Source organism: Rhizobium cauense (genome assembly GCF_019511525.1).
In the GTDB taxonomy this organism is placed as follows: Bacteria; Pseudomonadota; Alphaproteobacteria; order Rhizobiales; family Rhizobiaceae; genus Rhizobium; species Rhizobium cauense.
Genome location: NZ_JAEUAT010000002.1, coordinates 279,905 through 390,783, shown reverse-complemented (window position 1 = coordinate 390,783; position 110,879 = coordinate 279,905). Strand labels below are relative to the sequence as shown.

At 59.2% G+C, this 110,879-nt stretch carries 117 protein-coding genes, 7 tRNA genes, 1 pseudogene and 1 riboswitch (1 of these 126 cut by a window edge); of the genes and pseudogenes, 39 read left to right on the top strand and 86 right to left on the bottom strand.

Annotated elements, in window-relative coordinates; translation table 11 throughout:
- From JNB88_RS05115 to JNB88_RS05080, 8 genes are all read right to left on the bottom strand, one after another.
- A protein-coding gene (locus JNB88_RS05115) for an NADH-quinone oxidoreductase subunit E (protein WP_220354516.1) crosses the window boundary here: on the bottom strand, positions 1-755 show its 5' portion. The gene continues 379 nt to the left of window position 1, outside the view; 755 of the gene's 1,134 nt are visible here — the first part of the coding sequence; its start codon is at positions 753-755; its stop codon lies beyond the left edge, outside the window.
- Between the two features lie 16 nt (positions 756-771).
- Positions 772-1,044, bottom strand: a complete 273-nt coding sequence (locus JNB88_RS05110) for a hypothetical protein (RefSeq protein ID WP_037127323.1) — start codon at positions 1,042-1,044, stop codon at positions 772-774.
- The gene (locus JNB88_RS05105) at positions 1,044-2,234 is read right to left on the bottom strand and encodes an NADH-quinone oxidoreductase subunit D (protein WP_037127319.1); all 1,191 of its coding nucleotides are present in this window, start codon (positions 2,232-2,234) and stop codon (positions 1,044-1,046) included. The genes JNB88_RS05110 and JNB88_RS05105 overlap by 1 nt, the downstream gene beginning before the upstream one ends.
- Positions 2,235-2,307: 73 nt before the next feature.
- Positions 2,308-2,910, bottom strand: a complete 603-nt coding sequence (locus JNB88_RS05100) for an NADH-quinone oxidoreductase subunit C (RefSeq protein ID WP_037127317.1) — start codon at positions 2,908-2,910, stop codon at positions 2,308-2,310.
- 15 nt (positions 2,911-2,925) lie between these two features.
- Positions 2,926-3,510 carry a NuoB/complex I 20 kDa subunit family protein gene (locus JNB88_RS05095; protein ID WP_220354515.1) on the bottom strand — a complete coding sequence of 195 codons (585 nt, stop codon included), beginning with the start codon at positions 3,508-3,510 and terminating at the stop codon, positions 2,926-2,928.
- On the bottom strand, positions 3,501-3,866 hold the full coding sequence (locus JNB88_RS05090; RefSeq protein WP_056820230.1) for an NADH-quinone oxidoreductase subunit A: 366 nt from the start codon (positions 3,864-3,866) through the stop codon (positions 3,501-3,503). The genes JNB88_RS05095 and JNB88_RS05090 overlap by 10 nt, the downstream gene beginning before the upstream one ends.
- 324 nt (positions 3,867-4,190) lie before the next feature.
- Positions 4,191-4,267, bottom strand: a tRNA-Asp gene (locus tag JNB88_RS05085).
- A gap of 53 nt (positions 4,268-4,320) precedes the next feature.
- Positions 4,321-4,397 (bottom strand) — tRNA-Asp (locus tag JNB88_RS05080).
- A gap of 598 nt (positions 4,398-4,995) precedes the next feature.
- Here JNB88_RS05080 and JNB88_RS05075 point away from each other — a divergent pair.
- A complete protein-coding gene (locus JNB88_RS05075) occupies positions 4,996-5,601 on the top strand; it encodes a class I SAM-dependent methyltransferase (protein ID WP_220354514.1) in 606 nt (201 codons plus the stop codon).
- Positions 5,602-5,607: 6 nt separating this feature from the next.
- Here JNB88_RS05075 and JNB88_RS05070 read toward each other — a convergent pair whose 3' ends face one another.
- The gene (locus JNB88_RS05070; RefSeq protein WP_220354513.1) at positions 5,608-6,009 is read right to left on the bottom strand and encodes a (R)-mandelonitrile lyase; all 402 of its coding nucleotides are present in this window, start codon (positions 6,007-6,009) and stop codon (positions 5,608-5,610) included.
- A gap of 293 nt (positions 6,010-6,302) precedes the next feature.
- Between JNB88_RS05070 and JNB88_RS05065 the strand changes: the two genes are divergently transcribed.
- A complete protein-coding gene (locus JNB88_RS05065; RefSeq protein WP_220354512.1) occupies positions 6,303-7,289 on the top strand; it encodes an aldo/keto reductase in 987 nt (328 codons plus the stop codon).
- Positions 7,290-7,357: 68 nt separating this feature from the next.
- Here the strand turns inward: JNB88_RS05065 and JNB88_RS05060 are convergent, their stop codons facing one another.
- The 6 genes from JNB88_RS05060 to clpP form a co-directional block, all read right to left on the bottom strand.
- Entirely contained in the window at positions 7,358-9,568 is a 2,211-nt protein-coding gene (locus JNB88_RS05060; RefSeq protein ID WP_220354511.1) for an esterase-like activity of phytase family protein, read from the bottom strand.
- A 71-nt stretch (positions 9,569-9,639) separates the two neighbouring features.
- Positions 9,640-10,539 (bottom strand): DMT family transporter, encoded by a 900-nt coding sequence (locus JNB88_RS05055; protein WP_220354510.1) that lies wholly within the window; start codon positions 10,537-10,539, stop codon positions 9,640-9,642.
- 82 nt (positions 10,540-10,621) lie between these two features.
- Positions 10,622-10,772: riboswitch (FMN riboswitch) on the bottom strand.
- A 121-nt stretch (positions 10,773-10,893) separates the two neighbouring features.
- Positions 10,894-11,169, bottom strand: a complete 276-nt coding sequence (gene hupB, locus JNB88_RS05050) for a DNA-binding protein HupB (RefSeq protein WP_007531759.1) — start codon at positions 11,167-11,169, stop codon at positions 10,894-10,896.
- Between the two features lie 207 nt (positions 11,170-11,376).
- Positions 11,377-13,791: an endopeptidase La gene (gene lon / locus JNB88_RS05045; RefSeq protein ID WP_220354509.1), complete on the bottom strand. Its 2,415-nt coding sequence runs from the start codon at positions 13,789-13,791 to the stop codon at positions 11,377-11,379.
- A gap of 415 nt (positions 13,792-14,206) precedes the next feature.
- Entirely contained in the window at positions 14,207-15,484 is a 1,278-nt protein-coding gene (clpX, locus tag JNB88_RS05040) for an ATP-dependent Clp protease ATP-binding subunit ClpX (RefSeq protein ID WP_016553599.1), read from the bottom strand.
- Positions 15,485-15,777: 293 nt separating this feature from the next.
- Positions 15,778-16,407 (bottom strand): ATP-dependent Clp endopeptidase proteolytic subunit ClpP, encoded by a 630-nt coding sequence (gene clpP / locus JNB88_RS05035; RefSeq protein WP_037127303.1) that lies wholly within the window; start codon positions 16,405-16,407, stop codon positions 15,778-15,780.
- Positions 16,408-16,787: 380 nt separating this feature from the next.
- On the opposite strand from clpP, the gene JNB88_RS05030 reads away from it, so the two are divergent.
- Entirely contained in the window at positions 16,788-18,038 is a 1,251-nt protein-coding gene (locus JNB88_RS05030; RefSeq protein ID WP_220354508.1) for a GGDEF domain-containing protein, read from the top strand.
- 43 nt (positions 18,039-18,081) lie between these two features.
- Entirely contained in the window at positions 18,082-19,326 is a 1,245-nt protein-coding gene (locus JNB88_RS05025) for a cytochrome P450 (protein WP_220354507.1), read from the top strand.
- Between the two features lie 74 nt (positions 19,327-19,400).
- Here the strand turns inward: JNB88_RS05025 and JNB88_RS05020 are convergent, their stop codons facing one another.
- Positions 19,401-20,735, bottom strand: coding sequence for a dicarboxylate/amino acid:cation symporter (locus JNB88_RS05020; RefSeq protein WP_220354506.1), 1,335 nt, complete (start codon positions 20,733-20,735; stop codon positions 19,401-19,403).
- 235 nt (positions 20,736-20,970) lie between these two features.
- Here JNB88_RS05020 and JNB88_RS05015 point away from each other — a divergent pair, with 235 nt between their 5' ends.
- Both JNB88_RS05015 and JNB88_RS05010 read left to right on the top strand, forming a co-directional pair.
- Positions 20,971-22,830 carry a sensor histidine kinase gene (locus JNB88_RS05015; protein ID WP_420832164.1) on the top strand — a complete coding sequence of 620 codons (1,860 nt, stop codon included), beginning with the start codon at positions 20,971-20,973 and terminating at the stop codon, positions 22,828-22,830.
- Positions 22,827-24,188 (top strand): sigma-54-dependent transcriptional regulator, encoded by a 1,362-nt coding sequence (locus tag JNB88_RS05010; protein WP_220354505.1) that lies wholly within the window; start codon positions 22,827-22,829, stop codon positions 24,186-24,188. Before JNB88_RS05015 ends, JNB88_RS05010 begins: the two co-directional genes overlap by 4 nt.
- Before the next feature lie 56 nt (positions 24,189-24,244).
- Here JNB88_RS05010 and JNB88_RS05005 read toward each other — a convergent pair whose 3' ends face one another.
- From JNB88_RS05005 to JNB88_RS04995, 3 genes are all read right to left on the bottom strand, one after another.
- Positions 24,245-24,589: a cupin domain-containing protein gene (locus JNB88_RS05005; RefSeq protein WP_220354504.1), complete on the bottom strand. Its 345-nt coding sequence runs from the start codon at positions 24,587-24,589 to the stop codon at positions 24,245-24,247.
- Between the two features lie 6 nt (positions 24,590-24,595).
- Positions 24,596-25,879, bottom strand: coding sequence for an O-acetylhomoserine aminocarboxypropyltransferase (locus tag JNB88_RS05000; protein WP_220354503.1), 1,284 nt, complete (start codon positions 25,877-25,879; stop codon positions 24,596-24,598).
- Between the two features lie 107 nt (positions 25,880-25,986).
- Entirely contained in the window at positions 25,987-26,415 is a 429-nt protein-coding gene (locus JNB88_RS04995) for a CoA-binding protein (RefSeq protein ID WP_220354502.1), read from the bottom strand.
- 106 nt (positions 26,416-26,521) lie between these two features.
- Here JNB88_RS04995 and JNB88_RS04990 point away from each other — a divergent pair, with 106 nt between their 5' ends.
- Positions 26,522-26,851, top strand: coding sequence for a hypothetical protein (locus JNB88_RS04990; protein ID WP_220354501.1), 330 nt, complete (start codon positions 26,522-26,524; stop codon positions 26,849-26,851).
- A 400-nt stretch (positions 26,852-27,251) separates the two neighbouring features.
- A complete protein-coding gene (locus tag JNB88_RS04985; protein WP_220354694.1) occupies positions 27,252-28,088 on the top strand; it encodes an EamA family transporter in 837 nt (278 codons plus the stop codon).
- Here JNB88_RS04985 and JNB88_RS04980 read toward each other — a convergent pair whose 3' ends face one another.
- On the bottom strand, positions 28,089-28,922 hold the full coding sequence (locus tag JNB88_RS04980) for an enoyl-CoA hydratase (protein WP_220354500.1): 834 nt from the start codon (positions 28,920-28,922) through the stop codon (positions 28,089-28,091). It abuts the gene before it with no gap.
- Positions 28,923-28,995: 73 nt separating this feature from the next.
- Between JNB88_RS04980 and JNB88_RS04975 the strand changes: the two genes are divergently transcribed.
- The 3 genes from JNB88_RS04975 to rpsI all read left to right on the top strand — a co-directional run bounded on the left by JNB88_RS04975 (position 28,996) and on the right by rpsI (position 30,586).
- Positions 28,996-29,427 carry a PaaI family thioesterase gene (locus tag JNB88_RS04975; RefSeq protein ID WP_220354499.1) on the top strand — a complete coding sequence of 144 codons (432 nt, stop codon included), beginning with the start codon at positions 28,996-28,998 and terminating at the stop codon, positions 29,425-29,427.
- Between the two features lie 224 nt (positions 29,428-29,651).
- Positions 29,652-30,116 (top strand): 50S ribosomal protein L13, encoded by a 465-nt coding sequence (gene rplM, locus JNB88_RS04970; RefSeq protein WP_037127278.1) that lies wholly within the window; start codon positions 29,652-29,654, stop codon positions 30,114-30,116.
- A 2-nt stretch (positions 30,117-30,118) separates the two neighbouring features.
- Positions 30,119-30,586, top strand: coding sequence for a 30S ribosomal protein S9 (gene rpsI / locus JNB88_RS04965; RefSeq protein ID WP_220354498.1), 468 nt, complete (start codon positions 30,119-30,121; stop codon positions 30,584-30,586).
- A gap of 48 nt (positions 30,587-30,634) precedes the next feature.
- Here rpsI and JNB88_RS04960 read toward each other — a convergent pair whose 3' ends face one another.
- The 3 genes from JNB88_RS04960 to JNB88_RS04955 all read right to left on the bottom strand — a co-directional run bounded on the left by JNB88_RS04960 (position 30,635) and on the right by JNB88_RS04955 (position 32,805).
- Positions 30,635-31,012, bottom strand: coding sequence for a VOC family protein (locus tag JNB88_RS04960; RefSeq protein ID WP_220354497.1), 378 nt, complete (start codon positions 31,010-31,012; stop codon positions 30,635-30,637).
- 124 nt (positions 31,013-31,136) lie between these two features.
- Positions 31,137-31,589 carry a tetratricopeptide repeat protein gene (locus tag JNB88_RS33415; protein WP_223217078.1) on the bottom strand — a complete coding sequence of 151 codons (453 nt, stop codon included), beginning with the start codon at positions 31,587-31,589 and terminating at the stop codon, positions 31,137-31,139.
- A complete protein-coding gene (locus tag JNB88_RS04955) occupies positions 31,573-32,805 on the bottom strand; it encodes an adenylate/guanylate cyclase domain-containing protein (RefSeq protein WP_223217077.1) in 1,233 nt (410 codons plus the stop codon). The genes JNB88_RS33415 and JNB88_RS04955 overlap by 17 nt, the downstream gene beginning before the upstream one ends.
- A 177-nt stretch (positions 32,806-32,982) precedes the next feature.
- Here JNB88_RS04955 and speB point away from each other — a divergent pair, with 177 nt between their 5' ends.
- The 4 genes from speB (at position 32,983) to JNB88_RS04935 (ending at position 36,640) form a co-directional block, all read left to right on the top strand.
- The gene (speB, locus tag JNB88_RS04950; protein WP_220354496.1) at positions 32,983-33,942 is read left to right on the top strand and encodes an agmatinase; all 960 of its coding nucleotides are present in this window, start codon (positions 32,983-32,985) and stop codon (positions 33,940-33,942) included.
- 63 nt (positions 33,943-34,005) lie between these two features.
- Positions 34,006-34,938 (top strand): N-acetyl-gamma-glutamyl-phosphate reductase, encoded by a 933-nt coding sequence (gene argC / locus JNB88_RS04945; protein WP_220354495.1) that lies wholly within the window; start codon positions 34,006-34,008, stop codon positions 34,936-34,938.
- Between the two features lie 16 nt (positions 34,939-34,954).
- Positions 34,955-35,746 (top strand): sulfite exporter TauE/SafE family protein, encoded by a 792-nt coding sequence (locus JNB88_RS04940; protein WP_220354494.1) that lies wholly within the window; start codon positions 34,955-34,957, stop codon positions 35,744-35,746.
- Positions 35,747-35,845: 99 nt separating this feature from the next.
- A complete protein-coding gene (locus JNB88_RS04935; protein ID WP_220354493.1) occupies positions 35,846-36,640 on the top strand; it encodes a bestrophin-like domain in 795 nt (264 codons plus the stop codon).
- On the opposite strand, the gene JNB88_RS04930 is transcribed toward JNB88_RS04935, so the two are convergent.
- Both JNB88_RS04930 and JNB88_RS04925 read right to left on the bottom strand, forming a co-directional pair.
- Positions 36,627-37,034, bottom strand: coding sequence for a DoxX family protein (locus tag JNB88_RS04930; protein WP_037127264.1), 408 nt, complete (start codon positions 37,032-37,034; stop codon positions 36,627-36,629). The genes JNB88_RS04935 and JNB88_RS04930 overlap by 14 nt on opposite strands.
- Positions 37,035-37,195: 161 nt before the next feature.
- Positions 37,196-38,086, bottom strand: a complete 891-nt coding sequence (locus JNB88_RS04925; RefSeq protein ID WP_220354492.1) for an aminoglycoside phosphotransferase family protein — start codon at positions 38,084-38,086, stop codon at positions 37,196-37,198.
- A 271-nt stretch (positions 38,087-38,357) separates the two neighbouring features.
- Between JNB88_RS04925 and JNB88_RS04920 the strand changes: the two genes are divergently transcribed.
- Together JNB88_RS04920 and dapA are read left to right on the top strand one after the other, a co-directional pair.
- Positions 38,358-38,513, top strand: a complete 156-nt coding sequence (locus JNB88_RS04920; RefSeq protein WP_156142376.1) for a hypothetical protein — start codon at positions 38,358-38,360, stop codon at positions 38,511-38,513.
- An 8-nt stretch (positions 38,514-38,521) separates the two neighbouring features.
- Entirely contained in the window at positions 38,522-39,433 is a 912-nt protein-coding gene (gene dapA, locus JNB88_RS04915; RefSeq protein ID WP_220354491.1) for a 4-hydroxy-tetrahydrodipicolinate synthase, read from the top strand.
- 167 nt (positions 39,434-39,600) lie between these two features.
- On the opposite strand, the gene JNB88_RS34540 is transcribed toward dapA, so the two are convergent.
- Positions 39,601-39,858 carry a hypothetical protein gene (locus JNB88_RS34540; RefSeq protein ID WP_220354490.1) on the bottom strand — a complete coding sequence of 86 codons (258 nt, stop codon included), beginning with the start codon at positions 39,856-39,858 and terminating at the stop codon, positions 39,601-39,603.
- A 67-nt stretch (positions 39,859-39,925) separates the two neighbouring features.
- Between JNB88_RS34540 and JNB88_RS04905 the strand changes: the two genes are divergently transcribed.
- Entirely contained in the window at positions 39,926-40,228 is a 303-nt protein-coding gene (locus JNB88_RS04905) for a DUF1883 domain-containing protein (protein ID WP_220354489.1), read from the top strand.
- On the opposite strand, the gene JNB88_RS04900 is transcribed toward JNB88_RS04905, so the two are convergent.
- Both JNB88_RS04900 and JNB88_RS04895 read right to left on the bottom strand, forming a co-directional pair.
- Complete coding sequence (locus tag JNB88_RS04900) at positions 40,229-41,545, bottom strand: replication-associated recombination protein A (protein WP_220354488.1); 1,317 nt, start codon at positions 41,543-41,545, stop codon at positions 40,229-40,231. It abuts the gene before it with no gap.
- The gene (locus JNB88_RS04895) at positions 41,542-42,945 is read right to left on the bottom strand and encodes a DegQ family serine endoprotease (RefSeq protein ID WP_220354487.1); all 1,404 of its coding nucleotides are present in this window, start codon (positions 42,943-42,945) and stop codon (positions 41,542-41,544) included. The genes JNB88_RS04900 and JNB88_RS04895 overlap by 4 nt, the downstream gene beginning before the upstream one ends.
- A 353-nt stretch (positions 42,946-43,298) precedes the next feature.
- Here JNB88_RS04895 and JNB88_RS04890 point away from each other — a divergent pair, with 353 nt between their 5' ends.
- Complete coding sequence (locus tag JNB88_RS04890; protein WP_220354486.1) at positions 43,299-43,655, top strand: lysozyme inhibitor LprI family protein; 357 nt, start codon at positions 43,299-43,301, stop codon at positions 43,653-43,655.
- 37 nt (positions 43,656-43,692) lie between these two features.
- On the opposite strand, the gene ilvD is transcribed toward JNB88_RS04890, so the two are convergent.
- Positions 43,693-45,531: a dihydroxy-acid dehydratase gene (gene ilvD / locus JNB88_RS04885; RefSeq protein ID WP_220354485.1), complete on the bottom strand. Its 1,839-nt coding sequence runs from the start codon at positions 45,529-45,531 to the stop codon at positions 43,693-43,695.
- A 323-nt stretch (positions 45,532-45,854) separates the two neighbouring features.
- Between ilvD and msrP the strand changes: the two genes are divergently transcribed.
- Positions 45,855-46,802 (top strand): protein-methionine-sulfoxide reductase catalytic subunit MsrP, encoded by a 948-nt coding sequence (msrP, locus tag JNB88_RS04880; protein WP_220354484.1) that lies wholly within the window; start codon positions 45,855-45,857, stop codon positions 46,800-46,802.
- Positions 46,802-47,458: a protein-methionine-sulfoxide reductase heme-binding subunit MsrQ gene (msrQ, locus tag JNB88_RS04875; RefSeq protein WP_037127242.1), complete on the top strand. Its 657-nt coding sequence runs from the start codon at positions 46,802-46,804 to the stop codon at positions 47,456-47,458. Before msrP ends, msrQ begins: the two co-directional genes overlap by 1 nt.
- A 39-nt stretch (positions 47,459-47,497) precedes the next feature.
- Here msrQ and JNB88_RS04870 read toward each other — a convergent pair whose 3' ends face one another.
- From JNB88_RS04870 to rpsL, 32 genes are all read right to left on the bottom strand, one after another.
- Positions 47,498-47,881 (bottom strand): VOC family protein, encoded by a 384-nt coding sequence (locus JNB88_RS04870; RefSeq protein ID WP_220354483.1) that lies wholly within the window; start codon positions 47,879-47,881, stop codon positions 47,498-47,500.
- 181 nt (positions 47,882-48,062) lie between these two features.
- Complete coding sequence (rplQ, locus tag JNB88_RS04865) at positions 48,063-48,488, bottom strand: 50S ribosomal protein L17 (protein ID WP_037127236.1); 426 nt, start codon at positions 48,486-48,488, stop codon at positions 48,063-48,065.
- A 44-nt stretch (positions 48,489-48,532) separates the two neighbouring features.
- Positions 48,533-49,543 carry a DNA-directed RNA polymerase subunit alpha gene (locus JNB88_RS04860; RefSeq protein ID WP_007531694.1) on the bottom strand — a complete coding sequence of 337 codons (1,011 nt, stop codon included), beginning with the start codon at positions 49,541-49,543 and terminating at the stop codon, positions 48,533-48,535.
- 100 nt (positions 49,544-49,643) lie between these two features.
- Entirely contained in the window at positions 49,644-50,033 is a 390-nt protein-coding gene (gene rpsK, locus JNB88_RS04855) for a 30S ribosomal protein S11 (protein ID WP_003547577.1), read from the bottom strand.
- A gap of 134 nt (positions 50,034-50,167) precedes the next feature.
- Positions 50,168-50,536 carry a 30S ribosomal protein S13 gene (gene rpsM, locus JNB88_RS04850; RefSeq protein WP_037127234.1) on the bottom strand — a complete coding sequence of 123 codons (369 nt, stop codon included), beginning with the start codon at positions 50,534-50,536 and terminating at the stop codon, positions 50,168-50,170.
- Positions 50,537-50,757: 221 nt separating this feature from the next.
- The gene (locus tag JNB88_RS04845; RefSeq protein ID WP_037127233.1) at positions 50,758-51,408 is read right to left on the bottom strand and encodes an adenylate kinase; all 651 of its coding nucleotides are present in this window, start codon (positions 51,406-51,408) and stop codon (positions 50,758-50,760) included.
- Positions 51,405-52,745, bottom strand: coding sequence for a preprotein translocase subunit SecY (secY, locus tag JNB88_RS04840; protein ID WP_037127231.1), 1,341 nt, complete (start codon positions 52,743-52,745; stop codon positions 51,405-51,407). Before secY ends, JNB88_RS04845 begins: the two co-directional genes overlap by 4 nt.
- 239 nt (positions 52,746-52,984) lie before the next feature.
- Positions 52,985-53,458 carry a 50S ribosomal protein L15 gene (gene rplO / locus JNB88_RS04835; protein WP_007531682.1) on the bottom strand — a complete coding sequence of 158 codons (474 nt, stop codon included), beginning with the start codon at positions 53,456-53,458 and terminating at the stop codon, positions 52,985-52,987.
- Between the two features lie 15 nt (positions 53,459-53,473).
- Positions 53,474-53,683 carry a 50S ribosomal protein L30 gene (gene rpmD, locus JNB88_RS04830; RefSeq protein ID WP_016553562.1) on the bottom strand — a complete coding sequence of 70 codons (210 nt, stop codon included), beginning with the start codon at positions 53,681-53,683 and terminating at the stop codon, positions 53,474-53,476.
- Between the two features lie 14 nt (positions 53,684-53,697).
- On the bottom strand, positions 53,698-54,267 hold the full coding sequence (gene rpsE / locus JNB88_RS04825; RefSeq protein WP_037127228.1) for a 30S ribosomal protein S5: 570 nt from the start codon (positions 54,265-54,267) through the stop codon (positions 53,698-53,700).
- Between the two features lie 132 nt (positions 54,268-54,399).
- A complete protein-coding gene (gene rplR / locus JNB88_RS04820) occupies positions 54,400-54,762 on the bottom strand; it encodes a 50S ribosomal protein L18 (RefSeq protein ID WP_037127225.1) in 363 nt (120 codons plus the stop codon).
- Positions 54,763-54,774: 12 nt separating this feature from the next.
- Positions 54,775-55,308: a 50S ribosomal protein L6 gene (rplF, locus tag JNB88_RS04815; RefSeq protein ID WP_220354482.1), complete on the bottom strand. Its 534-nt coding sequence runs from the start codon at positions 55,306-55,308 to the stop codon at positions 54,775-54,777.
- Between the two features lie 42 nt (positions 55,309-55,350).
- Positions 55,351-55,749, bottom strand: a complete 399-nt coding sequence (gene rpsH / locus JNB88_RS04810) for a 30S ribosomal protein S8 (protein ID WP_004674934.1) — start codon at positions 55,747-55,749, stop codon at positions 55,351-55,353.
- A gap of 12 nt (positions 55,750-55,761) precedes the next feature.
- The gene (rpsN, locus tag JNB88_RS04805; RefSeq protein WP_003573787.1) at positions 55,762-56,067 is read right to left on the bottom strand and encodes a 30S ribosomal protein S14; all 306 of its coding nucleotides are present in this window, start codon (positions 56,065-56,067) and stop codon (positions 55,762-55,764) included.
- Positions 56,068-56,099: 32 nt separating this feature from the next.
- Positions 56,100-56,657 (bottom strand): 50S ribosomal protein L5, encoded by a 558-nt coding sequence (rplE, locus tag JNB88_RS04800; protein WP_037127220.1) that lies wholly within the window; start codon positions 56,655-56,657, stop codon positions 56,100-56,102.
- Complete coding sequence (rplX, locus tag JNB88_RS04795) at positions 56,657-56,959, bottom strand: 50S ribosomal protein L24 (protein WP_037127218.1); 303 nt, start codon at positions 56,957-56,959, stop codon at positions 56,657-56,659. Before rplX ends, rplE begins: the two co-directional genes overlap by 1 nt.
- 12 nt (positions 56,960-56,971) lie before the next feature.
- Complete coding sequence (gene rplN / locus JNB88_RS04790; protein ID WP_007787738.1) at positions 56,972-57,340, bottom strand: 50S ribosomal protein L14; 369 nt, start codon at positions 57,338-57,340, stop codon at positions 56,972-56,974.
- A gap of 261 nt (positions 57,341-57,601) precedes the next feature.
- Positions 57,602-57,841: a 30S ribosomal protein S17 gene (gene rpsQ / locus JNB88_RS04785; protein WP_037127215.1), complete on the bottom strand. Its 240-nt coding sequence runs from the start codon at positions 57,839-57,841 to the stop codon at positions 57,602-57,604.
- 11 nt (positions 57,842-57,852) lie between these two features.
- Entirely contained in the window at positions 57,853-58,053 is a 201-nt protein-coding gene (rpmC, locus tag JNB88_RS04780) for a 50S ribosomal protein L29 (protein ID WP_007531673.1), read from the bottom strand.
- A 12-nt stretch (positions 58,054-58,065) separates the two neighbouring features.
- On the bottom strand, positions 58,066-58,479 hold the full coding sequence (gene rplP, locus JNB88_RS04775) for a 50S ribosomal protein L16 (RefSeq protein WP_003573792.1): 414 nt from the start codon (positions 58,477-58,479) through the stop codon (positions 58,066-58,068).
- Between the two features lie 36 nt (positions 58,480-58,515).
- Positions 58,516-59,235 carry a 30S ribosomal protein S3 gene (rpsC, locus tag JNB88_RS04770; protein ID WP_007531669.1) on the bottom strand — a complete coding sequence of 240 codons (720 nt, stop codon included), beginning with the start codon at positions 59,233-59,235 and terminating at the stop codon, positions 58,516-58,518.
- Entirely contained in the window at positions 59,235-59,624 is a 390-nt protein-coding gene (gene rplV / locus JNB88_RS04765; RefSeq protein ID WP_037127212.1) for a 50S ribosomal protein L22, read from the bottom strand. The genes rpsC and rplV overlap by 1 nt, the downstream gene beginning before the upstream one ends.
- 2 nt (positions 59,625-59,626) lie before the next feature.
- Complete coding sequence (gene rpsS / locus JNB88_RS04760; protein ID WP_037127209.1) at positions 59,627-59,905, bottom strand: 30S ribosomal protein S19; 279 nt, start codon at positions 59,903-59,905, stop codon at positions 59,627-59,629.
- A 15-nt stretch (positions 59,906-59,920) separates the two neighbouring features.
- On the bottom strand, positions 59,921-60,757 hold the full coding sequence (rplB, locus tag JNB88_RS04755) for a 50S ribosomal protein L2 (protein ID WP_037127206.1): 837 nt from the start codon (positions 60,755-60,757) through the stop codon (positions 59,921-59,923).
- A gap of 11 nt (positions 60,758-60,768) precedes the next feature.
- Positions 60,769-61,062 (bottom strand): 50S ribosomal protein L23, encoded by a 294-nt coding sequence (locus JNB88_RS04750; protein ID WP_016553551.1) that lies wholly within the window; start codon positions 61,060-61,062, stop codon positions 60,769-60,771.
- Complete coding sequence (rplD, locus tag JNB88_RS04745) at positions 61,059-61,679, bottom strand: 50S ribosomal protein L4 (protein ID WP_220354481.1); 621 nt, start codon at positions 61,677-61,679, stop codon at positions 61,059-61,061. The genes JNB88_RS04750 and rplD overlap by 4 nt, the downstream gene beginning before the upstream one ends.
- A 13-nt stretch (positions 61,680-61,692) precedes the next feature.
- A complete protein-coding gene (rplC, locus tag JNB88_RS04740; RefSeq protein WP_220354480.1) occupies positions 61,693-62,334 on the bottom strand; it encodes a 50S ribosomal protein L3 in 642 nt (213 codons plus the stop codon).
- A gap of 34 nt (positions 62,335-62,368) precedes the next feature.
- Entirely contained in the window at positions 62,369-62,677 is a 309-nt protein-coding gene (gene rpsJ / locus JNB88_RS04735) for a 30S ribosomal protein S10 (RefSeq protein ID WP_003547547.1), read from the bottom strand.
- Between the two features lie 312 nt (positions 62,678-62,989).
- Positions 62,990-64,165: an elongation factor Tu gene (gene tuf, locus JNB88_RS04730; protein WP_018857113.1), complete on the bottom strand. Its 1,176-nt coding sequence runs from the start codon at positions 64,163-64,165 to the stop codon at positions 62,990-62,992.
- Between the two features lie 69 nt (positions 64,166-64,234).
- Entirely contained in the window at positions 64,235-66,334 is a 2,100-nt protein-coding gene (gene fusA, locus JNB88_RS04725; protein ID WP_220354479.1) for an elongation factor G, read from the bottom strand.
- A 29-nt stretch (positions 66,335-66,363) separates the two neighbouring features.
- A complete protein-coding gene (gene rpsG / locus JNB88_RS04720) occupies positions 66,364-66,834 on the bottom strand; it encodes a 30S ribosomal protein S7 (RefSeq protein WP_018860448.1) in 471 nt (156 codons plus the stop codon).
- 78 nt (positions 66,835-66,912) lie between these two features.
- Positions 66,913-67,284, bottom strand: coding sequence for a 30S ribosomal protein S12 (gene rpsL / locus JNB88_RS04715; protein WP_003547537.1), 372 nt, complete (start codon positions 67,282-67,284; stop codon positions 66,913-66,915).
- A gap of 484 nt (positions 67,285-67,768) precedes the next feature.
- Between rpsL and JNB88_RS04710 the strand changes: the two genes are divergently transcribed.
- Positions 67,769-68,062: a hypothetical protein gene (locus tag JNB88_RS04710; protein WP_037138728.1), complete on the top strand. Its 294-nt coding sequence runs from the start codon at positions 67,769-67,771 to the stop codon at positions 68,060-68,062.
- A 6-nt stretch (positions 68,063-68,068) separates the two neighbouring features.
- Positions 68,069-68,497 (top strand): NUDIX hydrolase, encoded by a 429-nt coding sequence (locus tag JNB88_RS04705; RefSeq protein ID WP_220354478.1) that lies wholly within the window; start codon positions 68,069-68,071, stop codon positions 68,495-68,497.
- A 92-nt stretch (positions 68,498-68,589) separates the two neighbouring features.
- Here JNB88_RS04705 and rpoC read toward each other — a convergent pair whose 3' ends face one another.
- From rpoC to tuf (JNB88_RS04650), 11 genes are all read right to left on the bottom strand, one after another.
- Positions 68,590-72,801 (bottom strand): DNA-directed RNA polymerase subunit beta', encoded by a 4,212-nt coding sequence (rpoC, locus tag JNB88_RS04700; protein ID WP_037138724.1) that lies wholly within the window; start codon positions 72,799-72,801, stop codon positions 68,590-68,592.
- Between the two features lie 186 nt (positions 72,802-72,987).
- Complete coding sequence (gene rpoB / locus JNB88_RS04695; RefSeq protein WP_220354477.1) at positions 72,988-77,127, bottom strand: DNA-directed RNA polymerase subunit beta; 4,140 nt, start codon at positions 77,125-77,127, stop codon at positions 72,988-72,990.
- Between the two features lie 257 nt (positions 77,128-77,384).
- Complete coding sequence (rplL, locus tag JNB88_RS04690) at positions 77,385-77,765, bottom strand: 50S ribosomal protein L7/L12 (RefSeq protein WP_037138717.1); 381 nt, start codon at positions 77,763-77,765, stop codon at positions 77,385-77,387.
- A 58-nt stretch (positions 77,766-77,823) separates the two neighbouring features.
- On the bottom strand, positions 77,824-78,342 hold the full coding sequence (gene rplJ / locus JNB88_RS04685) for a 50S ribosomal protein L10 (RefSeq protein WP_016553543.1): 519 nt from the start codon (positions 78,340-78,342) through the stop codon (positions 77,824-77,826).
- 330 nt (positions 78,343-78,672) lie between these two features.
- Positions 78,673-79,371 carry a 50S ribosomal protein L1 gene (gene rplA, locus JNB88_RS04680; protein ID WP_037138711.1) on the bottom strand — a complete coding sequence of 233 codons (699 nt, stop codon included), beginning with the start codon at positions 79,369-79,371 and terminating at the stop codon, positions 78,673-78,675.
- A 4-nt stretch (positions 79,372-79,375) separates the two neighbouring features.
- The gene (rplK, locus tag JNB88_RS04675; protein WP_113363767.1) at positions 79,376-79,807 is read right to left on the bottom strand and encodes a 50S ribosomal protein L11; all 432 of its coding nucleotides are present in this window, start codon (positions 79,805-79,807) and stop codon (positions 79,376-79,378) included.
- 168 nt (positions 79,808-79,975) lie between these two features.
- Positions 79,976-80,506 (bottom strand): transcription termination/antitermination protein NusG, encoded by a 531-nt coding sequence (gene nusG, locus JNB88_RS04670; RefSeq protein ID WP_007531590.1) that lies wholly within the window; start codon positions 80,504-80,506, stop codon positions 79,976-79,978.
- A 17-nt stretch (positions 80,507-80,523) separates the two neighbouring features.
- Entirely contained in the window at positions 80,524-80,724 is a 201-nt protein-coding gene (secE, locus tag JNB88_RS04665) for a preprotein translocase subunit SecE (protein WP_037138704.1), read from the bottom strand.
- A 179-nt stretch (positions 80,725-80,903) separates the two neighbouring features.
- Positions 80,904-80,979: transfer RNA gene (locus JNB88_RS04660), tRNA-Trp, on the bottom strand.
- Between the two features lie 139 nt (positions 80,980-81,118).
- Positions 81,119-82,012, bottom strand: coding sequence for an NAD-dependent epimerase/dehydratase family protein (locus JNB88_RS04655; protein WP_220354476.1), 894 nt, complete (start codon positions 82,010-82,012; stop codon positions 81,119-81,121).
- Between the two features lie 167 nt (positions 82,013-82,179).
- Positions 82,180-83,355: an elongation factor Tu gene (gene tuf, locus JNB88_RS04650; protein ID WP_018857113.1), complete on the bottom strand. Its 1,176-nt coding sequence runs from the start codon at positions 83,353-83,355 to the stop codon at positions 82,180-82,182.
- Positions 83,356-83,619: 264 nt separating this feature from the next.
- On the opposite strand from tuf (JNB88_RS04650), the gene JNB88_RS04645 reads away from it, so the two are divergent.
- The gene (locus tag JNB88_RS04645) at positions 83,620-84,129 is read left to right on the top strand and encodes a hypothetical protein (protein ID WP_220354475.1); all 510 of its coding nucleotides are present in this window, start codon (positions 83,620-83,622) and stop codon (positions 84,127-84,129) included.
- 55 nt (positions 84,130-84,184) lie between these two features.
- Here JNB88_RS04645 and JNB88_RS04640 read toward each other — a convergent pair.
- Positions 84,185-84,258, bottom strand: a tRNA-Gly gene (locus JNB88_RS04640).
- A gap of 26 nt (positions 84,259-84,284) precedes the next feature.
- Positions 84,285-84,369: transfer RNA gene (locus JNB88_RS04635), tRNA-Tyr, on the bottom strand.
- A 203-nt stretch (positions 84,370-84,572) separates the two neighbouring features.
- Between JNB88_RS04635 and rlmB the strand changes: the two genes are divergently transcribed.
- The 6 genes from rlmB to JNB88_RS04610 all read left to right on the top strand — a co-directional run bounded on the left by rlmB (position 84,573) and on the right by JNB88_RS04610 (position 87,608).
- The gene (rlmB, locus tag JNB88_RS04630) at positions 84,573-85,463 is read left to right on the top strand and encodes a 23S rRNA (guanosine(2251)-2'-O)-methyltransferase RlmB (protein ID WP_037134774.1); all 891 of its coding nucleotides are present in this window, start codon (positions 84,573-84,575) and stop codon (positions 85,461-85,463) included.
- 80 nt (positions 85,464-85,543) lie between these two features.
- A complete protein-coding gene (locus JNB88_RS04625) occupies positions 85,544-85,699 on the top strand; it encodes a hypothetical protein (protein WP_220354474.1) in 156 nt (51 codons plus the stop codon).
- 70 nt (positions 85,700-85,769) lie between these two features.
- Complete coding sequence (locus JNB88_RS34105; RefSeq protein ID WP_262928062.1) at positions 85,770-85,898, top strand: hypothetical protein; 129 nt, start codon at positions 85,770-85,772, stop codon at positions 85,896-85,898.
- Between the two features lie 123 nt (positions 85,899-86,021).
- A tRNA-Thr gene (locus JNB88_RS04620) sits at positions 86,022-86,097 on the top strand.
- A 218-nt stretch (positions 86,098-86,315) separates the two neighbouring features.
- Positions 86,316-87,089: an NAD kinase gene (locus JNB88_RS04615; RefSeq protein ID WP_220354473.1), complete on the top strand. Its 774-nt coding sequence runs from the start codon at positions 86,316-86,318 to the stop codon at positions 87,087-87,089.
- A 3-nt stretch (positions 87,090-87,092) separates the two neighbouring features.
- Complete coding sequence (locus tag JNB88_RS04610; RefSeq protein ID WP_220354472.1) at positions 87,093-87,608, top strand: hypothetical protein; 516 nt, start codon at positions 87,093-87,095, stop codon at positions 87,606-87,608.
- A gap of 90 nt (positions 87,609-87,698) precedes the next feature.
- Here the strand turns inward: JNB88_RS04610 and prfB are convergent.
- The 3 genes from prfB to JNB88_RS04595 all read right to left on the bottom strand — a co-directional run bounded on the left by prfB (position 87,699) and on the right by JNB88_RS04595 (position 92,886).
- Positions 87,699-88,830 (bottom strand): peptide chain release factor 2 gene (gene prfB / locus JNB88_RS04605; protein WP_220354471.1). Its coding sequence is split into 2 segments (ribosomal slippage): positions 87,699-88,760 and positions 88,762-88,830, totalling 1,131 coding nucleotides; the frame shifts between segments, so codons are not numbered across the junction.
- A gap of 99 nt (positions 88,831-88,929) precedes the next feature.
- A complete protein-coding gene (locus tag JNB88_RS04600) occupies positions 88,930-91,377 on the bottom strand; it encodes a penicillin-binding protein 1A (RefSeq protein WP_037134762.1) in 2,448 nt (815 codons plus the stop codon).
- A gap of 243 nt (positions 91,378-91,620) precedes the next feature.
- Positions 91,621-92,886: an N-acetylmuramoyl-L-alanine amidase gene (locus tag JNB88_RS04595; protein WP_420832163.1), complete on the bottom strand. Its 1,266-nt coding sequence runs from the start codon at positions 92,884-92,886 to the stop codon at positions 91,621-91,623.
- Positions 92,887-93,521: 635 nt separating this feature from the next.
- Here JNB88_RS04595 and JNB88_RS04590 point away from each other — a divergent pair.
- A complete protein-coding gene (locus tag JNB88_RS04590; protein WP_220354469.1) occupies positions 93,522-96,362 on the top strand; it encodes an Rne/Rng family ribonuclease in 2,841 nt (946 codons plus the stop codon).
- A 189-nt stretch (positions 96,363-96,551) separates the two neighbouring features.
- Here JNB88_RS04590 and JNB88_RS04585 read toward each other — a convergent pair.
- Together JNB88_RS04585 and JNB88_RS04580 are read right to left on the bottom strand one after the other, a co-directional pair.
- Positions 96,552-97,285: pseudogene (locus tag JNB88_RS04585) on the bottom strand (NYN domain-containing protein).
- 177 nt (positions 97,286-97,462) lie between these two features.
- Positions 97,463-98,566, bottom strand: coding sequence for a COX15/CtaA family protein (locus JNB88_RS04580; protein ID WP_220354468.1), 1,104 nt, complete (start codon positions 98,564-98,566; stop codon positions 97,463-97,465).
- A gap of 113 nt (positions 98,567-98,679) precedes the next feature.
- Here JNB88_RS04580 and JNB88_RS04575 point away from each other — a divergent pair, with 113 nt between their 5' ends.
- Together JNB88_RS04575 and JNB88_RS04570 are read left to right on the top strand one after the other, a co-directional pair.
- Positions 98,680-98,889, top strand: coding sequence for a DUF2842 domain-containing protein (locus JNB88_RS04575; protein WP_037134836.1), 210 nt, complete (start codon positions 98,680-98,682; stop codon positions 98,887-98,889).
- A gap of 118 nt (positions 98,890-99,007) precedes the next feature.
- Positions 99,008-100,252 carry a GNAT family N-acetyltransferase gene (locus JNB88_RS04570; RefSeq protein ID WP_420832162.1) on the top strand — a complete coding sequence of 415 codons (1,245 nt, stop codon included), beginning with the start codon at positions 99,008-99,010 and terminating at the stop codon, positions 100,250-100,252.
- Here JNB88_RS04570 and JNB88_RS04565 read toward each other — a convergent pair whose 3' ends face one another.
- Positions 100,253-102,397 carry a GumC family protein gene (locus JNB88_RS04565; RefSeq protein WP_220354467.1) on the bottom strand — a complete coding sequence of 715 codons (2,145 nt, stop codon included), beginning with the start codon at positions 102,395-102,397 and terminating at the stop codon, positions 100,253-100,255.
- 192 nt (positions 102,398-102,589) lie between these two features.
- On the opposite strand from JNB88_RS04565, the gene JNB88_RS04560 reads away from it, so the two are divergent.
- From JNB88_RS04560 to JNB88_RS04540, 5 genes are read left to right on the top strand one after another with little or no spacing between them, the layout of a single operon-like run.
- The gene (locus JNB88_RS04560) at positions 102,590-103,159 is read left to right on the top strand and encodes a polysaccharide biosynthesis/export family protein (RefSeq protein ID WP_220354466.1); all 570 of its coding nucleotides are present in this window, start codon (positions 102,590-102,592) and stop codon (positions 103,157-103,159) included.
- A 6-nt stretch (positions 103,160-103,165) separates the two neighbouring features.
- The gene (locus tag JNB88_RS04555; RefSeq protein WP_220354465.1) at positions 103,166-104,335 is read left to right on the top strand and encodes a glycosyltransferase family 4 protein; all 1,170 of its coding nucleotides are present in this window, start codon (positions 103,166-103,168) and stop codon (positions 104,333-104,335) included.
- 56 nt (positions 104,336-104,391) lie between these two features.
- A complete protein-coding gene (locus tag JNB88_RS04550) occupies positions 104,392-105,951 on the top strand; it encodes an undecaprenyl-phosphate glucose phosphotransferase (RefSeq protein ID WP_220354464.1) in 1,560 nt (519 codons plus the stop codon).
- Complete coding sequence (locus JNB88_RS04545; protein WP_220354463.1) at positions 105,948-107,228, top strand: O-antigen ligase family protein; 1,281 nt, start codon at positions 105,948-105,950, stop codon at positions 107,226-107,228. The genes JNB88_RS04550 and JNB88_RS04545 overlap by 4 nt, the downstream gene beginning before the upstream one ends.
- Positions 107,229-107,231: 3 nt before the next feature.
- A complete protein-coding gene (locus tag JNB88_RS04540) occupies positions 107,232-107,525 on the top strand; it encodes a helix-turn-helix domain-containing protein (protein ID WP_037134741.1) in 294 nt (97 codons plus the stop codon).
- A 25-nt stretch (positions 107,526-107,550) separates the two neighbouring features.
- Here the strand turns inward: JNB88_RS04540 and JNB88_RS04535 are convergent, their stop codons facing one another.
- From JNB88_RS04535 to JNB88_RS04525, 3 genes are all read right to left on the bottom strand, one after another.
- On the bottom strand, positions 107,551-107,763 hold the full coding sequence (locus JNB88_RS04535) for a hypothetical protein (protein WP_037134738.1): 213 nt from the start codon (positions 107,761-107,763) through the stop codon (positions 107,551-107,553).
- A 179-nt stretch (positions 107,764-107,942) separates the two neighbouring features.
- Entirely contained in the window at positions 107,943-108,158 is a 216-nt protein-coding gene (locus tag JNB88_RS04530) for a hypothetical protein (RefSeq protein ID WP_037134736.1), read from the bottom strand.
- A gap of 239 nt (positions 108,159-108,397) precedes the next feature.
- A tRNA-Pro gene (locus JNB88_RS04525) sits at positions 108,398-108,474 on the bottom strand.
- A 262-nt stretch (positions 108,475-108,736) separates the two neighbouring features.
- Here JNB88_RS04525 and JNB88_RS04520 point away from each other — a divergent pair.
- Positions 108,737-108,949, top strand: coding sequence for a hypothetical protein (locus JNB88_RS04520; RefSeq protein WP_156142560.1), 213 nt, complete (start codon positions 108,737-108,739; stop codon positions 108,947-108,949).
- A gap of 5 nt (positions 108,950-108,954) precedes the next feature.
- Here JNB88_RS04520 and JNB88_RS04515 read toward each other — a convergent pair whose 3' ends face one another.
- The 3 genes from JNB88_RS04515 to JNB88_RS04505 form a co-directional block, all read right to left on the bottom strand.
- Positions 108,955-109,620, bottom strand: a complete 666-nt coding sequence (locus JNB88_RS04515; protein WP_338110956.1) for an HAD family hydrolase — start codon at positions 109,618-109,620, stop codon at positions 108,955-108,957.
- 121 nt (positions 109,621-109,741) lie between these two features.
- A complete protein-coding gene (locus JNB88_RS04510) occupies positions 109,742-110,284 on the bottom strand; it encodes a MerR family transcriptional regulator (RefSeq protein ID WP_220354462.1) in 543 nt (180 codons plus the stop codon).
- A 218-nt stretch (positions 110,285-110,502) separates the two neighbouring features.
- Positions 110,503-110,841, bottom strand: coding sequence for an integration host factor subunit alpha (locus JNB88_RS04505; protein ID WP_037134730.1), 339 nt, complete (start codon positions 110,839-110,841; stop codon positions 110,503-110,505).
- Positions 110,842-110,879 lie beyond the last annotated feature (38 nt).

Below are 110,879 nucleotides of genomic sequence, written 5' to 3'. Positions count from 1 at the left end.
ACCGGCGTCTTCAGCGCGGGGTTGGTCTCAGCATCGGTGCTCTTCGGGCGCGCAGCTTCAGACGGCGGAACCGGTGCGGCATCGACCTTTGCCGTCGCAGCTTCAGCGACAGCCTTCTTCGCAGGCGCCTTCTTTGCCTTCGAATCGTCATCGGTCAGCGTCGTCGGACCGCCTTCTGGCGACGAGAAGTGGCGATCGATCTGCGGGCCTGGCGTGATGCTCGCACCATTTCCGGCTTCGAACGTATCAATGATCTGTTCGAGACGTTCCGGGGTCAGGTCCTCGTAGGTATCCTTGCCGATCATGACCATCGGGGCATTGACGCAGGCCCCGAGACATTCGACTTCTTCCCAGGAAAGCGTACCCTCGGCGTTTCGCTCGAAGGGATGATGATGGATCTTGCTCTTGCAGACCGCCATCAGGCTTTCCGAGCCGCGCAGCATGCACGGTGTCGTGCCGCACACCTGGATATGCGCGCGCGTGCCAACAGGGTTCAGTTGGAACTGCGTATAGAAGGTCGCGACCTCGAGAACACGGATGTAAGCCATGTCGAGCATGTCGGCGATCTTTTCGATCGCCGGGCGCGTGACCCAACCATCCTGTTCCTGTGCTCGCATCAACAGCGGGATAACCGCGGATTGCTGACGGCCTTCGGGATATTTCTGGATCGTCTTATCCGCCCAAGCAGCGTTCTCGTCATTGAAGGCGAACGCGGCAGGCTGGAATTGATCTTCGGCTAATCGACGAACGGACATTCTTCCTCACGCCTTGTCAGTTTATGGTCCCGCACTGCGATGCCGTCAGAGACTTCATCTCGCATGCGTAGGCCGACTGGTCTTTTTGCAAAAACACAACGAACTTGCCGCCGTTCGGAACGGCGGCCTTGATTTCATAGCCCTTGGACAAGAGCTCACCCAGAGAGGCAGTTGCCGCCGGCGGCTTCACTTCGTCCTGACCCAGTTTCGGGCCCATTCCGCCAACCTCCTGGGCAAAGGCCCCGGACGCAGCGACAAGGACGATAGCGGCGAGCGACAACAGTTTCATCAGCGGTCCACCTCACCGAACACGATGTCGAGCGAGCCGAGTACGGCCGTCACGTCAGCGAGCATGTGCCCCTTGCAGAGGAAATCCATCGCCTGCAGGTGCGCGTAGCCCGGTGCACGGATCTTGCAACGGTACGGCTTGTTGCTGCCATCGGCGACAACGTAGACGCCGAATTCGCCCTTCGGCGCTTCGACAGCCGCGTAAACTTCGCCGGCAGGTACGTGGTAGCCTTCGGTGTAGAGCTTGAAGTGGTGGATCAACGCTTCCATCGACCGCTTCATCTCGCCGCGCTTCGGCGGAACGACCTTGCCGTCGATCGACGAGACCGGACCGGTCTTGGCACTTCCCATCAGGCGCTCGACGCACTGCTTCATGATGCGGACAGACTGACGCATCTCGATCATCCGGATCAGGTAGCGATCGTAGCAGTCGCCGTTCTTGCCGATCGGAATATCGAATTCCAGATCGTTGTAGCACTCGTAGGGCTGCGAGCGGCGCAGATCCCAGGCAGCCCCCGAACCACGAACCATGACGCCCGAGAAACCCCAGGACCAGGCATCCGCGAGCGACACGACGCCGATATCGACGTTGCGCTGCTTGAAGATGCGGTTGTCAGTCAGCAATCCTTCGATATCGTCGAGAACCTTGATGAAAGGATCGCACCACTTGCCGATATCCTCGACCAGCTCCGGCGGGATGTCCTGATGGACGCCACCCGGACGGAAATAGGCCGAGTGCATACGGGCGCCGCAGGCGCGCTCGTAGAACACCATCAGCTTTTCACGCTCCTCGAAGCCCCAGACCGGCGGTGTCATCGCGCCAACGTCCATGGCCTGCGTCGTCACGTTCATGATGTGCGACAAGATTCGGCCAATTTCGGAGTACAGAACTCGAATCAGCTGTCCGCGAATCGGGATCTCGAGCTTCAGCATCTTTTCGACGGCGAGCGCGAAAGCGTGTTCCTGGTTCATCGGCGCGACGTAGTCGAGGCGATCGAAGTAAGGAACGGCCTGAAGATAGGTCTTGGACTCGATCAGCTTCTCGGTGCCGCGATGAAGCAGGCCGATATGCGGATCCACGCGCTCGATGATTTCGCCATCGAGTTCGAGCACGAGACGCAGAACGCCGTGCGCGGACGGATGTTCCGGCCCGAAGTTGATCGTAAAGTTGCGAACGTTATGTTCAGTCATAGCGACGCGCTCCGCGCTGGCAATTGGCATGAGACGGCGAACAGAGAGGCTTCAAGAAATCCGAGCCTCATCTTCACTTCGCCGCCTTCTCGTCTCCCGGCAGCACGTAGTCGGTGCCCTCCCACGGAGACGTGAAGTCGAAATTGCGGAATTCCTGCTTCAGTTCGACGGGTTCATACACGACGCGCTTGGCAGCATCGTCGTAACGCACCTCGACGTAACCTGTCGTCGGGAAGTCCTTGCGTAGCGGGTGACCTTCAAAGCCGTAGTCGGTCAGCAGGCGACGCAGGTCGGCATGGCCGGAGAACGGAATGCCGTACATGTCCCAGGCTTCGCGCTCAAACCATTCGGCGCCCATGTAAACTGCAGTGGCCGAGGGAACCGAGTCACCGTCGGCAACAGCAACCTTGACGCGGATGCGCAGGTTCTGCTTCGGCGACAGCAGGTGATACACGACATCGAAACGCTTTTCGCGCTGCGGCCAGTCGACACCGCAGATGTCGATCATGCTGATAAAGCCGCAACGTGCATCGTCCCGCAGGAAGGTCAGCAGCGCCAGAATCGTTTCCGGCGTCGCGGTCAGGTTCAGTTCGCCATAGCTGATCGAGGCATCAACGAAGAGATCCCCGCGCATTTCGCGGAGATATGAAGAAAGTTCGCTCAAGGCTTCACTCATGACAGTCCTCCGCCCTTAGCGCTCGATCGTTCCGGTCCGCCGGATCTTCTTCTGCAGAAGCAGCACGCCGTAAAGCAGTGCTTCCGCCGTGGGGGGACAGCCCGGCACGTAGATATCGACGGGAACGACGCGGTCACAACCGCGAACAACCGAATAGGAATAGTGGTAGTAGCCGCCGCCATTTGCGCAGGAGCCCATCGAAATGACGTAACGCGGCTCAGGCATCTGGTCATAGACCTTGCGGAGCGCAGGCGCCATCTTGTTGGTCAGCGTTCCGGCAACGATCATGACGTCGGACTGGCGCGGCGAAGCGCGCGGAGCAACACCGAAGCGCTCCATGTCGTAACGCGGACCGGAGACCTGCATCAGGCCCTCAACGGCGCAGCAGGCCAGACCGAACTGCATCCACATCAGCGAACCCGTACGGGCCCACGTGATCAGATCGCGGGTCGAGGTAACAAGGAAACCCTTGTCGGCCAGCTCATCATTGACTTCGCCGAAGAACGCACTGTCGCTGCCGATCGGCTTGCCCGTTGCGGGATCAATAATGCCTTTCGGGTGCGGCGCGACGAGCGCCTTGTCGCTTTGGGCTACTCCCATTCCAGGGCTCCCTTTTTCCATTCATAAATAAAGCCGATGGTCAGCACGCCGAGGAAGACCATCATGGACCAGAAGCCGAACCAACCGATCGCGCCGAAAGAAACGGCCCACGGGAACAGGAAGGCGACCTCGAGGTCGAAGATGATGAAGAGGATCGACACCAGATAGAAGCGGATATCGAACTTCATACGGGCGTCGTCGAATGCGTTGAAGCCGCACTCGAAAGCCGAAAGCTTTTCCGAATCAGGCGCCTTGTAGGCAACGGCAAACGGCGCAATGAGAAGCGACAGGCCGATTACAAGGGCGATACCAATGAAAATAGCGATCGGAATGTAGGAACTGAGCAGTCCAGTCATCAGGTTCTTCCCTGCTTGCGGGCTGCGCCGGGAGGCGCAAGTGGGCAATTGCCCGGCAAGCGAACGTGCGTTGCAACAGAGCCGTCGTTAGCGCAGCCAGCGCCACGGCGCAAGACTTTTAGAACAGCAATTCCACCGTCGAGGCGCGACATTATCAAGCAGATGCAATGATGTCGCGACAAAATCCACGCAGGTTGATTCCTGCTGCATGCCTGCCCATCGGATATTGCATGGCTCGCAACAGAAAACAAAGCGCATACCGCTTGAATCGAGCACAATTCGACCTGCAGACGCATTGGGAAATCAATTGTCTATTGAAAGAAATGGCGCGAGTGACGGGGCTCGAACCCGCGACCTCCGGCGTGACAGGCCGGCACTCTAACCGACTGAGCTACACCCGCGCATAGTGGACATAAAGACCGGATCAAGCACCCTACAGCACTTTGCCTTGAAATGGCGCGAGTGACGGGGCTCGAACCCGCGACCTCCGGCGTGACAGGCCGGCACTCTAACCGACTGAGCTACACCCGCATTCATTTCAAGCGATCCGGAAGCTTTCGCGTCCGTGTCAAAGCAGCCTCGCCGCTTCGATGAGCGGCTAACTAAGGGGTTCGCATTTCAGTGTCAAGCAGCTTTGGAGACAAAACGATGACAGTCCGCGAATTGTTTTGGGAGAACGAAAATCCCTGCGCAAATTCAGTGTATTACAATAGGAGTAATCGGTGACCGCGCGCAGACGCCCCGTCCCGGCCCTCTCCTGCCCATCCACAGCTCAAAAACCCAAGAACAAAGGCGAGATGAGCCGCACCCGCCATAAAAATAAAAGACCTTCACAAACATTCTTGCGCTTTATCCGCGATCCGCGAGATCACGGCCACCGACGCGACGGATCGGGCCGGACCTATCTCGCGAGGGCGATTAGCTCAGTCTGGCCGCGTTTACATCGAGGCTGTCGGAAGTTCGAGCCTCTTTTAGAAGTGTGGGGTTTCGACTGGCCAACGCGTTCGTCATCTCTGCAGTTTCCGGCCGGCATCGCGGCTCGTGGGTAGCCAAGCACCCAAATGGCTCGCTATATGTACGCTGGCTCTCAATGAATTGAATCTCACATACCACCTCCAGGAATGACATCATGAAAACACGCGAAGAACGGCAGGCGCAGCGCGCAAGTATGCCGCGCACGACACTCGCTGCGCATCATATGGAGAACGCACGGCTGTTGCCGGATCGCGGCGAGCTCCTCTATCGTATTCCCAATGGTGGCGTCGGCGTCGAGGTTGGAGCGGCCTTCGGTGAGTATACGGCCGAGATCCTGGAGAAGAATCGGCCGTCGCAGCTTTATCTGATCGACCCATGGAGCATGGATCGCTACAGTTCAGGCCTCGATCGTATCCATACCCAATTCCAGAGCGAGATCGACAGCGGCCGGCTGCATCTGATGCAGGGCACGTCTCTCGAGAAGCTGGCCGAGTTCGAGGACGATTTTCTCGACTGGGCCTATATCGATACAGACCATTCCTTCGAACTCACCTGGCAGGAACTTCTGCTCTGCGAGAAGAAGGTGAAACGAACGGGCCGTATCGCGGGGCACGATTTCTGCACTGGGAACACTGTCAAGCCGATCGTCTATGGCGTCGTCGAAGCGGTCACCAAGTTCTGTAAGGATTACGGCTGGCAATTCGAGTTCCTGACGGTCGAATCGCACGCGCACTTTTCCTATTGCCTGAAGCGCCTCTGACCGGCATCACGCCTTTCCGGCGTATTGCTCGTCGCTGACGTGCTCCATCCAGTCGGCGGCACTGCCGTCGAGCGCTTCGTGAATCGCGATGTGCGTCATCGCGGTATCGGGTGCAGCGCCGTGCCAGTGTTTTTCGCCCGGGGCAAACCAGACCGTGTCGCCGATACGAATTTCACGGATAGCACCGCCCTCGCTCTGCGCGAGCCCCATGCCCGCAGTAACGATCAGGGTCTGCCCCAGCGGATGCGTGTGCCAGGCGGTTCGGGCACCTGGTTCGAACGTGACGCTGACCACCCTCACCCGTGCCGGAGCTGGTGTCTCCATCAATGGATCCTGACGAACCAACCCTGTGAAATATTCTGCCGGCGCCTTCATAGAAGCCCGCGAGCCGCAGGGTTTGATCTCCATCTGAGTTTCCTTTTCGAACGTGACTATCTGCAAGGTCGACCGTACGCCAAGCGCCTTCGTTGGCCAAGCGACGCGACGCTATCGCGCGCCCAATCGCTCCCAACCACAGACCGCTTGTCACCAGCCAGAGACCATTATGCGTCGGCAGCAGACTGAGCTTTCAACAGTGTTGTTTACTCGTTCCCTGGAGAAACGGCGACGCCCCGGAGATACCGCCCTATCTCCCCCTTAGGCGCTTGCTCCTCGGCCGACTGACTGCTAGGGCGAGGCATTTCATTACGCGGAGGATTTCCATGAAACAGCATTCTTTTGGCCACTTGCCCCATACTGTCACGAATATCGGCTTCGGCGCATGGCAGATTGGCGGGGCGTGGGGTGATGTCAGCGAAGCTGACGGCCGTGACGCGCTGAATGCGGCGCTCGACGCCGGCATGACCTTCATCGATACCGCCGATGTCTACGGCGACGGTCGCTCAGAAAAAATCATCGCTGACGTACTCCAGAACCGAGGCGGCGAACGGCCGATGGTCGCGACCAAGGCGGGGCGTCGGCTCAACCCGCATGTCGCCGATGGCTACACCAAAGCCAATCTCGAAGCCTTCATAGATCGCAGCCTCAAGAACCTGCGCGTCGACAGCCTCGACCTCGTGCAACTGCATTGCCCGCCGACCGAGGTGCTTTATCGCCAGGAGGTCTTTGAAGGCCTGAATGAGCTGCAAAAGGCCGGCAAGATCATGGGCTACGGAGTCAGCGTCGAAAAGGTCGAGGAAGCTCTGAAGGCAATCGAGTATCCCGGCGTCGTCAGCATCCAGATCATCTACAACATCTTCCGCCAGCGACCCGATCATCTGTTCTTCCAGGAGGCTCGCCGCAAGAACATCGCCGTCATCGCCCGCGTGCCGCTCGCAAGCGGTCTGCTGTCCGGGAAGATCACGCGCGAGACGAAATTTGCGAGCGACGATCACCGCAATTTCAATCGTCACGGCGAGGCCTTCGATGTCGGCGAGACGTTCGCGGGCGTCCCTTTCGACGTTGGTCTGCAAGCGGTGGAGGAAGTACGCAAGCTCGTGCCATCAGGCGCGACAATGGCGGCTTTCGCACTGCGTTGGATCCTGATGAGCGATGCCGTCACCGTCGTCATTCCGGGGGCGCGAAACGCCGAACAGGCGCGCGCCAATGCGGCGGCAGCAAGCCTCGCGCCGTTGTCGCACGAGGTGATGGATGCCACGCGCGAGATCTATGAGCGGCTGGTTGCTCCTTATGTCCATCAGCGCTGGTAAAACGGGCACCGACAAAGAAAAATGGCCGGGTATTGACCCGGCCATTTTGTTTCATGACTGAGCTATCCTCAGTTGGTGCCGACGAGATTGACCTGGAAGAACAGAGTCTCACCCGAGGAATCATCGACACCGTCATTGTCCGTGACGGCATACGGCGTGCCGGAGGCATCGAAAGCAAAGCCTTCGAGCTTATCGAGGACATAGCCATTGGTGGCGGCCTTCAACTCCGGAAGGAAGTCGTGGGCCTCGGTCTTCTTCACTACCGGCAGATCGCCGCCGAGCTTGGCGGGCTTCAGGTCCGATATCGCAACCTTGTAGAGCTTCTTCAGCTTGGCTGTGTTACCGACGAGATTGTCGCGCTCGATGATGTAGACGCTGTCACCGTGAGCTGAGATTTCGGAAAGACCAACCCAGCCCGCTTCGGACTTGTCGAGCGGATAGCGGACGGCGCCCCACTCCTTGTTCTTCGGATTGTAGGAGACGAGTTTGACGAAGCCCTTCTCGTCATCCTTCCACTCGCGCTGAACAGCCATCCACAGTGTCGCGTCGTCGCCGGAGCCGGTGATCGTCACGCCTTCAAAACCGTAGCGGATCTCGTTGGCCAACAGCTCCTTCGGAAGTGCGATCTCTTCCTTGATCTCGCCCTTCGGGTTGACGTGATAGAGGGCGTGCGGCACCAGCTTCTCACTGTTGCCTTCCGACGCCAGCCAGAACCAGCCCTTTTCGTCGACGGCCACACCCTCGATGTCGAGCTTCTGCGCGGGCTGACCGTCGCGCTTCACTGTTAGCGTTTCAGTGATCACAGCAGGCTTCTTGCTTGCGTCGATCGTGTAGATCGTCGGCTGCGAGCCGAGAACGCTGTCGCTGACAGCAAACAGCTGGCCCGGCTTTTCCGGAACTGCGGCAAGGCCGGAGAGTGCTGCGAAGCCAACAGGATTTCCATCCTTCTCGGCGGCAACGATCTGCGGATAGGCCGGCTGACCTTCGGCGAGCTCGTAGAGCATCACGTGTGACCGCGGGCCGCCATCCTCACCAAGATCGACTTCGTTGGCGGTAGCGAGAAGATTGCGCGACGCTACGGCAACAGCGCCCTCCGGTGAAACGCCAGACGGAAGGATCTGAACCAGTTCAGGCTCGGCACCGGTATCCTTGTAGACGCCGACGACGGAGGCGCGCTCTGCAAGCAGGAATATGTATTTCTGACCTGCGATCGTTGCCACTTCCAGACCTTCTGGCTCGACGCCCTTGGCGGCTGAGCGCTTGTCTGGATAGTGGCCGGTATTGGCTACGGCACGTTCGAACGAAGCGCCGGATTCGTAGAGCACCTTGCCGGTCTTGTCGAAGATCGTGAAGCCGCGCGAGCCACCCTGATAGTCACCTTCGTTGGCGACAACGAGACGGTCATTGTCGAGCCACTTCACGGCGTCGGGCTCACGTGGAATACCCTTGAGTTCGCCAGTGAATTTCAGTGCGCCGTCGCGCTTGGTGTCGATACCCGCAAGATCGACGGTGCCAGCCGAGAAGTGCGTCTTCACCGTTGCGGTCGTCGCATCGATTATGACGATTTCGTTGTTCTCCTGGAGGGTTAGGGCGATCTCGTTCTGGTCATTGAACGAGACAAATTCGGGCTCTGGATCTTCAGGCGCAACGCCCGCAAGACCCGTCAGCGTAACGTGCTTCATCGAGCCGCAATCGACAGTTCCGCCCTTGAGCTCAAAGACGACGAGGTCGCCCGCCGGCATCTGCGGGATCTTGCCGTCGTTCACTTCTTCGTCACGCTCGTTCTCGATCGCGATCGCACCGAGGGTCTTGTCCTTGTTAAGCGCGATGGAATCCGGCTGGCCGCCGAGATCACAGGCGCTCTCGATCTTCCTGGTGGCGATGTCAACGATCGCCAGGCGTCCCGAGGGCTTCTCCTTGCTCTCGGAAGTATTGACGGCAACCAGCGCCTTGCCAGCGGTTGAGGTAACGGACGTCGGTTCGCCGTCCATCATCAGCGCGCCCCCGGCCTTCGGGGCCTTGGCGTCCGAGATATCGACAAAGCCAATGGCACCGAGCGGGCTGTCGCTATAGATCAGCATCATGCCGTCGTCGGTGGCCGTGATGATTTCCGCCGAAGTCGCAGAAAGCTTGTCTTTCCCTTCCGGCAAATTGGATGCCACCGGGAATGTTGCGATGCGGTTGAAAACAGGCTCCGCGGCGGCCGGAAAGGCGGCCGTCGTCAGAAGCGCGGCAACAATCGCTGTCTTGTGCGAAAAAGCTGTCATGAAATCCCCCATGAATTCAAACAGAGGCTTCTTGCGGGACGGGTATGACAGCGGAATGACACCCGGAAAGTATTCTGACGATGCTAGCCGGTTCGCCGTTCCTTCCTCATTTCGTTCCTCATGATGAAGAGCGATGCCCCAAGGATCAGCAGAGCCCCCAACCACAAGTAACCCGTCGGCGCATAACCGAAAACCACCCACCCGGCGAAGACATTGAGCGGCAGCTTGAGATCGTCGAAGGGCTGGATGTAGGCGGCGTCTGCCGTTGAATAGGCCAGCGTCAGAAAATACTGGGCGATCACGGTCAAGAGGCCTGCCGCAACGAAAAGCAGCAAGGTCGTTCCTGACGGGATGCTGAAGCCTGCCGCGACCGCCAATCCACCATTGATCGGCGTCAGGAGGGCAAGTAGCCACACGGTAATGGTTTCCGGTCGTTCCACTCCCGTTAGGCTCTTGGTGATCAACGACGAGGCGCCCCAGAGAAGCGCCGAGAGGATTGGAAGGAGCGCCGCCCAACTGAAACTGTCCGACCAGGGCTGCAGAATGATCATCGCTCCGACGAAGCCGGTGGCGGTTGCGGCCCATCTCGCCGAGCCAATGTACTCACCAAGGAAAATGCGCGCCCCCATGATGATGAAAAACGGCGACGTCATCACCAGCGCAATCGCCTGCCAGATCGGCACGGACGCGAGGCCTGCGACCCACGTCGTAACGCCGAAGGCTGCCAAGGCAACGCGTATGATGTGACGCCAGGGATAGCGGGTTCGCATCGCCCCGAGGCCCACACGCCGGAGAAAGGGCAGCGAAAAGACCAACGCAAAGGCGTACTGCCAGAAAGCCGCCGAGGCGGCGGGAAAAGCGAGCTTCATCGTCACCCACTGCGTGACGACATTGAGGATCGAGAAGGCGAGGCCCGCAGCAACCATCCAGGCAGCGCCGACCATTGCTCGCGAAGCGGAAAATGTAGGGGAAGTCTGATTCATGTCTTTCTTTCCGAAACCAACACAAATCAGGACGCATGAGCGCGATACCGCAGCTGGGGCAGAATCCGCCCTCGCCCGCTCCGCTCATTCTCTTTCATCCGGACTGTAACCGTCGGCTCCGGAGTTGCACCGGATCTGCTGACCCTTCCGGCACCAGGGCCGGCAGGCGCTCGCGGGCTTGAGCCGAGGCTCTTACCGCCGGTGGGGACTTTCACCCCGCCCTGAGAACAGCCATTTCGTAAGACAAAGCTCGCGTTCCGACAAGGCCGCGAAATGCAAAAAGGGTCCGGCCATGGCCGAACCCTTCGAAACTTGCACCGCCGGTCTCGTTGCCCGGCGCCAAGCAAATTCATATCAGCCGTTGACGGCGTCCTTCAGGCCCTTGCCGGGCGTGAACTTCGGCACGTTGCGAGCCGGAATATCGACTTCAGCGCCGGTCGACGGATTACGGCCCTTCGTAGCAGCGCGATGGGAAACGGTGAAGCTACCGAAACCAGCGAGGCGAACGTCGCCCTTGCCCTTCAGTTCAGCCTGGACAACTTCGAAAACAGCGTCAACTGCCGAAGCAGCATCAGTCTTCGAGAGTCCTGCCTTTTCAGCAACTGCGGACACGAGTTCATTCTTGTTCATGTTTCCACCCCTTTCTAAATGGTTCGAAACGACTCAAATCTATAAGCTAGGCGCAGAATAGAGTTCATCAGGCCCGCCGCACCCCAAAGACCCTGCAAATCAAGGAAATGCAAGAGTCCGTGCGGCTATTTCACAAAAAAAGGCTGGCGTTTTCGCCAGCCTTTTCAGGGTTTTTAAGCAATTGGGCACGAATGTGGCAAACATGGCTCAATGAGCTATGGTTGCGCCCGTTTCGTCGAGCCCTTCGACCGTTACGATAACGGGTGTTTCCACCGTGCCATCCCACTCGATCGCTTCCGGTCTGCGAACCAGCGCATGCTTGATCACCTCGCCCATACGGGACACAGGGATGATCTCCATGTTGTTCTTCACGTTATCCGGAATCTCCGCCAGATCCTTGGCGTTTTCTTCCGGGATCAACACCTTCTTGATGCCACCGCGAAGCGCTGCAAGCAGCTTTTCCTTCAGACCGCCGATCGGCAGAACCCGGCCGCGCAGCGTGATTTCACCGGTCATGGCGACATCCTTGGAAACCGGGATGCCTGTCATGATCGAGACGATCGCGGTTGCCATGGCGACACCAGCCGACGGACCATCCTTCGGCGTTGCGCCTTCCGGCACGTGCACGTGGATGTCGCTCTTGTCGAAGCGCGGAGGCTCGATGCCGAAATCAACAGCTCTGCTGCGGACGTAAGATGCCGCCGCGGAGATCGATTCCTTCATGACTTCCTTCAGGTTGCCGGTCACGGTCATACGACCCTTGCCCGGCATCATGACGCCTTCGATCGTCAGCAGTTCGCCGCCGACTTCCGTCCAGGCCAGACCGGTAACGACACCAACCTGATCCTCGCGTTCAGCTTCGCCGTGGCGGAAGCGCGGAACGCCCAGGTAGTCGTCGATGTTTTCGGCCGTCACATGAACGGACTTCGTCTTGCCCTTGATGATCTCGGTAACCGCCTTGCGGGCGAGCTTCATCAGTTCGCGTTCGAAGTTACGAACACCGGCTTCGCGGGTGTACTGCTGGCTGATTGCCATCAGGGCATCGTCGCTGACCGAGAATTCATTCGGCTGCAGCGCATGTTCCTTAATGGCCTTCGGCAGCAGGTGCCGTTTGGCGATTTCGCGCTTTTCGTCCTCGGTGTAACCGGCGATACGGATGACTTCCATGCGGTCCATCAAAGGTGCCGGAATGTTCAGCGTGTTCGCCGTCGTGATGAACATCACGTCCGACAGATCGTATTCGACCTCAAGGTAGTGATCCATGAAGGTCGAGTTCTGAGCCGGATCCAGCACCTCGAGCAGAGCCGATGACGGATCACCGCGGAAATCCTGGCCCATCTTGTCGATTTCATCGAGCAGGAAGAGCGGGTTGGACTTCTTCGCCTTCTTCATCGACTGGATGACCTTGCCGGGCATCGAGCCGATATAGGTGCGGCGGTGACCGCGGATTTCAGCTTCGTCACGAACGCCGCCAAGCGCCATGCGGACATACTCACGGCCGGTCGCCTTGGCGATCGACTGAGCGAGCGAGGTCTTGCCGACACCCGGAGGGCCGACGAGGCACAGGATCGGACCCTTGATCTTGGTGGCGCGGGCCTGCACGGCCAGATACTCGACGATGCGTTCCTTGACCTTGTCGAGACCGAAGTGATCGGCTTCGAGGATCTTTTCGGCGTTGTTGAGATCCGACTTGATCTTCGACTTCTTGCCCCACGGAATGCCGAGCAGCCAATCGAGATAGTTGCGGACAACAGTCGCCTCAGCCGACATCGGGCTCATCTGCCGCAGCTTCTTCAGCTCGGCATCGGCCTTCTCGCGGGCTTCCTTCGACAGCTTGGTCTTGGAGATGCGCTCTTCCAGTTCGGCCATCTCGTCGCGGCCTTCCTCGCCGTCGCCGAGCTCCTTCTGGATCGCCTTCATCTGTTCGTTCAGGTAGTACTCGCGCTGGGTCTTCTCCATCTGGCGCTTGACGCGCGAGCGGATGCGCTTCTCGACCTGAAGGACCGAGATCTCACCTTCCATGAAGCCGAGCGCCTTTTCGAGGCGAGCCTTGACGCTGGTGGTTTCCAGCATCTCCTGCTTCTCGGTGATCTTGATCGACAGATGCGAGGCAACCGTATCCGCAAGCTTCGAATAATCGTCGATCTGGCTAGCAGCACCAACGACTTCCGGCGAAATCTTCTTGTTGAGCTTTACGTAGCTTTCGAACTCGGACACGACAGAGCGGCTGAGTGCTTCGAGCTCGACCGGATCGTCATGCGGCTCTTCGAGGACATGGCCAAGAGCCTCGTAAAAGTCCTCACGATCGGTGTAGGCGTCGATCTCGGCGCGCGCGCGGCCTTCCACCAGAACCTTGACGGTGCCGTCAGGCAGCTTGAGCAGCTGCAGTACGTTGGCGACTGTGCCGACGTTGTGGATGGCGGACGGTTCCGGATCGTCGTCGCTCGCATTGATCTGTGTAACGAGCATGATCTGCTTGTCCGACCCCATGACCTCTTCGAGCGCACGGATCGACTTCTCGCGGCCGACGAATAGCGGCACGATCATATGCGGGAAGACGACGATGTCGCGCAGGGGCAAAACCGGATATGCGATGCTCGCAACTGACGTTTTCTTCGTCATTTTATTTCCTTTCCATCGTCCCGTTTCCGGGCTCTTCTGGCGCGGCCACTAGAACCGGGCCGCACTCCACTTGAGACACAAGTGGAGGTTCTGATTATGCTTTTCAAGCTGCGCCATGGCCGGTGTCCCCCTGGACATGACAGCTATGCGACAACGGAACACCTTCACTCTGGAGCACCAGCCTTGACCGGCGCTTGCCACTTCCGCGCCGGCTAACACACACGACCGAAACACACCAACGGAATCATTCCATAATTGCCACGGACGTCGAAATCCGCAACGGCAGCAGAGGCGCTTTCCGACCTCTTTAGCAAGATTTATCAGGGTCGTGCACTGGTTTTGAAATAGAAAGGGGCCTGCCGACGGCAAGCCCCTCAAATTCACGGTTGATATCATAAAGATATCAATAACGGCGTTACGCCGAGGCGTTCGCCTTCTCATCCTGGCGATCGGCATAGATGTAGAGCGGGCGAGCCGAGCCGCGTGCCACCTCTTCCGAGATGACGACTTCGCGCACACCTTCAAGCGCCGGCAGTTCGAACATCGTGTCGAGCAGGATCTTCTCCATGATCGAACGAAGGCCACGGGCGCCGGTCTTGCGCACAATCGCCTTGCGGGCGATTTCGCGAAGAGCATCCTCGTGGAAGGTCAACTCCACGTCTTCCATCTCGAACAGGCGCTGGTACTGCTTGATCAGAGCGTTCTTCGGCTCGGACAGGATCTGGATCAGCGCATCCTCGTCGAGATCCTCGAGCGTTGCCAGAACCGGCAGACGACCGATGAATTCCGGGATAAGGCCGAACTTGACCAGATCTTCCGGCTCGAGTTCGCGCAGAACTTCGCCGACCCGTCGGTCATCCGGAGCCTTGACGGTCGCGCCGAAGCCGATCGAGGTCTTCTCGCCACGGGCGGAGATGATCTTGTCGAGACCGGCGAATGCGCCGCCGCAGATGAACAGGATGTTCGTCGTATCGACCTGCAGGAATTCCTGTTGCGGATGCTTGCGGCCGCCCTGTGGCGGTACCGAGGCAACCGTGCCTTCCATGATCTTCAGAAGCGCCTGCTGGACGCCCTCGCCCGACACATCGCGGGTGATCGAAGGATTGTCCGACTTGCGGGAGATCTTGTCGACTTCGTCGATGTAGACGATGCCGCGCTGGGCGCGTTCAACGTTGTAATCGGCAGCCTGGAGAAGCTTCAGGATGATGTTTTCGACGTCTTCACCGACATAACCGGCTTCGGTCAGCGTCGTCGCGTCAGCCATCGTGAAAGGAACATCGATGATGCGGGCGAGCGTCTGGGCAAGGTAGGTCTTGCCACAGCCGGTCGGGCCGACCAGCATGATGTTCGACTTCGCCAATTCGACTTCGCCGTTCTTGGAGGCGTGTGCGAGGCGCTTGTAATGGTTGTGAACGGCAACCGACAGGATCTTCTTCGCCTGGCGCTGGCCGATGACGTATTCGTCGAGAACCTTGATGATGTCCTGAGGCGTGGGAACGCCGTCACGGGACTTGACCATCGAGGACTTGTTCTCTTCGCGAATGATGTCCATGCACAGTTCGACGCATTCATCGCAAATGAAAACCGTCGGTCCGGCAATCAGCTTCCGGACTTCGTGCTGGCTCTTTCCGCAGAAGGAGCAGTACAGGGTGTTTTTAGAGTCGCCGCCGTTGCTGCCGCTGACCTTGCTCATATCACTTTCCTTCCAGCACGCCGCATTTCAAGGTGAAATTACGGTCCACTCATTGGCCTGCTCCACACTTGGAGCCCCAGCCGGCCAAGGCCGTTAAGGGGTACGAACCGGTCCAAACTAAGCTGTCCTGGCTCCGGCGGCAACGAATTCCCCTTCGACTGCCGATGCTATGTCATAAAAAACGAACATAGCATTAATACTTGAGATCGCCGCACCCGCCACCGGGTTTATTCCTTTGTTCGATCACAAATGAGATAGAACTGTGGCGGATACAACACCATCCCTACTTCTCACTAGGCGGCATCGCCCTCGATCTCGACACGCGATGTCAGGACCTTGTCGATCACACCCCAGCTCTGGGCCTCGTCAGCATCCATGAAATGGTCACGATCGAGCGTCTTCTCGACTTCCTCGTAGGTGCGGCCCGTGTGCTTGACGTAGACCTCGTTGAGGCGGCGCTTCATCTTCAGGATGTCGCGGGCGTGACGCTCGATGTCCGATGCCTGCCCCTGGAATCCACCTGATGGCTGATGCACCATAATACGGGAATTGGGGGTGGCGAAGCGCATGTCCTTGTGGCCGGCAGCCAACAGCAGCGAACCCATGGACGCGGCCTGGCCGATGCAGAGCGTCGACACCGCCGGCTTGATGAACTGCATGGTGTCGTAGATGGCCATGCCTGCAGTAACAACACCGCCCGGCGAATTGATGTAGAGCGCGATTTCCTTCTTCGGGTTCTCAGCCTCGAGGAAGAGGAGCTGAGCGCAGACAAGCGTCGCCATGTGGTCCTCGACTGGGCCAGTCAGGAAGATAATGCGTTCCTTGAGCAGGCGCGAATAGATGTCGTAGGAGCGTTCACCGCGGTTGGTCTGTTCGACGACCATCGGCACGAGGGCCATTGCGGTATCAACTGGGTTTCTCATGTGCGTCCTTTGTCAACGTCTGCCGGCTGTAGCCGGGAATCAAAGAAAATGCCTTATCCCCTACATAGAGCTTCCCTGCCCTCCTCTTCAAGACACGCTGGCTGATAACGTTAAGAGGGGCGCAAATGCAGGCGAACAATCTTCGCTGGATGAGGGTCAATCCTGTAAATCGCTTCGAAGAGCGAGTGTTGCCCCTGTCGCCGCACAGTTTTTGTAGTCCTCAGGGTGAACGAACTCTGAATCTGTTGTATGGCCACCGCGTTTACGGACCGGAAAGCCTAACAGCAGGAACGAACAAAAAAGACACGGGCACGCGATGTGTAATTAATGAAGTTGCCAGTTTCTTCCGAGAGAATACGCGCATTGCAAGAGGTATTGCCGTGTTCAATGTTACAACTGGATTATCCATTTGGTGCTCGGAGGCCCTGACGCTCGCACTCGTGGCGTTTATGGCCTGGCGGCACAATGTTCGAAACAAAGCCTACTTCCACTGGGGAATGGGCTTCCTCCTCAGCGGCGTCGGCTTCGCAATGGTTGCCCTGCGCGGACAGATACCCGATATTTTCTCCGTCGAGATCGGCAATACGATCGCTCTGTGCGGTCAGAGCGCATGGGTTGCCGGATATCTGGCGCTTGACCGTCGCAAGCTGGAATGGTGGGCGTTGATGCCGCCACTGCTCTGGTTGGGAGGCGTCTTTTTGCCTTGGGTCAACGACGACTACACCAACCGCGTCATCCTCTACAATCTGGCCTCGGCTGCCGGTGCAACGGCACTGGCGATGGCAGTCTACACATCCGCTCCGCACAGCGAGGCCTCGAGAAGCAAGCTGGGGATTGTCTTTGTCATTCAGAGCGTCCTTTGCTTCGGCACGGCGCTGACGATGGCAGCCATCGACCCCACCGACGCGCAGGCGGCCAATTTCGCAGGCGGAGCGGCAATGGCAACCGGCTTCCTGCTGACCTTTGCCTGCGCACTCACCTGCATGGTCATCATGGAACGCTCGGAGAAGCACCTTCGCATGCTCAGCCTGACCGATTCACTCACCGGCGTCCTGAACCGGCGCGGTCTCTTCGGGCGGTTCGACGTCATTCAGGACAACGCCTTCCACAACAACCGCCAGGTTGCCGTGTTGCTCTTCGATCTTGATCACTTCAAGCGCGTCAACGATCGGTTCGGCCATCAAGCGGGCGACGTCGTGCTGACCGTGTTTGCCCGAATGGCCCGCCAATTCGTGCCCGATGGCGCCTTTGGTCGCATGGGCGGCGAGGAGTTTGCCGCCTTCACGACCGTCGCCGACCAGACCGAAGCAGAAGCGTTGGCGGAGTCGATCCGGGCAGAGTTCTGCCGTGTTCCCGTCAGCACCGGCGATGCGATTGTCCCCGTAACGGTCAGCACCGGTGTCGCGCTTGCCTCCGCCATCGAGGCTAACAGGGATAAGTTGGTTTCGGCCGCCGATCGCGCCCTGTATGCCGCAAAGGCCGCAGGCCGCAACTGCACGGTCATCTTCGGCGAAGCGGAGGCTGCAGCGCCGCCTCCACCCGAACCTAAGCAAACGAGTGGCGAGCTCGTGCCGACGCTCGACGACCAGATTCACGCGCTTCGTCGCGTCGGATCACTGTCGAGGGGCTGAACCTATCTTTTCGAGGCTTGGCAAATCCGCTAAGCCTCGAGCCATGATGATCCCACCATTTCTTTCTATCGATCCCGCCACACGCCACGTCTCCCTGGACGCGAGCAATCCAGCCTTCTACAGCGACCCAAACGCAGTCTATGCCGCGCTGCACGCAAAGTGTCCCACATTCTACTGGGAACAGCAGAAGCAGTGGTTCTTCACCGGCTACGATCATGTGAACAGTCTACTGCGCGATCGCCGCTTCGGACGCCAGATCCTGCACATAGCAAGCCGCGAAGAGCTTGGCCTTCCCGAGCCGGACCAGCACGTGGCAAATTTCGATCTCGCCGAGCGGTATTCCTTGCTTGAGCTGGAACCGCCTGAGCACACCCGTCTCAGAACGCTCGTCAACCGTGCTTTCGTTTCTCGTCACGTCGAGAAGATGAAGCCGGAGCTTGCCGAGCTTGCCAACAAGCTGATTGACGGATTCGAGAAAAACAACGAAGTCGAGCTGCTCTCGGCCTTTGCCGATATCATTCCGGTGACGATGATCGCCCGCATGATCGGCATTCCGGAGGAGATGGGACCGCAGCTCCTGAAGTGGTCCCACTCCTACATTCGCATGTATCTCTTCGGACGCACCCGGGAAGACGAGGATGGCGCCGAACGTGCCGCAAAGGAATTCTCCGACTATGTGAAGACGGTCATCGCAGAGCGTCGCGCCAACCCTCGGGACGATCTGCTGACTCACATGATCCATACCGAGCACAAGGGCCAATACCTGACCGAGGACGAACTCGTCTCGACGACGATTGTATTGCTCAATGCCGGCCACGAGGCAACGGTCCACCAGATCGGCAACTCGGTTCGCATCATTCTCGACAGCGGGCACGATCCGGCGGAACTCTTCAAGGACGAGGCAACGACCGAACGGACGGTCGAAGAGTCGCTGCGCATCTGCGCACCGGTTCACATTTTCCAGCGCTGGGCCCTCGAACCCGTCGAGATCGACGGCATTTCGTTCACGCGAGGCGACAAGGTGAGCCTCATTCTGGCCGCGGCCAATCTGGATCCGGCAAAGTTCAGCGATCCGTTGACCTTCAAGCCTGATCGCAATGAGGCGCCCAATCTGTCCTTTGGCGCGGGCATCCATTTCTGCATCGGCGCACCGCTCGCGCGGCTCGAACTGAACGTCGTCCTGCCCATTCTGTTCGAGCGGTTGCCAGCCCTGCGGCTCGCCCGGACGCCTGTCGTGAAAGACGTCTATCACTTCCATGGATTGGACCGCCTGGATCTCTCCTGGTAGGCGACAAATAGGAAAAGCCCGCGCTCCGGAGAACGCGGGCTTTTCCGTGCGTTTTCGCGCCTTGCGACGAGTGTTTATTCCGCGGCCTGAAGAACCGGCACCGCGTCAGCTGGTTCCGGCGGCAGCTTTCCGGCCATGGCAGCCGCAAACTTCGTCTGATCAAGCTCATTTTCCCAACGGGCGACGACGACCGTCGCAACCGCGTTGCCCACAAAATTCGTCAGAGCGCGGCATTCCGACATGAAGCGGTCGATGCCGAGGATCAGCGCCATGCCGGCAACCGGAACGGAGGGCACGACCGATAGCGTTGCGGCAAGCGTGATGAAGCCGGCACCGGTGATACCGGCAGCGCCCTTGGAGCTCAGCATAGCAACCAGCAGCAGCAGGATCTGGTCTGCGAGAGTGAGCGGCGTGTCCGTCGCCTGAGCGATGAAGAGAGCCGCGAGCGTCATGTAGATGTTCGTGCCGTCGAGGTTGAAGGAATAACCGGTCGGGATGACGAGACCGACGACGGAGCGCTTGCAGCCTGCCTGTTCCATCTTCGCCATGAGGCCGGGAAGTGCGGCCTCCGAAGAAGATGTACCGAGAACCAGCAGAAGCTCTTCCTTGATGTAGCGGATGAGGGCCAGGATGGAGAATCCGTTGTACCGCGCAACCGCGCCAAGGACGACGAGCACGAAAAGCAGCGACGTCAGGTAGAAGGTACCGATCAGCATAGCCAGGTTTGCAATGGAACCGATGCCGTACTTGCCGATCGTGAAGGCCATGGCACCGAATGCGCCGATCGGAGCAGCCTTCATCAGAACTGCCACCAGCTTGAAAACCGGTGCCGTGAGTGCCTGCAGGAAGTCGACAACGGGGCGACCACGGTCACCTACCATGGCGAGCGCAATACCGAACAGGACGGAAAAGAACAGGACCTGAAGAATGTCACCGTCGGCGAAGGCACCGACAATGGTGTTCGGAATGATGTTCATCAGGAAGCCCGTGATGGTCGCGTCATGCGCCTTCGCGGCATAGCTTGCCACGGCCTTGGCATCCAGCGTTGCCGGGTCGATATGCATGCCCGCGCCCGGCTGAACAACGTTGGCGACGAGCAGACCGACAGCCAGCGCAAGCGTCGAAAAGACGAGGAAGTAGAGCATTGCCTTGCCGGCAACGCGTCCAACCTTCTGCAGATCGGACATGCCGGCGATGCCAGTCGCAACCGTCAGGAAAATGACGGGGGCAATGATCATCTTGACGAGCTTGATGAAGGCGTCGCCGAGTGGCTTCAGCGAAGTGCCGATGTCGGGATAGAAATGACCAAGCAGGATGCCGGCACAGATGGCCGCGAGAACCTGCACGTAGAGAAGTCGATAGAAGGGAACCTTGCCGCGCGGCTCCGCGACTGGAAGTGCTACACCCATGATGTCCTCCATAAGCCCCCAACCAATGCTGGCCTCCCGGGGCGATTGCGTTGCTAATTCAACAGCCACGCGGCTGTTTGCAGAGGCATTGCAACGGGCGTGCCAAACTTCGCGAGTATTATTAGATGATTGTTTTTAAATGTATTTCGTTCAAATCTCTGGACTGAACTTGAAGAATTGAGCGCATTTTCGCACAAATTGATTTGACGAAAGTGCGGACTTACGCACAGTCTGAATGATGCTCCAAACGCCCTCGATACCAGCTTTCAGGTCCTTCGGTCGCACCAGCGGGCGAATGATATGGATGCTGTTTGCCTCTCTCTGCGCAGTACTGCTCCTTGCCGCATTCTTTGGCGCGGAGATCTACGGTCGCCGCTCGGCGATGGATGCGATCGAGAGCCAAAGCCGTACCGATGCGAACCTCAAGGTGGCACTGCTCAATGCGGTTATGGAGAGACCCCGCGCACTGCCTCTGCTTCTTGCCGAGGATCAGCAGGTTATCGATGGCCTGTCATCGGCCCGCGACGGCGCCATCGACACGCTGAACCGGAAGCTGGAACGCCTCGTCACGGGAACACAAGCCGCCGTCCTCTATGTTATCGGCCCCAACGGAATTGCCATATCCTCAAGCAACTGGCAGGAGCCCATCAGCTTCGTGGGCAACGACTACACGTTCCGAGACTATTTCCGGAAGGCCATGGACGAAGGGACTGCCGAGCATTTTGCCCTTGGCAGCGTCAGCAAGCGTCCCGGCCTCTATATCTCGCGTCGTGTGGGCAGTGCGGCAGCGCCGCTCGGCGTTGTGGTCGTCAAGCTCGAGTTCGATCGCCTCGAAAGCGACTGGCGCGACACGCATCGCCCCGTCTATGTTACCGATGATCGCGGCGTCGTGTTGATCACCAGCATCCCGTCCTGGCGCTTCATGATGAACAAGCCAGCACCGGAAGCCGAGCTTGCTGTTATCCGCAGCAGCCTGCAGTTCGGCGATGCGCCGCTTGCTACCTTGCCGATCAGGCGGCCCCGCCCCATAGATACGGAAGCATCGCTTGTTTCGGTCGTCCTTCCTGGCAGCGGCGAAGGTGAATACCTGCGTCTTGCCACGCCCGTTCCCACCACGCCCTGGCATCTCGAATACCTTGTGCCAACCGATGCGCCGGTCGCGGCGGCAGTTCGTGAAATGCGCCTGCTGTCACTAGCCGTTCTTCTGCCTATTCTCGGCATCGCGGCGTTTCTCCTGTGGAGACGCCAAGCTGCAACAGCGAAGATCGCGCAAGAGCAGGCCATGCGTGAAGAGTTGGAACGGCGGGTTGTCGCCCGGACAGAAGATTTAAGCCGGGCACGCGACCGTCTGCAGGGCGAAATCGCCGACCACAGGGAAACGGAAGCCCGACTGCAGATCGTGCAACAGGAACTGGTGCAGGCGAACCGGCTCGCGATCCTGGGTCAGGTCGCGGCAGGCGTTGCACACGAGATCAACCAGCCGGTTGCGACCATACGGGCCTATGCGGACAACGCTCGGGTTTTTCTGGAGCGCAGGCAGACAAGTCCCGTCGACGAAAACCTCGAAGCAATCGCCGGCCTCACCGAGAGGATTGGCGCGATTACCGACGAATTGAAGGCATTCGCGCGCAAGGGCCGTGCGGCACCCGAGCCCGTGGAGTTGCGCAGCGTCATCGATGGGGCCATCGTCTTGTTGAAAAGCCGATTCTCCGGCCGGCTCGAGGCGCTCGCCATCCGCCAACCGCCGGCGGAGTTACGCGTACTCGGCAACCGAATCCGGCTCGAGCAGATTCTGATCAACCTCTTCCAGAATGCCCTGGAGGCTCTCGAAGCACGCGCCGACGCAAAGGTCGACGTGTCAGTGACCGAGACGAACGATGAGGTCGCAATCGAGGTCGCCGACAACGGCCCGGGCATCTCGCCTGCGATCCTGAAGTCGCTTTTCACCCCGTTCAATACCTCGAAAGAGAGAGGCCTTGGTCTCGGTCTCGTTATTTCCAAGGACATCGTGGCGGACTACGGCGGCCGTATGGACGTGACGAGCAACGAAAGCGGGACCCGCTTTACGGTCCATCTGCGGAAGGCCAAAGTATGAACGATGTGACGCCGATCTTCCTCGTCGACGACGACAAGGACCTGTTGCGGGCAACCAAGCAGACGCTGGAGCTTGCGGGATTTTCCGTTTCGGCTTTTTCCGACGCCGGGGACGCTTTGGCGGCACTGGGCCCGGAGTTCGCAGGTGTCCTGGTTTCCGATATCCGAATGCCCGAGATCGATGGCCTCCAGCTCTTCAGCCGCGTACGGCAGCGGGATGAGGATCTGCCAGTCATCCTGGTCACCGGCCACGGCGACATTCCGATGGCAGTGAAAGCCATGCAGGATGGAGTCTACGATTTCATAACCAAGCCGTTCGCGACAGATCGGCTCATCCAGAGCGTTCGGCGCGCTGCTGAAAAGCGCCGTCTCGTGATGGAGAACAGGGCGCTGCGAAAAGCGACCGAACAGGCGCGCGACGATCTGCCGCTGATCGGTCAGACACCGGCAATGGAGCGGCTGCGTCACACTTTGCGGCAGATCGCTGATACCGATGTCGACGTTCTCTTGACGGGGGAAACCGGCAGCGGCAAGGAGGTCGTAGCAAGCCTCCTGCATCGCTGGAGCCGCCGTGCATCCGGCAATTTCGTTGCGCTGAACTGCGGCGCGCTACCTGAAAGCGTCGTTGAAAGCGAACTCTTCGGGCATGAGCCCGGCGCCTTCACGGGGGCTCAGAAGAAGCGTATTGGCCGCATCGAACATGCCAGCGGCGGCACGCTGTTTCTCGATGAGATCGAGAGCATGCCGCCGGCGACGCAGGTGCAGATGTTACGCGTACTCGAAATGCGCGAGGTCACGCCGCTCGGTACAAACGAAGTGCGCCCCGTCGATCTGCGTGTCGTAGCCGCATCCAAGGTCGATCTGGGCGATCCCCGCCAACGTGGCGACTTCCGTGAGGACCTCTACTACCGGCTCAACGTCGTCACGATCTCGATTCCACCGCTGAAGGAGCGCCGCGACGATATTCCACTTCTTTTCGGTTACTTCACGGAACGAGCAGCAAGCCGCTTCAAACGCGACGTGCCCACGGTCCCCCCTTCGATCCATCGCCATCTTCGTGAACACGATTGGCCCGGCAACGTGCGCGAACTGTCTCACTTTGCCGAACGGTTCGTCTTGGGCGTCGGGCAGGTCTCGGACCGTGTTGTCGCCGCCGCGCCGGAAGCCGATGAGGTTCTTTCGCTGCCTGACCGACTCGAGCGCTACGAAGCCCACATTATTCGTGAAGCGCTGGACGCCAACAACGGCGACGTCCGTCGCACAATCGCGGACCTCGGCATCCCCCGGAAGACATTTTACGACAAACTTCAGCGCCACGGCATCGTGCGCAGCGATTTCGCATCTTCCGATCGAAGCTAGTCGAGACCTAGTCCAGGTGGCGCCGGCATTCCGGCACCACTCGCGGCGTCACCAAGTCACAGCCTGATGACATAGTCCTTGCGAGTCGTTTCAATGACTTCCCAGGTTCCCCTGAAACCTGGCTTGAGGATCATCCGATCCCCTGCCCGCAGGTGTACCGCGCTGCCGCCGTCTTCCGTCACGATTGAGTAGCCCGAGAGCACACTGAAATATTCCCACTCGTCGTAGACGATGCGCCACTTGCCCGGCGTTGCCTCCCATACCCCGGAATAGAGGCCGCCATTGGCCTCCTCCAGGTTCCAGGTCTTGAACTGCGGCTCGCCAGCGATCAGGCGATCCGCAGCCGGGCCCCCCCATTCTGGTCGGACGGCAGTGATGTCAAAGGTGAGGTAGTTCGCCATGTCGTCTCAGATCTTCGCGAGGGACTGTTCGAGATCAGCAATGATATCCTGAACGTCCTCGATGCCGACCGACAGGCGAACGACATCAGGACCGGCGCCGGCAGCGATCCTTTGCTCGTCCGTCAATTGGCGGTGCGTGGTGGATGCCGGATGGATCACCAGCGAGCGAGTGTCTCCGATGTTGGCGAGATGCGAGAACAACTGCAGCCCCTCGACCAGCGTTTTTCCAGCCTCGTAGCCGCCCTTGACGCCAAAGGTGAAGACCGAACCAGCGCCCTTCGGCGAATAGCGCTGCTGTAGCGCGTGGTTCGGATCGTCTTCGAGGCCTGAATAGTTCACCCAGGCAATCTTGCTGTGTGCCTTCAGCCACTTTGCGACAGCGATCGCGTTGTCGCTGTGGCGCTGCATACGCAGGGGCAGCGTCTCGATACCAGTCAGGATCAGGAATGCATTAAAAGGCGAGATTGCGGGGCCGAGATCGCGCAAACCGAGCACGCGGCAAGCGATTGCGAAGGCAAAATTGCCGAAGGTCGAGTGCAGGACAACGCCATTGTATTCCGGCCGCGGGCTGGACAGCATCGGATAGTTGCCGGACTTCGACCAATCGAAGGTTCCACCATCGACGATGATGCCGCCCATGGAATTGCCGTGACCGCCGAGGAATTTCGTCAGCGAGTGCACGACGATATCGGCACCGTGCTCGATCGGTCGGATGAGGTAAGGGCTCGCCATGGTGTTGTCGACGATGAGCGGCAGGCCGTGCTTATGGGCCACCGCAGCGATCGCCGCGATGTCGACGAAGGTGCCGCCGGGATTGGCGAGGCTTTCGATGAAGATCGCCCGCGTCTTGTCGTCAATCTGACTCTCGAAACTTGCGGGATCCGCTGAATCGCCCCAGCGAACCTGCCAGCCGAAGTTATCGAAGGCATGGCCGAACTGGTTGATCGAGCCCCCATACAGCCGCCTTGCGGCCACGAAGTTTTCGCCGGGACGCATGATTGTGTGGAAGACGATCATCTGGGCCGCGTGGCCGGACGCCACGGCAAGCGCGGCGGTCCCGCCCTCGAGCGCCGCGACGCGTTCCTCGAGCACAGCCTGGGTCGGATTCATGATGCGCGTGTAGATGTTACCGAACTGCTGCAGACCAAAGAGGGCAGCCGCATGGTCCGAATCGTTGAAAACGTATGCTGTCGTCTGATAGATCGGCGTTGCCCGCGCCCCCGTTGCGGGGTCCGGCTGCGCTCCCGCATGTATTGCCAACGTATTGAATCCCGGTCCATTCTTGGCCATGAAGCCCTCCCTTCAGCTTGGTTGAGGGGACGAGCATAACCGACGATCGCGAAAAGTTAATCGCGTTCTATTTCAACCCAGGCACGTTATTTGAAATATCCAACCTCTCAACCGACGAGCCGCGGATACTCAATTGCCGGGCAGCGATCCATAACGACCTTGATGCCGGCCACCTCCGCTCTCGCCGCTGCCGCATCGTCGCGGACGCCGAGCTGTGCCCATATCACCTTGGGTGGCGGGCTCATTGCCAAGGCGTCCTCGACAACGCCTGCCAGGTATTCAGAGGCGCGAAAAACGTCAACCATGTCGACGGGCACAGGGATATCGGAGAGCCTGGCATAGACCGTCCGTCCGTGAATCTGCTTGCCAGCTTGTCCGGGATTGACCGGAATCACGTCGTATCCCCGCGACAGCAGGTAGCCCATCACGCCGTTGCTCGGTCGGGCGGGGTTTGGTGAAGCGCCAGTCAGGGCAATCGTCTTCACCGAACGCAGAATATCGAGGATGTAATCATCCTCATACCGGTCATGATTCACGTACTCGCTCTCCCCATCACAATCACGAGGTTACTTGGCAATTCATTGAAACCAAACACCAGTTTCGTCGTATATAGAGATCATGAGGCCGATGGAGGATGTTACCGTGAAAAAATTGGTTGTTGTGATCGCATTCGTCATGGCCGCCTCTCCGGCGCTTGCGATTTCGCGCTACAATTCCCTCAGCATGAGCTGCCAGGCCGCACGGGCCGCGATCCATAACGAGGGTGCAGTGATCTTACGCTATCCATCGAAGCGGGTAAGCGGCATGACCCTGTTCGATCGCTATATTCGTAACAGCCGGTACTGCGATGCCAACAAATATGCTGAATGGACGACTGTCCCCACGAGAGACAATCCACGATGCCGTGTTTTGAATTGCCAGGATATAGACAACCTGGACGGGATGTTTACCATCCCCGATAACACGCTCTAAAGGCGAACTTTGATTGAGCGAATCGGGGAGCAGCAGTGGCCGGCTGCGACCCTTGATACCAAGCGGCTCATTCCAGCCATTAAAACCTGTGACGCCATTGTCACAATTCTGAAATATTTGACGCGACACCCTATCAATGTTCTATGTATATCCTGTATATGTTCACATATGTTTCCTCGTATGTTAGCATCACCTCATAGTTGAATAAGCGAACATCGAATAAACACTTGTGGTGTACGTGCCTCTTTTATCGCACTCTCCAAGACAGCTCATGATTGTACGGCACGCGGGATTGAACCATCACGCGCTTCGTCACTTTCAGCAGACGGGATTGCTTTTTGCGAAGACCGGCGTAACAAGCATCTCACAATCAGTTTTCCACACCATCTGGTGGTCCTTTTTGCCGCTCCACATCATCCTGCTTGTTCTGTTTGGTGCCCTGCTGCACGCGACGTGGAACGCCATGATCAAGGCGGGCACGGACAAGTCGCTGGATGCCAGCTTGATCTCGGCAGGCGGTGCCGTTTGTGCCCTTCCCTTGCTGCTGTTTCTGCCGCTGCCGAACGCCGCGGCATGGCCATTTATCGGCGCTTCGGCCATTCTCCAGTTCGTGTATTTCCAGCTCGTTGCCGGTGCATACCGCGCAGGCGATATCGGGCTCGTCTACCCGCTGATGCGCGGCTGTGCGCCGCTCCTGATCGCGGCGACCAGCGGCTTCATCCTGGATGAACAGTTGTCGACGGGTGCCCTCCTCGGCACGATGACGATCTGCGCCGGCATTCTGACTCTGGCTTTCGAAGCGCGAAAGGGCGGCGGCCATGCAATCATGCTGGCACTCGCCAATGCATGTGTCATCGCGACCTATACATATGTGGATGGCATCGGCGCGCGTGCATCGGGCAATGCTGTCTCCTATACGCTATGGATGTCCTTGCTGCCGCCGGTGCTGCTCTTCGCCTGGGCGATCTCCAAGCGTGGAACGGTCGCGGTCGCCACACATGTCCGGTACAACTGGTGGCGAGGACTGATAGGAGGCGGAGGATCGATTGCGTCATACGGCCTTGCACTCTGGGCGATGACCAAAGCGCCGGTCGCAACCGTCGCGGCGCTGCGCGAGACGTCGATCCTCTTTGCGCTCCTGATTTCCGTTCTCGTGCTGAAGGAAAAGGCCAGCATCTGGCGCTATCTTGCCGGAGCGATCATCGCGATTGGTGGCCTGATCCTCAAGCTCGCATAGCTATTCGCCCGTCCACTGCGGCATGCGCTTTGAGAGGAATGCTCCGATCCCCTCCTCGGCATCGGCCGTCAGCATATTGTCGACCATGATCTGAGCCGCATGGCTGTAGGCTTCCTCGATCGGCATTTCGAGTTGCCGGTAGAATGCCTCCTTGCCGATCTTCAACGTCAGCGGCGATTTGCTTGCGATGATGGACGCATATTTGGTGACGACCTGCGTCAGGTACTGTTTCGGCACGATGCGGTTCACGAGGCCGAAATCCTTGGCCGTTGAGGCATCGATCGTCTCGCCCGTCAGCAGCATTTCCATTGCCTGCTTGCGATGCGCCGCGCGCGATACCGCCACCATCGGCGTCGAGCAGAACAGGCCGATATTGACGCCCGGTGTGCAGAAGGTTGCCGTATCGGTACAGATCGCAAGATCACAGGAGGCTACGAGCTGGCAGCCGGCAGCGGTCGCAAGACCATCGATCTCGGCAATCACAGGCTTCGGCAGGCGGGTAATCTCGAGCATGAGGTCGGCAGCCAGCGCGAAGGTTTCCTCGAAGAATGCCTCGCCGCCGTCCTCGTCGGCGCGATGCGCGGTCAACTCCTTGAGGTCGTGGCCGGCGGAAAAGACATTGCCGGTCGATGCAATGATGACCACGCGGACGGCAGCGTCTCCTGCAGCGTTCTGCAGCTCGCCGATCAGCGTTTCCATGACCGCAATCGAAAGCGCGTTGGCAGGCGGATTGCTGAGCGTCAGCCGCAGGATGCCATCGGTCAATTGCGGGATGACAAGCGCGCCCTCGCCCGCTTTGCTCGGGTCCTTCCGGAAGGATACGACTTCGGCCATGGTCTAACTCCCTGCATTGCCTTTTCGTGCTAATTGTTCTGCCACAGGCGACAAGCAATTTCGAGGCAAACTCATGCAGCCGGTCATGACGATCGACGAGCTCCACCGCTTTCTGGATACGGATTTCCCTCAGATCCACACGGACGGGCGAGTATTTACCGTTACCGAGGTCCAAGCCGGCGTTGTCTCGATGCGGTTCGATCCGAACGAGAGACACCTGCGCCCCGGCGGGACAGTATCCGGCCCCGCCCTCTTCACCCTGGCTGACGTAACGGCCTATGCGGCGGTGCTCGCGCATATCGGGCCAGTCGCGTTGGCCGTTACCACCAATCTCAACATCAACTTCCTGCGGCTGCCGAAGCCAACAGCAACGACCTGCACCTGCCGGATCCTCAAGCTCGGCAAGCGGCTCGCGGTTATCGAGGCATCGATTTTCCAGGAAGATGAGGACGAGCTAATAGCCCATGCAACCGCGACTTACTCGATCCCACCACGTGAAATATGAGGTATCAAAATACCACACAATTAAAGCATTGATTTCGCTTGTGTATTTTTGCAACGCGACAATCTGATATTATTGACCGCATAGCTCTTTGCCTTTATACACACCGCCAGAAATGCAGCCTTCCCGGGCTGCTTTCTTTTTGGTGCGTCCTTGGACAACCAAACCAAGCAACAAGAAACGCCCTCTCGCCTTCGGGCCGGGGGATCCAAAAGAGAGTAACAACTATGGCAACTTTCTCCCAGAAGCCTGCAGAGGTGGAGAAGAAGTGGGTCATCATCGACGCCGAAGGGCTGGTCGTTGGCCGTCTCGCTTCCATCATCGCTATGCGTCTGCGCGGCAAGCACAAGGCAACCTTCACGCCTCACGTTGACGACGGCGACAACGTCATCGTCATCAATGCCGACAAGGTCGTATTCACCGGCAAGAAGTATTCCGACAAGGTTTACTACTGGCACACGGGTTACGCCGGTGGCGTCAAGGAGCGTACCGCTCGCCAGATCATCGAAGGCCGCTTCCCGGAGCGCGTTCTCGAGAAGGCCGTTGAGCGCATGGTTCCGCGTGGCCCGCTCGGCCGTCGTCAGATGAAGAACCTCCGCGTCTACGCTGGTTCCAACCATCCCCACGAAGCACAGCAGCCGACCGTCCTCGACGTCTCCAAGCTGAACAAGAAGAACGTAAGGAGCGCCTAAGAATGGCTGACCTCTCCTCCCTGAAGGATCTCGGCACGTCCGCTGAAGCTGCTGCTCCGGCTCACGTCCGCAAGGTCGACTCGCTTGGCCGCTCCTACGCGACCGGCAAGCGTAAGGACGCTGTAGCCCGCGTTTGGGTCAAGGCCGGCTCCGGCAAGATCATCGTCAACGGCAAGGACTTCACGGCATACTTCGCCCGTCCGGTTCTGCAGATGATCCTGCGTCAGCCGATCGTCGCTGCTGCCCGTGACGGCCAGTTCGACATCGTAGCAACGGTTGCAGGTGGCGGTCTTTCCGGCCAGGCCGGTGCAGTTCGTCACGGCCTGTCCAAGGCCCTCACCTACTTCGAGCCGGGCCTGCGCTCGGTCCTGAAGAAGGGTGGCTTCCTGACCCGCGACAGCCGCGTTGTTGAACGTAAGAAGTACGGCAAGGCCAAGGCTCGCCGTTCGTTCCAGTTCTCCAAGCGCTAATCGCTTCGAACTATCGAAATGCGAAGGCCGGGCTCTGCCCGGCCTTTTTTATTCCGGCTTACGGAAGAAGGCCTCCAGCCTGTACCCATCAGGGTCGATCACGAAGGCCGCGTAGTAGAACTGGCTGTATTCCGGGCGGACACCGGGCGGGCCGTTATCTTCGCCGCCATTGGCAAGGCCCGCGGCATAGAACGAATTGACCGCTTCCTCGCTTGTTGCAGTAAAGCAAAAATGCAATCCGGATTCCCGATCCGCCGGCACCGGATGCTCTGCCTCCATGACCCAGAAGGCTGGCTTTTCGGCACCGTATCCGACGGTGTTGCCAAAACTGGACAGCCGCTCGTAACCGAGCGCTCCGAGTGCCGCGTCGTAGAACGCTCCCGATCTTTCAATATTCTTTACGCCGATCGATATGTGATCGAACATGGGTATCAGCTCCTTCGCTCATCGCTGGCTGTAGGTTCTCCGACACCGGGAGCGAAGTCAACGACGCGCTTCGATCCCGATCCAACACCGGCAGCTTCAGAGCCTGCCATCGGCGGCCACACCGCTAGGCCGCCGGCCCCAGTGCGCTGAGAAGTCTCGCGAAGGCATCCTCGCTCTGGTAGGGAAACACCAATCGCAGCAGTTCCGGGCCAACTCTCGGCTGAAGCCGACGCGCTTCGACCTCGCAGTGCGCGCGCCGTACCTCGTCTCCGCGCAGGGCATGGGCAGCCGCAAGCAAGATGAGTGTTCGCCACGACTTCGCCGGTACATTCTCAAATTCCTCCGCGGCGTCATCGCCGCGGCCTTGCTGAAGCCGAATGATGCCGCTGATCGCCCAGAACCACACCGGCGGATGCGTCGATCGTCGAAAGCATTCCTCGATTTCGGCAGCGGCGGCTTCCAGATCACCGACATAGTGGAGCAATTCGGCGAAATCGGCGCGGATCTCGATATCGCTTGGCGCGAGGTCGCGCGCCTTGCGGTAGTGCGATCTCGCGCCCTCATAGTTTCGCATCATCAACTGAACCAGCGCGGCAGAGTACTGCGCAAAGGTCGAGGCGCAAGGCGATGCGCGAGACGTCCCCGGCGCGTTGCAGGCGCTCAGGCGTGCCCTCCATGCTGAAGGTGTGCGTCAGTGCAATGGCGTGCATGGTGTGAGCTTCGATAAGACCAGGGTCGAGCTGCGCGGCTCTCTCGAAAAAGCGCTCGGCCTCCCACAGCAGATGTTTGGCATCGAGCATCCTGCCGCAAAGAAAGTTCTCGTAGGCGGACCAGGAGGATTCGGGTTTAGTGGCGACGGCCTTGGATGACACTTGGAGGACCTTGTCCACCACAAGCGACACGATCTCCGCTGCGACGGATTCGATTGCATCCATTTGACAATCCGCCGGAAGATCGAAAGCCCGAGACCACAAGATCGATGTGGCCGTCGTGGACGCGAACCTAACGCTCAGCCGGAACGGGCCTGCTCCATGAACGACGATGCTCACTGTGTAATCGTGAGCGCGGATGCTCATTTCCGGAGCCGAGGTCGGAGCGACGTCGATCCAGCGGCGTTCGGAGAGAAACTGCTCGATGCTCGAGCTTGCTAACCCTGCAATATCGCCGGAGAAGGATGAGGAGCTGGATGCAACTCGCACGAGGACTTTTTCCGCGCTCCGCGACGACGTTGCTTCGTTAGCCAGCGAATGTGCAGCGGGGATCGGGCCAGTCCGGCGCGGTTGCCAGTGCCAGACGCGGACTGGTCGCTCGATGTTCTTCAGGCGTTTTTCGCCGCCCGCAACGAACTTGGCCCCAAGTCGCGTCGCAATCTGGTGATAGACCCCATCGGTCACGCATATGCCACCCGGCAACGCGTTTGCTTCAATACGAGAGGCGACATTGACCCCATCCCCGAACATGTCGGAGCCGTCCACCAGAACGTCCGCAAGGTTGATGCCAATCCTGATCGCCGGGCGCGCGCCCTCACCTGTTCCGTCCGCCAACTCGCGCTGGATCGCCATCGCGCATTCGACCGCGCCAGTCACCGAGTCGAATACGGACAGTGTTCCGTCGCCAATCAACTTGAAGATCCGGCCGCCATTGCGCTCGATGTTCGGCTCCACAACATCGCTGTGTATCGCCTTGACCAGCGCAAGCGTTGTCTCTTCGTCGCTTTCCATGAGGCGGGAATAGCCGACAACGTCCGTCGCCATGATCGCTGCCAGCCGTCGCTTGAGAGGCACGCTCGGCATAAGCCCTCCGAGAACCGTTTCACTCAGCATCAACAACGACGGGTAGAGTAGCACAGAACGATCGGTGGGATCATCGTCTCAGCGATCCTGCGTGCGCCTTGCATTCTATCGTCCTGTCGCTTACCCCTTCTGCCGGCAGGCATCCGCCTGCGTTAGATCGAAGTCAGGATTACCCTCGTGGCAAAGAAGACCATAGATCACGCCTTCACGGCAACCAGCCTCACCTCTTCAGCCAGCGACCCGACCTTTGCCGGCGCGCTTTCATTCATGCGGCGCCGTTTCACCAAGGATCTGACGGGGGCTGACGCCGTCGTCTGGGGTATCCCCTTTGATGCGGCGACCTCAAATCGCCCCGGCACGCGGTTCGGTCCGCAGGCGATACGGCGGGCATCTGCGATTTTCGACAACGACCCGCAATATCCTTTCAACCGTGACCTGTTCGCCGAAATGGCCGTCATCGACTACGGTGACTGCGTGCTTGACTACGGCAACCACCACGAGACGCCCAAGGCGATCGAGCAGCAGGCCCGCACCATCGTCGACAGCGGTGCCTTCATGCTGACCCTCGGCGGCGATCATTTCGTCACCTGGCCGATCCTCAAGGCGCATGCCGCCAGGCATGGACCGCTCGCGCTCGTCCAGTTCGACGCGCATCAGGACACCTGGTTCGACGACAACAAGCGCATCGACCACGGCTCGTTCGTGGCACGGGCGGCGCGAGACGGCATCATCGACCCTGACCGTTCGATCCAGATCGGTATCCGCACCCATGCGCCGGAAGATTTCGGCATTCACATTCTCCATGGCCATCAGCTCGAGGACATGAGCGCCGCCGATCTCGCCTCGACGATCATCTCGCATACCCGTGGGGCGCCGTCCTACCTGACCTTCGACATCGACTGCCTCGACCCTGCCTTTGCACCCGGCACCGGGACGCCCGTATCGGGTGGGCCCTCCAGCGCCAAGATCCTCTCCGTGCTGCAGCGCCTGCACCAGCTTGACATCAGGGGCGCCGACGTCGTCGAGGTGTCACCACCTTATGACCATGCCGATATCACCGCCATTGCGGGGGCGACAGTCGCGATGTATATGCTTGGCCTGCATGCCGAACGCCGCGCGAGCGCGTCACACGGCTGACTCATCTCTCTTACAAAATGATTCCGGACTTCTTTCTAACCTATTGAAAGTGTGAGCAAGACAATGACACCGAAGATCTTCATCGATGGCGAACATGGCACGACGGGCTTGCAAATCCGCACGCGCATGGCCGATCGTCGCGATGTCGAGCTTTTGTCGATCCCGGAAGCCGAGCGTCGCAACTCCGCGATGCGCGAGGACATGCTGAACAGCGCGGATATCGCCATTCTCTGCCTGCCCGACGATGCTTCGAAGGAAGCCGTGCAGATGGTCTCCGGCAATAACAACGTGCGCGTCATCGACACCTCCACGGCCTTCCGCGTCAATCCGACCTGGGCTTACGGCTTCGCCGAGATGGATAAGGAGCAGGCAGAGAAGATCAAGGCGGCCCGCTTCGTCGCCAATCCAGGCTGCTACCCCACTGGCGCGATCGGCCTTGTTCGACCGCTGCGCGCTGCCGGTATCCTGCCTGACGGTTACCCGGTGACGGTCAATGCGGTTTCCGGCTACACCGGCGGCGGCAAGCAGATGATTGCTCAGATGGAAGACCAGAGCCGGGACGATGCAATTACCGCACCGCACTTCCTTTATGGCCTCACCCTGACGCACAAGCACGTTCCCGAGATGAAGATCCACGGCCTGCTCGATCGCGCGCCGATCTTCTCCCCGTCAGTCGGCAAGTTCCCGCAGGGCATGATCGTTCAGATACCGCTGCATCTCGATGATCTTGCCGAGCGCGCCACGCTTGAGAGCATCCATGCTGCGCTTGTCGCCCACTATGCGGGTCAGGACATCGTGACCGTTGTGCCGCTGGAAGTGAGCAGCAAGCTCCCGCGTATCGATGCCGTCGAGCTTGCCGGCAAGGACACGATGAAACTCTTCGTGTTCGGCACGCCGGGTGCGTCGCAGGTCAATCTCGTTGCCCTGCTCGACAATCTCGGTAAGGGCGCCTCCGGAGCAGCAGTCCAGAACATGGACCTGATGCTCGCCTCGTAGGCCCCGGATCTGATTGATGTCGCCTGACACGCTGCTGGCGGATACGAGCGCGTGGCTTGTGGCCGCTTTGCCGGATCACGGCATTCCGTCACTCGTCGCCATTGCCTTCATTGCGGGGCTGGCGCGTGGCTTCTCCGGCTTCGGGGCAGCGCTGATCTTCATTCCTCTCGGCGGCGCAATCATCGGTCCGAAGCTGGTATCACCCGTTCTGCTTGTCATCGACGGGTTGGCGACAATCGGAATGATCCCGCCGGCCTGGCGCGGCGCAAACCGTCGTGAAGTCATCACCATGGCCGCGGGTGCCGTGCTCGGTGTGCCCGCCGGGACGGCGGCGCTTGCGCTGATGGATCCGCTTCTGTTGCGCTGGGTGATCACCGCGATCGCCATTTGCCTGCTCGCGCTTCTTGTCTCCGGCTGGCGCTACCACGGCGAGCCGCGCACGCCACTTACCTCCCTCACCGGTCTGATTGCCGGCCTTTTCAGTGGCGCGGCTCAGCTCGGTGGGCCTCCGGTCGTTGCCTACTGGCTCGGCGGCAAGACCGATTTCGCCCGGGTGCGGGCAAACATCATTCTGTATTTCGCGATCTCGACCTGCTTCAGTGTGGTCAGCTACTATTTCGGTGGGCTGTTCGTTGAGGCCGTCTTTGCTCTGACCGTCGTTATTCTCCCGAGCTACGCCATCGGCCTTTACGCTGGCTCAAAACTGTTCGGGTTCACCAAGGAGAGCACATTTAGGACGATCTGTTATGTGCTGATCGCAGCCTCCGCCATTTTGGGAATGCCGGCGCTGGATGGGCTTCTCCGCTAAGCACTTCCTCGCCTAATTGCTGAACGACGCGCGGCAGCGCCGTAGTTGATCAACAATTGCGCGCCACCTAAAGTCGCCATGACCTTGGGAGGAGCGCGCATGAATGCAGTCGTCCTGTTCGGTATTGCCTTCGTCGGCGGCACAGTCGTCGTAACGCTGGCCTTTTATTTCCTGATGCGCCTCATCATGGGTGGTGACCCGACCGGCAAAGACAGGGAGCTTGCCGGCGCCGTCGTGATGCGAATATCGTCTCTCCACGCCCTCATCCTGGCCCTCGTCTTCGCCCAGGAAATGATCGAATACCAACAGCTGAAATTCGAGAGCGTCACCGAAGCGAACGCCATCGCCGATGTGTACTTCGACGCCGATCGCTACGGCGTCAACGAGAAGGCGCCGATCCAACAAGCCCTTTTCGAGTACGTACAGATCGTCGTCGATCAGGAGTGGCGAATGCTTGGTGAAACCGGCGAACTATCTTCCACGGCATGGACCAAGTGGGACGATGTCTATCAGCGGGTGCTTGACCTCACGCCAACCAATCCCCGCCAGCAAAGCATTCGCGAGCACATGCTCGGTGCCATACACAGCATCGCGGAAGCACGGGACAAGCGAGAAAACAGCGGCACCGACTCCATCAGCAGCATCTTCTGGTTCGCGGCAGTCTCTGGCGTCGTGTTCATGGCCCTCGGCTACTATCCCTATCCGCCCGATGCTCGAAACCTGCTCCTGCTTTCCGTACTTGGCGCCTTCACCGGGATCATCCTCTTCTTCATCTACGCCTTCTCGGACCCATACAATCCACCGGCCACGTTGAAGCCGACGGCGTTCGAGCGCCTGCTCGAGGAACTCGCATCACCACCGGCTTCCGATAGATCGACGCCTAACGAGCCATGACCGGCGAGCGCGGCTTCACGACCAGCTTCTCTCCCGGGCCGTGCACGGCTGCGAAAAGCAGGCCAGCGAGGAAGGTAAAGTGATCGATAAAGAACCCGAACTCAGCCTGGTTGCCGCTCCAGTGGCTTGGGCCATGGAAAGCAAAGGCCAGAAAGATCACGTAGATGCCGGCCAGAAGCGCGGCTTCCGAGAAGAAGGCGCCGGTCAGAAGAGCCAATGCGAGGCCCAGTTCGAAAAAGGCCGCAATCCACGCCAGAAAAAGCGGGAACGGAAAACCTGCAGCCGCGATGTAGCTTGCGGTGGCCTGCATATCCATGAACTTGAAGCTCGTCGCCATCACAAAGACAGCGCCAAAGATCAGCCTTGCCAGTAGAATTGCAATCGTCTTGCTCATGTCGTCTCTCCCATTGGCGCGAAGCCGTTCAACCGTGCTCGATCAGGGCTCCGGCGTCCTGACTAACGTCAGACGCTACCAGCCTCTCTCTCAAATGACGCGGCGACGTCCCTCCTCCCGACATACCGGAGATACTTTTTTTTGACTGCGCGCGAAACAGATCACGTCCAGGCGCGGTGGTCGGCCAAGACCTCGTCGATGATCTGCCATGATTTCTTCCTGTCTTCGGGATTTGCGCCAGCCATCCCTGCGGCGACAATCAGGGCTTTCCACAGCGTCCAGCCACGGCCGCGTGCCCAGGTCCCGGCATCCAAGAGACGGGATCTGCGGAAGACCTCCCGGCTTTCCCCTTCGAACAGATGCCACGTGATTGCGAGGTCGCAGGCAGGGTCGCCAACGCCCGAGGTTCCGAAGTCAATGACGGCATCAAGGCGACCGTCCTTGACCAGAAGGTTGCCGTACGCGACGTCGCCATGAAACCACACGGGCGCCTCTTCCCAGGATGTCGAAAGCGCGGCCTCCCAAACCTCCATCGCGAGGCGACGGTCGACCTTGCCATCAAGGCGCATAAGAGCCTCACGCGTTTGCTCGTCATACACCTGCAAGGATCCGCCACGAAAGAAGTTGTGCGGACCCGGCGGTGGCCCTCCGCTGGCATCAACCGCCTGGAGCGCTTCAAGGAAGGCGGCGAGTGTGCGCGCGAAAGCGGACAGATCATCGATGCGCTCGGCCAGCGCAGTCTGACCGTCGCGCCAAGCGTAGATCGACCACGGCCAGGGATAAATCTCGTCCGGGTGTCCCATCGCCAGCGGAACAGGAATCGGCAGGGGCAGTTGCGGCGCCAGGATCGGCAGCCAGCGCTGCTCTTTTGCTACCTGATCGGCATAGTGCGCGGCGCTCGGCAGCCGGACCGTCATCTCGTTCCCGAGGTGGAATGTCCTGTTGTCCCATCCGCCAAATTCGACTGGCGTTATCGGAAGCGCAGACCATTCCGGAAATTGCGTCGCAACCAGCCGTCGCACGAGCGCGGTATCAATCATTGGTCCATCCATCGCCCTGACATTCCTCCCAGCAGCGCGGGCATAATGTGCGGCATCGCGGAGTAAGATCAACCCTCGGCTCGCATGCACATCACGGCAGGAGCCGACCCCGGCAGCGGCAGCAGCAGCAGCAGCAGCTTGAACGGATCAAAGATCCATTGCTCGCCGCAACGTTGCCGCGCCTTTCCATTTATGCGGTTCCTATATCTGCGCGCACTTGCACGAATGGAATTCCTACCGCGAACGGCGTTAGCATCGGCTGGAAATGCAAAGGTTGAAAGCCATGCGAGACATCATGCTTCCGAATGCTCCCCTTACCCGCACGCGCCGCCTGGCGCCGAAAAGGCAGATGCGCGAGCGACGCACGGCCCAAGCACTGATCCTGTTCGGCATCGTGCTTGCAGCGGTCGAGCTGTACGTCATTCTCGGCAGCCTTTGAGGCGTGAGATGCCTGCTGACAGAGTATTGCGCCTCGGTGCTACCACCACGGCGCTTGTCACCCCCTTTCGTGACGGCGCAGTTGATCATGGCGCGCTGGAGCGACTTGCGGAGTGGCAGATCCGTTGCGGAGTTGATGGCCTTGCGGTCTGCACGCCGATTGGAGAAGGTCCGACGCTTACGAGACATGAGCGCGCTGCCGTGATCCGAACCTGTGTCCGAGCTGCAGGTGGCTTTGTTCCTGTCATTGCCGCTACAGGCACCAACGCGACAGCAAGCACGATCGCCTTGACGCTGGATGCCGAGGAACTGGGAGCGAGCGCGGCCCTGGTGACCGCGCCCTACTATTCCAAACCAGGACAGGCCGGCATTGCCCATCACTTCGCCCAGCTTGCTGCCGCAACCCGCATCCCGCTGATCGTTGAAAACAGCCCGCTGCGCACAGCGAGTGACATGACGTTGCCGACGCTCGCATCACTTGCAGAAATCCCATCAGTTGTCGGGCTGCTCCTTTCCGATGGCAGCGCCGCTGCCCAGGCATTACCCCCGGACTGGCGCCGGCGTTTTCTGCTTCTCTCCGATCGCGACACAACGGCCCTCTCTTTCTTGAGCACCGGCGGAAGCGGCATCGTCTCGGCTGGCGCGAACGTCTGCCCTCGCCTTTATGCATCACTTCAGCAGGCGGCACGCGCAGGCAACCTTTCTGCCGCGCGTTTGCTTGAGAATGCGTTGGCCCCGCTGACGGCGCGTTTGGGGGCCGAGGTTGACCCCGCCGCCATCAAACATGCGCTCCAGGCCTTGTTGCAGATTGACCCGGAAACCCGTCTGCCGCTTGTCGCGCTGGATGCCGCAGCAAAGCAGTCGGTATCGCAAGCGTTGGCGCGCGTTTCCGAGACACGTGGGATGGCGTTATCCATATGATATTTTTATATTTTCTGACCAACATCGGAATAGAAGTCGCATGCGACCGCTACTAACTTGAAGATGTGGCACTGCCTTGGTGGTCCAAGGCAGAAGACAATTCGAAAGGAAAATCGATGCCCTCTCTTCAAGCTGCTTCCACAATCGAGCCTCTCCAACGTCACACCTCACCACGTTTCACCATTGGCCAGGATCGAAATGGCCGTTGGGTCGTACAGGACCGTCAGGGGCTCGTCGGAGGTGTGTTCATCAGCGAGCACGCAGCACGTCATTTCGCAGCAGACGAATGCGATCATCATCCCGAGCAGATTTGCCGCGCCGCCGAAGGCATCGTCCTGCAATTTGGCGCGCTCGACCGCCGGGATAGCGAAATCCACTGATCGCGGCGATGTTGAGGCTGGCGGCGGGCGCAGACCTGCCGCCAAATGGCGAACGCTTCCTTAACTGGACCGCGATATAGTGTGGGCATCAGACACGCCACGCCAAAGACCGATGCCGAAACCGAACTTCCGCTTTACCCACTATGATCTCAAGGAACAGCGCGCAGGGACGATCATCGAGGTGACGCTGAACGCGGTTGCGAATGTACGTCTGATGACCGCGCCGAACTACCAGCGCTTCACCGAAGTTCTCGATTTCAAATATGTCGGCGGCGTCGCGCGCAAATCACCAATCCGCCTTTCGATCCCCGAGAGCGGGCATTGGCATCTTGTCGTCGACATGGAGGGGCATCACGGCCTTGCGGAGTCGTCGGTCAAGCTTGTCGCGCCAGCGGGACAAATCCGCGCATCCTGATCAACGCTGATTGCGCTCTTTCCTGAGCTTTGCCCACCATTCCAGGCGTTTGCGGATATCCCGCTCGAACCCGCGCTCCGGCGGATCGTAGAAGGTCTGCCGACCCATCTTCTCCGGGAAATAATCCTGGCCGGAAAAAGCGTCCGGCTCGTCGTGGTCATAGCGATAGCCTTCGCCGTAGCCCTCACCCTTCATCAGCTTTGTCGGCGCGTTCAGGATGTGCTTCGGCGGCAGCAGCGAGCCATTCTGCTTGGCGGCCATCGTCGCGGCCTTGAAGGCTGTGTAGACGGCGTTCGATTTCGGGGCGGTCGCCAGATAGACGCAGGCCTGCGCCAGCGCCAACTCGCCCTCCGGCGAACCGAGATAGTCGTAGGCGTCTTTCGCCGCGTTGCAGATCACCAGCGCTTGCGGATCCGCCAGACCGATATCCTCGACGGCCATCCGAACCAGGCGTCTGCCGAGGTAGAGCGGATCCTCGCCTGCGTCGAACATGCGAGCAAGGTAGTAGAGCGCTGCATCCGGGTCGGAACCGCGGACCGACTTGTGAAGTGCTGAGATAAGGTTGTAGTGCCCGTCCTGCGCCTTGTCATATACAGGCGCTCGGCGCTGCACGATGCGCGTGAGGCCTTCCGTGTCGAAGATTTCTCCCTCTCGCGCAGCGCGCCATACCTCCTCGGCAAGGGTGAGCACGGCGCGGCCATCGCCGTCCGCCATAAGCAACAGGCTCGCACGTGCGTCATCCGTCAGCGGCAGCGCCTTGTCTTCGGCTGCCTCGGCACGCTTCAGTAACTCCTCAAGGCTTTCATCATCGTGCGACTTGAACGTCAGTACGCGAGCACGCGAAAGCAAAGCCGCGTTGAGTTCGAATGACGGGTTTTCCGTGGTGGCGCCGACTAGGATGACGGTGCCATCTTCCATGACAGGCAGAAAACTGTCCTGCTGAGCCCGGTTGAAGCGATGGATCTCGTCAACAAAGAGGAGCGTCTGGCGGCCGTCCATCCGACGTAAGCGCGCGGCTTCGAAGACCTTCTTGAGATCCGCCACGCCTGAAAAGATGGCGGAGATCTGCTCGAAAGCCAGGCCTGCTTCGCCCGACAGGAGACGGGCAACGGTTGTCTTGCCTGTTCCGGGCGGTCCCCAGAAGATCATCGAGCCCAGCGAACCGCTCGCGATCATGCGCCGCAATATGCCGTCGTCACCGGTCAGATGCTCCTGGCCGCTGACTTCCGAAAGCGTGCGGGGCCGCAGGCGATCGGCGAGAGGCCGCCGGTTGGCGACCTCTTCAGGAATGCGCGGTGCAAAGAGATCGTCGCTCATCGGAAGAACTGTCGAATACGTTGACCATCGCGTTCGATCTCGACACGCCAGAAGCTCGGGTCCTCGTCGGCGATGGCGGCGAGTTCTTGCGTGGATTTCACTTCGGTGCCGTTGATCGAAATGATGATGTCCTTCGGCTCGAAACCGAGGCGAGCAGCAAGGGAATCTTCCTTCACCTCGGAAACAACGACGCCAGTGGATTCCGATGGCATCCGAAGCTCGTCGGCAACCCGAGGCGAAAGGTTTTCTACCACGGCACCGGTAAAGGGCGTGCGCCCACCAATCGTACGCTGATCACGCGGTGCCGTCTCGGGCGCCCTGGCGAGTGCCAGCGTGATCTGTTGGTCACGCCCGTTTTCAACGACCGTCAACTGGACCGATTTGCCGAGCCCTGCCGTTGTCAGTCGATAGAGGAGAGCATCGGGATGCTCGACCGGAATGCCATCAACGGCGGTAACGATTTGTCCGGCCTTCAATCCGGCCTTCGCCGCGGGGCCGCCGTCGCTGACCTTGACCACCAGCGCGCCGCGGGCCTTGCTGAGGCCGAGTGCTTCGGCAACCTCAGATGTCACCGCATCGAACGTCGCGCCGACATAGGGTCGCTCGAAGGATTTCACCCCTGCATCAGCCGAGGCGAGGAACACCTTGACCAGATTGGCAGGGATAGCAAAGCCGATGCCGTTGGAGCCGCCACCACGCGAGAAGATCGCGGTGTTGATGCCGATCAGTTCGCCCTTCATGTTCATAAGGGCGCCACCGGAATTGCCGGGGTTGATCGACGCGTCCGTCTGGATGAAGAAGCCGAACTCGTTCTTGACCACCTGGTTGCGCGCCAGTGCGGAGACGATCCCGCTCGTCACTGTCTGGCCGACCCCAAACGGGTTACCGATTGCCAGGACCAGATCACCGACTTCGACCGCGTCGGAATTGCCGAGCGCAAGTGTCGGAAAGCTCTCCTTCGTATCGACTTTGAGAACGGCGAGATCCAAGCGGTCGTCCCTCAAGACGACCTTGCACGGAAACTCGCGCCCGTCGGAGAGCGCGACCTTAATGTCGTCGGCTCCTTCCACCACATGGTTGTTGGTAACGATTGTTCCGTTCGCCTCGACGATGACGCCGGATCCGAGTGACGACTGCTTCTCGCTGCGGTTCGGCATCTGCTGGCCGAAGAACTGTTCAAAGAAGGGATCTCCCGCAAAGGGAGACTGCCGGCGCACGGTCTTCTCGGCATAGACGTTCACCACCGCCCCGGCCGTCTGCTTGACCAGCGGCGCGAAGGAGAGCTGCATCTCCATTTGGCTTTGCGGCACGGTCTTGGCTGTTTGAGCATAGGCGGAAACCGGCAGCGCGAGCACCATGGCCACGAGAGGCAGAGCCGCGCGCTTCAACAGGTCATGCATGGGAAGTCCTTCTCAAATTCTCTTGTGAAAACGTTGTAGCGCCGGACGCTAGAAAGGAAAGAGGGCGGAAGCATGGAACAATGGGGCAGTTCACGAACTACTGACGGTACTTGCCAAGTTGATTCAGCAATGAGCTCTATACGACTGATATTTAAAGCCAATGGCGCGCCGAAGTCACCCATGGGAGACATCCCTCCAGAGCCGGCCTCGCTCCTGTTTCCGACTGAGGGCGGCCCGGCGTTCACGGCCTGTCGGCGGTCGATTCCGCGCCGCAGAAGCAAGCGTATGCCCTTGTCATGCCGCCAGACTGCATCATGTTCGTCGCTGCACCGCTACCACACAGGAATTGATGCATGAGATCCTTTCACCGTACCCTTGCCCCGTCCGTCGTACTCGCATTCTGCGTTCTTACGGTTGGCACTTCCCACGCCGCGAGCTTCGATTGCAATGCGAAGGAATTGAAGGCGGATGAAAAGGTGATCTGCGAGAACCGCGCCCTGAACGACGCCGACGTCAAGATGGTGACGACGTTCGATCTCCTTTCCGGCCTGATGGCGATGGGCTCGCGAGGCACTCTACAGGACGAGCAAACCGCCTGGCTCAAGAAACGCCAGGAGTGCGCCGCCGACGACGCCTGCATCAAGGCAGCCTATGACGAGCGCCTGAAGCAACTGGACGAGACCTACAAAAAAATAAACCGGCCGCTTTAACGGCCGGTCCATTTCATATTCGAATGATCAGTGACGCTCAGCGGCTGCCGAGATCGCGTACCGCGCCGCGATCGGCGCTGGTTGCAAAGGCAGCGTAAGCCTTCAGCGCAGTCGTGACGTTGCGCTTGCGGTGTTCGGCGGGATGCCAGCCCTTCTCTTCCTGCTCGGCGCGACGGTTCGCAAGTTCCTTGTCGTCGACGCGCAGGCTGATGATGCGGTTCGGAATATCGATGTCGATCATGTCGCCTTCGCGGACCAGACCGATCGTGCCGCCGTTTGCTGCCTCCGGCGAAACGTGACCTATGGAGAGACCCGAGGTACCACCCGAGAAGCGGCCGTCGGTGATCAGCGCGCAAGCCTTGCCGAGGCCCTTCGACTTCAGATAGCTCGTTGGATAGAGCATTTCCTGCATGCCGGGGCCACCCTTCGGGCCTTCGTAGCGGATAACGACGACATCGCCGGCGACAACTTCATTCGAAAGGATCGCCTTCACGGCCGCATCCTGGCTTTCATAGACCTTGGCTGGACCGGAGAACTTCAGGATCGATTCATCGACGCCCGCTGTCTTCACGATGCAGCCGTCAAGCGCCAGGTTACCCTTCAGAACAGCAAGTCCGCCGTCCTTCGAGAACGGATGCTCGACGGAGCGGATGACACCCTTTTCGCGATCCATGTCGAGTTCGTCCCAGCGCGCCTCCTGGCTGAAGGCAACCTGCGTCGGGATGCCGCCAGGAGCGGCACGGTAGAACTTGCGGACAGTCTCGCTGTTGGTGCGCGTGATGTCCCAGCGATCGATCGCATCGCCGAGCGTCTCGGCATGGACCGTCGGGCAGTCGCGGTTGAGCAGGCCACCTTTATCGAGTTCGCCAAGGATCGACATGATACCGCCGGCGCGATGAACGTCTTCCATGTGGACGTCGTTCTTTGCCGGAGCAACCTTGGAGAGGCAGGGAACGCGACGCGACAATGCATCGATATCAGTCATCGTGAAATCGATCTCGCCCTCGTGCGCAGCCGCCAGGATGTGCAAGACGGTGTTCGTCGAGCCGCCCATGGCGATATCGAGTGCCATCGCGTTCTCGAATGCCTGCTTGGAGGCAATCGTGCGCGGCAGGGCCTTGACGTCGTCCTGCTCATAGTAACGGCGAGCGAGATCGACGATCAGGTGACCGGCCTCGACAAAGAGGCGCTTGCGGTCGGCATGCGTCGCAAGCGTCGAGCCATTGCCCGGCAATGACAGGCCAAGTGCCTCGGTCAGGCAGTTCATGGAGTTCGCGGTGAACATGCCTGAGCACGAGCCGCAGGTCGGACAGGCAGAGCGCTCGATAACCTTGACATCCTCGTCGCTGACCTTGTCGTCAGCGGCTGCAACCATGGCGTCCACCAGATCGAGCGCATGGGTCTTTCCGTTCAGAACAACCTTGCCTGCTTCCATCGGACCGCCAGACACGAAGACCGTCGGTATGTTGAGGCGAAGCGAGGCCATCAGCATGCCGGGGGTGATCTTGTCGCAGTTCGAGATGCAGACCATGGCGTCGGCACAGTGAGCATTGACCATGTATTCGACGCTGTCGGCGATCAGTTCGCGCGACGGCAGCGAATAGAGCATGCCGTCATGGCCCATCGCGATACCGTCGTCGACGGCGATCGTGTTGAACTCCTTGGCGACACCGCCGGCCGCTTCGATTTCGCGCGCGACGAGTTGCCCCAGATCCTTGAGGTGAACGTGACCCGGCACGAACTGGGTGAACGAGTTCACCACCGCAATAATCGGCTTACCAAAGTCCGAATCCTTCATCCCCGTGGCGCGCCAAAGGCCGCGGGCGCCCGCCATATTGCGGCCGTGGGTCGTGGTTCTGGAACGGTAGGCTGGCATGGTGTATTCCTCACGTGTCGGAAATCGTCGGCGATGCAGGGCGCAATGTTCAAGCGGCCGGGCTATCGCTGCTTTTTGGAATTGTCCTAATCCAAACGGCGCGGGCTGTCACTACCGGGAAGGCCCAAACCGGTACGCCTGGTTTTCCGGGTGCATCGGCCATATACGGCCGCCGCTGTGGTTTTGTTGCAGACTATTCCATCAAACAGCGTACACAAAAAGTTGGCTTTCCGCAGCCACGCCGATCGGCATAAACAATGATCCAAAGACGCATGTGTTGCGTTGAAGGTTTATGCCGAGCTCCAATGCTCAGGAGGTTTCCGATGCCAGCCTATCGCCCCCCCAAGATCGCATCTTCGGAGATCACGCCGCAACAGCTCTATCTCAGGCGTCGCGAATTCCTTGGCGCCGCAACGTTGGGCGCAATGGCGCTTTATGGTGCCACGAAGGCCGGCGCAGCGGCGCTTTCGGTCGTTGATAGCAAATACAAGGTCGACGAGAAGGCAACACCGCTCAAGGATGTTACGACCTACAACAACTTTTACGAATTCGGTTTAGACAAGGGCGACCCCGCCGCACTTTCAGGCGACTTCAAGCCGTTGCCCTGGACGATCAAAGTCGACGGCATGGTCAACAAGCCCGGCACGTTCGATGTCGAGGCTCTGATGAAAGAGTTCCCGATCGAGAGCCGTACCTATCGCATGCGCTGCGTCGAAGCATGGTCGATGGTCATTCCCTGGGATGGCTTTCCCCTCGCCTCCCTCCTGAACAAGGTCGAACCCCAGGGAAGCGCGAAATATGTCGCGTTCGAGACTGTGGTGCGGCCGGACGAGATGCCCGGTCAAAAGGGCATATTCCAATCGCTCGACTGGCCCTATGTCGAAGGCCTGCGGCTCGACGAAGCACGCCATCCGCTGACGCTGCTCGCAGTTGGTCTCTACGGACAAACCCTGCCAAACCAGAACGGCGCTCCGATCCGGTTGGTCGTGCCGTGGAAATATGGCTTCAAGGGCATCAAGTCGATTGTCCGGATCACGCTGACCGACAAGGAGCCGAAGAACACCTGGCAAGTCACCAATCCACAGGAATACGGCTTTTACGCCAACGTCAATCCGGAGGTCGACCACCCGCGCTGGAGCCAGGCGACGGAGCGGCGGATCGGTGAAAGCGGCTTTTTCGGCGCCAGCCGCCATCCGACCCTGCCGTTCAACGGCTATGCCGACGAGGTGGCCAGCCTCTATAGCGGCATGGATCTGCGGAAGAACTTCTAATGGCGGGACTTTCGCTCACCCTTCCGAAGCGTTGGCAGCCGGCCTCTGTCTGGGCTCTCTATGTCGCCGGGTTGCTGCCGGCGGCATGGACCTTCTATCTGGGCGCCACCGATCAGCTTGGGGCCGACCCGGTCAAGACCTTCGAGCTGTTCCTCGGCCTCTGGACGATCCGCTTCCTCATCCTGACGCTGGCCGTCTCCCCTGCCCGCGACCTCTTCGGCTGGAACTATCTCCGCTATCGTCGCGCACTCGGTCTCCTGACCTTCTACTACGCGTTGATGCACTTCACCGTTTACATGGTGCTGGACCAGGCGCTCGATCTTACCGCAGTCGTGAACGACGTGCTGAAGCGCCCCTTCATCATGTTCGGCATGGCGGGACTTGCCTTGCTCGTTCCGCTCGCGGTGACGTCCAACAACTTTTCGATCCGTCGGCTCGGTCCGAACTGGGTGCGGTTGCACCGCCTCGTCTATATCGTGGCCGCCGCCGGGGCCGTCCACTTTGCACTGTCGACGAAGATCCTCGACCTTGAGCAGTATATCTATGTCGGCTTGATCATACTGCTTATACTCTACCGGTCGTGGCGGCCGATCGCGCGAAGCAGAAAGCGTGGCCAGGGCCGCGAGCGCGTGCGGGCCACGGCGACCGCGTCGTGAGTCTGAGTCAACGGACGCTGACAATCACCCGCAAGGCGATTACGTTTGCGGGCCCGGCTGATTAATCATGGCTTCAATGTTGTAGCCATCAGGATCAAGAACGAAGCAGGCATAGTAGTCCGCAGTGTATTGCGGGCGTGGACCGGGCGCCCCATTATCGGTAGCCCCAGCCTCGAGTGCGACCTTATAGAAGGCCTCCACTTCTGCCCTGTTGCGTACCCGGAATGCCACATGCACGCGCGTCAGGGGGGGCTCGCTATCTGCCTGCTGGATCTCGAACAGGCAGCCGTTGCCAATATCGAAGGCCCAAAACACGTCCTCTTTTCCGAAGGAAAGTTCATATCCCAGCGGCGCAAATGCTCTCTCGTAGAACAGCTTGCTCCTGGCAAGGTCGCTCACCGCGATGGTTATATGATCTATCAAGCGCCCACTCCTGAGATACTGGTAGAGGCCGTGAAGCTAGCTCCGATCGCAAGCTCGCTCAATAGAGCGCAGTACTCCGTCATCGGCGATCAATGCAGGCTGCAGCCTTCTCCAAGTGCTCTAGACGAAAACAGCCGGGCTTCGCAGCCCGGCTGTTTTGCTTCCGGTAAACCGGAAAGGATTAGGCGGCTTCAGCTGCAGCAGCTTCAGCTTCAACGCGAGCCTTGTCGGCTGCGCCCTTGGCATGGGTGTCGCGATCAACGAACTCAACAACAGCGAGAGCTGCGTTGTCGCCCTGGCGGAAGCCAGCCTTCATGATACGCAGGTAGCCGCCGTTGCGGGTTGCGTAGCGCGAAGCGATCGTGTCGAACAGCTTCGAAACGACAGCGGCGTCGCGGATCTGCGAGATCGCCTGACGACGAGCGTGCAGGTCGCCGCGCTTGCCGAGGGTCACGAGCTTTTCAACGATCGGACGGATTTCCTTTGCCTTCGGCAGGGTGGTCACGATCTGCTCATGGGTGATGAGCGAAGCCGCCATGTTGGCAAACATTGCCTTGCGGTGGCTAGCGGTTCTGTTCAGCTTGCGGCCGGATTTACCGTGGCGCATTGCTATTCTCCTTCACTTGCAGGCTATTGCCTGCCGTTTGAACGTTAGTATTGGTCTTCGTAGCGCTTGGCGAGATCTTCGATGTTCTCGGGCGGCCATGCCGGCACTTCCATGCCGAGGTGCAGGCCCATGGAAGCGAGAACTTCCTTGATTTCGTTCAGCGACTTGCGACCAAAATTCGGTGTGCGGAGCATTTCTGCTTCGGTCTTCTGAATGAGGTCGCCGATGTAGACGATGTTGTCGTTCTTCAGGCAGTTTGCCGAGCGAACAGACAGTTCGAGTTCGTCCACCTTCTTGAGGAGCGCCGGGTTGAAAGCAAGTTCGGTGACTGCTTCTTCTTCGGCTTCCTTCTGCGGCTCGTCGAAGTTGACGAACACGCCAAGCTGATCCTGAAGAATGCGAGCCGCAAAAGCGACGGCATCTTCGCCGGAGATCGAACCATCGGTTTCGATCGTCATGTTCAGCTTGTCGTAGTCGAGAACCTGTCCTTCGCGGGTGTTTTCAACCTTGTAGGACACCTTCTTGACCGGCGAATAAAGGCTGTCGACCGGGATGAGACCGATCGGAGCATCTTCCGCACGATTGCGGTCGGCCGGAACGTAGCCCTTGCCGTTGTTGACGGTGAATTCCATACGGATTTCGGCGCCCTCGTCGAGCGTGCAGATCACATGCTCGGGGTTGAGGATTTCAATGTCGCCGACCGTCTGGATATCGCCAGCCGTTACAACGCCCGGGCCCTGCTTACGCACGACCATGCGCTTTGCGTCATCGCCATCCATCTTGATGGCGATTTCCTTGATGTTGAGGACGATGTCCGTAACGTCTTCGCGGACGCCCGGGATCGACGAGAACTCATGCAGCACGCCGTCGATCTGCACAGCCGTCACTGCGGCACCGCGCAGCGAGGACAGCAGAACGCGGCGAAGCGCGTTGCCGAGGGTGAGGCCGAAACCGCGCTCCAGCGGCTCTGCAACGAGCGTCGCCTTCGTGCGCGAGCTCGAAGAGAACTCGACCTTGTTCGGCTTGATCAATTCCTGCCAGTTTTTCTGAATCATATTTTTGCCTTCCGTTCGTTACCACCATCCAATCGTGGCAACCGAGCTTGAGAAGCACCGGGAGCGAAAACCCGCTCACCGGTGTTGTGAATGGCGATGATCAGACGCGGCGCTTCTTGCGCGGGCGGCAACCATTGTGCGGAATCGGCGTCACGTCGCGGATGGACGTAATCATGAAACCAGCAGCCTGGAGCGCGCGCAGAGCAGATTCACGACCCGAGCCCGGACCGCAAACTTCAACTTCCAGCGACTTCATGCCATGTTCCTGAGCCTTTTTGGCGCAGTCTTCAGCAGCGATCTGAGCAGCGAACGGGGTCGACTTGCGCGAGCCCTTGAAGCCCTTGGCGCCAGCAGACGACCAGGCAATGGCGTTGCCCTGTGCGTCGGTGATCGTGATCATCGTGTTGTTGAAGGTCGAGTTGACGTGAGCAACACCCGACGAAATGTTTTTACGTTCGCGACGGCGAACGCGTACGGCTTCCTTGGCCATTTAAATCCCTTTCTTGGATCTCTGCACCGCCGTAATGCCAGCGGCTACACCGGAACGAGACCTTGCGGCCCTGCCCCAAACTCAAAAGAGGCCGGCGCAGACCGCCAGCCCCCTCACCTCCGGTTTCCCGGAAATTACTTCTTCTTACCAGCAATAGCCTTTGCCGGACCCTTGCGGGTACGAGCATTGGTGTGCGTGCGCTGACCGCGGACCGGCAGACCACGACGATGGCGCAGGCCGCGGTAGCAGCCGAGGTCCATCAGGCGCTTGATGTTCATCGAGGTTTCGCGACGAAGATCACCTTCGACCTGATAGTCGCGGTCGATGGTTTCGCGGATCTGCAGGACTTCAGCGTCGGTGAGCTGATGAACGCGACGATCAGTCGGAATACCGACCTTCTCGACGATTTCCTGCGCAAATTTCGGACCGATCCCGTGAATGTAGGTCAGCGCGATAACGACGCGCTTCGCAGTCGGGATGTTGACGCCAGCGATACGTGCCACGCCTATTCTCCTTGCGTTCCCGTTGCCATCCGGCAAGAGGCTTTTCGTTATGCAGCCAAACCGGCCGCTCGTTCAGATTTGAGTTCGTACATGTCAAAACGACCGAACCCGGACTTCTTTTGGAAATCCGCGCCGATCGCATCACATGTCGCGAGTTGGCGCGGTGTTTAGCGGAATCAGTGCTGAAAAGCAACCGTTTCCGCCAAGTTTATTTTCAAAGACTAAAGCTTCGAAAGTATCTTATCGATCTCGCCCGTCACGTGATCGATATCCGCCATGCCATCAACCGACTTCAGCTTGCCCTTGGCATAGTAGTAGCCGATCAGTGGCGATGTTTCCTTGTAGTAGGCCTGCAGACGCGTCACCACGGTTTCGCGGTTGTCGTCCGGCCGGCGCTTGAAGTGAGTCGAGCCACAACGGTCGCAAACTCCCTCCACCTTCGGCTTCACGTTCGTGTCGTGATAGCCGGCGCCGCAGTTGGCGCAGGTGTAGCGGCCGGAAACGCGGTCCGCCAGGACCTTGTCGTCAACCTGAATCTCGATAACGGTCGAGAGTTCCAGGCCCTTCCCCTTCAGCATGGCTTCCGTCGCGTCGGCCTGAACCAGCGTGCGCGGATAACCATCGAGAATAAAACCTTTGGCGCAATCCGGAGCGTCTAGACGCTCTGAAACGATAGCATTGACGATCTCATCGGAGACAAGCTTGCCAGCATCCATCACGGCCTTCGCGCGCTTGCCTACCTCCGTGCCCGCCGCGACGGCAGCACGAAGCATGTCACCCGTGGAGAGCTGCGGTATGCCGTGCTTCTCCACGATCCGCTGAGCCTGGGTCCCCTTACCCGCGCCCGGCGGCCCTAACAGTATGAGTCTCATCGCCCCCTCTTTCCTCCACGCAACTTCGATTTCTTGATCAGGCCTTCGTACTGCTGTGCGATCAGATGGCCCTGAATCTGCGCCACCGTATCGAGAGTCACGCTAACCACAATCAACAGCGAAGTTCCACCGAGGGCCAACGGAATCCCCGTTTGCGACACAAGAATTTCGGGCAGAATGCAAACGAAGACCAGGTAGAGCGCACCGATCACGGTAATGCGCGTCAGCACGTAGTCGATGTATTCTGCGGTCCGCTCGCCCGGGCGAATGCCCGGAATGAAGCCGCCGTGCTTCTTCAGATTGTCGGCAGTATCCTTCGGATTGAAAACGATAGCCGTATAGAAGAACGCGAAGAAGGCGATCAACAGCGCGTAGAGCAGCATATACAGCGGCTGGCCGTGTCCAAGCGCGGCAACGATCGACGTCGCCCAGCTGGGCAGGTTCGTCGTATTCGCAAAGCCAGCAATGGTGGCAGGCAGCAGCAACAACGAAGATGCAAAGATAGCCGGTATCACGCCCGAGGTGTTGAGCTTCAGCGGCAGGTGCGACGTGTCGCCCTGGAACATCCGGTTGCCGACCTGGCGCTTCGGATACTGGATCAGAAGACGACGCTGCGCGCGCTCGACGAAAACGATGATCGCAATGACCGCAATCGCAATCACAATGACAGCGAGAATCAGTGTCGTTGACAGCGCGCCTGTACGGCCCAGTTCAAGGGTGCCTGCCAAGGCGCTCGGGAGGCCGGCGGCGATGCCCGCGAAGATGATAAGCGAAATGCCGTTGCCGATACCACGCGAGGTGATCTGCTCGCCAAGCCACATCAGGAACATCGTGCCGCCAAGCAGCGTGATGACAGTCGAGATGCGGAAGAAGATGCCAGGATCAACCACGAGGCCGTTGCCGCTCTCGAGACCGACCGAAATGCCATAGGCCTGCAGAGCGCCAAGGAGAACCGTTGCGTATCGGGTATACTGGTTGATGATCTTGCGGCCCTGCTCGCCTTCCTTCTTCAGGTTTTCGAGAGCAGGAACAACCGAGGTCATCAGCTGAACGATGATCGACGCGGAGATGTAGGGCATGATCCCGAGAGCGAAGATCGCCATACGCTCGACGGCGCCGCCGGAGAACATGTTGAAGAGGCCGAGAATGCCACCTGCCTGGCCGCGGAAAGCCTGTGCATAAGCTTCTGGATTAAGTCCCGGCAGCGGAATGTGGGTACCCAGCCGGTAAACGAGGAGAGCTGCCAGTGTGAACCACAGGCGCTTCTTGAGATCCTCAGCTTTGGCGAAGGTCGAAAAATTGAGGTTGGAAGCCAACTGTTCCGCTGCAGACGCCATGCGATTCTCCGCGCTACCAATTTCGGGTTCAAGCCAAGCGAGGTGCCGGACCCGGAATCAGCATTCTGAATTATTCAAAAGCGGGCTTCGGACGGATTGCGGACGCAACCTATGCCTCACCCTTGTGTTTAGTCCTACCGTCCCTGACGCACGTGCGTCCAGCCGGTTTTTGTGAGGCTCACATATGGGAGCAAAATCGCCCGGTGTGAAGCACCCCGGGCGACTTATCATAAGATTAATTACTCTGCAGCTGCGGCAGAAAGAAGCGTGACGGAACCGCCAGCCTTTTCGATCTTTTCGATCGCCGGCTTGGAAGCGCCAGCAACTTCGAACTTGACCTTTGCCTTCAGCTCGCCGTCGGCGAGAACACGAACACCGTCCTTGACGCGACGGATAACGCCGGCAGCCTTGAGAGCCGCTGCATCAACCGTGGACTTGGCGTCGAGCTTGCCAGCGTCGATCGCAGCCTGAACACGCTCCAGCGACACGACAACGAAGTCGGCCTTGAAGATGTTGTTGAAGCCGCGCTTCGGCAGGCGACGGTAGATTGGCATCTGACCGCCTTCGAAACCGTTGATCGCGACGCCAGAACGGGACTTCTGACCCTTCACACCGCGACCACCGGTCTTACCCGAGCCCGAACCAATACCGCGGCCGAGGCGCTTGCGGCTGTGGGTCGAACCTTCGTTGTCTTTAATTTCATTGAGTTTCATAGCGAATCTCCCGGCTTACTTCTCGTCGACGATGCGAACGAGATGCTGGACAGCACGGATCATGCCACGAACGGAAGGGGTATCTTCCAGCGTGCGGCGACGGTGCATCTTGTTAAGTCCGAGGCCGATCAGCGTGCGCTGCTGGACATCAGGACGGCGAATCGGGCTGCCGATCTGTTCGACAGTAACCGTCTTCGCTTCAGTCTTCTTGGTAGCCTTAGCCATCTGTCAGACTCCTCTTATTCTTCAGAGGCGTTGCCGGAAGCGGCACGGCGAGCCTGAAGCGTTGCATACTTGATGCCGCGCTGTGCTGCGATGTCCTTCGGGTGAACCTGGTGCTTGAGAGCGTCGAAAGTAGCGCGAACCATGTTGTAGGGGTTCGAGGAACCGGTCGACTTGGCGACAACGTCGTGAACGCCGAGCGTTTCGAAAACGGCGCGCATCGGACCACCGGCGATGATACCGGTACCGACCTTGGCCGAACGAAGCAGAACCTTGCCGGCGCCATGGCGGCCATGGACGTCGTGATGCAGCGTACGGCCGTCACGCAGCGGTACGAAGATCAGATCGCGCTTGGCAGCTTCAGTCGCCTTGCGGATTGCTTCCGGCACTTCGCGTGCCTTGCCGTGACCAAAGCCAACGCGGCCCTTCTGGTCGCCGACGACGACGAGAGCGGCGAAGCCGAAACGGCGGCCACCCTTAACAACCTTAGCAACGCGGTTAATCGCGACCAGCTTGTCGACGAATTCGCTATCGCGCTCTTCACGGGCCTGGCGGTCTTCCCGCTGCGGCCTTCTTTCCTGTGCCATTGTCCTCTTCCTTTTTCTTTTCCGGGTGCAATCGGCAAACAAAATGAGGACCGCGTCGGCCTCCCCTTTTTGGGACGCCTGCGGTCCGGTGATATCCGGCCGGCGCCTCAAGGCATCCGGCCGGAAACTTTATTAGAAGGACAGACCGCCTTCGCGGGCTGCGTCTGCCAGGGCCTTGATGCGGCCGTGGTAGATGAAGGCGCCGCGGTCGAATACGACCTCGTTGACGCCTGCCTTCTTTGCGCGCTCTGCAACGAGCTTGCCGACGAGGGCAGCTGCTGCGGTGTCAGCACCGGTCTTCAGAGAACCGCGCAGATCCTTGTCGAGAGTCGAGGCGGACGCGAGCGTCTTGCCGGCAACATCGTCAATGACCTGAACATAGATGTTCTTCGAGGAGCGATGAACCGACAGGCGCGGACGGCCATTGGCCACCGACTTGAGATGACGGCGCACGCGGTTGGCACGACGTGCAAGTGCTTCTTTCCTGCTAGCCATTTCGCGTGATCCTTACTTCTTCTTGCCTTCTTTGCGGACAATCCGCTCTTCGGCATACTTGACGCCCTTGCCCTTGTAAGGCTCAGGACCGCGGTATTCGCGGATTTCAGCGGCAACCTGGCCGACCTGCTGCTTGTTGATGCCGGAAATGACGATTTCCGTCGGCTTCGGCACAGCAATCGTGATGCCCTGCGGCGGCTCATAAACAACGTCATGGCTGAAGCCGAGTGCCAGCTGCAGGTTCTTGCCCTGAAGCGACGCGCGGTAACCAACGCCGTTGATTTCGAGCTTGCGCTCAAAGCCGTCCTTAACACCCTTGAAGATGTTCTCGATCATCGTGCGGGACATGCCCCACTTGGATCGAGCGCCCTTCGAGTTGCCGAGCGGCGTTACGACAACCGCATTGTTTTCGAGCTTAACGCCGATTTCGTCGTTTGCGACGAAGAACAGCTCACCCTTTGGGCCCTTTGCGGACACCTTCTGGCCATCGACCGTAGCCGTGATCCCAGCAGGCACCTGAACGGGCTTTTTACCGATACGAGACATTTTTCAATCCTGTCTGTTCGCTATGGAGATCGATGCTCAGTCTTAGAAGACCGAGCAAAGAACCTCGCCACCAACGTTCTGTTCGCGAGCCTGGTGATCGGCCATCACGCCCTTCGGTGTCGAAAGGATGGTGATGCCGAGGCCGTTCGCGACCTGCGGAATGGACTTGACCGAGACATAAACCCGGCGGCCCGGCTTAGACACACGGCCGATCTCACGGATCACCGATGCGCCTTCATAGTACTTGAGTTCGATGTTGAGCTCAGACTTGCCATTGCCGAAATCGACAACGGAGTAGCCACGGATGTAGCCTTCAGACTGCAGAACATCGAGAACACGTGCACGGAGCTTCGAAGCAGGCGTCGAAACCGACGACTTGCGGCGAGAAGCGCCGTTACGGATGCGAGTGAGCATATCGCCCAACGGATCAGTCATTGTCATCTAACCTGCTCCTTACCAGCTCGACTTGACGATACCCGGCACCTTGCCGAGATTGCCGAGTTCACGCAGCGCGATACGCGACATGCGCAGTTTGCGGTAGTACGCGCGCGGACGGCCCGATACTTCGCAACGGTTGCGAATGCGGGTCTTGGATCCATCGCGCGGCAGGGATGCCAGCTTGATCGAGGCCTTGAACCGCTCTTCGATCGGAAGAGCCTGGTTCATGATGATCGCCTTCAGAGCTGCGCGCTTGGCAGCCTGGTTAGCGACCGTAGTACGGCGGCGCTTGTTCTTTTCAACTGCGCTTGTCTTCGCCATGTGCGGTTCCTTTTCTACGCTCGTCGTTACGGTTACTGACGGAACGGGAAGTTGAACTCTGTCAGGAGAGCCCGTGCTTCGTCGTCCTTCGTTGCCGTCGTGCAAACGATGATGTCCATGCCCCACATCTGATCAACCTTGTCGTAGTTGATCTCAGGGAACACAATGTGCTCCTTGATGCCCATGGCGAAGTTGCCACGGCCGTCAAAGCTTTTCGGGTTCAGGCCGCGGAAGTCGCGAACGCGCGGAAGCGCGATGTTCACGAGGCGGTCCAGGAACTCGTACATGCGAGCGCCGCGCAGGGTGACCTTTGCGCCGATCGGCATCTGCTCGCGGACCTTGAAGCCAGCGATGGAGTTGCGTGCACGGGTGATGACCGGCTTCTGGCCAGCAATGGCGGCCAGGTCGGCAGCAGCAACAGTCGGCTTCTTCGAATCAGCCGTTGCTTCACCAACACCCATGTTGATTACGATCTTGTCGAGCTTCGGGATCATCATCTCGTTGGCGTAGGAGAACTTCTCCTGCATAGCCTTACGGATGCGCTCGACGTATTCCTTCTTGAGCCGCGGCTCGTACTTTGCCTCAGCCATCAGATCACCTCACCGGAACGCTTAGCTACACGGACCTTCTTGCCGTCAACAACCTTGAAACCGACGCGGGTCGGCTTGCCGTCTTTGTCGACGATTGCAACGTTAGAGAGGTGAACCGCGGCTTCCTTGCTGATGATGCCGGCTTCCTGGCTCTGCGTCTGGCGCTGGTGGCGCTTTACGACGTTGATGCCACGAACAACGGCACGATCTTCCTTAGGCAGAACCTGGAGGACTTCGCCGGTACGGCCCTTGTCCTTGCCTGCGAGCATGACGACCTTGTCGCCCTTACGAATCTTTTGCATCGTTCGCGCTCCTTACAGTACTTCGGGAGCCAGCGAGATGATCTTCATGTGGTTCTTGGCGCGAAGTTCGCGCGGAACCGGTCCGAAGATACGGGTGCCGATCGGCTCTTTCTTGTTGTCGATGAGGACTGCTGCATTCGTGTCGAAGCGGATGATGGAACCATCAACGCGACGGATTTCCTTGGCGGTACGAACAACCACCGCCTTCATCACGTCACCCTTCTTCACGCGGCCGCGCGGGATCGCTTCCTTGATCGAAACGACGATAACGTCGCCGATCCCGGCATACTTGCGCTTCGAGCCGCCCAGCACCTTGATGCACATGACACGACGTGCGCCGGAATTATCCGCCACGTCGAGGTTTGTTTGCATCTGAATCATATCAGGTCGCCTTTTTGGTTTACCGGAATGGTTGGGCTCAGCGCCCCCTTCCCCGGCTTATGAAAATTGTCAGCCGGCCGCTTGCCACGAGAGCAGGCGAAAACACGGCATAGCTTGAATAGCGCGGGATCGATCGTGCCAGGGTGGTTTCCCCAAGGGGACCTTCCGTGCGCTCAAAGCAAAAGAACGCCCGACGAACGAGCGTTCTGACGCTGCTTCATACAGAAATTTTCGCGAGACGCAAGGCCTCGCGAGAAATTCTTACTTTGCCTGGGCGGCAACGACCGTCCAGCGCTTGTCCTTCGAGATCGGCGCGCATTCCTCGATGGATACGGTATCGCCGATCTTGTACTGATTGTTTTCGTCGTGGGCCTTGTACTTCTTGGAACGACGAACGGTCTTCTGGAGCAGCGGGTGAGCGAAACGACGCTCAACGCGAACTACGACAGTCTTCTCGTTCTTGTCGCCAACGACAACGCCCTGCAGAATGCGCTTCGGCATGATGTTTTCCTTTACGCCTTTGCTTCTGCCGCCTTCTGGCGGGCAATGGTTTTCACGCGGGCGATGTCCTTGCGGACTTCGTTGATGCGCGAGGACTTTTCCAGCTGACCGGTTGCCTTCTGGAAGCGCAGGTTGAACTGCTCCTTCTTCAGGTCGGCGAGCTTGTCCTTGAGCTGATCGGCCGTGAGGCCGCGTACTTCTTCGGCTTTCATCTGCCTTGCTCCTTACTCTGCAATGCGCTGAACGAAGCGCGTCTTGACCGAGAGCTTGGCAGAGCCGAGGCGAAGCGCTTCGCGAGCGATTTCTTCGCTGACGCCGTCGATTTCGAACATCATACGGCCTGGCTTGACCTTGCATGCCCAGTATTCGACAGAGCCCTTGCCCTTACCCATACGGACTTCGGTCGGCTTTGCGGTCACCGGAACATCCGGGAACACGCGGATCCACACACGGCCGGCGCGCTTCATGTAACGCGTGATCGCGCGGCGTGCCGCTTCGATCTCGCGTGCATTCACGCGGTTCGGCTCCTGAGCCTTAAGGCCGAATTCGCCGAAGGCCAGGTCAGAACCACCCTTGGCGACGCCCTTGATGCGGCCCTTAAATTGCTTGCGGTACTTGGTACGCTTTGGCTGCAACATTTTCTTATTCTCCGAACTTATCTGCCACCAACGCTATTAAGCGTTGTCGCGGCGACGATCGCGATCACGGCTTGCCGGACCCTGAGCGTCACCCTCGAGTGCGCGGCGCTCGGAGGCCATCGGATCGTGCTCAAGGATTTCGCCCTTGAAGATCCAAACCTTGATGCCGCAGATGCCGAAAGCGGTTTCCGCTTCAGCCGTGCCGTAGTCGATGTCAGCGCGCAGCGTGTGCAGCGGAACGCGACCTTCGCGGTACCATTCCGTACGAGCGATTTCAGCACCGCCGAGACGGCCTGCGCAGGTGATCTTGATGCCTTCCGCGCCAAGACGCATTGCAGACTGAACGGCACGCTTCATGGCGCGACGGAAAGCAACACGACGCTCGAGCTGCTGAGCAATCGACTGTGCGACGAGCGTAGCGTCGACTTCCGGCTTGCGAACTTCAACGATGTTGAGGTGCGTTTCGGAATTCGTCATCTCCGACAGCTTCTTGCGGAGCTTGTCGATGTCTGCGCCCTTCTTGCCGATGATCAGGCCCGGACGAGCCGAGTGGATCGTAACGCGGCACTTCTTGTGCGGACGCTCGATAACCACCTTGGCGATACCGGCCTGCTTCAGTTCGCTCATGACGAACTTGCGCATCTTCAGGTCTTCGTGCAGCAGCTGGCCGTACTCGGCATTGTCCGCGAACCAGCGGCTATCCCAGGTACGGTTGATGCCAAGACGGAAACCGATTGGATTAATTTTCTGACCCATTATGCGGCCTCCTCTTGTGCCTGCACTTCGCGGACAACGATCGTGAGGTGCGCGAACGGCTTCTCGATGCGAGATGCACGGCCACGGCCACGAGCGTGGAAACGCTTCATGACGATCGACTTGCCAACATAGGCTTCTGCCACGACGAGCGAGTCTACGTCGAGATCGTGGTTGTTCTCGGCGTTTGCGATCGCAGACTCGAGCGTCTTCTTGACGGCGCCTGCGATACGCTTGCGGGAGAATTCCAGCTCAGCGAGTGCACGATCAACCTTCTTGCCGCGGATAACCGCAGCAACCAGGTTGAGCTTCTGTGGGCTGACGCGGAGCGTACGGGCGACTGCTTGTGCCTCGTTGTCCTTCAGCCGGCGTTCGGCTTTTGCCTTGCCCATTGTTACTTCCTCTTTGCCTTCTTGTCCGCGCCGTGACCGTAGTAGGTCCGGGTCGGAGAGAATTCACCGAACTTGTGACCGACCATGTCTTCATTGACGCTGACCGGAACATGCTTGCTGCCGTTGTAGACGCCGAACGTCAGTCCGACAAACTGCGGCAGGATCGTGGAGCGACGGCTCCACGTCTTGATTACTTCTGCACGTCCGCCTTCGCGTACCTTCTCAGCCTTCGTGAGAAGATAGCCGTCAACGAACGGACCTTTCCAAACTGAACGAGCCATTGGAGACTTCCTCTCTTACTTCTTACGCTGATGACGCGAGCGCATGATCATCTTGTCGGTCGACTTGTTCGACCGCGTGCGCTTGCCCTTGGTCGGCTTGCCCCACGGAGTAACCGGGTGACGACCACCAGAGGTACGGCCTTCACCACCGCCGTGCGGATGGTCAACAGGGTTCATGACAACACCGCGGTTATGCGGACGCTTGCCGCGCCAAACCGTACGACCGGCCTTGCCGTCGTTGATGTTGGCGTGATCCGGGTTCGAAACCGCACCGATCGAAGCAAGGCAGGTGCCGTGCACGAGGCGCTGTTCGCCAGAGTTCAGGCGAAGGATCGCCATACCCTGGTCGCGACCGACGAGCTGTGCGTAACCGCCAGCCGAACGTGCGATCTGACCACCCTTGCCCGGCTTCATTTCCACGTTGTGGATGATGGAGCCGACCGGGATGTATTGCAGCGGCATGGTGTTGCCGGGCTTCACGTCGACAGCCTTCTCCGAGGAGATGACCTTGTCGCCGGCAGCAAGGCGCTGCGGAGCGAGGATGTAGGCCTGTTCGCCGTCGGCGTAGGATACGAGCGCGATGAACGCGGTGCGGTTCGGATCGTATTCGATACGCTCGACCGTGCCTTCAACGTCGAACTTGCGACGCTTGAAGTCGACCAGACGATAGGTACGCTTGTGACCGCCGCCGATGAAGCGGGCAGTGATACGGCCGAGGTTGTTACGACCGCCGCTCTTGGTCAGACCTTCCGTCAGCGCCTTGACCGGCTTGCCCTTGTAGAGGCCAGAACGGTCGACGATGACCAGCTGACGCTGGCTCGGGGTCGTAGGATTGAATGTTTTCAATGCCATTGTTTTATTCCTCAGAGACCGGTGGAGACGTCGATCGTCTGGCCTTCAGCCAGCGTTACGACAGCCTTCTTCACGTCCTGCTGCTTGCCGACAAAACCCTTAAAACGCTTGGTCTTGCCCTTGCGGAGCAGCGTGTTGACGGCCGTGACCTTGACGCCGAACAGCGCCTCGACTGCAGCCTTGATTTCCGGCTTCGACGCCTTCTTGGCGACGTTGAAAACAACCTGGTTGTTTTCCGATACCAGCGTGGACTTTTCGGTGATCGCCGGCGAGACGATCACATCATAGTGGCGAAGGTCGGTCACTTGAAACGCTCCTCTAGAGCTTCGACGGCAGCCTTGGAAAGCACGAGCTTGCCGCGGCGCACGATGTCGTAAACGTTGATGCCCTGGATCGGCAGAACATCGATGTTCGGGATGTTCTGAGCTGCGAGCTTGAAGTTGCCATCAAGTTCAGCGCCACCGATGAAGAGCGCATTGGTCAGGCCGAGCGTCTCGAAAACCGATGCCAGTGCCTTGGTCTTTGCTTCTGCAGCGACCAGGCTGTCGATGATGATGACATCGTCGGACTTCAGCTTGGCCGAGAGGGCGTGACGCAGGCCGAGAGCGCGAACCTTCTTGGGAAGGTCGTGTTCATGGCTGCGAGCAACCGGGCCGTGAGCCTTACCACCGCCGCGGAACTGCGGAGCACGAGCCGAATGGTGACGAGCGCGGCCCGTACCCTTCTGCTTGTACATCTTGGCACCGGTGCGCGAAACGTCCGCGCGGCCCTTTGCCTGGTGCGTGCCCTGCTGCTTCTTGGCAAGCTGCCAGCGGATGACGCGGGCAAGAATGTCTTCGCGGGGCTCGAGGCCGAAAATCGCGTCAGAAAGAGAAACCTTCCCTGCGTCTTTTCCCTCGAGGGTCTTGACGTTGAATTCCATTGGTCCGGCTCCCTTACTTCGCTGCCGACTTGACGGCATCGCGCACGATGATCCAGGCACCCTTGGAACCGGGTACTGCACCCTTGATCAGGATCAGACCGCGATCTTCGTCGGTCGAAACCACTTCAAGGTTCTGAGTCGTTACGCGCGTCTGGCCCATGTGACCAGCCATCTTCTTGTTCTTGAAAACCCTGCCCGGGTCCTGGCGCTGACCGGTCGAACCGTGCGAGCGGTGCGAAACCGAGTTACCGTGAGTGGCACGACCGCCGCTGAAGTTGTGACGCTTCATGACACCGGCAAAGCCCTTACCGATCGTCGTACCCGTCACATCGACGAGCTGACCAGCAGCGAAGTGACCTGCCTTGAGCTCAGTACCAACGTCGAGGAGGTTGTCTTCCGTGACGCGGAATTCTTGGAGCTTGGCCTTCGGCTCAACGTTTGCAACAGCAAAGCTGCCGCGCAACGCCTTCGAAGTATTCTTGACCTTCGCCGTGCCAGCACCGAGCTGGACCGCGACATAGCCGTTCTTTTCAACGGTGCGCTGGGCTACAACCTGGCAGCCATCCAAACGCAATACCGTTACCGGGACATGCTCGCCAGCGTCGTTGTAGACGCGGGTCATGCCCACCTTCTGTGCAATCACACCTGAACGCATCGGTTCAATCCTTCCAAATCCGCTCGAGCAGGGCTCAGAGCTTGATCTCAACATCGACACCGGCGGCGAGATCGAGCTTCATCAGCGCGTCTACCGTCTGCGGGGTCGGGTCTACGATGTCGAGGAGGCGCTTATGCGTGCGCATCTCGAACTGCTCGCGGCTCTTTTTGTCGATGTGTGGGGACCGGTTGACCGTAAACTTCTCGATGCGAGTCGGAAGCGGAACGGGGCCCCGGACGCTAGCACCGGTGCGCTTCGCCGTCGACACGATCTCGCGCGTAGAAGCATCGAGAATCCGGTGATCGAACGCCTTCAGGCGAATGCGGATATTTTGGCCGTTCATTCGACGTTATCCTTGTGTTTGTTATCCCGCGCGCCTTTGGGGCAGGCACGGGTTGTTCTTATTCCTAAGGCGGACCACCGGTTTCAAAGATCGATGGAGGCTGCGGGTAACCGAGCCCCTATCCAGTCTTCAGGCCTTCCGGCCCACCTTATTGTTTGTTGTAGTCACCCGCTTCGATAAACGAAACAGGGCGCAAACAGCGCTCGCGCGCCATGTGCAACATTTTCTTGTAATAAGCAAGCGGCCAAAGCCACTTGCTTCATAATATTGTCATCGAAGCGGCCACCCCTCTCGAGGCGGCCGTTGCGAAGCTTACTCGACGATCGAGGCGACGATGCCTGCGCCGACGGTACGGCCGCCTTCGCGGATAGCGAAGCGCAGCTTTTCTTCCATCGCGATCGGAACGATCAGCTCGACGTCAACCGTGACGTTGTCGCCAGGCATAACCATTTCCGTGCCTTCCGGCAGGGTGACGATGCCCGTAACGTCCGTCGTGCGGAAGTAGAACTGCGGACGGTAGTTCGTGAAGAACGGCGTATGACGGCCGCCTTCTTCCTTCGTCAGGATGTAGGCTTCGGCCTTGAACTTCTTGTGCGGCTTGACAGAGCCCGGCTTGCACAGGATCTGACCACGCTCGACGCCGTCACGGTTAACACCGCGAACCAGTGCGCCGATGTTGTCGCCAGCCTGGCCCTGGTCGAGCAGCTTGCGGAACATTTCAACGCCGGTAACCGTCGTCTTCGAGGTCGGGCGGATGCCGACGATTTCGACTTCTTCGCCAACCTTGACGATACCACGCTCGACGCGGCCGGTCACAACCGTACCACGGCCCGAGATCGAGAACACGTCTTCGATCGGCATCAGGAACGGCTGGTCGATCGGACGCTCAGGCGTCGGGATGTAGGCGTCAACAGCGGCCATCAGCTCGCGGATCGCGTCTTCGCCGATCTTCTTGTCCGAGTCTTCCAGAGCAGCAAGAGCCGAGCCCTTGATGACCGGAATGTCGTCGCCCGGGAAGTCGTAGGACGACAGAAGTTCGCGAACTTCGAGCTCGACGAGTTCGAGAAGCTCGGCGTCGTCAACCTGGTCGACCTTGTTGAGGAACACGACGATCGCCGGAACGCCAACCTGGCGAGCGAGCAGGATGTGCTCGCGGGTCTGCGGCATCGGGCCGTCAGCTGCCGAGCAAACCAGGATCGCGCCGTCCATCTGTGCGGCACCGGTGATCATGTTCTTGACGTAGTCGGCGTGGCCGGGGCAGTCAACGTGGGCATAGTGACGGTTCGGGGTCTCGTACTCGACGTGCGCCGTCGAGATGGTGATGCCGCGTGCCTTTTCTTCCGGCGCAGCGTCGATCTGGTCGTACGCCTTGAACTCGCCGAAGTACTTCGTGATCGCTGCCGTCAGAGACGTCTTGCCGTGGTCAACGTGGCCGATCGTGCCGATGTTAACGTGCGGCTTGTTGCGCTCAAACTTACTCTTTGCCATGTTGGCTCTCCACTCTTTTAAGGTCCCGTGAGGGATCTAATTCTTGTTATCGGTCAATTGGTATTCCGGTCACTTCTGACCGGAATACTTTGCCTGGATTTCCGTTGCGACGTTCGACGGGACCGGCGCGTAGTGATCGAAGGTCATCGTGTACTGAGCACGGCCCTGCGACATGGAGCGCAGGTTATCGACGTACTTGAACATGTTCGCCAGCGGAACGTTGGCGGCGATGACGACGGCGATACCACGGCTCTCCTGGCCCTGGATCTGGCCACGGCGAGAGTTCAGGTCGCCGATAACGTCGCCGACGTAGTCCTCAGGCGTTACAACTTCGACCTTCATCATCGGCTCGAGGAGCTGCGCACCGGCCTTCTTGGCTGCTTCACGGAAGCAAGCACGCGAGGCGATTTCGAACGCCAGAACCGACGAGTCGACGTCGTGGAAGGCACCGTCGATGAGCGTCGCCTTGACGCCGAGCATCGGGAAGCCAGCCAGCGGACCGGAGGACAGAACGCTTTCGATACCCTTCTGAACGCCCGGGATGTATTCCTTCGGAACAGCACCACCGACGATCTTGGATTCGAACTTGAAGTCTTCGCCTTCCGGGTTCGGTTCGAAGACGATCTTGACGCGCGCGAACTGACCGGTACCACCGGACTGCTTCTTGTGCGTGTAGTCTTCTTCGTGCTGGCGCGTGATGGTTTCGCGGTAAGCAACCTGCGGAGCACCGACGTTGGCTTCAACCTTGAACTCGCGACGCATACGGTCAACGATGATGTCGAGGTGAAGTTCGCCCATGCCGGCGATGATCGTCTGGCCGGATTCCTGGTCGGTCTTCACGCGGAAGGACGGATCTTCAGCAGCCAGGCGGTTGAGCGCGAGGCCCATCTTTTCCTGGTCGCCCTTGGACTTCGGCTCGATCGCGATCTGGATGACCGGCTCGGGGAATTCCATGCGCTCGAGAATAACAGGCTTCAGCGGATCGCAGAGCGTGTCACCCGTGGTGGTTTCTTTGAGGCCGGCGAGAGCAACGATGTCGCCTGCGAAGGCTTCTTCGATGTCTTCACGTGAGTTCGAGTGCATCTGCAGCATACGCCCGACGCGCTCGCGCTTGTCCTTGACCGTGTTCAGAACCGACGAGCCCTTTTCGAGCTTGCCCGAGTAGATGCGTGCGAAGGTCAGCGAACCGACGAAGGGGTCGTTCATGATCTTGAATGCGAGCATGGAAAGCGGCTCGGCATCGTCAGCATGACGCTCGATTTCGGCTTCGGTCTTGAAGTCGATACCCTTGATCGCCGGAATGTCGAGCGGCGACGGCAGGTAGTCGACAACCGCGTCGAGGAGCGGCTGAACGCCCTTGTTCTTGAAGGCGGTGCCGCAGAACATCGGGTGGAACTTGACGTCGATCGTGCCGCGACGGACGAGCGCGCGGATCTGATCGTTGTCGGGCATGGTACCTTCGAGGTAGGCTTCCATCGCGGCTTCGTCGATCTCGACAACGGTCTCGATCAGCTTTTCGCGATATTCTTCAGCCTTGGCCTTCAGGTCTTCCGGGATTTCGACGACGTCCCACTGGGCGCCGAGCGATTCATCGCGCCAGACGAGAGCGTTCATCTCGATCAGGTCGACAACGCCCTTGAACTCGGTTTCTGCGCCGATCGGCAGCTGCATGACAACAGCCGTTGCGCCGAGACGGGTCTTGATCATCTCAACCGAGCGGTAGAAGTCCGCGCCGGTCTTGTCCATCTTGTTGCAGAAGATCATGCGCGGAACGTTGTACTTCTCAGCCTGACGCCAGACGGTTTCCGTCTGCGGCTCTACGCCTGCGTTGGCATCGAGAAGAGCAATAGCACCGTCGAGAACGCGCAGCGAACGCTCGACTTCGATCGTGAAGTCGACGTGGCCGGGGGTGTCGATGATGTTGAAGCGGCGGGTCTTGCCGTCACGGCCCTTCCAGAAGGTCGTGGTTGCAGCGGAGGTGATCGTGATGCCACGCTCCTGCTCCTGCTCCATCCAGTCCATCGTGGCCGCGCCATCGTGCACTTCGCCGATCTTGTGCGACTTGCCGGTGTAGTAAAGGATACGCTCAGTTGTCGTCGTCTTGCCGGCGTCGATGTGCGCCATGATACCGAAATTTCGGTAGTCTTCGATTTTATATTCGCGAGCCATTGTGGACTGCCTTTCGAACCCGTTCGGGATTACCAGCGATAATGCGAGAACGCACGGTTGGCGTCAGCCATCTTGTGCGTGTCTTCGCGCTTCTTGACCGCGGAACCACGGTTGTTGGATGCATCGAGAAGCTCGCCCGACAGTCGGTCGATCATGGTCGTTTCGTTGCGCTTGCGCGCAGCAGCGATCAGCCAGCGGATGGCCAGGGCCTGACGGCGCTCCGGACGAACGTCAACCGGAACCTGATAGGTTGCACCACCAACACGGCGCGAACGGACTTCAACGTGCGGAGCAACGTTGTCCAGCGCCTGATGGAACACGCCGAGCGGCTCCTGCTTGGACTTGCCCTGTACGGAGTCAAATGCGCCGTAGACAATGCTTTCAGCGACGGACTTCTTGCCGTCAAGCATGATTGCATTCATGAACTTGGTAACAACCAGATCGCCGAACTTCGGATCCGGGTTGATCTCGCGCTTTTCTGCTCTGTGACGTCTAGACATACTTCTCGTCTCTTCAATTGTTAAAGGCGCCCTACCACGCGGAGGACCTCGCGCAGCGCCGGGAATTTCAAAACCGAATTACTTCGGACGCTTCGCACCGTACTTCGAACGGCGCTGCTTGCGGTTCTTGACACCCTGGGTATCGAGAACGCCGCGGATGATGTGGTAGCGAACACCCGGAAGGTCCTTAACGCGGCCGCCACGGATCATGACGACAGAGTGTTCCTGAAGGTTGTGACCTTCACCGGGGATGTAGCCGATGACTTCGAAGCCATTGGTCAGACGGATCTTGGCAACCTTACGGAGAGCCGAGTTCGGCTTCTTCGGGGTCGTCGTGTAGACGCGGGTGCAAACGCCGCGCTTCTGTGGGTTTTCCTGCAGCGCAGGAACCTTATTACGCTTTACGTTCGCCTGACGCGGCTTGCGGATAAGCTGGTTTACGGTAGGCATTCAACCATCCCTTACGTTTATATCTCAATCCCTTGCGGGCGTAACTCGCGCCGTCTCCGGCAGGACCACACGCTTGTCTCAATGCGCAAAACGTGGCCCGATCCGCTTTCGCAGATGGACCACTGAGAGCAGAGGACGCAAAAGACATGCGTCATGCGTGCAGGCATCATATCTTCAACGTGCGTTTCGAACCTTGTTTGAGGTGATCTCCGGGGCGCGTCGCCCCGAATGGCCATGCCTCACATGGGTCCGGATGGCGCGGGTACTACTGGTTTCCCGTCGTCTCGTCAAGGCCGTTAAGAAATAAACTTCGGCGAAACGCCTTGAAACCGGGGCCTTACGCGCTCTTTTGGGCCTTCTAGGCGAATTCACCGCCCGCCGACAAGATAAACTTGGGCATTGCAACAAAAGCCGCTATGGAATCACTGATTGCAGACGCTAAGCGCATAAAAACAGATTCAAATCTCGAATCGAAGGACATCCGATGATCACCTCCCCCGACAACGACAACAATTCCGAAGGCCCAATGGTCTTCATCATCATCGGCAAGGGCTATGAGTCCGACGACAGCGACGGCGTCGACCTCCACATCATGCTCAAGGCAGCCGATGACGACAGCGCGGTACGCGAAGCCCTCAACGCGCTGGCCGAAGAAGGTTTTATCGAGGCGGACCTCGACCAGATCGGCATGCTGACCGAGGTGCCGGAAGAGGAGCCACACGCTTCTGCCTATCAGGGCGCCGTCGACGGCGAAGTCGCGATCATTCGCTTCAGCTGAGGCCCGATGACGCCGGATGCGCTCAAGGTGCTGATCTATGCCACCTGGCGCGACCGGCTACTGGTTTTCGATGAGCCCGACTTTCCGGAGGTCGAGCTGCAGGTTCCGGGCGGCACGGTGGAGATCGGGGAAGATATCGCTGCCGCAGCACTTCCGGAGTTCTCGGAAGAGACCGGGATCCAGCCTGCAACTCCCCTTGCCGCGCTTGCCGTCCAAGATTATCGCTTTTCCAAAGACGGGGCCGAGGTCCACCATCGGCGACACTATTTTCACATTCCGCTTGGAGGTGACCAGCCGGACACATGGCTGCATCGGGAGATGACGCCCTTCGACGGCGGAGGTCCAATCCTGTTCCGCTTCTTCTGGCTCGGCTTTGACGACGCCTGCAAGCGGCTCGGTTATGGCATGGAGCACGGGTTACCGCTGCTCCGCTAAGCCCTCTTGTTCACCTTGGCAAAAGTGTGCTCAAATAAAAACCGCCCGGATCGCTCCGGGCGGTTTTTCAATTCTTGCAACCAAGCTGCCGATTATTCGGCAGCCGGTGCGCTTTCGCCCGCGAGATCCTGCAGCATTGGCGTAGCGACATCGGCGCCCGTACCCTTGCGGCGCTCTTCGAGGATCATCTCGTCGCGCGACGTAGCAATACGGCGGATCTGGGTCATCGTGCCACCGGTACCCGCCGGGATCAGGCGACCGACGATGACGTTTTCCTTCAGACCCTGCAGGCCGTCGGTCTTGCCGGCGATCGCGGCTTCCGTGAGAACCTTTGTGGTTTCCTGGAACGAAGCAGCCGAGATGAACGACGGAGTCTGCAGCGACGCCTTGGTGATACCGAGCAGAACCGGATCGCCGTAGGCAGGCTTCTTGCCCTGTTCGATCAGCGCATCGTTGACGTCTTCGAGCTCGATACGGTCGACGTTGTCGCCGACGATATAGGTCGAGTCGCCAGCATCGGTGATTTCCACCTTCTGCAGCATCTGACGAACAATCACTTCGATGTGCTTGTCGTTGATGACAACGCCCTGCAAGCGGTAGACTTCCTGGATTTCGTTGACCAGGTACGAAGCGAGTGCTTCGACGCCCTTGATCGCCAGGATGTCGTGCGGAGCCGGGTTACCGTCGAGGATGTAGTCACCCTTTTCGATGTAGTCGCCTTCCTGAAGGTGGAAGGGCTTGCCCTTCGGGATCAGGTATTCGACAGGCTCGACACCGTCTTCCGCCGGCTCGATAATGACGCGACGCTTGTTCTTGTAGTCGCGGCCGAGGCGGATCGTACCATCGATCTCAGCGATGATGGCGTGGTCCTTCGGACGACGAGCTTCGAACAGTTCGGCAACACGCGGCAGACCACCGGTGATGTCCTTGGTCTTGGCGCTTTCCAGCGGCGAACGTGCAAGCACGTCACCCTGGGAAACCTTCTGACCAGGCTCGACCGACAGGATCGCGTCGACCGACAGCTGGAAGCGTGCATCTGCGCCGCGTGGCAGCTTAACGACGTTGCCGCTGGCATCGAGGATAACGATCGCCGGCTTGAGGTCCGAACCGCGTGGGGTCGAACGCCAGTCGATAACCTGACGCTTGGTGATGCCCGTGGATTCGTCGGTCGCTTCGAGAACCGAGAGACCGTCGATGACGTCTTCGAACTGAACGGTACCGGCCACTTCCGTCATCATCGGACGGGTGTAGGGGTCCCACTCTGCCAGACGCTGACCGCGCTTGACCTTGTCGCCTTCGTCGACGTGCAGCTTCGAACCGTAGGCAACGCGCTGCGAGGAGCGCTCGACACCACGCTCGTCCAGGATCTGGACGGTCATGTTGCGGCCCATGGCAACGAGAACGTTCTCCGAGTTGCGCAGAACGTTGCGGTTCTTGATCTGGATCGTACCTTCGTACGAGGCTTCCAGGAACGACTGGTCGACCACGTTTGCCGTACCACCAAGGTGGAACGTACGCATGGTGAGCTGCGTGCCCGGCTCGCCGATTGACTGAGCTGCGATAACGCCGACTGCTTCGCCCATGTTAACAGGCGTACCGCGTGCAAGATCGCGGCCATAGCAGACCGAGCAAACGCCGGTCTGAACTTCGCAGGTCAGAGCCGAACGAATGCGGATCGACTGGATGCCAGCCTTTTCGATCTCAATGACATCGGGCTCAAGGATCATCTTGCCAGCGTCGACGAGACGCTCGCCGGTGACCGGATGATCGATATCATCAAGAGCCGTACGGCCGAGAATACGTGCGCCGAGCGAGGCAACGACCTGACCGGCATCGACGATGGCGGTCATGGTGAGGCCCTTGTCGGTGCCGCAATCCACGAGGTTGACGATGCAGTCCTGCGCGACGTCGACGAGACGACGGGTCAGGTAACCGGAGTTAGCCGTCTTCAGAGCCGTGTCTGCGAGACCCTTACGGGCACCGTGGGTCGAGTTGAAGTACTCGTTGACGGTCAGACCTTCCTTGAAGTTCGACGTGATCGGCGTTTCGATGATTTCGCCCGACGGCTTGGCCATGAGGCCGCGCATGCCGCCCAGCTGGCGCATCTGGTTCGGAGAACCACGGGCACCCGAGTGCGACATCATGTAGATCGCGTTCATCGGCTTCTGACGACCGGTGTTCGGGTCGAACTCGACGGCCTTAATGCGGGCCATCATGTCCTCGGCGACCTTCTCGGTGGCCTTGCCCCAGGCGTCAACGACCTTGTTGTACTTCTCGCCCTGAGTGATCAGGCCGTCGTTGTACTGCTGCTCGTATTCCTTGACCAGGTTTTCGGTGTCGCCAACGATCTTCGCCTTGGTTTCCGGGATGACCATGTCGTCCTTACCGAACGAGATGCCAGCGCGGCAGGCATGGGCAAAGCCAAGCTGCATGATGCGGTCGCAGAAAATGACCGTGTCCTTCTGGCCGCAATGACGGTAGACCGTATCGATCATCTTGGAGATGTTCTTCTTGGTCATTTCCTGGTTGCAGACGTCGAAGGTCACCTTGCCGTTCTTCGGCAGGAGTTCGCCGATGAGCAGGCGGCCCGGAGTCGTTTCGTAGATCTTCGAGTACGGCTTGCCGTCCTCGCCGATCGACTTGAAGCGGCCGCGGATCTTCGTGTGCAGCGTCACGACCTTGGTCTCGAGCGCATGGTGCAGTTCGCCGAGGTCGGAGAAGGCCATGCCTTCGCCCGGCTCGTTCTGGTTCATGATCGCGAGGTAGTACAGGCCGAGAACCATGTCCTGCGACGGAACGATGATCGGTGCACCGTTTGCAGGGTGCAGGATGTTGTTCGTCGACATCATCAGGACGCGGGCTTCGAGCTGGGCTTCGAGCGACAGCGGCACGTGAACGGCCATCTGGTCACCGTCGAAGTCGGCGTTAAAGGCCGTGCAGACGAGCGGGTGCAGCTGGATGGCCTTGCCTTCAACCAGGGTAGGTTCGAAGGCCTGGATGCCCAGGCGGTGCAGCGTCGGTGCGCGGTTCAGGAGAACCGGATGCTCGCGGATGACCTCGTCGAGGATATCCCAAACCTCAGGCTTTTCCTTTTCCACCAGCTTCTTGGCCTGCTTGACGGTCGAGGAGTAACCCTTGGCGTCGAGGCGGGCGTAGATGAACGGCTTGAAGAGCTCGAGCGCCATCTTCTTCGGAAGACCGCACTGGTGCAGCTTCAGTTCCGGACCGGTCACGATGACCGAACGGCCGGAATAGTCGACGCGCTTGCCGAGCAGGTTCTGGCGGAAGCGGCCCTGCTTGCCCTTGAGCATGTCGGACAGCGACTTCAGCGGACGCTTGTTGGCGCCGGTGATGACGCGGCCACGACGGCCGTTGTCGAACAGCGCGTCCACAGATTCCTGCAGCATGCGCTTTTCGTTGCGGATGATGATACCAGGAGCGCGCAGTTCGATCAGGCGCTTCAGACGGTTGTTACGGTTGATGACGCGGCGATAGAGATCGTTCAGGTCAGACGTCGCGAAACGGCCGCCATCGAGCGGAACCAGCGGGCGCAGGTCCGGCGGGATGACCGGAACGACCTTCATGATCATCCATTCCGGACGGTTGCCTGATTCCATGAAGTTCTCGACGATCTTCAGGCGCTTCATCAGCTTCTTCTGCTTGAGGTCCGACGTCGTGTCGGCAAGCTCGGAGCGCAGATCGCCAGCGATCTTCTCGAGGTTCATCGAGGCCAGCATCTCGTAGATGGCTTCAGCACCGATCATGGCGGTGAACTGGTCTTCGCCGTACTCGTCGACGGCGAGCATGTACTCTTCTTCCGAGAGGAGCTGGTGCTCCTTGAGAGCCGTGAGGCCCGGCTCGGTGACGATGTAGTTTTCGAAGTAGAGAACGCGCTCGACATCCTTCAGCGTCATGTCGAGCAGCGTCGAGATGCGTGAAGGCAGCGACTTCAGGAACCAAATGTGGGCAACGGGAGCAGCGAGCTCGATATGGCCCATACGCTCACGACGAACGCGCGACAGCGTGACTTCAACGCCGCACTTTTCGCAGATGATGCCCTTGTACTTCATGCGCTTGTACTTGCCGCACAGGCACTCGTAGTCCTTGATCGGCCCGAAGATGCGCGCGCAGAAGAGACCGTCGCGTTCCGGCTTGAACGTACGGTAGTTGATGGTCTCCGGCTTCTTGATCTCACCGTAGGACCAGGAAAGAATCTTCTCCGGAGAAGCAATCGAAATCCGGATGGAATCGAAGTTCTGTGCAGGCACCTGCGGATTGAAAAGATTCATGACCTCTTGGTTCATGCCTGTCTCCTTCATGGGCGGATGCGCCCTTATCTTGCATGGACAGCGGCAAATCCCGGGAGCCGCGCCAACGCTCAAAACGACAATAACCGCAGAATGCGGCGAAATCGTCCCTGCCCGGCCGACACATACGGGGCCAGAGCGGGAACGGTGTGCGCTGCATGACAGCGCACACCCTATCAGGGGTTACTCGGCAGCGTCCGGCAACTGGCTGGCCTGCTGCTCCTCGACCTTCGAATTCTCGAGTTCGACGGAGAGACCCAGCGAGCGCATTTCCTTGACGAGAACGTTGAAGCTTTCGGGAATACCGGCTTCGAACGTATCGTCGCCACGGACGATGGCTTCGTAGACCTTGGTGCGGCCGGCGACGTCGTCCGACTTGACCGTAAGCATTTCCTGCAGCGTGTAGGCTGCACCGTATGCTTCCAGAGCCCAGACTTCCATTTCGCCGAAGCGCTGACCGCCGAACTGCGCCTTGCCGCCCAGCGGCTGCTGGGTAACGAGCGAGTAAGGACCGATCGAACGGGCGTGGATCTTGTCGTCGACCAGGTGGTTCAGCTTCAGCATGTAGATGTAGCCAACCGTGACCTGACGGTCGAACTGCTCGCCGGTACGGCCGTCGTACAGCGTCGACTGACCGCTTTCCTTGAGACCAGCCAGAGCCAGCATCTCGTTGACGTCACCCTCATGCGCACCGTCGAAGACCGGCGTTGCAATCGAAACACCACGCTTCCACTGGTCAGCCAGACGCAGGACCGAGTCATCGTCGAAATCCTTGACCTGTTCGGCCTTCGGACCGTCACCGACAACGTCGCCGATCGTCTTGCGCAGAGGCTCGATGTTGCCGCTCGCCTTGTAGGCTTCCAGCATATCGCCGATCTGACGGCCCATGCCGGCGCAAGCCCAGCCGAGGTGCGTCTCGAGGATCTGACCAACGTTCATGCGCGAAGGCACGCCCAGCGGGTTCAGAACGACGTCGACGTGCGTGCCATCTTCCAGGAACGGCATGTCTTCGACCGGAACGATACGCGAGACAACACCCTTGTTGCCGTGACGGCCGGCCATCTTGTCGCCTGGCTGGATCTTGCGCTTAACAGCAACGAAGACCTTGACCATCTTCATGACGCCCGGAGGCATTTCGTCGCCGCGCTGGACCTTCTCGACCTTATCCATGAAGCGCTGCTCAAGGCGCGACTTGGATTCGTCGTACTGGCCACGCAGAGCTTCGAGTTCGCCCTGGACCTTTTCGTCTTCGACGGCAAACATCCACCACTGCGAGCGGGGATATTCGGAAACGACGTTGTTCGCCAGTTCCGTGCCCTTCTTGAAGCCCTTCGGGCCGGCAATCGCGACCTGGCCGCGCAGCATGTCGACCAGACGGCCGTAGACGTTACGGTCGAGGATCGCCTGTTCGTCGTCACGGTCCTTCGCAAGACGCTCGATCTCTTCGCGCTCGATGGCCATCGCGCGCTCGTCCTTCTCAACGCCGTGGCGATTGAAGACGCGCACTTCGACGATCGTGCCGTAGGTGCCGGGCGGCATACGCATGGACGTATCGCGAACGTCGGAAGCCTTTTCACCGAAGATGGCGCGCAGGAGCTTTTCTTCCGGCGTCATGGGGCTCTCGCCCTTCGGCGTGATCTTGCCAACGAGGATGTCGCCAGGAGCGACTTCGGCGCCGATGTAGACGATGCCGGCTTCGTCGAGGTTCTTCAGCGCCTCTTCCGAAACGTTCGGAATGTCGCGCGTGATTTCTTCCGGACCAAGCTTGGTGTCACGGGCCATCACTTCGAACTCTTCGATGTGGATGGAGGTGAACACGTCGTCGGCAACGATACGCTCGGAGAGCAGGATCGAGTCTTCGTAGTTGTAGCCGTTCCACGGCATGAACGCGACGAGCGCGTTGCGGCCAAGAGCGAGATCGCCCAGGTCCGTCGAAGGGCCGTCGGCGAGGATGTCGCCGCGGTTGACAACGTCACCGACGGTGACCAGCGGACGCTGGTTGACGCAGGTGTTCTGGTTCGAACGCTGGAACTTCTGCAGGCGGTAGATATCGACGCCGGACTTGCCAGCTTCGAGGTCTTCCGTCGCACGGATAACGATACGCGTCGCGTCGACCTGGTCGACCACACCGCCACGGCGAGCGCCGATAGCAGCACCGGAGTCGCGAGCAACGACCGGCTCCATGCCGGTGCCAACGAACGGAGCTTCAGCACGCAGCAGCGGCACGGCCTGACGCTGCATGTTCGAGCCCATGAGAGCGCGGTTGGCGTCGTCGTTTTCCAGGAACGGGATGAGAGCGGCAGCAACCGAAACGACCTGCTTCGGCGAAACGTCCATCAGGTTCATGCTGTCGCGCGGAGCGAGCATAACTTCGCCGGCATGACGGCAAACGACGAATTCGTCGGTGAAGGAGCCGTCGGAGCCAAGCTCGGCGTTCGCCTGAGCGACGTAGTACTTCGCCTCTTCCATGGCGGAGAGGTAAAGAACGTCGTTCGTCACCTTGCCGTCAACGATACGGCGGTACGGCGATTCAATGAAGCCGTACTTGTTGACGCGCGCGAAGGTCGCGAGGCTGTTGATCAGACCGATGTTCGGTCCCTCAGGCGTTTCGATCGGGCAAATGCGGCCGTAGTGGGTCGGATGAACGTCGCGGACTTCAAAGCCTGCGCGCTCGCGAGTCAGACCACCCGGGCCTAGAGCCGAAAGACGGCGCTTGTGGGTGATTTCCGAAAGCGGGTTCACCTGGTCCATGAACTGCGACAGCTGCGAGGAGCCGAAGAATTCGCGAACGGCAGCAGCGGCCGGCTTGGCGTTGATCAGGTCCTGCGGCATGACCGTGTCGATTTCGATCGAGGACATACGTTCCTTGATCGCACGCTCCATGCGGAGCAGGCCGAGACGGTACTGGTTTTCCATCAATTCGCCGACAGAGCGAACACGACGGTTGCCGAGGTTGTCGATGTCGTCGATTTCGCCCTTGCCGTCGCGCAGTTCGACCAGCATCTTGACCACGGCCAGGATGTCGTCCTTGCGCAGGATGCGGACGGTGTCTTCAACGTCGAGGTCAAGGCGCATGTTCATCTTGACGCGGCCAACGGCAGAGAGGTCGTAGCGCTCCGCATCGAAGAACAGCGAGTTGAACATGGCTTCAGCCGAGTCCATCGTCGGCGGTTCGCCCGGACGCATGACACGGTAGATGTCGAACAGAGCGTCCTGACGGTTCTCGTTCTTGTCTGCGGTCAGCGTGTTGCGGATATAGGCGCCGACGTTGATATGGTCGATGCCGAGAACCGGGATCTCGTCGAAACCGTTCTGCAGGATAACAGGGAGGGTCTTTTCGTCGATCTCGTCGCCGGCCTCGAGGTAGATTTCACCCGTCGAGTAGTTGACGATGTCTTCAGCAAGATAATTGCCGTACAGGTCCTCGTCGGTTGCCTTCAGAGCCTTGAGGCCCTTGTCAGCAAGCTGGCGGAGCAGACGCGGCGTCAGCTTCTTGCCGGCTTCGACAACGACTTCGCCGGTGTCGGCGTCAACCATCTCGGTGATTGCCTTGGCACCCTTGAGGGTCTCGGGCTTGAACGGAATACGCCAGCCATCGCCATCGCGCTGGTAGTCGGACTTCGTGTAGAAGGTCGACAGGATTTCTTCGCCGTCCATGCCAAGCGCCATCAGCAGCGAGGTCACGGGGATCTTGCGGCGACGGTCGATACGGGCATAGACGATGTCCTTGGCGTCGAACTCGATGTCGAGCCAGGAACCGCGATACGGGATCACGCGGGCAGCGAAAAGCAGCTTGCCGGAAGAGTGGCTCTTGCCCTTGTCGTGGTCGAAGAACACGCCCGGCGAACGGTGCATCTGAGACACGATAACGCGCTCGGTGCCGTTCACGATGAACGTACCGTTGTTGGTCATGAGCGGCATGTCGCCCATGTAAACCGACTGTTCCTTGATGTCCTTGATGGACTTCGCGCCCGTATCCTCATCGATATCGAACACGATCAGACGAAGCGTCACCTTCAGCGGCGCGGCGTAGGTCAGGTCGCGCTGGCGGCATTCATCGACGTCGAACTTCGGCGGCTCGAACTCGTAGGACACGAATTCCAGCATCGAAGCGCCGGAGAAATCCGTGATCGGGAAAACGGACTTGAAAACTGCCTGAAGGCCCTCGTCAGGGCGACCGCCCTTGGGCTCTTCAACCATCAGGAATTGATCATACGATGCCTTCTGAACCTCGATGAGGTTCGGCATTTCTGCGACTTCTGGGATCTTACCGAAAAACTTGCGTACGCGCCTACGACCATTGAACGAAAGGGTCTGAGCCATCGTCGCTCCTTCAAAATTGCATCCGGGCCTGCAACGGACGGGAACCGATGGCCAGTCGACCCCGTCAATCAATGAGTAGTTCAATCTCGTCTCACTTCCCGAAATGCGAGGCCGGATTGCCTTCGCGTCTCGGTTCGAGACCATCCTCTTGAAGAACCCATTACCCAAAAGCCCTTTTCACGTGGCTTTTGGGTAATTCGTTCAACGAAACGACAAATGGGAGGCGGGAAACCCCACCTCCCAGATGTAGTTCAAGATTACTTAACGTCGACCTTAGCGCCGGCGTCTTCAAGCTTCTTCTTGATGTCAGCAGCTTCAGCCTTGGAAACGGCTTCCTTGACAGCCTTCGGAGCGCCTTCGACGAGGTCCTTGGCTTCCTTGAGGCCGAGGCCGGTGATGCCACGAACTTCCTTGATGACGTTGATCTTGTTAGCGCCGGCATCCGTGAGGATGACGTCGAACTCGGTCTTTTCTTCTTCAGCAGCAGCAGCAGCGCCTGCACCGCCAGCAACAGCAGCAACAGCTACCGGAGCAGCAGCGGAAACGCCCCACTTTTCTTCGAGAAGCTTGGACAGTTCTGCAGCTTCCAGAACGGTCAGCGAGGAGAGGTCTTCAACGATCTTTGCGAGATCAGCCATGTTATCAGTTCCTTTTGTTCGGTTCGAACCGGTGTTTTATAAACAGCAAAAAACCGCCTTATGCGGCTTCGTCCTTCTTGGCGTAAGCCGAGAACACGCGAGCAAGCTGGCTTGCCGGTGCTGCAACAACGCCTGCGATGCGGGTAGCCGGCGTCTGGATCATGCCCAGCAGCTTCGCGCGCAGTTCGTCCAACGAAGGCAGGGTCGCAAGCGACTTGACTGCATCAGCGTTGAGCGTCGTTGTTCCCATGGCGCCGCCCAAAACAACGATCTTATCGTTGGTCTTGGCGAAATCCACGACGACTTTCGGAGCGGTGATCGGGTCATTGCTGTATGCAATGAGCGTCTGACCGGTGAAGAGACCAGAGATCCCTTCCGCTTCCGTACCCTGAAGGGCGATTTTGGCCAGGCGGTTCTTCGCGACTTTGACGGTACCGCCAGCTGCGCGCATCTTGGAACGGAAGTCGTTCATCTGCGCGACTGTAGCACCAGCATAGTGGGCCACGACAACCGAGCCCGAAGCCTTGAAGACTTCGTTCAGTTCCGTGACGAATTCGCGTTTTTCCGCTCTTTCCACTGCCTATCTCCAGTTGGCAGGACCTTTTTACGGGGCCTACCGGGTTGCCTTTTGCCTCCTGGGATCAAAAGAGATCCCAAGCGACGCTTGAGGATCCTGTCCCCTCGCGCTTCGCGCCAAAGAAAGGCCGAAGGCACAAGGCATCCAAGGCTCGAACCAAATTCCTAGAAGCAGTACTTCATGCAATTCGGGTCTTACCCGTCTCATGCAGGCCAAGTGATTAAGGGAAAACCACCTGCAATCTCGGACAGGATTCCGGATTTCTCCGGAATACTCCGGCCCCTTTCGAGGCCGGAATTCTTTTAGCCGGGCCGAGGCCCGGCAAATTCATTAAGCGGCCGGAGCCGTAACGGACGACGGGTCGATCTTGACGCCCGGACCCATGGTCGAAGAGATTGCTACGCGCTTGACGTAGTTGCCCTTCGCACCTGCCGGCTTCGCCTTGATGACGGCATCAGCGAAGGCACGGATGTTCTCTTCCAGAGCCTTAGCATCGAAGGATGCCTTACCAACGCCAGCGTGAACGATACCAGCCTTTTCGACGCGGAACTCGACAGCGCCGCCCTTGGATGCCTTGACGGCACCAGCGACGTCCATCGTAACCGTACCAACCTTCGGGTTCGGCATCATGCCACGCGGGCCGAGAACCTTACCGAGGCGACCGACGAGCGGCATCATGTCCGGAGTCGCGATGCAGCGATCGAAATCGATCTTGCCGCCCTGGACGATTTCAACGAGCTCTTCAGCACCGACGATATCTGCGCCAGCTGCCTTGGCTTCATCAGCCTTGACGCCACGAGCAAAGACAGCAACGCGAACGTCGCGGCCGGTGCCGTTCGGCAGGTTGACAACGCCGCGGACCATCTGGTCAGCGTGACGCGGGTCAACGCCGAGGTTCATGGCGACTTCGATGGTTTCATCGAACTTCGCGACCGCACGTTCCTTGACCATGCCGATAGCAAGGTTCAGAGCGTAGAGCTTTGTGGGATCAACACCTTCGTTGATCTTCTTGGTGCGCTTGCCAGCCATGGTCTTATCCTACCACTTCCAGGCCCATGGCGCGGGCAGAGCCCTCGATCATCGCCATTGCACCTTCGATATCCGCTGCGTTCAGATCCTTCATCTTGGCTTCTGCGATCGTCTTGATCTGAGCCTTGGTGAGCTTGCCGGCGACGGCACCCTTGCCAGGCGTCTTCGAACCGGAAGTGATCTTCGCTTCCTTCTTCAGCCAGTAGCTAACCGGCGGCTGCTTCATGGCGAAGGTGAAGGACTTGTCCTGGTAGTAGGTGATGACGACCGGGATCGGCATACCCTTTTCCATTTCCTGCGTAGCGGCGTTGAACGCCTTGCAGAATTCCATGATGTTAATGCCACGCTGACCAAGCGCCGGGCCGATTGGCGGGGACGGGTTCGCCGATCCTGCCTTGACCTGAAGCTTGAGCTGGCCTGCAACTTTCTTAGCCATATCTCTCTGCCTTTCATTGATGGCCGGTTACCCGACCAAGATGCCGGATCACTCCGGCGGCTGCGGTTGCGTGGTTCGGATCCCGGGCCCGGCTAAGGCCCCTCACCTTCCACGCGGTTCGCGGCTTTCGCCGCAAGGAAGCAAGTCAACACCGACTTACTTCCAGACTCAGACCTTCTCGACCTGAGCGTATTCCAGTTCGACCGGCGTAGCGCGGCCAAAGATCGACACCTCAACCTTCAGTCGCGAACGCTCTTCGTCCACATCCTGAACCGTGCCGTTGAACGAAGCGAACGGACCATCGGAAACACGGACCTGCTCGCCGATCTCGAAGGTAACGGAAGCCTTCGGCCGCTCGACACCTTCCTGAACCTGACCGAGGATACGCTCGGCCTCATGGTCCGGAATCGGAACGGGCTTGTTGTCGGAGCCGAGAAAGCCAGTGACCTTCGGCGTGTTCTTGATCAGGTGGTAGGCTTCGTCCGTCAGGTTTGCACGAACGAGAACGTAGCCCGGGAAGAACTTGCGCTCGGAATCGACCTTGCGGCCGCGACGCACCTCAACCACCTTTTCGGTCGGAACGAGAATCTTTTCGAACAAATGCTCGAGGCCCTTCTGGCGAGCCTTATTCTCGATGTCTTCCGCGACCTTCTTCTCAAAATTCGAATACGCGTGGACGATGTACCAACGTGCCGCCATGTTACCACTCCACCCGATCAATTGCCGACGTTGAGCACGTAGCTCAGAAGCCAGCCAATGAGCTGGTCAGCGGCAAAAAAGAACAGCGCGGCAAAGATCACCATTACAAGCACCATGACCGTCGAGATCATCGTCTCGCGGCGCGACGGCCAGGTAACTTTCGACGTCTCGGAGCGAACCTGCTGTAGAAACGCAAACGGATTGGATTTGGATGCCATCGACTGCCCACGCAATTACGGCGCGTAAAGCTGAACATATCAGCCCCACGCACCGCGTGTCTGTTGAACCCTACATAAACACCGATTCCCAATTTCACAAGAGGGAAACCGAAGTTTAACGAAATTAGCCCTTCCGCCCGAACCGCTGCGAGATATCCGCGCCGCTCGTTCAAGAAAGATGGCAGGGGCAGAGGGGCTCGAACCCACGACCTGCGGTTTTGGAGACCGCCGCTCTACCAACTGAGCTATACCCCTTTACGCTTTACATTCAGCTTCTTGACCGATCGGCCACGAAGCGTGATTGCAAGCATGGCGCTCCTTTAAGGCGGCAGCGCAGGATTGGCAAGTGCGTTTTTCTATTTTTCCAATCCTGCATCGCCACCGAGGCGCAGGATCAGACGTTTACGTATTTGCGCCAGTCATGTTCCTCCCTGAAACCGAGGACTTCGCGGATCTTCCGATTGGAAAGAAGTCCCTCGTACTCCCCGATTTCGCGCGTGAACGGCACATCCGGATAGAATCGCTTGGCAAGTTCCCTCGAAGGCGTATTGGCTGACACGGTATTGTTCGCCGCGTTGAAAACCTGGTACCCCAAGCCATCCTTCTCGATGCAGAGATGGCAGATCTGCCCCAGGTCGCGGGCATCGATATAGCTCCACGCGATTCGCTTGCGCATTTCAGGATTGGCGAAGTAGGTCGGGAACCTCTCGTATTCGTGCGGCTCGATGACGTTGCCGATGCGCAGCGCGTAAATGTCGAAACCTGACCGCTCTGCAAAGGCGCGCGCCGTCTTCTCGTTCACGACCTTGGAGAGACCGTAGGAATCCATTGGGTTGACGTCGTAGTCCTCTTCCAGCGGAAAGTGATGGAAGTCACGATGACCTTCCGCGAAGCAGACACCGTATGTCGTCTCACTGGAGGCGACGATGATCTTGCGGATGCCGAGCTTCACGGCCGCCTCTATGACGTTGTAGGTGCCCATCGTGTTGATGCGGAAGGTCTCGTTGTCAGGCTTGATAAGAATGCGCGGGATGGCGGCAAAATGCACAACGGCATCAAAGGGCTGGACGCCTCTGCCCGCATCGAGATCGGGAAAGTCCCTGTGCATCGAAAGCGCATTGAAGATCTGACCGCTGTCAGTGATATCGGCGATCAGGTTCGTCACACCTGGGCTATCAAGGGGCACCAGATCAACGTTGTGAACCTCGTAGCCGGCGTTGACCAGCCACGGCACCGTATGGCGTCCTGCTTTGCCCGAACCGCCCGTGAAGAGAATACGCTTTTTCATGATGTCCTCCGCATATGAAACCGGAGCGATAGATAAAGGCTTTGCAACCAAGCGCAAGTCCACCAAGAACACAGCGCTGTCACCGCTCGGCGACACAGCATCAAAAGTGCGCAAAGAAAAGCCCCGCTGTTTCCAGCGGGGCTTCTTAAATCCGGATAATCCGAAGATTACTCGACGATTGAGGCGACGATGCCTGCGCCGACGGTACGGCCGCCTTCGCGGATAGCGAAGCGCAGCTTTTCTTCCATCGCGATCGGAACGATCAGCTCGACGTCAACCGTGACGTTGTCGCCAGGCATGACCATTTCCGTGCCTTCCGGCAGGGTGACGATGCCCGTAACGTCCGTCGTGCGGAAGTAGAACTGCGGACGGTAGTTCGTGAAGAACGGCGTATGACGGCCGCCTTCTTCCTTCGTCAGGATGTAGGCTTCGGCCTTGAACTTCTTGTGCGGCTTGACAGAGCCCGGCTTGCACAGGATCTGACCACGCTCGACGCCGTCACGGTTAACACCGCGAACGAGAGCGCCGATGTTGTCGCCAGCCTGGCCCTGGTCGAGCAGCTTGCGGAACATTTCAACGCCGGTAACCGTCGTCTTCGAAGTCGGGCGGATGCCGACGATTTCGACTTCTTCGCCAACCTTGACGATACCACGCTCGACGCGGCCGGTCACAACCGTACCACGGCCCGAGATCGAGAACACGTCTTCGATCGGCATCAGGAACGGCTGGTCGATCGGACGCTCAGGCGTCGGGATGTAGGCGTCAACAGCAGCCATCAGCTCGCGGATCGCGTCTTCGCCGATCTTCTTGTCAGAGTCTTCCAGAGCAGCAAGAGCCGAGCCCTTGATGACCGGAATGTCGTCGCCCGGGAAGTCGTAGGACGACAGAAGTTCGCGAACTTCCAGCTCGACGAGCTCGAGAAGCTCGGCGTCGTCAACCTGGTCAACCTTGTTGAGGAACACGACGATGGCAGGAACGCCAACCTGGCGAGCGAGCAGGATGTGCTCGCGGGTCTGCGGCATCGGGCCGTCAGCGGCAGAGCAAACCAGGATCGCGCCGTCCATCTGTGCGGCACCGGTGATCATGTTCTTGACGTAGTCGGCGTGGCCGGGGCAGTCAACGTGGGCATAGTGGCGGTTCGGGGTCTCATACTCGACGTGTGCCGTCGAGATGGTGATGCCGCGGGCCTTTTCTTCCGGCGCAGCGTCGATCTGATCGTACGCCTTGAACTCGCCGAAGTACTTCGTGATCGCTGCCGTCAGAGACGTCTTGCCGTGGTCAACGTGGCCGATCGTGCCGATGTTAACGTGCGGCTTGTTGCGCTCAAACTTACTCTTTGCCATTTGAATGCTTCCTGTGAACGAAATGGATGACCCCGGCGAACCGGTTTAGTGCCGCCGTTTAAGGCTTTCGGGGAAATTGCGCAAGACCTAATTGCGGACGGTATTCCTTGCCTGCGGGCGCATATGGGAAGGAAGTGCCCGATCGGCAATATCGACCGTAGATGGCAGCAACGATATATTCGCGACCAACGGGCGCACGACAGGCCAAGGATATGATACTACTTCGTTTGTTGCTCTCACACGGAAGCACTTGGAGATGAAGCAATGGAACCGAAGGAAATTGCAAAACGCTCTGCAGGCAACTTTCTCATCTTTGCCGCCTGCGCATTCATATTGTGGATTCTTGCCGCCTCGATCGACTGGGTCGCACAGATAGTGCGCCTCTCTTCGCCCGAGCGCCTTCCCGCGCTGGCGACATCGATCGTCAGTTCCTCGACGCTTCAGGCGATCGTCGCGATCTGGCTGCTGACCGCCGCGTTCGCGATCGCTTTCCCGAAGATGCTAACGCCGCTTTCGGCCACGACGACGCTGATGTTCGACGTCGGATACGGCATTCTGGGTGCCCTCACCGGCTTTGGCATTGCGATTGGCCTCTTCGGAGGTGGCTGGTCGATCCTGCTGCGCGCCGTAATCTACAGTGCCCTCATCGCCATCGGCTTCATTGCCGTTCGAACATGGCTGTCGAGAGACGACCTCAGCGTCTATGGACAGCGGCGATGGACAATCGCCGGCATCATCGCGCTGGCCTCGCCTTTTGTGCTTTTGTGGGGTTAATTGAACCCTCAACAAAGCACGTCACGCAAGACGATCATCAAAATTTCTGGAAAGTTGGAGCGGGTAGCGGGAATCGAACCCGCGTATTCAGCTTGGAAGGCTGCTGCTCTACCATTGAGCTATACCCGCGGGGTGGTATCCGATCCGATGACGAATGGTGGAGAGAGTTGGATTTGAACCAACGTAGGCTGAGCCAACGGATTTACAGTCCGTCCCCTTTAACCACTCGGGCATCTCTCCAGTCTTTCGTCCGGATCGTGAGACCAAGCTCGAGACCTTCGAAGCGTTGCCGCCCCTCGGTCTGCGCCGCGTATATGACCGGACGATTTCCGCATGTCAACACGATGACGATGGAAAAAATGTGAAAAATTTCATCGACCGTGGAAAGCCGGGCTCCTGAAAGAAATCCTATGCGTGAGGAAGCACCCTCGCTATAAAGCCGCATGAGCAAAGACAACAAATCCGGTGGCAAGCCCACCAGCGACAAGTCCGCCAAGGATACGCATTACGCAACCCTGCGCCGCGCGCATCGCGACAGCAAGCGCGAACGTGGCGAGATTCCGACGCCACCACCGCAGAAGCGCCGACGCGGCGCCGAGGACTGGAAGCCTCCCACACTCGCACCCGAACAGGTCTACCTCTACGGCTTGCACACGGTTCGTGCGGCCCTCGACAACAGGGAGCGCAAGAACGTCAAGCTGTCGGTGACGCAGAACGCGCTTGCCCGCCTCGAGATCGAGGCCGATTCGCTGGGCATTCCGGTCGAAATCGTCGCTCCGCACGACATCGACAAGATCCTTGGCCCGGACGCGATCCACCAAGGCGTCATGCTGGAAACACGGCCCCTGCCCGTCCGTCGACTGGAAGCGCTGAAGGACAGCCCTCTGCTGCTCGTGCTCGACCAGGTGACCGATCCACACAATGTCGGCGCCATCATGCGTTCGGCCGTCGCCTTCAACGCCGGGGCGGTCATCACCACCCAGCGTCACAGCCCCACCGAATCAGGAGTACTCGCGAAATCGGCCTCCGGCGCGCTGGAACTGATCCCCTATATCCAGATCACCAATCTCGCCGACGCGCTTGGTGAACTCCACAAACTCGGCTTCTTCACGATCGGTCTTGATTCGGAAGGCCCGGCTCCGCTCGAGGGTACTTTCTCAGGGGACAAGGTGGCGCTGGTGCTGGGCTCCGAGGGCAAGGGGCTACGTCAGAAGACGCGCGAGACCGTCAGCGCACTTGCACGGCTCGACATGCCGGGCGAGATCAAGTCGCTCAACGTTTCCAACGCGGCAGCGATTGCTCTCTATGCGGCAAGGTTACATCTGAAGGTCTGATCAGGTGGGGATGGATCACAGGCGACGCTCGAGTGCCCTGGTCCATCCTCATCCGCAGACACAGGAGGAACGTATCCAGTATGGCCATCCGCCCCCTCATTGTTGGCACGCTCTTCGTCGGCCTATTCGTCGCCCTTATCGTCAGCATCGCCTGGATCGACAAGTCGCAGCCAACGCACGAACCCGTTCCCTTGGCGCCCGCCCCTGAACGCCCTATTCCAACTCCCACCCAATAGACCTCCTGCTGCAGCTGGAACCGAGGGTCGCCCCGCGCGTTTGCCTCGCACGATTCTCAAGGAGAGAAACATGCGGGTGATGATTGCTGTCATTGTTGTCATGGTTGCCTCGGTGCTCAGCATCACGATCATGTCGTCATCAGGAGCCGTCGCGAGTGGTGACGCCCTGCAGGCCAGCATACGGCAACCCCAGAACTAACAGCCGCGAAAGTTGTGCGCGCGCTTAGACGGCACGCTCCCTCGTGAAGACCGAGCCAACGAATTGAAGATCGTGCCGATTTCTTCTTTACAGGACGTCAGAATCTGGTACTTGGCAGGCGTCGCCCTTGTAGCTCAGTTGGTAGAGCACCTGATTTGTAATCAGGGGGTCGCGGGTTCGAACCCTGCCGGGGGCACCATTCTTCCTCTTTCGACAGAACTCAGCTGGTGTCGCATCGTCGGCGCGACTACGCTTGCAAGATCAGGCCCGACCTCCGGCGGCCAGGCAACGCACAATTACCGCTGTTTTGCCGTTCACTTCAGCGAGCGCGCTATACGCACTTGACAAAATCGGCTTTTGTTGGCGCCTAGACGCCACGACTGTGTCAGCGTTCGTTGAATTCGACAAAGGAATTGCATGGGCCGTTCATTTCAGACGCTTTCCTTCCTTGCCTCTTCGGCGACCGAGGCGCTGGCGGCGCGGGAAGAGCTGATTCGCATTTACGGCGACGTACCTCCTGCGAATGCCGACGTCATAGTCGCCCTTGGTGGTGACGGTTTCATGCTGCAAACGCTGCACAGCACGATGAATACCGGCAAGCTCGTCTACGGTATGAATCGCGGCTCCATCGGCTTCCTCATGAACGACTATCGAACGGAAGACCTGCAGGATCGCATCTGCGCGGCGGTCGAGAACGCTTTTCATCCATTGCAGATGACAACCGCGAACGCGGACGGAACGAATTCGGCAGCACTTGCCATCAATGAAGTCTCATTGTTCCGACAATCCTACCAGGCCGCCAAACTAAGGGTCGAGGTGGATGGCGTTGTGCGCCTCGACGAGCTCATCTGCGATGGTCTGATGGTAGCGACGCCGGCGGGTTCGACGGCTTATAACCTTTCCGCCCATGGTCCCATCCTGCCGCTTGACGCCCCGCTGCTGGCGATGACGCCTGTCAGTGCGTTTCGGCCACGGCGTTGGCGCGGCGCGCTTCTGCCAAACAAGGTGACAGTCGACATTCACATTCTTGAAGCCGAGAAGCGGCCCGTCAACGCGGTTGCCGACAACACAGAAGTGAAATCAGTGCTCCACATTCGCATCGCCCAGTCCGAACACACGACCGCGCGTATCCTCTCGGATCCGGACAGGTCGTGGTCCGATCGGATCCTTGCCGAGCAATTCGAGGACTGAGGCATGATCGAGCGACGTATGGCTCTGTGCGCAGCCTTCTTTGCCGCGTCCGCCCTCACCCCTCACATCGCGGCGGCGGAGGACCCGGTCCTGCCGGCCTCGATCATATTTGCCACCAGCACCGGCTACTGGGAAGACGACGACACCGCGCCCGCTGTTCAGCGCGCTCCCTCGGTATCCTCAACCTCCGCGCTGGCGCAGTCCGCGGCGAAATCTCGTCATGGCTACTACAAGCTGTTTGCAGTCCGGCAGGCCGATCGTACAGCGAAAATCTATCTGCAACGGATCGCCCAGGACGACGAGGGACCGACCATCGCCTCGACCGTGGAACTGCAGGAACTCAACGATCTGAAGCCTTACGTGACCGATATACGGCCCGAAAGCTCATCCGGCAGGCTCAAGGAGCCAGGCCTTTTCGCAATGGTACACCTAAAGACCGACCCGGATGCGGAATCGGAAACCTGGACTGTCATCATCGACGAATTTGGTGACGTGACGGTTGGGAAGGCTAGCAACTAGGCCTGCCGTCACCAGCATCCTGTCCAACTGAAGTTTCGCCGGAATCAAAAAGGCCCCTCGCGGGGCCTTCCGATTCATACTGGCAATCGTTCACTCGACATCGTCCACGACAGCATCGGGCTTGCCGCTGATGCGGTGCGCGAGCGCTGCTTCCATGAACTCATTGAGTTCGCCATCGAGCACGTCGCCAGGAGCGGTGCTCGCCACGCCGGTTCGGAGGTCCTTCACCAACTGATACGGCTGCAGGACGTAGGAGCGGATCTGGTGGCCCCAGCCGATGTCGGTTTTCGACGCCGCTTCGGCGTTTGCCGCTTCCTCGCGCTTCTTCAGTTCCGCCTCGTACATGCGCGCACGCAGCATGTCCCAGGCCTTCGCGCGGTTCTTGTGCTGCGAGCGCTCCTGCTGGCAGGCGACCACGATGCCGGTTGGAATGTGCGTGATGCGGACGGCCGAGTCCGTTGTATTGACGTGCTGACCACCTGCGCCCGACGAGCGGTAGGTGTCGATGCGGCAATCGCTTTCGTTGATCTCGATGTTGATCGAGTCATCAACGACCGGATAGACCCAAATCGACGAGAAGGACGTGTGCCGGCGTGCGTTGCTGTCGTAAGGCGAGATACGAACAAGGCGGTGAACGCCTGATTCCGTCTTCAGCCAGCCATAGGCATTGTGGCCCTTGACGAGCAGAGTGGCAGACTTGATGCCGGCTTCTTCACCGTCGTGGACTTCGAGAAGCTCAACCTTGAACTTCGAACGCTCGGCCCAGCGCGTATACATGCGCAGCAGCATGTTGGCCCAATCCTGGCTTTCCGTACCGCCGGCGCCGGAGTGGACTTCGAGATAGGTGTCGTTGCTGTCGGCTTCGCCCGAAAGCATGGCTTCGACCTGACGGCGAGCAGCCTCAGCCTTCAGTCGCTTGAGGGCGTCTTCGGCATCCTTGACGACGCTCTCGTCGCCCTCTTCCTCGCCCATCTCGATGAGCTCGATATTGTCGGTCAGCTCTTGCTCGAGCTGCTTTACGCCATTGATGCCGTCATCCAGCTGTTGGCGTTCGCGCATCAGCTTCTGTGCTTCCTGCGCATCGTTCCAGAGGTTCGGATCCTCTGCCTTGTTGTTCAACCAGTCCAGTCGTCTTACCGCCTGGTCCCAGTCAAAGATGCCTCCTCAGCAGGGTGATAGCCTGCTTGGTTTCATCGACCACGTTCTGGATTTCCGCTCGCATTTTCCTGCTTCTTTGCGTTGCTTCGAAAGTCGCCCGTCAAATAGTTGTGGCGGCCGCGGATGTAAAGTGCCGCAGCCGCCACAACGGTTCGGAAAGGCTCTAGTAGAGGCCGCCCGCGCCGGACTGAACGGCCTGATTGGCCTGCGGAGAGGTTCGTAGAATTTCCTCTGGCGCCATCGTGCTGTCCATGCCGATAACCGACAAGCTGTCAGCAGGGCCCGTGCCGGGTTTGAAGGCTTCGATGATCGTGTTCGGATCGCCCTGCGCGGCAGCCATGCCGGTCTTGCGATCGATCGGAATGAGGTTCATGCCGGCGGGAATGACGAACTTCGACGCAGGCATGTCCTTCACCGCGTCCTGCATGAACGCATTGAAGACCGGCGCCGACAGCGATCCGCCAGTGCCGCCACGGCCGAGCGTCGAAGGAGAATCGAAACCGATATAAAGACCGGCGACGAGATCCGGCGTAAAGCCAACGAACCAAGCATCCTTCTCGTCGTTCGTCGTACCGGTTTTGCCGGCAACGTCGCGATCGCCGAGCTTCACCTTGCCGGCGGCGGTGCCGCGCTGGACAACGCCCTGCAGCATCGAGGTAATCTGATAGGAGGTCATCGGATCGAGAACGGTTTCGCGATTGTCCACGACGTTCGGCTCATCCTGATTATGCCAGTCGCTGGCATTGCAGCCTTCGCAGACACGTTCCTCGTGCTTGAAGATCGTACGGCCGTAACGGTCCTGAATCCGGTCGATCAGCGTCGGCTTGATCTGCTTGCCGCCGTTGGCGATGACCGAATAGGCCGAGACCATGCGCAGAACAGTCGTTTCGCCGGAACCGAGCGACATGGCGAGAACCGGCATCATACGATCGTAAATACCAAAGCGCTCGGCGTATTCGGCAACAACGTTCATGCCGAGGTCATTCGCAAGACGGACCGTCATGCGGTTGCGCGAGTGTTCGATGGCGAAGCGGAGCGTGTTGGCGCCACCGCCCTCACCTTCGTAGTTGTCGGGTGCCCAGACCTGGCCATTGCCAGTCTGAATCGACAGCGGATCGTCGCTGACGACCGACGCCGGCGTGTAGCCGTTGTCCATTGCCGCGGCATAGACGAAGGGCTTGAAGGACGATCCCGGCTGGCGCATTGCCTGCGTCGCGCGGTTGAATTCCGACTGCGCGTAGGAGAAACCGCCCACCATCGCAAGCACGCGACCAGTCTTCGGATCCATGGCAACCAGACCGCCCTCGACCTTTGGCGGCTGGCGAAGCCGGTAGGAATTCGAACTCTCGGCGCCCAGCCGCTCCACATAGACGACATCGCCGACCGAGAGGACGCCCTGCGGCGACTTGGCTGTCTTGCGACCGGCAGCCGAGCGATACGCCCACTGCATGTTCTTGGCCTCGATCACGCCGCGCTCGCGCTCGGCGCTGATCTTGCCTCCAGCCTCCTTCTGTGGCTGCAGCCCAATATCGACGCTCTCGTCCGAGACAGCCAACACCACAGCCAGTTGCCATTCAGATATGTCGGCCAACGCCGGAATGTCGGCCAGCGCCTTGCCCCAATCAGTCGTCGTGTCGATCTGCTTGATCGGGCCGTGGAAGCCGCGGCGCTCATCATAGTTTATCAAGCCATCCTGGAGCGCCTTGCGGGCGAAGACCTGCAGCTGAGGATCGAAGGACGTACGGACGGAAAGGCCGCCTTCGTACAACATCTTCTCACCATACTGCTCGATCAGCTGGCGGCGAACAGCCTCGGCGAAATAGCCAGAGGCAAAGAGCGATGGGCCGCTGCTGCGCCCGGTGACTCCGAGCGGCTGCTTCTTGGCCTCGGCGCCATCGGACTGGCTGACATAGCCATTCTCGACCATGCGATCGATCACCCAATTGCGGCGGGTGACAGCCGCCTCGGGATGGCGGAAGGGATGATAGTTGGCGGGCCCCTTCGGCAGCGAGGCCAGATAGGCCGCGTCGGCGATCGTGAGTTCGTTCACCGACTTGTTGAAATAGGTCAGCGAGGCACTGGCAATACCGTAAGAGTTCAGGCCGAAGAAGATTTCGTTCAGGTAGAGCTCAAGGATCTTGTCCTTGCTGTAAGCTTGCTCGATACGGAAGGAAAGGATCGCTTCCTTTGCCTTGCGCTCCATCGTCTGCTCGCTGGAAAGCAGGAAGTTCTTGGCGACCTGTTGGGTGATCGTCGAACCACCCTGCGTCGGTCCGCCGGTCAGATAAGCAACCACTGCACGCGCGAAACCGGTAACGTCGATACCAGGGTGCTGATAGAAGTTCTTGTCTTCAGCAGAGAGAAAGGCAGCCTTGACGCGATCGGGAACAGCCTGGATCGGCAGGAACAGTCTGCGCTCCTTGGCATATTCGGCCATCAAGGCCCCGTTGCCCGCATGCACGCGGGTCGTCACCGGCGGCTCGTAGCTGCTCAGCACCGCATAGTCAGGAAGGTCCTTCGTCACGGTTGCCAAATAGACGGCAACAACAGCCGCCACGCCCAGGAACAGGACGCAAGCCACTCCGAAGAAATATCCAAGAAGTCTAATCATATTTAAGCTACCGGTATCTCAATCATCGATCGGCGCGAGTATAATAATCGCATGGATCGGGGTATCTTGCACGTTGGGCGACTTACTCCATGAGCGTTTTCGCCACAAGCCGATTCCGTTTCATCTATGGAAACACAAGGCTGAGTAACGGCGCGAATGTGAGTAAAATAGGGCCTTGAGGCGCTATTCCCACATTGCAATTGCGTTACCCGAGCAAGTGTCACATCTACGCCACGGCTGAAGTCAGCCACCATTTGCGACCATCGCCGTGCGGTAGTGCTTAACTGCTTCCGTCAAGAGGTCCGCCATCTTGCCCCGCCAGGCGTCGTCAAGCAGCAGCTTTTCATCCTCCCTGTTCGAAAGAAAGCCCAGTTCCAACAGGATAGATGGGACATCCGGCGCCTGGAGGACGCGAAAGCCGGCATGACGATGCGGATTGTTGATCGTCCCGACCTGATCCTTGAAGGATGCGAGAACGCTGGTCGCAAGCGAAATCGAAAACGCCTGCGTTTCGCGGCGCGTCAGATCGAGCAGAATGTCAGCGACCTCCGGCGGTTCGGCCACCGTTTCCCTGCCGGCAATCTGATCGGACAGGTTCTCGCGGTCAGCCAGATCGGCCGCGAGCTTGTCCGAAGCCCTGTCGGAAATCGTATAGACCGTCGCGCCGCGGATATCCTTCTGCTTCAGGGTGTCGGCGTGCATCGAAATAAACAGGCCGGCATGGTTCTGACGGGCTATCTCCACGCGCTGGGAAAGCGACAGGAACGAGTCGTCGTTTCGCGTCAAAAACGCCTTGATACCGGCCTCGCGATTGAGGCGATCGGCGAGCGCCTTTGCGAAGGCGAGCGTCACGTCCTTTTCCAGCGTCTTGGTGTCGACGCCGACCGCACCGGTGTCGATCCCCCCGTGACCGGCATCGACCGCAATGATGAAATCCCCATCGGCGGGCTTCGCCGGACCGGGAATCGCCCCCGTTGCCTGTTGGGACGAAGGATCATTCCAGGACTGCGCCTTAACCAGTTCGGCGAACTTGTCATTTTCTGTCATTGCTGCATCGAGGACGAGACGCTGCCCCTTGCCACCCTCGTCTGCCTGAACCTTGGCGACATCCAGCTTCACCGGCCGCGTGGCCGTCAGAACGATACGGGCGCTGTCTTCATCCATCCTGCCGTAACGGATATCCTTGAAAAGCCCCCTCGCCTCGAGATCACCAGCCGGGAAGCCGAAGGCCGTCGCCGGCAGGTCGACAACGATGCGCTCGGGATTGGCGAGATAATGGACGGAAAAATCGGGGGCGCGGTCAAACTCGATGACGATGCGGGTGCGGGCGTCGTCGCCAATGATGCGAGCGCCATAGGCGAGCAACGGCTCGACTTTCGCGGATTCGCCTGCCTGAGCGTCCGCGACGATAAAAAACGTCATGGCAGCCGCAGCAACAAGCGCCGCAGTTACAACCGTTCTCTTCCGCCATCCGGATATCACCGTCGCGGGTCGCACCCTCTTAAACAATCGACCGCCACACCCTAAATATCATTCCGATCAAGTTCTCCCGGTAAACGCGAATTTGCCGTCATCTGCGCCATTCACGCTTTGCGGAGCCGAATCGGCGCCCTTATCCCCGATTTTGTATGCCTTTCAAAATCCATCAATATTATGGCACATTTGGCTTTTCCCTTGCTATTGTGACAGAGAAAACATACAAGGATTTTTAGGGTAGAAGTGCTGACGGGATAGAGTCGCCTGCAAGGCAGCCAAACCGCGAGGAACCTGGCGCCACAACCGGCAATCGTCCGCCGTAATATGTATTTCCACTCGAATTTGGATCCTGAATTTTCCGGCGTATGCGGGAACTTCATCGGTGGATAGCCACCAACCGCTCTTTACAGAGAGAGCAAACTCATCGGACCTGAACAAGGTCTTAGTTTTGTCGATCTCGCTTGGTCTTTGATGGTGTCGCAGCAGGTTTTATCTGAAGTCTACAGGCCCCGGGAGAACATCTCCCCCGCTGCTGTCTGGCTGCTGCCTTCCACACCGCACCAATCGCGACTTTCATTATCCGGCGCTGCAACGACGAGCCGCACCTCTTCGGTCACATCGACACAAGAGGATGCCGACGTTCGGCCGCGCCGAGGAGCACATCTTACATGGCAGACAAGATGCTTATCGACGCGTCTCACGAGGAAGAGACGCGCGTTGTTGTCGTTCGCGGAAACCGCATAGAAGAATTTGACTTCGAGTCCCAGCACAAGAAGCAGATCCGCGGCAACATCTATCTCGCAAAGGTAACGAGGGTCGAACCCTCGCTGCAGGCCGCCTTCGTTGACTACGGCGGCAACCGGCACGGCTTCCTGGCCTTTGCCGAAATTCACCCCGACTACTATCAGATCCCGCTTGCCGATCGGCAGGCCCTGCTTCGTGCAGAAGCCGAAGAGCACCGCCGTGACGATGACGTGGAACACGTCGAGACGGCACCGGTCGACTTCTCCACGCAGGAGCAGCCAGACGTTGGTGTAGCCCCAGCGGAAGCGGCAGCAACCGAAGCCGCTCCCGAGGGAGATGTTGCCGCGGCAACCGAAACGGTCGAGGCCGTTGCAGAAGTCGCCGAGGAAGCGCCCGCCAAGAAGGCAAAGCCCCGCCGCAGCCGCAAGAAGGCAGCGCCGGCTGCCGAAGCGCCTGCGAGCGAAGAGGCGACAAGCGAAGTCACGGCTGACAGTGACGATGACGGTTCGTCCGGCAACGAAATGGCAGCGATGGTCGAAACGGACTCGATCTCCGAAGAGGTCGACGCCCGCCGCCGCAGCGATGACGACGATGACGATGATCACGACCATGAAGAAGAAGTGATCGAATCTGTCGGCGCCGAAGACGCGATGGAAGAGGTTCCGGACCGGGTTCAACGCAAGCCGCGCAAGCAGTATCGCATCCAGGAAGTCATCAAGCGCCGCCAGATCCTGCTGGTGCAGGTGGCAAAGGAAGAGCGCGGCAACAAGGGTGCGGCTCTGACGACCTACCTTTCGCTCGCCGGTCGCTACTCGGTCCTGATGCCGAATACGGCTCGTGGCGGTGGCATCTCCCGCAAGATCACCAATCCGCAGGACCGCAAGCGCCTGAAGGAAATCGCACGCATGCTCGAAGTGCCGCAGGGCATGGGTGTCATCCTGCGTACGGCCGGTGCAAACCGTACCAAGGTCGAGGTCAAGCGCGATTTCGAATACCTGATGCGCCTGTGGGAAAACGTGCGCACGTTGACGCTGCAGTCGACCGCCCCCTGCCTCGTCTACGAGGAAGGTTCGCTCATCAAGCGTTCGATCCGCGACCTCTACAACAAGGATATCGGTGAGATCATCGTTGCCGGTGAGGAAGGCTACCGTGAAGCGAAAGACTTCATGAAGATGCTGATGCCGAGCCACGCCAAGGTGGTTCAGCCCTATCGCGACATCCATCCTATCTTCTCGCGTTCCGGCATCGAGGCGCAGCTTGACCGGATGCTGCAGCCGCAGGTGACGCTGAAGTCCGGCGGCTACCTGATCATGAACCAGACGGAAGCGCTGGTTTCGATCGACGTGAACTCAGGTCGCTCGACGCGCGAGCACTCGATCGAAGACACGGCTCTGCAGACCAACCTTGAAGCAGCGGAAGAAATCGCTCGCCAGCTTCGCCTGCGCGACCTTGCGGGTCTGATCGTCATCGACTTCATCGACATGGAAGAGAAGCGCAACAACCGCGCTGTCGAAAAGAAGCTGAAGGAATGCCTGAAGAACGACCGTGCGCGTATCCAGGTCGGCCGTATCTCGCATTTCGGCCTTCTGGAAATGTCGCGCCAGCGCATTCGTGCTTCCGTTCTTGAATCGACGACGCAGGTCTGCTCGCATTGCGGCGGCACCGGCCACGTCCGTTCGCAGTCCTCCGTCGCCCTGCATGTCCTGCGTGGCATTGAGGAGTACCTGCTCAAGAACACCACGCACAATATCACCGTTCGTACGACGCCCGATATTGCGCTCTACCTGCTCAACCACAAGCGCCAGACGATCATCGACTACGAAGCCCGCTTCGGCTTGGCGATCATTGTCGATGCCGATGGCGCCGTCGGTTCGCAGCACTTTGCGATCGATCGCGGAGAGCCCGTCGAGAACCCGATCAAGATCGAAAGCCTGTTCAACTTTGCCGCCATCCCGGATGACGATGACGATGATATCGTAGTCGAAGTCGACGAGGAGGAGGAAGAGGAACTGGAAGCCAAGCCGGCTGCGACCGAGCGTACGGCCCAGCGCTCCGAGGACGGCGAAGGCCGCAAGCGCAAGCGTCGCCGTCGCCGTCGCGGCCGCAATGGCAATGGCGAGCAAGCAGCCACCGATGCCCTGTCTGCGGATGCCGAAGACGGTGACGAAGCGGGCAGCGACGACGAGGCCAGCGAAGGCGAGGAAAACGTTGCTGCCTCTTCGGAAGCCCGCGATGAAGGCGATGACGCCCAGCGCCGGAAGCGTCGCCGTCGCGGCAAGCGCGGCGGTCGCCGCAACCGTGAGGAAGGTGGCGAAGAGGGTGTTTCTGCATCTGAGACGGCTGACGACAGCGATGCGGAAGGCACAGACGCGGAAGTCACTCAAGTCGAGGTGATCGAGGCCGTTGCCGAGGAAGCCGTCGAATCTCAGTCTGCGATGGCAGCGGTAGAGACCGCGGCTACCGTGACCGAAGATGTCAAGCCGAAGCGTGCACGTCGTAGCCGAAAGGCATCGCCCGTTGAGGAGCCGGTTGTCGAGGACGCATCGACGGAGACGGCACCAGCCGTCGAAGCTGAAGCCGAAGCCGCAGTGGCGGACCTCGCTGCGCCGACCGTCGAGGAAGCCAAGACTGTTCGTGCCAACCGGGAGTCCAATATTTCCTCGTCCGAGCCGACGGTTAAATCGACCAGAAGCGATACGTCGGAACCTGAAGGCGACGGCAAGCCGAAGAAAGCTGGCTGGTGGCAGCGCCGCGGTTTTTTCTGAGACTGATCTTCGGTGACAAATGACAAATCCGGCTGCGGTGACGCAGCCGGATTTTTTGTTACTATTGAGATTGGCGCACTCTCTGCGATCGCGCGAGGGAGATGCAGACTTGCTGTTTAGACCGTTACCGCCAATCGCTTACCGGGATCACGTAGATCAGCATATCGGCACGACACCGGCTTGCTTGTCCTATTTCTTTGCCGATGCTTGTTTCACCCGAATACGGAGCGGTCTGCCTTCCCCATGATCGACGTCGAATGAGTTGGTCTTCTTTACGAGGTCGCTCAACTTCCTGAAGCCATATGTTCGCGGATCGAAATCAGGTGCGAGGTTCGAAAGCTGCGCCCCAACTCCGCCGAGCGCCACCCACCCGTCCTCGCTCTCCATCTGAGCGATTACTTTCTTGATAATAGGAGTTGCCGCGCTAGGCGGTTTCAGGGAGGCAATGGCCTGTGTGCTTTCGACGCCGTTTGATGGAGGAGGAGGGAGCAAGTTTTCAGTGTAGATGAACCGACGACATGCCTGGCGGAAGCTTTCGGGTGTCTTTTGCTCGCCAAAACCAAAAACGTCGATACCCTGCTCACGAATCCGTGAGGCCAGCCGAGTAAAATCGCTATCCGAGGATACAAGGCAAAAGCCGTCGAAACGGCCACTGTGCAGCAGATCCATCGCATCAATGACCAGAGTAATGTCGGATGCGTTCTTGCCGGTAGTATATGCGAACTGCTGCTGGGGGATAATCGCGTGCCGCGCAAGGACATCGATCCAAGACTTCGAGCGTGGACTGCGAAGTCGCCGTAAATGCGCCGAACGCTGGCCTCGCCAATCTTGGCTATTTCCTCGAATAAGCCATCAGCAATTTTCGCGGGCGCGTTGTCGGCGTCAATAACCACAGCAAGTCGCGGAGAACGGTTTTCAGGCATCAACGACTCCAATCGTTCGCGACAGAGAGGAAGTCCAGCATCGACGAGTCGAGCGTTTCTTGCAACGCGCAGTTACAACCCAGCGGATGACGGCAGAGGGCGCACGCTACGTCCGCCCTCAAGGCACCGGTGGCGTTCTGGCCAACTACGAGCCGTCGCGCTTCTCCTAGATGTGCGTCAATCGCGCTCAGCGATCGCCGTCTCGCGCGGATATTCTCCATAAAACCCTCGCCAGTTCGCGACCGCGAAACCAAGGACAACGAGGGCTCCCCCCTGATGCAGCAGTCCCCAATGAAGCGGAACGGCCAGTAGCAGGGTGGCGATTCCGATCGCCGCTTGAGCCGTCACGAGCACGAAAAGGACGATAGCGCGCCGCGCATGCGTCGTCGATGGCGCTGCGGCGAGGGCAATAATCATGTTCACCAGCGTCAACACGAAGAGCGTGTAGGCTCCCACGCGATGAACGAACTGCACGGTCTTGGGATTCTCGAAGAAATTGATCCAGGCTGGCTGCTGTATCAACAAATCCGACGGCACGATGGCACCATCCATCAGCGGCCAGGTGTTGTAGGTAAAGCCGGCATCGAGGCCGGCGACCAGAGCACCGAGATAGATCTGGAAGAGCGCAAACCCTGCGATCACAGCGGCCCATACGTGCGAGCCCGGTGTCGGCGCCGGATCATCGGAATGAGGGGAAAGGCCACGCATGATCCACATGCAGGACACGAAGATGAGGCATGCCATGACCAGGTGCGTCGCCAGCCTGTATTGGCTGACGTCGGTGCGTACGGAGAGCCCGGACGATACCATCCACCAGCCGATGGCGCCCTGCAGCCCACCCAGCATTAGAATTCCGAAGAGGGGCCAGCGCAGCCGTCTTTCAACCTTCCCCGTCATCCAAAAATAAAGCAGCGGAAGCGAGAAGATGACACCAATGCCGCGCGCGATCAGGCGATGCGCCCACTCCCACCAAAAGATACCCTTGAACTCCTCGACGGTCATTCCGCTGTTCATTTGCTGATACTCGGGAATGCGCTGGTAAAGCTTGAACTCCTCGTCCCATTCCTGAGCGGTCAGGGGAGGAATGACGCCGTGGATCGGCTTCCACTCGGTGATCGACAGGCCGGAATTCGTGAGCCGGGTGGCACCACCGACAATCACGAGACAGAAGAGCGCCAGGAGCACCAGCCCCAGCCATATGCGGACAGCTCGCCTGTTGCCGTCCTGCCGGCGTATCTCGTGCAGGATCTGCTGTTCTGTGCTCGCGTTTGCAACGGCCATGACTGCTCCTTGTTTCCGGTAGTTGATTTGCCCGACCGCCTCATGCAAAACAAGCCCCGAACCTTTGCGGCATGCCGTCGCGGCAGTTCAAACACCAGCGCGAAAGATATTTGATGCCTGTTCGCCTCCGCAAATTCATCGGTACGATTTTGATCGTCGTGCTCGTGCTCGCCTATGCAGTGCTCGCAAATACCATCGCCGTTGCGACGCTTGGCGACGCTCCGTGGTGGGGCCAGCTCCTGTACTTCTTGCTGACCGGCCTGCTGTGGGTCCTTCCCGCCATGGTGATTATCAAATGGATGGCCGGCCCAAAGCAGCAGTGAGTCGTTAACGGCGAAATAACCGTGATTGGCGGAAAGCGCGATCCGTCGCTTCCCATAAACGAAATCGACGCCTCGCCACCCTATTCTCCTCGCTGGCAATGCAGACCGGAGAAAAGACGTGCAGGCGCACAAGTTCCCTGTTCCCATCGATGGGCACGAAGATCCTGCGGAATCGGCCATCACCGCTTCCGAGTTGCGGGCGGTGAATGCGCAGCTTGCGGCGGATGAACTTGAAATCACTGTTCTGGACAGTCTCACGCCGGTGGAACTGGCTTGGCGTGAAATCGAGGGCGACAACCTGAATTCGCTGCACCAAAGCTATGACTGGTGCATGTCGTGGACTAGGGCTTATGGATACCCGCTGTCCATTCTCTGGGGCAGGTTTGGTGAGAAGACCGCATTTATCCTTCCGGTGGAAATCAACAGGTTTCACGGCTGCCGTACTGCCAGATTTATCGGCGCTGATCACAGCAATATCAACACGGGCCTTTTCACCCCGCGCTTCATCGAAGTGATCAACGTACTCGGGCCGCAAAAATTGGCTGAGATGCTGCGGAGCGCCCTGTCCGGTCGAGCAGACCTTCTGCTGCTGCAGAACATTCCGTTGGAGTGGCGGGGCCGCCGCAATCCGCTGGCACTGCTGCCGATGGTCCAGAACCAGAACCACGCCTACCAGCTTCCACTTCTGGAAAACATGGAGTCGACACTCCAACAGGTGAACGCCAAGCACCGACGCAAGAAATTCCGAATGCAGCTGAGACGCCTCGAGGCTCTCGGCGGTTTCGACTACGTTTCAGGCGGTACCTCTGACGAGCAGCACTGGTTGCTCGATCGCTTCTTCGAGCTGAAGGGCGAACGGTTCAAGGCGCTCGGGCTTCCGGATGTGTTTGAAGACCCTAAGACCAGAGCCTTCCTGCACGCTGCGCTGGATATCCGTCATCCCGACGGCCAGACCTCGGGGCTGGAAATGCACGCGATCCGCCTGAAGGGCGACTATGATGGCCATGTCGCGGCCGTAGCCGGTATCTCTCGCAAGGGTGACCACATCATCTGCCAGTTCAGTGCAATCGATGAAAGCCTCGCGGCTGAGACGAGCCCCGGCGAATTTCTGTTCTGGCAGATGATCGAAGGGCGACATGGCAAGGGCGTGGCTCTTTTCGACTTCGGCCTCGGCGACCAAAGGTACAAGCGCTCGTGGGCGCCCGTGGAGACCGAGCACTATGACGCCGTCTTGCCACTTTCGCTGCGCGGAACAGTGGGGGGCCTCGTTCACCGGGCGATCACACGCGGCAAGGCTTTCATCAAGTCTCGCCCCAGGATCTATCATCCAGCCCAGCGCATACGTCGTGTGATCGGTATTTGATCACGCGGCATGCCGAGAGATCGGGCTTTCTAGGGTCTCGTCGATATCCGACATCAGCACCACGCGCTCATAGCCGGCCGCCTCGAATTCGGTCATGGCCGTCACGAACTCCTGCTCGACGAGTTCGGGCATGGAGAGGATGATCTCGACATCCTTACTGTGGGTGAGGCGTGAAACGCCGGCCACGTCAGCGGCGCCGCATTCGACGATCACCAGGTCGTAAGCCGACACCAAAGCGTCCAGCAGCAACGAGAGACGATCGGCGCCACGCATGGCGCGATGCGGATCGCTCGTGCCCTGCGGAATGAAATGCGCTTCCGAACGGCTATCGCCGTGAATAGTGTCACCGAAGGCGGCCTCCCCACAGAGCAAATCGGTTATGCCGGCCATGCTGCGCCCTTCGGCCATGAGGTCTGTCGGTAGGCCCGAGCCGGTCATGTCAACCAGGATGACGCGTGAGCCGTCAGTGGCCAACTTGCGGGTGAGTGATACCGTCGCCATCGAGCCGTCGTCGCCGGTAGGCGAAATCGCAATGGCCAAGGGCGCCCTGCTACCGCGAAGGTAGTCGGCGACCGATGCGATCGAGAACTCGTTTGTCTCAGAAGACTCTGCTTCCTCTACTGCTTCCGCAACCGGTTCGTCGTCCGCCGGGGTGCCGAGCAGGCTCGGCGTGACCGCCCGTCTGCCGGCGCCGATGGTCGGCGCCTGCGGCTCCTCTGTTGTCTCCTGCTCCTCGTCACCGGGCCCGACAGCCCGCAGTGCCCGACCACTGAAGAGTTCTGCGAGCATGATTGCGATCGACGCCATGATCAGGTTTGCGACGGCGGCAACGACGACGATCGGCAAAACCTTCGGGAAATAGGGGTCGACGGGTTGTATGGCCTTCGACACGATGCGGGCGTCGGCCGGGCTTGAGTTCTTGTCGGCGCGTGACGCCGCCTCGCGGTAACGAGACAGATAAGTCTCGAGGAGCTGGCGCTGCGCCGCGGCTTCACGCGTCAAGGCATTGAGACCAACCTCGTCCTCACCGGCCTGGGCGCTGTTGGCTTTCAGCTTGTCGGTCTGCTGTTCCAGTTCCTTCTGCCGAACGGCAGAGACCTTTGCTTCGTTCTCGATGCTCGCCAGGATCTTCTGCGTCTCCTGACGGATCTGCACCTTTATGTCCGACAGCTGAGCGCGAAGACTCTTCAGGCGGGGATGGTTGTTGAGCAATGATGTTTGCAGGTCGGATATCTGCGACTGCAGGGCAGACTCCGTACCCTTGAGTCGCTGGATCGACTGGGACGACATGATGTCCTGCAGCGTATCGGACGGCTCACCGGCAGAAAGAGCATTGCGCACAGACTGGGCGCGCGCCTCGGCATTTGCCCGTTCTCCGCGGACTCGTATCAGCTCCGCCGAAATGTCGTTCAGCTGCTGCGTCGGGAAGTTCGCGCCGCCATTGGTCGGCAACAGGCCGTGCTGGGCGCGGTATTCCGCCACCTTTTGCTCGGCGTCATTTACCTTCTGGCGGAGATTTTCGATCTCAGGTTCGAGCCAGCGGGTCGCCTCGGAATTGGAATCCAGCTTGGCGCCGCTCTGGGTGGCGAGATAGACGGCCGCCATGGCATTGGGGATAGCCGCCGCGAGCTTAGGATCCTTCGAGGTAAAGGTTATGCCGATCACTCGCGATCCCGGCACCTGATAGACCTGCAACCGTTCGGTGAACGCATCGATCACGCGCTCTTCGGGTGGGTTTTCATACGGGTTCTTCTTGAGATGAAGAGCAACCATAATATCGCTGAGTGCGGAGCCGTTCGCGGCGGCATCGAACTCCGGCAAATCGTATAGCTTCTGGTTGTTGATAACCTGCTTGATGAGGTCCGCGGACTGGAGAAGCTGCACCTGGCTGGCAATGTTCAGCTCGTCAAGCAGCGGACCTGCGCTGGTGTCATTCACCTGTGCATTGGCGAAGGCAGGAGCACGCGGCTCGATCAGAATACGCGTTTCGCTTCGGTATTTGGGAGAGACCATCTTGGCACCGGTGAAGGCGACCCCTGCCCCGAGCGCGGTGATTGCAAGAACCTTCAGCCGACGAGCCCAGACAGCGCGGACCAATTGCCCGAGATCTATGTCCACATCCTGATTACCCGATACGCCGGACATGCCTGTACTCCGAGAACAAACTGGCCGCGAGGGTAAATGACTATAGTAACCCAACGGTTAATGCCTGCCTCGCTCCGGTGACAAGGCAACCGGGTGAGTCGAAGCCAAAAAAGATCACGCCTTTTTACCGACCATTAACCCTAACGGATCGATAACGGCTGAGACCGAATTCGTTTCCGATGAGCAGACGCGATGCCTTTCGCACAGCCCAAGTTCCTGATGGCTCTGAGCCTCGCTGTCGCCGTCTTGAGTGGCTGCAACAGCTATCAGCCCGCGCCCGAGGCCTTCAATCAGGCAACGATCCAGCCGTATTCGCTGGACAGCGGTGACCGTCTGCGCATTACCGTGTTCGACCAACCGAGCATGACCAATACCTATACGATCGACCAGGCCGGCTACATTGCCTTCCCGTTGATCGGTCAGGTGCCTGCGCGCGGACGGACACTTCAGCAGCTGTCAGGGCAGATCGCCCAGAAGCTCAGGCAGGGATATCTTCGCGATCCCGACGTCACGATCGACGTCGATCGCTATCGTTCCGTTTTCATCATGGGTGAAGTCGGTCAGGCGGGCCAATACGCCTATGTTCCGGGGATGACAGTCCAGAACGCCGTTGCCGTTGCAGGCGGCTTCACCTCACGTGCCAATCAGAGTGCTGTCGACGTCACGCGCAAGATCAATGGGCAGGTGATCACCGGTCGGGTCAACATTTCCTCGGCGATCACTGCCGGCGACACAATCTATGTGCGCGAACGGCTGTTCTGATCGCAGATGACCACACAGCGTCCCCTTCGCATCATCCATTGCTTCAGATCGCCAGTCGGCGGAATTTTTCGCCACGTGCGTGATCTGGTGCTGGAGCACAGCAAGGCGGGGCACGAGGTCGGCATTCTTTGTGACAGCTCCACGGGCGGCGAGTACGAGGACAGCCTGTTCGACGACATTCGCCCTTTCCTGGCAATGGGACTGACCCGCGTGCCAATGCGGCGGCATGTCAGCCTCTCCGATATCGGTGTCATCTGGGACACCTACAAGAACATCAAAAGTTTGCGGCCGGATGTGCTGCACGGTCACGGCGCCAAAGGCGGCGTGCTCGCGCGACTTGTCGGCTCAGCCCTGCGGGTGAACAGGTATCGGGTAGCCCGCCTCTATACTGCGCATGGCGGAAGCCTGCACTATTCCCGCAGGTCCGTTGTCGGCCAGTTCGTGCTTCGCATGGAGCGTCTGCAGGAATACTTTACGGACGGTCTCGTTTTTATCTGCGAGTACGAGCGCGATGCCTACACCAAGAAGGTCGGGCGACCGCGAACGGAGACGCGGCTGATCTACAACGGCATCGCCGAGCGCGACTTCGAGCTCATCCCCACGCGTTCCGATGCGGTGCACTACATCTATGTCGGCATGCTGCGGGACCTTAAGGGTCCCGATCTCTTTATAGAAGCCTTCGCCAAGGCAGAACGAATTCTCGGTCGCCCGCTGTCGGCCGTCATGGTCGGCGACGGGCCGGAGCGCGACAAGTACCGGGATATGATGATCGAGCGCGGCTTGGCAAAGCGTATCAGCATGCTACCGGCGATGCGCGTGCAGCAGGCGTTTGCGATGTCTCAAAACCTGGTCGTGCCATCGCGCGCGGAGGCCATGCCTTATATTGTGCTCGAGGGCCTGGGCGCTGGCAAGACGATCATCGCGACGCGCGTTGGCGGAATACCCGAGGCACTGGGAAAGGACAGCCCTGCCCTTGCCAACCCGGAAGATCCTGACGACCTGGCTCGGGTCATGGCGGATGCAATCGGTGTCGCTGGCTGGCATGATGCGGCCATGCCGACGATTGAACGCGTCAAGTCGGTCTTCTCAGCCCCCGTCATGGCCAACGATGTCCTGAAATTGTACCACGACCTGCTGGATGCCCAATCCGGGCAAGCTATTGCGACTGCTTCGTAAAAGTTTCTTAGGGGCTTTCTGTTATTGCCGTGCAGACAACCAGCGGCGGTAGCCTCATGAACAAGGCAGAGAAAAGCGATCAGTTCGACCTGGAAGCGCTGCGCAAACAGGTCTCGGACATCAATTTGCGTGGCGAGAACGCGGAGGAGAACACCCAGCCGCAGCCGATCAATAGCTATGCGCGACAGATCGCAGAGCAATTCAGTGCCGGAAACCGCTCGCCAGCCATCATCATCGGCCAACTCCGCCTTTTCGAGTTTGCTTCGCAGTTCCTGATCGGGTTGCTTGCATTCGCCTTATGGCCCGCGACTGGAACAGAGACCCTTTCGGCACGGGCTATCACTGCGGCAATCGTTGCCGTTCTCCTCGTCGTTGTGTTGCAGACCGCCGACACCTACTCCATCCCTGCCCTTCGTGCCCGTGCGCGCCTGCTGCCGCGCGTCCTCGGCGTATGGACTTCGGTGTTTCTAGGCGTCACCGCGGTGGGCGCGCTCTCCGGCAACGTCGGGTGTTTACAGGCGCAGGGATACACAATCTGGTTCGTCGCCGGGGCAGTCTTCCTGCTCGCAGCTCGCTGCCTGATCGCTTATGGCATCCGCAACTGGTCGCGCAACGGCGTCATGGAGCGTCGCGCCGTGATCGTCGGTGGTGGGCAGCCGGCCAAGGATCTTATCCGAGTTCTCGAGCAGCAAGTCGACAATGATATCCGGATCTGCGGCATCTTCGACGACCGCGGCGAAAAACGCTCACCAATCATGGTTGCCGGCTATCCGAAGCTCGGAACGATCGCGGAACTGGTCGAGTTCGTCCGCATCACGCGCATCGACATGCTGATCATTTCCCTGCCTCTAAGCGCGGAGGCACGCATCCTGCAGCTACTCAAGAAACTTTGGGTCCTGCCAGTCGATATCCGCCTCGCCGCCCATGCAAACCGCCTGCGTTTTCGGCCGCGCGCCTACTCGCGCATCGGCTCTGTCCCGATGCTCGACATCTTCAACAAGCCGATCCGAGACTGGGATTCTGTCGCCAAGCGCTGCTTCGACATCGTCTTCACGTTGCTTGCGCTGGCGCTTCTCTGGCCGATCATGCTGGCCACCACGATCGCCATCAAGCTGACCTCGAAGGGGCCGGTCTTCTTCAGGCAGAAACGCCACGGCTTCAACAACGAGATCATCAACATCTTCAAGTTTCGCTCGATGTATGCCGACAAGGGCGATCCGACTGGTCGCGCCGCAGTCACCAAGGGCGATCCTCGTGTCACCGCGGTCGGGCGTTTCATCCGCAAGAGTTCGATCGACGAACTGCCGCAGCTTTTCAACGTCTTGACGGGCGACCTTTCACTGGTCGGCCCTCGCCCACACGCCATTCTTGCCCAGGCGAAGGATCGCCCCTTTGGCGAGGTTGTCGAAGGTTACTTCGCCCGCCATCGCGTCAAGCCAGGGGTGACTGGCTGGGCCCAGATCAACGGCTGGCGCGGAGAGGTCGACCACGACGACAAGATCAAGTTCCGGACCGCCTACGATCTCTATTACATCGAAAACTGGTCGCTGTGGTTTGATCTGAAGATCCTGTTCCTCACGCCGTTCCGCCTCCTGAATACGGAAAACGCCTATTGAGCGCGATCGAGGCGACACACCCGCGCGTAGCCCATCCGCAGCGGGCAACGTTGCGCCTGATCGGCTCGGCGATGGTCGCCTTCGGGGTCTTTCTTTCCGGCTTCGTGATCGACGAGCCTGCCCCCTACGAGCTGTGGTTGGCTGCACTGCTTGGCATCTGGTTCATCCTCGGCCTCAGAATTTCTCGGTTCACTGCGCCACTTCTGGCGCTGCTCCTTGCCTTCAACGTTGGCGGAATACTCTCGCTGACGCAGTTGAAGGATCTCGATACCGGCCCGATGTACGTCGCCGTCTCGACCTTCCTCGCGCTGACGGCCATTTTCTATGCTGCGATCATCGAGGAAAGTCATCGCCGTCTGCCTCTCATCTTCAATGCCTGGGTGTTTGCCGCCGTCATCACATCGCTGCTTGGAATTTTGGGCTATTTCCATGCATTCCCGGGGGCCGAGGTCTTCACGCTCTACGACCGCGCCAAGGGCGCATTCCAGGATCCAAACGTCTTCGGGCCCTTCCTCGTGCCACCCTCCCTCTATCTCGTTCACGGCATTCTCGTCGGCAACTTGAAGACAACACCGATCAAGGCTTTTGCACTGTTGATCCTCGCGCTCGGCGTGTTTCTGTCCTTTTCCCGCGCGGCCTGGGGGCTCTTTCTTCTCGGCATCTGCCTGCTGATATTCTGCATGCTGCTAAAGGAGCGCAACGGCGCGTTTCGCCTGCGGATCCTCACGCTGTCGCTCGCGGCAATCATGCTCATGGTCGCCTCGCTCGTCGTTGCCCTGCAGTTTCCGAAAGTAAGCGCACTTTTCTCCGCCCGCGCCCAACTGGTCCAGCAATATGATGGAGAGCACCTCGGTCGCTTCGAACGCCACCGTATCGGCTTCACGATGATGATGGAGCGACCGCTCGGGATCGGCCCGCTGGTCTTCGGCACAATGTTTCTGGAGGATGAGCATAACGTATGGCTGAAGTCACTGACGAGCTACGGCTGGCTCGGCTTCGTAAGCTATGTCGCAATGTTCTGCTGGACGATCTACCTCGGGTTCAAAAATCTGCTTAAGGATCGTCCTTGGCAACCCTACCTCATGATCGCCTGGATCGGCGTGCTGGGGCATGCAGCGATTGGCAACGTCATCGATATCGATCACTGGCGGCATGTCTACCTGCTGTTCGGCGTAGTCTGGGGCTGCGCCGCGCTGGAAGCGCGCCACATACGCAAGCATGTCGTGCAAGTGTCACCGATGGGTCTTGCGAACAATCACCGGCGCGCTAGACTTTGATTCATGATCACATCGACACAAATCCGCGGCGCGCGCGCAATGACCGGAATGAGCATCGAGCAACTGGCAACCGCATCCGGTGTGCCCGCTGCCACCATAGAAACGATGGAACGCGACGAACAGGAAGGCGAAGCGCACGCCCTTCTGGCGGTCAAACAGGCGCTTGAGGCGGCGGGGATCATCTTCATCGCCAGCGGCAATCATGACGAGGGCGGACCCGGCGTCAGGCTGAAAGCGCGCACCGGCGTTGATGAAGGGATCCGCCCAGAAAACCTCAACGCAGCAAACGACGGCTAATCCCACCGTTTGGTGGCGTCCGGACTTACAGATAGGCCTTTGCGAGAGCGGCGAGTTTGATGTGATCCTTCACGCCTTGTCGGTAGAGTTGGATCAGCAGTGCGGCAATGGCTTCTGCCGCCGATGTGTTTCGCCCGAGGCCCCTCGCCTTGCAGACGTCGTCAAGAACGTCCGACAGAAGATCGAGATCATCCGAGAAAAGCGGCAAGTCACGTGGAAGAACTGGGGATTTGAGCATCACGCCACAGGTCCCGCTGGGCTACCAATACAAGCACATCAATGTCATCGGCCGCCCATCCATAGCCGACGATGCGGTCACTATGCGCGCGCACCGCAGATTTTTCAACCAACATTTCGGACGGAAACATTTCTGTGAACGGCGGACCGACAAGCCGACCGATCGCCGCGAAACAGGCGTCAGTTCTTTAGCCGGTCGAGAGCAAACTGTGACTCGAGCGACCCTTCGATGATGATCATGGCGCTCACTTTGGCAACATAGGCCTCAACCAGGTCAGTCAGTACCAATGCGACGTCATGCTCCGGCCAACCCGACGACACAGCGCTTTCCACCAGATGCTCGAAGGCCTCCGATAGAGATTCTCGACATGTTTCGCCCGTTTCGCGCTCAGCCATGCGTCGTCCGCCAATACTTTATGGCTCTATATTACACAAAACGGAGCATTATTCGAGATGTGACGCCGAATTTCCGAACAGCGATATTCCGACTGATCTATAGCAGCCGTCGGATGACGACGGAAATACATGCGCGAAGCCTAAGCCACAGCAATACGACGTCGCTCTTACATCTGGAAAATTCTATCTGGTGAGAGGACTTCCGGCTTGCTGGGGGTGCCGAAAGTTATCTTTTAAAATGGTCGGGGCGACTGGACTCGAACCAGCGACCCCTTGACCCCCAGTCAAGTGCGCTACCGGGCTGCGCTACGCCCCGACCTGCCGAAACGGCCTGTTTCCTTTATGAAATAGGGTTCAGGAGCGCAAGGGGGAAATTGCCGGCTTCCAAATAAAAAACCAGCAACGCGATGAAGGACTGACCCCGTTTGCGAGATACTAGTGACGCCACCGCAATCTCGAGGGTGCTTTGCTCAATGATGGTCCGGAAACTTGGAGTCCGCGCTTTCGATCAAAAGTGCTTGCTCGATGCGTCCTGCGCGAATAAGGGACATGCGAAACACAGGAATTTGGACCAAAACATGCAGATCGAGATCCCCTGCCCGAAGTGCCGGAACACCCGAATGAAGTTCGAGCGGCCTGAACCACTCGACACCGATATCCTGACCTGCTTCACCTGCGGGCACGAACTCGGAACATTCGGTTCGGTCAAGGCGAAGATGAATGCCGCCTTTGACCGCATGAGGAAGCAGATTATGCAGCAGCGCAGGGCACCGCAACCGCGCAAGCAGTAACGACCCTATCGGACCAGCGCAATCCGACCATTGGCGTCGGTTTCTACCCGCCAACCTCGATAGTCAGAAATCGAGAAGTGCGGCGTCTCGAAGGGCGTCGTGTGCGTTTCCGTAATGACGGTCACATCGGCGCCCGCCGCCTCCCCTGCGAGTATTCCCGCAACGGCGTCTTCGAACACCAGACATTTCGTCGGATCGACGCCGAGGCGCTTGGCACCGAGCAAGTAGCATTCCGGACTCGGCTTTCCGGCTGCCACTTCTTCACCGCTCACCATCGCGACAGGCGTCGGAATGCCAGCCGCTGCCATTCGGCGCCTGGCGAGTTCGATTGGTGCCGACGTCACGATCGCCCACCTTTCCGGCGCAATGCTGTTCAGGAAATCGACGGCGCCGGGAATCGCGACAATCCCTCCAACATCCTCCATCTCCTCCTTCAGCAACTGCCTTGCCTCGTGCTCGGGATCGACGCCTGGCAACGCCAGTTGGCGAATGACGTCGGAAGCCCGAATGCCGTGAATGGTCTTTAGAAAAACTTCCGGCTCGAATCCGTATCGTACGGCCCACTCGCTCCAGACCCGCTCAACCACCGCAATCGAGTTCAAGAGTGTGCCGTCCATATCGAACAGGAAGGCGTCATAGAATTTGCCGGGGACAGAATGAGACGCGGTCACGAGGATTTCCTTGGTACTGACTGGTTTCGAGCTCGGTGCCGCGCACGTGCGCCCAACAAAGGCCACTCCGCACGACCGACGAAGATGAGGTTAAATCACCGAGCCGCGCCGAGAAGCAAGATCAACGAACCTGATCCAACAGGCGCTTGCATTCGAGGAGATCGTAGAGTGCTTCCTGAAGAAGCGCCCGATCCTCCTTGCCGACGCTCGATTTGCCGATCGAAACTTCGGGAGAGTCTTCATCGCCACCACCAAAGTTGAAGAAACGGCGCGTGATCGGCGGTTTCGCGCGACCGACGACCTGATCCTCATCGGACATTCCGACCCGGGGTTCGGCAGAATCGGCGCCATCCTGCTGGCCGCCTGTCAGCGCCTGGACGCTGGCAAGGTCACCGTGTCCGATCGCGATGACGAATTTGTTGCCATTGGTCTTCAGAAGCTTCTGCACACCCTTGATCGTATAGCCATGATCATAGAGCAGGTGGCGAATGCCCTTCAGGAGATCGATATCCTCGGGCCTGTAGTAACGTCGGCCGCCGCCGCGTTTCATCGGCTTGATCTGCGGAAACCGCGTTTCCCAGAAGCGCAAGACGTGTTGTGGAAGGTCTAGGTCGTCCGCTACCTCGCTGATGGTGCGGAAAGCATCGGGGCTCTTATCCAACATCCTTACTCCCTACGCGGTCTTGGGGCGTGCCGCGCGTCCGTTCGGCTGATAAGGCGCAGCTACATCTCACGAACACCAGACTTAGCCGCGACTCATCATATTTCAACGGTTTGACGCCGCGAATTCAAGTCACGTCTTGAGTATCGCACAGATCGTTCAGTGAATGTTGGACGTTGTCGCCATCGAAGCAGAGAGCAGTTCCCTGCTTTCTCGCTCGCTCAGGAAGCCGGATTGGCGGCTTTCAGCTTGGTCTTGCGTAGAGTGTGCGCTTTCAGAATCCGGGTCTTCAGGACATTCGACGCCTTGAAGGTCATGACGCGACGGGGAGAGATCGGCACTTCCTCGCCAGTCTTCGGATTGCGGCCAATGCGCTCATTCTTGTCGCGCACCTGGAACGTTGCGAAGGACGACAGCTTGACGGTTTCGCCGCGAACAATCGCGTTACAAATCTCGTCAATAACAGTTTCCACGAGCTCGGCAGATTCGGTTCTCGAAAGACCGACCTTGCGAAAAACCGACTCCGCCAGGTCTGCTCGCGTCACTGTCTTTCCGGTCATGGTTTCCCCGCCCATTTGCCAATTATATTATGAAAGCG

Bases quoted from the DNA above. Each gene is read 5' to 3' on its own strand.
- JNB88_RS05110 (WP_037127323.1), bottom strand. From the start codon at position 1,044: ATGAAACTGTTGTCGCTCGCCGCTATCGTCCTTGTCGCTGCGTCCGGG.
- JNB88_RS05105 (WP_037127319.1), bottom strand. From the start codon at position 2,234: ATGACTGAACATAACGTTCGCAACTTTACGATCAACTTCGGGCCGGAA.
- JNB88_RS05100 (WP_037127317.1), bottom strand. From the start codon at position 2,910: ATGAGTGAAGCCTTGAGCGAACTTTCTTCATATCTCCGCGAAATGCGC.
- JNB88_RS05095 (WP_220354515.1), bottom strand. From the start codon at position 3,510: ATGGGAGTAGCCCAAAGCGACAAGGCGCTCGTCGCGCCGCACCCGAAA.
- JNB88_RS05090 (WP_056820230.1), bottom strand. From the start codon at position 3,866: ATGACTGGACTGCTCAGTTCCTACATTCCGATCGCTATTTTCATTGGT.
- JNB88_RS05075 (WP_220354514.1), top strand. From the start codon at position 4,996: ATGAAAACACGCGAAGAACGGCAGGCGCAGCGCGCAAGTATGCCGCGC.
- JNB88_RS05070 (WP_220354513.1), bottom strand. From the start codon at position 6,009: ATGGAGATCAAACCCTGCGGCTCGCGGGCTTCTATGAAGGCGCCGGCA.
- JNB88_RS05065 (WP_220354512.1), top strand. From the start codon at position 6,303: ATGAAACAGCATTCTTTTGGCCACTTGCCCCATACTGTCACGAATATC.
- JNB88_RS05060 (WP_220354511.1), bottom strand. From the start codon at position 9,568: ATGGGGGATTTCATGACAGCTTTTTCGCACAAGACAGCGATTGTTGCC.
- JNB88_RS05055 (WP_220354510.1), bottom strand. From the start codon at position 10,539: ATGAATCAGACTTCCCCTACATTTTCCGCTTCGCGAGCAATGGTCGGC.
- hupB (WP_007531759.1), bottom strand. From the start codon at position 11,169: ATGAACAAGAATGAACTCGTGTCCGCAGTTGCTGAAAAGGCAGGACTC.
- lon (WP_220354509.1), bottom strand. From the start codon at position 13,791: ATGACGAAGAAAACGTCAGTTGCGAGCATCGCATATCCGGTTTTGCCC.
- clpX (WP_016553599.1), bottom strand. From the start codon at position 15,484: ATGAGCAAGGTCAGCGGCAGCAACGGCGGCGACTCTAAAAACACCCTG.
- clpP (WP_037127303.1), bottom strand. From the start codon at position 16,407: ATGAGAAACCCAGTTGATACCGCAATGGCCCTCGTGCCGATGGTCGTC.
- JNB88_RS05025 (WP_220354507.1), top strand. From the start codon at position 18,082: ATGATGATCCCACCATTTCTTTCTATCGATCCCGCCACACGCCACGTC.
- JNB88_RS05020 (WP_220354506.1), bottom strand. From the start codon at position 20,735: ATGGGTGTAGCACTTCCAGTCGCGGAGCCGCGCGGCAAGGTTCCCTTC.
- JNB88_RS05015 (WP_420832164.1), top strand. From the start codon at position 20,971: ATGATGCTCCAAACGCCCTCGATACCAGCTTTCAGGTCCTTCGGTCGC.
- JNB88_RS05010 (WP_220354505.1), top strand. From the start codon at position 22,827: ATGAACGATGTGACGCCGATCTTCCTCGTCGACGACGACAAGGACCTG.
- JNB88_RS05005 (WP_220354504.1), bottom strand. From the start codon at position 24,589: ATGGCGAACTACCTCACCTTTGACATCACTGCCGTCCGACCAGAATGG.
- JNB88_RS05000 (WP_220354503.1), bottom strand. From the start codon at position 25,879: ATGGCCAAGAATGGACCGGGATTCAATACGTTGGCAATACATGCGGGA.
- JNB88_RS04980 (WP_220354500.1), bottom strand. From the start codon at position 28,922: ATGGCCGAAGTCGTATCCTTCCGGAAGGACCCGAGCAAAGCGGGCGAG.
- JNB88_RS04975 (WP_220354499.1), top strand. From the start codon at position 28,996: ATGCAGCCGGTCATGACGATCGACGAGCTCCACCGCTTTCTGGATACG.
- rplM (WP_037127278.1), top strand. From the start codon at position 29,652: ATGGCAACTTTCTCCCAGAAGCCTGCAGAGGTGGAGAAGAAGTGGGTC.
- rpsI (WP_220354498.1), top strand. From the start codon at position 30,119: ATGGCTGACCTCTCCTCCCTGAAGGATCTCGGCACGTCCGCTGAAGCT.
- JNB88_RS04960 (WP_220354497.1), bottom strand. From the start codon at position 31,012: ATGTTCGATCACATATCGATCGGCGTAAAGAATATTGAAAGATCGGGA.
- JNB88_RS33415 (WP_223217078.1), bottom strand. From the start codon at position 31,589: ATGATGCGAAACTATGAGGGCGCGAGATCGCACTACCGCAAGGCGCGC.
- JNB88_RS04955 (WP_223217077.1), bottom strand. From the start codon at position 32,805: ATGCCGAGCGTGCCTCTCAAGCGACGGCTGGCAGCGATCATGGCGACG.
- argC (WP_220354495.1), top strand. From the start codon at position 34,006: ATGACACCGAAGATCTTCATCGATGGCGAACATGGCACGACGGGCTTG.
- JNB88_RS04940 (WP_220354494.1), top strand. From the start codon at position 34,955: ATGTCGCCTGACACGCTGCTGGCGGATACGAGCGCGTGGCTTGTGGCC.
- JNB88_RS04935 (WP_220354493.1), top strand. From the start codon at position 35,846: ATGAATGCAGTCGTCCTGTTCGGTATTGCCTTCGTCGGCGGCACAGTC.
- JNB88_RS04930 (WP_037127264.1), bottom strand. From the start codon at position 37,034: ATGAGCAAGACGATTGCAATTCTACTGGCAAGGCTGATCTTTGGCGCT.
- JNB88_RS04925 (WP_220354492.1), bottom strand. From the start codon at position 38,086: ATGGATGGACCAATGATTGATACCGCGCTCGTGCGACGGCTGGTTGCG.
- JNB88_RS04920 (WP_156142376.1), top strand. From the start codon at position 38,358: ATGCGAGACATCATGCTTCCGAATGCTCCCCTTACCCGCACGCGCCGC.
- dapA (WP_220354491.1), top strand. From the start codon at position 38,522: ATGCCTGCTGACAGAGTATTGCGCCTCGGTGCTACCACCACGGCGCTT.
- JNB88_RS04905 (WP_220354489.1), top strand. From the start codon at position 39,926: ATGCCGAAACCGAACTTCCGCTTTACCCACTATGATCTCAAGGAACAG.
- JNB88_RS04900 (WP_220354488.1), bottom strand. From the start codon at position 41,545: ATGAGCGACGATCTCTTTGCACCGCGCATTCCTGAAGAGGTCGCCAAC.
- JNB88_RS04895 (WP_220354487.1), bottom strand. From the start codon at position 42,945: ATGCATGACCTGTTGAAGCGCGCGGCTCTGCCTCTCGTGGCCATGGTG.
- JNB88_RS04890 (WP_220354486.1), top strand. From the start codon at position 43,299: ATGAGATCCTTTCACCGTACCCTTGCCCCGTCCGTCGTACTCGCATTC.
- ilvD (WP_220354485.1), bottom strand. From the start codon at position 45,531: ATGCCAGCCTACCGTTCCAGAACCACGACCCACGGCCGCAATATGGCG.
- msrP (WP_220354484.1), top strand. From the start codon at position 45,855: ATGCCAGCCTATCGCCCCCCCAAGATCGCATCTTCGGAGATCACGCCG.
- msrQ (WP_037127242.1), top strand. From the start codon at position 46,802: ATGGCGGGACTTTCGCTCACCCTTCCGAAGCGTTGGCAGCCGGCCTCT.
- rplQ (WP_037127236.1), bottom strand. From the start codon at position 48,488: ATGCGCCACGGTAAATCCGGCCGCAAGCTGAACAGAACCGCTAGCCAC.
- JNB88_RS04860 (WP_007531694.1), bottom strand. From the start codon at position 49,543: ATGATTCAGAAAAACTGGCAGGAATTGATCAAGCCGAACAAGGTCGAG.
- rpsK (WP_003547577.1), bottom strand. From the start codon at position 50,033: ATGGCCAAGGAAGCCGTACGCGTTCGCCGTCGCGAACGTAAAAACATT.
- JNB88_RS04845 (WP_037127233.1), bottom strand. From the start codon at position 51,408: ATGAGACTCATACTGTTAGGGCCGCCGGGCGCGGGTAAGGGGACCCAG.
- secY (WP_037127231.1), bottom strand. From the start codon at position 52,745: ATGGCGTCTGCAGCGGAACAGTTGGCTTCCAACCTCAATTTTTCGACC.
- rplO (WP_007531682.1), bottom strand. From the start codon at position 53,458: ATGAAACTCAATGAAATTAAAGACAACGAAGGTTCGACCCACAGCCGC.
- rpmD (WP_016553562.1), bottom strand. From the start codon at position 53,683: ATGGCTAAGGCTACCAAGAAGACTGAAGCGAAGACGGTTACTGTCGAA.
- rpsE (WP_037127228.1), bottom strand. From the start codon at position 54,267: ATGGCACAGGAAAGAAGGCCGCAGCGGGAAGACCGCCAGGCCCGTGAA.
- rplR (WP_037127225.1), bottom strand. From the start codon at position 54,762: ATGGCTAGCAGGAAAGAAGCACTTGCACGTCGTGCCAACCGCGTGCGC.
- rplF (WP_220354482.1), bottom strand. From the start codon at position 55,308: ATGTCTCGTATCGGTAAAAAGCCCGTTCAGGTGCCTGCTGGGATCACG.
- rpsH (WP_004674934.1), bottom strand. From the start codon at position 55,749: ATGACAATGACTGATCCGTTGGGCGATATGCTCACTCGCATCCGTAAC.
- rpsN (WP_003573787.1), bottom strand. From the start codon at position 56,067: ATGGCGAAGACAAGCGCAGTTGAAAAGAACAAGCGCCGCCGTACTACG.
- rplE (WP_037127220.1), bottom strand. From the start codon at position 56,657: ATGGCTGAGGCAAAGTACGAGCCGCGGCTCAAGAAGGAATACGTCGAG.
- rplX (WP_037127218.1), bottom strand. From the start codon at position 56,959: ATGCAAAAGATTCGTAAGGGCGACAAGGTCGTCATGCTCGCAGGCAAG.
- rplN (WP_007787738.1), bottom strand. From the start codon at position 57,340: ATGATTCAGATGCAAACAAACCTCGACGTGGCGGATAATTCCGGCGCA.
- rpsQ (WP_037127215.1), bottom strand. From the start codon at position 57,841: ATGCCGAAGCGCATTCTGCAGGGCGTTGTCGTTGGCGACAAGAACGAG.
- rpmC (WP_007531673.1), bottom strand. From the start codon at position 58,053: ATGAAAGCCGAAGAAGTACGCGGCCTCACGGCCGATCAGCTCAAGGAC.
- rplP (WP_003573792.1), bottom strand. From the start codon at position 58,479: ATGTTGCAGCCAAAGCGTACCAAGTACCGCAAGCAATTTAAGGGCCGC.
- rpsC (WP_007531669.1), bottom strand. From the start codon at position 59,235: ATGGGTCAGAAAATTAATCCAATCGGTTTCCGTCTTGGCATCAACCGT.
- rplV (WP_037127212.1), bottom strand. From the start codon at position 59,624: ATGGGCAAGGCAAAAGCCGAACGCCGGCTGAAGGACAACGAGGCACAA.
- rpsS (WP_037127209.1), bottom strand. From the start codon at position 59,905: ATGGCTCGTTCAGTTTGGAAAGGTCCGTTCGTTGACGGCTATCTTCTC.
- rplB (WP_037127206.1), bottom strand. From the start codon at position 60,757: ATGGCATTGAAAACATTCAATCCTACGACCCCGAGCCAGCGTCAGCTG.
- rplD (WP_220354481.1), bottom strand. From the start codon at position 61,679: ATGGAATTCAACGTCAAGACCCTCGAGGGAAAAGACGCAGGGAAGGTT.
- rplC (WP_220354480.1), bottom strand. From the start codon at position 62,334: ATGCGTTCAGGTGTGATTGCACAGAAGGTGGGCATGACCCGCGTCTAC.
- rpsJ (WP_003547547.1), bottom strand. From the start codon at position 62,677: ATGAACGGCCAAAATATCCGCATTCGCCTGAAGGCGTTCGATCACCGG.
- tuf (WP_018857113.1), bottom strand. From the start codon at position 64,165: ATGGCAAAGAGTAAGTTTGAGCGCAACAAGCCGCACGTTAACATCGGC.
- fusA (WP_220354479.1), bottom strand. From the start codon at position 66,334: ATGGCTCGCGAATATAAAATCGAAGACTACCGAAATTTCGGTATCATG.
- rpsG (WP_018860448.1), bottom strand. From the start codon at position 66,834: ATGTCTAGACGTCACAGAGCAGAAAAGCGCGAGATCAACCCGGATCCG.
- rpsL (WP_003547537.1), bottom strand. From the start codon at position 67,284: ATGCCTACCGTAAACCAGCTTATCCGCAAGCCGCGTCAGGCGAACGTA.
- JNB88_RS04710 (WP_037138728.1), top strand. From the start codon at position 67,769: ATGATCACCTCCCCCGACAACGACAACAATTCCGAAGGCCCAATGGTC.
- JNB88_RS04705 (WP_220354478.1), top strand. From the start codon at position 68,069: ATGACGCCGGATGCGCTCAAGGTGCTGATCTATGCCACCTGGCGCGAC.
- rpoC (WP_037138724.1), bottom strand. From the start codon at position 72,801: ATGAACCAAGAGGTCATGAATCTTTTCAATCCGCAGGTGCCTGCACAG.
- rpoB (WP_220354477.1), bottom strand. From the start codon at position 77,127: ATGGCTCAGACCCTTTCGTTCAATGGTCGTAGGCGCGTACGCAAGTTT.
- rplL (WP_037138717.1), bottom strand. From the start codon at position 77,765: ATGGCTGATCTCGCAAAGATCGTTGAAGACCTCTCCTCGCTGACCGTT.
- rplA (WP_037138711.1), bottom strand. From the start codon at position 79,371: ATGGCTGGCAAGCGCACCAAGAAGATCAACGAAGGTGTTGATCCCACA.
- rplK (WP_113363767.1), bottom strand. From the start codon at position 79,807: ATGGCTAAGAAAGTTGCAGGCCAGCTCAAGCTTCAGGTCAAGGCAGGA.
- nusG (WP_007531590.1), bottom strand. From the start codon at position 80,506: ATGGCGGCACGTTGGTACATCGTCCACGCGTATTCGAATTTTGAGAAG.
- secE (WP_037138704.1), bottom strand. From the start codon at position 80,724: ATGGCATCCAAATCCAATCCGTTTGCGTTTCTACAGCAGGTTCGCTCC.
- JNB88_RS04655 (WP_220354476.1), bottom strand. From the start codon at position 82,012: ATGAAAAAGCGTATTCTCTTCACGGGCGGTTCGGGCAAAGCAGGACGC.
- tuf (WP_018857113.1), bottom strand. From the start codon at position 83,355: ATGGCAAAGAGTAAGTTTGAGCGCAACAAGCCGCACGTTAACATCGGC.
- JNB88_RS04645 (WP_220354475.1), top strand. From the start codon at position 83,620: ATGGAACCGAAGGAAATTGCAAAACGCTCTGCAGGCAACTTTCTCATC.
- rlmB (WP_037134774.1), top strand. From the start codon at position 84,573: ATGAGCAAAGACAACAAATCCGGTGGCAAGCCCACCAGCGACAAGTCC.
- JNB88_RS04625 (WP_220354474.1), top strand. From the start codon at position 85,544: ATGGCCATCCGCCCCCTCATTGTTGGCACGCTCTTCGTCGGCCTATTC.
- JNB88_RS34105 (WP_262928062.1), top strand. From the start codon at position 85,770: ATGCGGGTGATGATTGCTGTCATTGTTGTCATGGTTGCCTCGGTGCTC.
- JNB88_RS04615 (WP_220354473.1), top strand. From the start codon at position 86,316: ATGGGCCGTTCATTTCAGACGCTTTCCTTCCTTGCCTCTTCGGCGACC.
- JNB88_RS04610 (WP_220354472.1), top strand. From the start codon at position 87,093: ATGATCGAGCGACGTATGGCTCTGTGCGCAGCCTTCTTTGCCGCGTCC.
- JNB88_RS04600 (WP_037134762.1), bottom strand. From the start codon at position 91,377: ATGATTAGACTTCTTGGATATTTCTTCGGAGTGGCTTGCGTCCTGTTC.
- JNB88_RS04590 (WP_220354469.1), top strand. From the start codon at position 93,522: ATGGCAGACAAGATGCTTATCGACGCGTCTCACGAGGAAGAGACGCGC.
- JNB88_RS04580 (WP_220354468.1), bottom strand. From the start codon at position 98,566: ATGGCCGTTGCAAACGCGAGCACAGAACAGCAGATCCTGCACGAGATA.
- JNB88_RS04575 (WP_037134836.1), top strand. From the start codon at position 98,680: ATGCCTGTTCGCCTCCGCAAATTCATCGGTACGATTTTGATCGTCGTG.
- JNB88_RS04565 (WP_220354467.1), bottom strand. From the start codon at position 102,397: ATGTCCGGCGTATCGGGTAATCAGGATGTGGACATAGATCTCGGGCAA.
- JNB88_RS04560 (WP_220354466.1), top strand. From the start codon at position 102,590: ATGCCTTTCGCACAGCCCAAGTTCCTGATGGCTCTGAGCCTCGCTGTC.
- JNB88_RS04555 (WP_220354465.1), top strand. From the start codon at position 103,166: ATGACCACACAGCGTCCCCTTCGCATCATCCATTGCTTCAGATCGCCA.
- JNB88_RS04550 (WP_220354464.1), top strand. From the start codon at position 104,392: ATGAACAAGGCAGAGAAAAGCGATCAGTTCGACCTGGAAGCGCTGCGC.
- JNB88_RS04540 (WP_037134741.1), top strand. From the start codon at position 107,232: ATGATCACATCGACACAAATCCGCGGCGCGCGCGCAATGACCGGAATG.
- JNB88_RS04535 (WP_037134738.1), bottom strand. From the start codon at position 107,763: ATGCTCAAATCCCCAGTTCTTCCACGTGACTTGCCGCTTTTCTCGGAT.
- JNB88_RS04530 (WP_037134736.1), bottom strand. From the start codon at position 108,158: ATGGCTGAGCGCGAAACGGGCGAAACATGTCGAGAATCTCTATCGGAG.
- JNB88_RS04520 (WP_156142560.1), top strand. From the start codon at position 108,737: ATGCAGATCGAGATCCCCTGCCCGAAGTGCCGGAACACCCGAATGAAG.
- JNB88_RS04510 (WP_220354462.1), bottom strand. From the start codon at position 110,284: ATGTTGGATAAGAGCCCCGATGCTTTCCGCACCATCAGCGAGGTAGCG.
- JNB88_RS04505 (WP_037134730.1), bottom strand. From the start codon at position 110,841: ATGACCGGAAAGACAGTGACGCGAGCAGACCTGGCGGAGTCGGTTTTT.